General features: G+C 36.4%; 113 protein-coding genes and 1 other annotated feature (2 of these 114 cut by a window edge). Of the genes, 69 read left to right on the forward strand and 44 right to left on the reverse strand.

Annotated features, from left to right (window positions below):
- From EKM60_RS02985 to EKM60_RS02995, 3 genes are all read right to left on the reverse strand, one after another.
- Positions 1–2140 carry the 5' portion of an AAA family ATPase gene (locus EKM60_RS02985; protein ID WP_125712297.1) on the reverse strand. 1031 nt of this gene lie to the left of the window's left edge, so only the first 2140 of its 3171 coding nucleotides appear in the window; it begins with the start codon at positions 2138–2140; its stop codon lies off the left edge, out of view.
- 1 nt (position 2141) lies between these two features.
- Positions 2142–3317, reverse strand: a complete 1176-nt coding sequence (locus EKM60_RS02990) for an exonuclease SbcCD subunit D (protein ID WP_125712299.1) — start codon at positions 3315–3317, stop codon at positions 2142–2144.
- Between the two features lie 343 nt (positions 3318–3660).
- Positions 3661–5466, reverse strand: coding sequence for an FAD-binding protein (locus EKM60_RS02995; RefSeq protein ID WP_125712301.1), 1806 nt, complete (start codon positions 5464–5466; stop codon positions 3661–3663).
- 124 nt (positions 5467–5590) lie between these two features.
- On the opposite strand from EKM60_RS02995, the gene EKM60_RS03000 reads away from it, so the two are divergent.
- Positions 5591–6778: an NADH-dependent flavin oxidoreductase gene (locus EKM60_RS03000; protein WP_125712304.1), complete on the forward strand. Its 1188-nt coding sequence runs from the start codon at positions 5591–5593 to the stop codon at positions 6776–6778.
- A 364-nt stretch (positions 6779–7142) separates the two neighbouring features.
- Here EKM60_RS03000 and asnA read toward each other — a convergent pair whose 3' ends face one another.
- Both asnA and EKM60_RS03010 read right to left on the reverse strand, forming a co-directional pair.
- Complete coding sequence (gene asnA / locus EKM60_RS03005; protein ID WP_125712306.1) at positions 7143–8150, reverse strand: aspartate--ammonia ligase; 1008 nt, start codon at positions 8148–8150, stop codon at positions 7143–7145.
- Positions 8151–8223: 73 nt separating this feature from the next.
- Positions 8224–8475, reverse strand: a binding site (T-box leader).
- A 68-nt stretch (positions 8476–8543) separates the two neighbouring features.
- A complete protein-coding gene (locus EKM60_RS03010; RefSeq protein WP_125712308.1) occupies positions 8544–9152 on the reverse strand; it encodes a LysE/ArgO family amino acid transporter in 609 nt (202 codons plus the stop codon).
- A gap of 123 nt (positions 9153–9275) precedes the next feature.
- On the opposite strand from EKM60_RS03010, the gene pdxR reads away from it, so the two are divergent.
- Positions 9276–10730, forward strand: coding sequence for a MocR-like pyridoxine biosynthesis transcription factor PdxR (pdxR, locus tag EKM60_RS03015; RefSeq protein WP_125712310.1), 1455 nt, complete (start codon positions 9276–9278; stop codon positions 10728–10730).
- Positions 10731–10807: 77 nt separating this feature from the next.
- Here the strand turns inward: pdxR and EKM60_RS03020 are convergent, their stop codons facing one another.
- Complete coding sequence (locus EKM60_RS03020) at positions 10808–11536, reverse strand: M57 family metalloprotease (protein ID WP_125712312.1); 729 nt, start codon at positions 11534–11536, stop codon at positions 10808–10810.
- Positions 11537–11821: 285 nt separating this feature from the next.
- On the opposite strand from EKM60_RS03020, the gene EKM60_RS03025 reads away from it, so the two are divergent.
- Both EKM60_RS03025 and EKM60_RS03030 read left to right on the forward strand, forming a co-directional pair.
- Positions 11822–12769 (forward strand): hypothetical protein, encoded by a 948-nt coding sequence (locus EKM60_RS03025; protein ID WP_225426987.1) that lies wholly within the window; start codon positions 11822–11824, stop codon positions 12767–12769.
- Between the two features lie 12 nt (positions 12770–12781).
- Positions 12782–13462 carry a CPBP family intramembrane glutamic endopeptidase gene (locus tag EKM60_RS03030; RefSeq protein ID WP_125712316.1) on the forward strand — a complete coding sequence of 227 codons (681 nt, stop codon included), beginning with the start codon at positions 12782–12784 and terminating at the stop codon, positions 13460–13462.
- Here EKM60_RS03030 and EKM60_RS03035 read toward each other — a convergent pair.
- Positions 13455–14288 (reverse strand): mechanosensitive ion channel family protein, encoded by an 834-nt coding sequence (locus EKM60_RS03035; protein ID WP_125712318.1) that lies wholly within the window; start codon positions 14286–14288, stop codon positions 13455–13457. The two genes, EKM60_RS03030 and EKM60_RS03035, sit on opposite strands and share 8 nt — an antisense overlap.
- An 85-nt stretch (positions 14289–14373) precedes the next feature.
- Between EKM60_RS03035 and EKM60_RS03040 the strand changes: the two genes are divergently transcribed.
- Genes EKM60_RS03040 through EKM60_RS03050 form a run of 3 tightly spaced genes read left to right on the forward strand, consistent with a single transcriptional unit; the run spans position 14374 to position 16104 of the window.
- Positions 14374–14877 (forward strand): PAS domain-containing protein, encoded by a 504-nt coding sequence (locus tag EKM60_RS03040; protein WP_125712320.1) that lies wholly within the window; start codon positions 14374–14376, stop codon positions 14875–14877.
- Positions 14867–15802: an FAD:protein FMN transferase gene (locus EKM60_RS03045; protein WP_125712323.1), complete on the forward strand. Its 936-nt coding sequence runs from the start codon at positions 14867–14869 to the stop codon at positions 15800–15802. The genes EKM60_RS03040 and EKM60_RS03045 overlap by 11 nt, the downstream gene beginning before the upstream one ends.
- A complete protein-coding gene (locus tag EKM60_RS03050) occupies positions 15799–16104 on the forward strand; it encodes a bacteriocin immunity protein (RefSeq protein ID WP_125712325.1) in 306 nt (101 codons plus the stop codon). The genes EKM60_RS03045 and EKM60_RS03050 overlap by 4 nt, the downstream gene beginning before the upstream one ends.
- Here the strand turns inward: EKM60_RS03050 and EKM60_RS03055 are convergent.
- Positions 16101–16325 (reverse strand): hypothetical protein, encoded by a 225-nt coding sequence (locus tag EKM60_RS03055; protein WP_125712327.1) that lies wholly within the window; start codon positions 16323–16325, stop codon positions 16101–16103. The two genes, EKM60_RS03050 and EKM60_RS03055, sit on opposite strands and share 4 nt — an antisense overlap.
- 79 nt (positions 16326–16404) lie before the next feature.
- Here EKM60_RS03055 and EKM60_RS03060 point away from each other — a divergent pair, with 79 nt between their 5' ends.
- Positions 16405–16986, forward strand: coding sequence for a peptidylprolyl isomerase (locus tag EKM60_RS03060; protein ID WP_125712329.1), 582 nt, complete (start codon positions 16405–16407; stop codon positions 16984–16986).
- 35 nt (positions 16987–17021) lie between these two features.
- On the opposite strand, the gene EKM60_RS03065 is transcribed toward EKM60_RS03060, so the two are convergent.
- Positions 17022–17372 carry a DUF2200 domain-containing protein gene (locus EKM60_RS03065; RefSeq protein WP_125712331.1) on the reverse strand — a complete coding sequence of 117 codons (351 nt, stop codon included), beginning with the start codon at positions 17370–17372 and terminating at the stop codon, positions 17022–17024.
- A 388-nt stretch (positions 17373–17760) separates the two neighbouring features.
- Here EKM60_RS03065 and asnB (EKM60_RS03070) point away from each other — a divergent pair, with 388 nt between their 5' ends.
- Positions 17761–19719 carry an asparagine synthase (glutamine-hydrolyzing) gene (gene asnB / locus EKM60_RS03070; protein WP_125712333.1) on the forward strand — a complete coding sequence of 653 codons (1959 nt, stop codon included), beginning with the start codon at positions 17761–17763 and terminating at the stop codon, positions 19717–19719.
- 35 nt (positions 19720–19754) lie between these two features.
- Here the strand turns inward: asnB (EKM60_RS03070) and EKM60_RS03075 are convergent, their stop codons facing one another.
- The 3 genes from EKM60_RS03075 to EKM60_RS03085 are packed head-to-tail and all read right to left on the reverse strand — an operon-like array spanning position 19755 to position 22263.
- A complete protein-coding gene (locus EKM60_RS03075) occupies positions 19755–20396 on the reverse strand; it encodes a TetR/AcrR family transcriptional regulator (protein WP_125712335.1) in 642 nt (213 codons plus the stop codon).
- 11 nt (positions 20397–20407) lie between these two features.
- Positions 20408–21541, reverse strand: a complete 1134-nt coding sequence (locus tag EKM60_RS03080; protein WP_125712337.1) for an ABC transporter permease — start codon at positions 21539–21541, stop codon at positions 20408–20410.
- Complete coding sequence (locus EKM60_RS03085) at positions 21541–22263, reverse strand: ABC transporter ATP-binding protein (RefSeq protein ID WP_125712339.1); 723 nt, start codon at positions 22261–22263, stop codon at positions 21541–21543. The genes EKM60_RS03080 and EKM60_RS03085 overlap by 1 nt, the downstream gene beginning before the upstream one ends.
- Before the next feature lie 140 nt (positions 22264–22403).
- On the opposite strand from EKM60_RS03085, the gene EKM60_RS03090 reads away from it, so the two are divergent.
- From EKM60_RS03090 to EKM60_RS03100, 3 genes are all read left to right on the forward strand, one after another.
- A complete protein-coding gene (locus tag EKM60_RS03090) occupies positions 22404–22625 on the forward strand; it encodes a DUF2829 domain-containing protein (protein WP_125712341.1) in 222 nt (73 codons plus the stop codon).
- Positions 22625–23350: a 3-oxoacyl-ACP reductase gene (locus EKM60_RS03095; RefSeq protein WP_404811382.1), complete on the forward strand. Its 726-nt coding sequence runs from the start codon at positions 22625–22627 to the stop codon at positions 23348–23350. The genes EKM60_RS03090 and EKM60_RS03095 overlap by 1 nt, the downstream gene beginning before the upstream one ends.
- A gap of 95 nt (positions 23351–23445) precedes the next feature.
- The gene (locus tag EKM60_RS03100; RefSeq protein ID WP_125712345.1) at positions 23446–23949 is read left to right on the forward strand and encodes a QueT transporter family protein; all 504 of its coding nucleotides are present in this window, start codon (positions 23446–23448) and stop codon (positions 23947–23949) included.
- 264 nt (positions 23950–24213) lie between these two features.
- Here the strand turns inward: EKM60_RS03100 and EKM60_RS03105 are convergent, their stop codons facing one another.
- The 3 genes from EKM60_RS03105 to EKM60_RS03115 form a co-directional block, all read right to left on the reverse strand.
- The gene (locus EKM60_RS03105; protein ID WP_125712347.1) at positions 24214–24906 is read right to left on the reverse strand and encodes a TVP38/TMEM64 family protein; all 693 of its coding nucleotides are present in this window, start codon (positions 24904–24906) and stop codon (positions 24214–24216) included.
- A gap of 307 nt (positions 24907–25213) precedes the next feature.
- Entirely contained in the window at positions 25214–28156 is a 2943-nt protein-coding gene (locus tag EKM60_RS03110) for an LTA synthase family protein (RefSeq protein WP_125712349.1), read from the reverse strand.
- Positions 28157–28811: 655 nt separating this feature from the next.
- Positions 28812–29870, reverse strand: coding sequence for a permease (locus EKM60_RS03115; protein WP_125712351.1), 1059 nt, complete (start codon positions 29868–29870; stop codon positions 28812–28814).
- Positions 29871–30083: 213 nt separating this feature from the next.
- Between EKM60_RS03115 and EKM60_RS03120 the strand changes: the two genes are divergently transcribed.
- Positions 30084–31232 carry a MalY/PatB family protein gene (locus tag EKM60_RS03120; RefSeq protein WP_125712353.1) on the forward strand — a complete coding sequence of 383 codons (1149 nt, stop codon included), beginning with the start codon at positions 30084–30086 and terminating at the stop codon, positions 31230–31232.
- A gap of 255 nt (positions 31233–31487) precedes the next feature.
- Here the strand turns inward: EKM60_RS03120 and EKM60_RS03125 are convergent, their stop codons facing one another.
- The 6 genes from EKM60_RS03125 to ppdK all read right to left on the reverse strand — a co-directional run bounded on the left by EKM60_RS03125 (position 31488) and on the right by ppdK (position 38616).
- Positions 31488–32804 (reverse strand): Nramp family divalent metal transporter, encoded by a 1317-nt coding sequence (locus tag EKM60_RS03125; protein ID WP_125712354.1) that lies wholly within the window; start codon positions 32802–32804, stop codon positions 31488–31490.
- Positions 32805–33737: a ferrochelatase gene (gene hemH, locus EKM60_RS03130; protein ID WP_125712356.1), complete on the reverse strand. Its 933-nt coding sequence runs from the start codon at positions 33735–33737 to the stop codon at positions 32805–32807.
- 109 nt (positions 33738–33846) lie between these two features.
- A complete protein-coding gene (locus tag EKM60_RS11095) occupies positions 33847–33957 on the reverse strand; it encodes a putative metal homeostasis protein (RefSeq protein ID WP_164508302.1) in 111 nt (36 codons plus the stop codon).
- Between the two features lie 2 nt (positions 33958–33959).
- A complete protein-coding gene (locus EKM60_RS03135) occupies positions 33960–34862 on the reverse strand; it encodes a metal ABC transporter solute-binding protein (RefSeq protein ID WP_125712358.1) in 903 nt (300 codons plus the stop codon).
- Between the two features lie 429 nt (positions 34863–35291).
- Entirely contained in the window at positions 35292–35918 is a 627-nt protein-coding gene (locus EKM60_RS03140) for a CBS domain-containing protein (RefSeq protein ID WP_125712360.1), read from the reverse strand.
- A gap of 85 nt (positions 35919–36003) precedes the next feature.
- The gene (gene ppdK, locus EKM60_RS03145) at positions 36004–38616 is read right to left on the reverse strand and encodes a pyruvate, phosphate dikinase (protein WP_125712362.1); all 2613 of its coding nucleotides are present in this window, start codon (positions 38614–38616) and stop codon (positions 36004–36006) included.
- Between the two features lie 140 nt (positions 38617–38756).
- Here ppdK and EKM60_RS03150 point away from each other — a divergent pair, with 140 nt between their 5' ends.
- Complete coding sequence (locus EKM60_RS03150; protein WP_164505320.1) at positions 38757–39200, forward strand: Fur family transcriptional regulator; 444 nt, start codon at positions 38757–38759, stop codon at positions 39198–39200.
- 79 nt (positions 39201–39279) lie between these two features.
- Here EKM60_RS03150 and EKM60_RS03155 read toward each other — a convergent pair whose 3' ends face one another.
- A complete protein-coding gene (locus EKM60_RS03155) occupies positions 39280–39495 on the reverse strand; it encodes a hypothetical protein (RefSeq protein WP_125712364.1) in 216 nt (71 codons plus the stop codon).
- 155 nt (positions 39496–39650) lie between these two features.
- Here EKM60_RS03155 and EKM60_RS03160 point away from each other — a divergent pair, with 155 nt between their 5' ends.
- Entirely contained in the window at positions 39651–39917 is a 267-nt protein-coding gene (locus tag EKM60_RS03160) for a hypothetical protein (protein WP_125712367.1), read from the forward strand.
- Positions 39918–39975: 58 nt separating this feature from the next.
- Here the strand turns inward: EKM60_RS03160 and EKM60_RS03165 are convergent, their stop codons facing one another.
- On the reverse strand, positions 39976–40890 hold the full coding sequence (locus tag EKM60_RS03165) for a metal ABC transporter solute-binding protein (protein WP_125712369.1): 915 nt from the start codon (positions 40888–40890) through the stop codon (positions 39976–39978).
- Positions 40891–41079: 189 nt separating this feature from the next.
- Between EKM60_RS03165 and EKM60_RS03170 the strand changes: the two genes are divergently transcribed.
- Positions 41080–42105 carry a sugar kinase gene (locus tag EKM60_RS03170; protein ID WP_125712371.1) on the forward strand — a complete coding sequence of 342 codons (1026 nt, stop codon included), beginning with the start codon at positions 41080–41082 and terminating at the stop codon, positions 42103–42105.
- Positions 42106–42272: 167 nt separating this feature from the next.
- Positions 42273–43130, forward strand: a complete 858-nt coding sequence (locus tag EKM60_RS03175; RefSeq protein WP_125712373.1) for a GRP family sugar transporter — start codon at positions 42273–42275, stop codon at positions 43128–43130.
- A gap of 491 nt (positions 43131–43621) precedes the next feature.
- On the opposite strand, the gene EKM60_RS03180 is transcribed toward EKM60_RS03175, so the two are convergent.
- A complete protein-coding gene (locus EKM60_RS03180) occupies positions 43622–44359 on the reverse strand; it encodes a sugar phosphate isomerase/epimerase family protein (RefSeq protein ID WP_125712375.1) in 738 nt (245 codons plus the stop codon).
- Between the two features lie 225 nt (positions 44360–44584).
- Between EKM60_RS03180 and EKM60_RS03185 the strand changes: the two genes are divergently transcribed.
- Positions 44585–45103 (forward strand): helix-turn-helix domain-containing protein, encoded by a 519-nt coding sequence (locus EKM60_RS03185; protein WP_125712377.1) that lies wholly within the window; start codon positions 44585–44587, stop codon positions 45101–45103.
- A 22-nt stretch (positions 45104–45125) separates the two neighbouring features.
- On the opposite strand, the gene EKM60_RS03190 is transcribed toward EKM60_RS03185, so the two are convergent.
- Positions 45126–45350, reverse strand: a complete 225-nt coding sequence (locus EKM60_RS03190) for a DUF3923 family protein (RefSeq protein ID WP_125712380.1) — start codon at positions 45348–45350, stop codon at positions 45126–45128.
- A 171-nt stretch (positions 45351–45521) separates the two neighbouring features.
- Between EKM60_RS03190 and EKM60_RS03195 the strand changes: the two genes are divergently transcribed.
- The gene (locus EKM60_RS03195; protein WP_125712382.1) at positions 45522–45818 is read left to right on the forward strand and encodes a LasU family protein; all 297 of its coding nucleotides are present in this window, start codon (positions 45522–45524) and stop codon (positions 45816–45818) included.
- Between the two features lie 33 nt (positions 45819–45851).
- On the opposite strand, the gene EKM60_RS03200 is transcribed toward EKM60_RS03195, so the two are convergent.
- On the reverse strand, positions 45852–46316 hold the full coding sequence (locus EKM60_RS03200; RefSeq protein WP_125712383.1) for a Fur family transcriptional regulator: 465 nt from the start codon (positions 46314–46316) through the stop codon (positions 45852–45854).
- A gap of 207 nt (positions 46317–46523) precedes the next feature.
- Here EKM60_RS03200 and EKM60_RS03205 point away from each other — a divergent pair, with 207 nt between their 5' ends.
- The 3 genes from EKM60_RS03205 (at position 46524) to EKM60_RS03215 (ending at position 49101) form a co-directional block, all read left to right on the forward strand.
- A complete protein-coding gene (locus tag EKM60_RS03205; RefSeq protein ID WP_125712385.1) occupies positions 46524–47213 on the forward strand; it encodes a VIT1/CCC1 transporter family protein in 690 nt (229 codons plus the stop codon).
- A 13-nt stretch (positions 47214–47226) separates the two neighbouring features.
- On the forward strand, positions 47227–47931 hold the full coding sequence (locus tag EKM60_RS03210) for a VIT1/CCC1 transporter family protein (RefSeq protein WP_404811384.1): 705 nt from the start codon (positions 47227–47229) through the stop codon (positions 47929–47931).
- A 336-nt stretch (positions 47932–48267) separates the two neighbouring features.
- The gene (locus EKM60_RS03215) at positions 48268–49101 is read left to right on the forward strand and encodes a putative RNA methyltransferase (RefSeq protein WP_125712387.1); all 834 of its coding nucleotides are present in this window, start codon (positions 48268–48270) and stop codon (positions 49099–49101) included.
- Positions 49102–49160: 59 nt separating this feature from the next.
- Here the strand turns inward: EKM60_RS03215 and EKM60_RS03220 are convergent, their stop codons facing one another.
- On the reverse strand, positions 49161–49430 hold the full coding sequence (locus EKM60_RS03220) for a metal-sensing transcriptional repressor (protein ID WP_125712389.1): 270 nt from the start codon (positions 49428–49430) through the stop codon (positions 49161–49163).
- Positions 49431–49603: 173 nt separating this feature from the next.
- Between EKM60_RS03220 and EKM60_RS03225 the strand changes: the two genes are divergently transcribed.
- Positions 49604–49927: a thioredoxin family protein gene (locus EKM60_RS03225; RefSeq protein WP_125712391.1), complete on the forward strand. Its 324-nt coding sequence runs from the start codon at positions 49604–49606 to the stop codon at positions 49925–49927.
- A 32-nt stretch (positions 49928–49959) separates the two neighbouring features.
- Here EKM60_RS03225 and EKM60_RS03230 read toward each other — a convergent pair whose 3' ends face one another.
- Positions 49960–50982, reverse strand: a complete 1023-nt coding sequence (locus EKM60_RS03230) for an LCP family protein (RefSeq protein ID WP_125712393.1) — start codon at positions 50980–50982, stop codon at positions 49960–49962.
- Positions 50983–51120: 138 nt separating this feature from the next.
- Here EKM60_RS03230 and arsC point away from each other — a divergent pair, with 138 nt between their 5' ends.
- The 3 genes from arsC (at position 51121) to EKM60_RS03245 (ending at position 53426) form a co-directional block, all read left to right on the forward strand.
- Positions 51121–51519, forward strand: coding sequence for an arsenate reductase (thioredoxin) (gene arsC, locus EKM60_RS03235; RefSeq protein ID WP_125712395.1), 399 nt, complete (start codon positions 51121–51123; stop codon positions 51517–51519).
- Entirely contained in the window at positions 51520–52008 is a 489-nt protein-coding gene (locus tag EKM60_RS03240; protein ID WP_125712397.1) for a cysteine hydrolase family protein, read from the forward strand.
- Between the two features lie 74 nt (positions 52009–52082).
- Complete coding sequence (locus EKM60_RS03245; RefSeq protein WP_125712399.1) at positions 52083–53426, forward strand: M20/M25/M40 family metallo-hydrolase; 1344 nt, start codon at positions 52083–52085, stop codon at positions 53424–53426.
- Between the two features lie 476 nt (positions 53427–53902).
- Here EKM60_RS03245 and EKM60_RS03250 read toward each other — a convergent pair whose 3' ends face one another.
- Together EKM60_RS03250 and EKM60_RS03255 are read right to left on the reverse strand one after the other, a co-directional pair.
- The gene (locus EKM60_RS03250) at positions 53903–54469 is read right to left on the reverse strand and encodes an LOG family protein (RefSeq protein ID WP_125712401.1); all 567 of its coding nucleotides are present in this window, start codon (positions 54467–54469) and stop codon (positions 53903–53905) included.
- 87 nt (positions 54470–54556) lie between these two features.
- A complete protein-coding gene (locus tag EKM60_RS03255) occupies positions 54557–55585 on the reverse strand; it encodes a lipoate--protein ligase (RefSeq protein ID WP_125712403.1) in 1029 nt (342 codons plus the stop codon).
- Between the two features lie 131 nt (positions 55586–55716).
- Here EKM60_RS03255 and EKM60_RS03260 point away from each other — a divergent pair, with 131 nt between their 5' ends.
- From EKM60_RS03260 to EKM60_RS03275, 4 genes are all read left to right on the forward strand, one after another.
- Complete coding sequence (locus EKM60_RS03260) at positions 55717–57144, forward strand: C69 family dipeptidase (RefSeq protein WP_125712405.1); 1428 nt, start codon at positions 55717–55719, stop codon at positions 57142–57144.
- 444 nt (positions 57145–57588) lie between these two features.
- On the forward strand, positions 57589–58260 hold the full coding sequence (gene sdaAB, locus EKM60_RS03265) for an L-serine ammonia-lyase, iron-sulfur-dependent subunit beta (RefSeq protein WP_125712407.1): 672 nt from the start codon (positions 57589–57591) through the stop codon (positions 58258–58260).
- Between the two features lie 11 nt (positions 58261–58271).
- The gene (gene sdaAA, locus EKM60_RS03270) at positions 58272–59138 is read left to right on the forward strand and encodes an L-serine ammonia-lyase, iron-sulfur-dependent, subunit alpha (protein WP_125676953.1); all 867 of its coding nucleotides are present in this window, start codon (positions 58272–58274) and stop codon (positions 59136–59138) included.
- Between the two features lie 225 nt (positions 59139–59363).
- Positions 59364–59903: a ClbS/DfsB family four-helix bundle protein gene (locus EKM60_RS03275; protein ID WP_125712409.1), complete on the forward strand. Its 540-nt coding sequence runs from the start codon at positions 59364–59366 to the stop codon at positions 59901–59903.
- Between the two features lie 487 nt (positions 59904–60390).
- Here EKM60_RS03275 and EKM60_RS03280 read toward each other — a convergent pair whose 3' ends face one another.
- Positions 60391–61500 (reverse strand): SLC13 family permease, encoded by a 1110-nt coding sequence (locus tag EKM60_RS03280; RefSeq protein WP_125712411.1) that lies wholly within the window; start codon positions 61498–61500, stop codon positions 60391–60393.
- 190 nt (positions 61501–61690) lie between these two features.
- Here EKM60_RS03280 and EKM60_RS11100 point away from each other — a divergent pair, with 190 nt between their 5' ends.
- From EKM60_RS11100 to EKM60_RS03295, 4 genes are all read left to right on the forward strand, one after another.
- Entirely contained in the window at positions 61691–61843 is a 153-nt protein-coding gene (locus tag EKM60_RS11100; RefSeq protein WP_164508303.1) for a hypothetical protein, read from the forward strand.
- Between the two features lie 64 nt (positions 61844–61907).
- The gene (locus tag EKM60_RS03285; protein WP_125712413.1) at positions 61908–62108 is read left to right on the forward strand and encodes a hypothetical protein; all 201 of its coding nucleotides are present in this window, start codon (positions 61908–61910) and stop codon (positions 62106–62108) included.
- 93 nt (positions 62109–62201) lie between these two features.
- Positions 62202–62687 carry a PH domain-containing protein gene (locus EKM60_RS03290; RefSeq protein ID WP_125712415.1) on the forward strand — a complete coding sequence of 162 codons (486 nt, stop codon included), beginning with the start codon at positions 62202–62204 and terminating at the stop codon, positions 62685–62687.
- Positions 62677–64113 (forward strand): PH domain-containing protein, encoded by a 1437-nt coding sequence (locus EKM60_RS03295; RefSeq protein WP_125712417.1) that lies wholly within the window; start codon positions 62677–62679, stop codon positions 64111–64113. Before EKM60_RS03290 ends, EKM60_RS03295 begins: the two co-directional genes overlap by 11 nt.
- Before the next feature lie 310 nt (positions 64114–64423).
- Here EKM60_RS03295 and EKM60_RS03300 read toward each other — a convergent pair whose 3' ends face one another.
- From EKM60_RS03300 to EKM60_RS03310, 3 genes are all read right to left on the reverse strand, one after another.
- Entirely contained in the window at positions 64424–65707 is a 1284-nt protein-coding gene (locus EKM60_RS03300) for an O-acetylhomoserine aminocarboxypropyltransferase/cysteine synthase family protein (protein ID WP_125712419.1), read from the reverse strand.
- A 2-nt stretch (positions 65708–65709) separates the two neighbouring features.
- Positions 65710–66531, reverse strand: coding sequence for a homoserine O-acetyltransferase/O-succinyltransferase family protein (locus EKM60_RS03305; protein ID WP_125712421.1), 822 nt, complete (start codon positions 66529–66531; stop codon positions 65710–65712).
- A 367-nt stretch (positions 66532–66898) separates the two neighbouring features.
- Positions 66899–67843 (reverse strand): Dyp-type peroxidase, encoded by a 945-nt coding sequence (locus tag EKM60_RS03310; protein WP_125712423.1) that lies wholly within the window; start codon positions 67841–67843, stop codon positions 66899–66901.
- A gap of 162 nt (positions 67844–68005) precedes the next feature.
- Here EKM60_RS03310 and EKM60_RS03315 point away from each other — a divergent pair, with 162 nt between their 5' ends.
- From EKM60_RS03315 to EKM60_RS03335, 5 genes are all read left to right on the forward strand, one after another.
- The gene (locus tag EKM60_RS03315; protein WP_125712425.1) at positions 68006–68992 is read left to right on the forward strand and encodes a choloylglycine hydrolase family protein; all 987 of its coding nucleotides are present in this window, start codon (positions 68006–68008) and stop codon (positions 68990–68992) included.
- A gap of 598 nt (positions 68993–69590) precedes the next feature.
- Positions 69591–70319: a GntR family transcriptional regulator gene (locus tag EKM60_RS03320; RefSeq protein ID WP_125712427.1), complete on the forward strand. Its 729-nt coding sequence runs from the start codon at positions 69591–69593 to the stop codon at positions 70317–70319.
- 101 nt (positions 70320–70420) lie between these two features.
- Positions 70421–72778, forward strand: a complete 2358-nt coding sequence (locus EKM60_RS03325; protein WP_125712429.1) for a phosphoketolase family protein — start codon at positions 70421–70423, stop codon at positions 72776–72778.
- Between the two features lie 111 nt (positions 72779–72889).
- Complete coding sequence (locus EKM60_RS03330; RefSeq protein ID WP_164508304.1) at positions 72890–74572, forward strand: SLAP domain-containing protein; 1683 nt, start codon at positions 72890–72892, stop codon at positions 74570–74572.
- A gap of 269 nt (positions 74573–74841) precedes the next feature.
- Complete coding sequence (locus EKM60_RS03335) at positions 74842–75030, forward strand: hypothetical protein (protein ID WP_125712433.1); 189 nt, start codon at positions 74842–74844, stop codon at positions 75028–75030.
- A 304-nt stretch (positions 75031–75334) separates the two neighbouring features.
- On the opposite strand, the gene EKM60_RS03340 is transcribed toward EKM60_RS03335, so the two are convergent.
- Complete coding sequence (locus EKM60_RS03340; RefSeq protein ID WP_125712435.1) at positions 75335–76135, reverse strand: tyrosine-protein phosphatase; 801 nt, start codon at positions 76133–76135, stop codon at positions 75335–75337.
- Between the two features lie 57 nt (positions 76136–76192).
- On the opposite strand from EKM60_RS03340, the gene EKM60_RS03345 reads away from it, so the two are divergent.
- The 12 genes from EKM60_RS03345 (at position 76193) to EKM60_RS03400 (ending at position 88794) form a co-directional block, all read left to right on the forward strand.
- Entirely contained in the window at positions 76193–77314 is a 1122-nt protein-coding gene (locus EKM60_RS03345; protein WP_125712437.1) for a glycerate kinase, read from the forward strand.
- Between the two features lie 80 nt (positions 77315–77394).
- Positions 77395–77868, forward strand: coding sequence for a universal stress protein (locus tag EKM60_RS03350; RefSeq protein WP_125712439.1), 474 nt, complete (start codon positions 77395–77397; stop codon positions 77866–77868).
- Between the two features lie 69 nt (positions 77869–77937).
- Positions 77938–78483, forward strand: coding sequence for a DNA-3-methyladenine glycosylase I (locus tag EKM60_RS03355; protein ID WP_125712441.1), 546 nt, complete (start codon positions 77938–77940; stop codon positions 78481–78483).
- A gap of 46 nt (positions 78484–78529) precedes the next feature.
- Positions 78530–79018 (forward strand): hypothetical protein, encoded by a 489-nt coding sequence (locus tag EKM60_RS03360; RefSeq protein WP_125712443.1) that lies wholly within the window; start codon positions 78530–78532, stop codon positions 79016–79018.
- Positions 79019–79021: 3 nt separating this feature from the next.
- Positions 79022–79846 carry an ATP-binding cassette domain-containing protein gene (locus EKM60_RS03365; RefSeq protein WP_125712445.1) on the forward strand — a complete coding sequence of 275 codons (825 nt, stop codon included), beginning with the start codon at positions 79022–79024 and terminating at the stop codon, positions 79844–79846.
- Positions 79836–80486, forward strand: a complete 651-nt coding sequence (locus tag EKM60_RS03370; RefSeq protein WP_125712447.1) for a hypothetical protein — start codon at positions 79836–79838, stop codon at positions 80484–80486. The genes EKM60_RS03365 and EKM60_RS03370 overlap by 11 nt, the downstream gene beginning before the upstream one ends.
- A gap of 65 nt (positions 80487–80551) precedes the next feature.
- Entirely contained in the window at positions 80552–81076 is a 525-nt protein-coding gene (locus tag EKM60_RS03375; protein ID WP_125712449.1) for a GNAT family N-acetyltransferase, read from the forward strand.
- A gap of 100 nt (positions 81077–81176) precedes the next feature.
- Positions 81177–82346 (forward strand): metallophosphoesterase family protein, encoded by a 1170-nt coding sequence (locus tag EKM60_RS03380; protein WP_125712451.1) that lies wholly within the window; start codon positions 81177–81179, stop codon positions 82344–82346.
- A gap of 11 nt (positions 82347–82357) precedes the next feature.
- Positions 82358–84256 (forward strand): asparagine synthase (glutamine-hydrolyzing), encoded by a 1899-nt coding sequence (gene asnB / locus EKM60_RS03385; protein WP_125712453.1) that lies wholly within the window; start codon positions 82358–82360, stop codon positions 84254–84256.
- A 223-nt stretch (positions 84257–84479) separates the two neighbouring features.
- Positions 84480–85703 carry a carboxylate--amine ligase gene (locus tag EKM60_RS03390; protein WP_125712517.1) on the forward strand — a complete coding sequence of 408 codons (1224 nt, stop codon included), beginning with the start codon at positions 84480–84482 and terminating at the stop codon, positions 85701–85703.
- A 14-nt stretch (positions 85704–85717) separates the two neighbouring features.
- Positions 85718–86182: a universal stress protein gene (locus EKM60_RS03395; RefSeq protein WP_125712455.1), complete on the forward strand. Its 465-nt coding sequence runs from the start codon at positions 85718–85720 to the stop codon at positions 86180–86182.
- 668 nt (positions 86183–86850) lie between these two features.
- Positions 86851–88794 carry a M13 family metallopeptidase gene (locus tag EKM60_RS03400; RefSeq protein ID WP_125712457.1) on the forward strand — a complete coding sequence of 648 codons (1944 nt, stop codon included), beginning with the start codon at positions 86851–86853 and terminating at the stop codon, positions 88792–88794.
- A gap of 350 nt (positions 88795–89144) precedes the next feature.
- Here the strand turns inward: EKM60_RS03400 and EKM60_RS03405 are convergent, their stop codons facing one another.
- Positions 89145–89417 carry a hypothetical protein gene (locus EKM60_RS03405; protein WP_125712459.1) on the reverse strand — a complete coding sequence of 91 codons (273 nt, stop codon included), beginning with the start codon at positions 89415–89417 and terminating at the stop codon, positions 89145–89147.
- A 371-nt stretch (positions 89418–89788) separates the two neighbouring features.
- Between EKM60_RS03405 and EKM60_RS03410 the strand changes: the two genes are divergently transcribed.
- The 6 genes from EKM60_RS03410 to EKM60_RS03435 all read left to right on the forward strand — a co-directional run bounded on the left by EKM60_RS03410 (position 89789) and on the right by EKM60_RS03435 (position 96403).
- Positions 89789–91060 carry an MFS transporter gene (locus tag EKM60_RS03410; protein WP_125712461.1) on the forward strand — a complete coding sequence of 424 codons (1272 nt, stop codon included), beginning with the start codon at positions 89789–89791 and terminating at the stop codon, positions 91058–91060.
- 78 nt (positions 91061–91138) lie between these two features.
- Positions 91139–91840 carry an ABC transporter ATP-binding protein gene (locus EKM60_RS03415; protein WP_125712463.1) on the forward strand — a complete coding sequence of 234 codons (702 nt, stop codon included), beginning with the start codon at positions 91139–91141 and terminating at the stop codon, positions 91838–91840.
- 9 nt (positions 91841–91849) lie between these two features.
- Positions 91850–94372, forward strand: coding sequence for an ABC transporter permease (locus EKM60_RS03420; protein ID WP_125712465.1), 2523 nt, complete (start codon positions 91850–91852; stop codon positions 94370–94372).
- Between the two features lie 131 nt (positions 94373–94503).
- Positions 94504–94938 carry a MerR family transcriptional regulator gene (locus tag EKM60_RS03425; protein ID WP_125712467.1) on the forward strand — a complete coding sequence of 145 codons (435 nt, stop codon included), beginning with the start codon at positions 94504–94506 and terminating at the stop codon, positions 94936–94938.
- Between the two features lie 292 nt (positions 94939–95230).
- Entirely contained in the window at positions 95231–95647 is a 417-nt protein-coding gene (locus tag EKM60_RS03430) for a cupin domain-containing protein (protein WP_125712469.1), read from the forward strand.
- Positions 95648–95659: 12 nt separating this feature from the next.
- A complete protein-coding gene (locus tag EKM60_RS03435; protein ID WP_125712471.1) occupies positions 95660–96403 on the forward strand; it encodes an SDR family oxidoreductase in 744 nt (247 codons plus the stop codon).
- 171 nt (positions 96404–96574) lie between these two features.
- Here EKM60_RS03435 and EKM60_RS03440 read toward each other — a convergent pair whose 3' ends face one another.
- From EKM60_RS03440 to EKM60_RS03455, 4 genes are all read right to left on the reverse strand, one after another.
- A complete protein-coding gene (locus EKM60_RS03440; RefSeq protein ID WP_125712519.1) occupies positions 96575–96658 on the reverse strand; it encodes a type I toxin-antitoxin system Fst family toxin in 84 nt (27 codons plus the stop codon).
- Between the two features lie 260 nt (positions 96659–96918).
- Positions 96919–97002: a type I toxin-antitoxin system Fst family toxin gene (locus EKM60_RS11360; protein WP_125712521.1), complete on the reverse strand. Its 84-nt coding sequence runs from the start codon at positions 97000–97002 to the stop codon at positions 96919–96921.
- A 52-nt stretch (positions 97003–97054) separates the two neighbouring features.
- Positions 97055–97795 carry a CPBP family intramembrane glutamic endopeptidase gene (locus EKM60_RS03450; RefSeq protein WP_125712473.1) on the reverse strand — a complete coding sequence of 247 codons (741 nt, stop codon included), beginning with the start codon at positions 97793–97795 and terminating at the stop codon, positions 97055–97057.
- Positions 97796–97935: 140 nt separating this feature from the next.
- Positions 97936–98856 (reverse strand): DMT family transporter, encoded by a 921-nt coding sequence (locus tag EKM60_RS03455; RefSeq protein ID WP_125712475.1) that lies wholly within the window; start codon positions 98854–98856, stop codon positions 97936–97938.
- 100 nt (positions 98857–98956) lie between these two features.
- Between EKM60_RS03455 and EKM60_RS03460 the strand changes: the two genes are divergently transcribed.
- Positions 98957–99853: an ABC transporter ATP-binding protein gene (locus EKM60_RS03460; RefSeq protein ID WP_125712477.1), complete on the forward strand. Its 897-nt coding sequence runs from the start codon at positions 98957–98959 to the stop codon at positions 99851–99853.
- Complete coding sequence (locus EKM60_RS03465) at positions 99846–101069, forward strand: ABC transporter permease (RefSeq protein ID WP_125712479.1); 1224 nt, start codon at positions 99846–99848, stop codon at positions 101067–101069. The genes EKM60_RS03460 and EKM60_RS03465 overlap by 8 nt, the downstream gene beginning before the upstream one ends.
- A gap of 128 nt (positions 101070–101197) precedes the next feature.
- Here the strand turns inward: EKM60_RS03465 and EKM60_RS03470 are convergent, their stop codons facing one another.
- Positions 101198–101917, reverse strand: a complete 720-nt coding sequence (locus EKM60_RS03470; protein WP_125712481.1) for an MIP/aquaporin family protein — start codon at positions 101915–101917, stop codon at positions 101198–101200.
- Between the two features lie 324 nt (positions 101918–102241).
- Here EKM60_RS03470 and EKM60_RS03475 point away from each other — a divergent pair, with 324 nt between their 5' ends.
- Positions 102242–103186: a D-2-hydroxyacid dehydrogenase gene (locus EKM60_RS03475; protein WP_125712483.1), complete on the forward strand. Its 945-nt coding sequence runs from the start codon at positions 102242–102244 to the stop codon at positions 103184–103186.
- Positions 103187–103856: 670 nt separating this feature from the next.
- Positions 103857–104258, forward strand: a complete 402-nt coding sequence (locus tag EKM60_RS03480; protein ID WP_125712485.1) for a hypothetical protein — start codon at positions 103857–103859, stop codon at positions 104256–104258.
- Between the two features lie 45 nt (positions 104259–104303).
- On the opposite strand, the gene EKM60_RS03485 is transcribed toward EKM60_RS03480, so the two are convergent.
- On the reverse strand, positions 104304–104558 hold the full coding sequence (locus EKM60_RS03485) for a hypothetical protein (RefSeq protein WP_125712487.1): 255 nt from the start codon (positions 104556–104558) through the stop codon (positions 104304–104306).
- Positions 104559–104566: 8 nt separating this feature from the next.
- On the reverse strand, positions 104567–105187 hold the full coding sequence (locus EKM60_RS03490) for a histidine phosphatase family protein (protein ID WP_125712489.1): 621 nt from the start codon (positions 105185–105187) through the stop codon (positions 104567–104569).
- A 272-nt stretch (positions 105188–105459) separates the two neighbouring features.
- On the opposite strand from EKM60_RS03490, the gene serC reads away from it, so the two are divergent.
- From serC to EKM60_RS03530, 8 genes are all read left to right on the forward strand, one after another.
- Positions 105460–106530, forward strand: coding sequence for a 3-phosphoserine/phosphohydroxythreonine transaminase (gene serC, locus EKM60_RS03495; protein ID WP_125712491.1), 1071 nt, complete (start codon positions 105460–105462; stop codon positions 106528–106530).
- Entirely contained in the window at positions 106530–107690 is a 1161-nt protein-coding gene (locus EKM60_RS03500) for a 3-phosphoglycerate dehydrogenase family protein (protein WP_125712493.1), read from the forward strand. The genes serC and EKM60_RS03500 overlap by 1 nt, the downstream gene beginning before the upstream one ends.
- 54 nt (positions 107691–107744) lie before the next feature.
- Positions 107745–108026 (forward strand): LysR family transcriptional regulator, encoded by a 282-nt coding sequence (locus tag EKM60_RS03505; protein WP_125712495.1) that lies wholly within the window; start codon positions 107745–107747, stop codon positions 108024–108026.
- A 201-nt stretch (positions 108027–108227) separates the two neighbouring features.
- Positions 108228–109316, forward strand: coding sequence for a carbamoyl phosphate synthase small subunit (locus EKM60_RS03510; protein WP_125712497.1), 1089 nt, complete (start codon positions 108228–108230; stop codon positions 109314–109316).
- Positions 109309–112461, forward strand: a complete 3153-nt coding sequence (carB, locus tag EKM60_RS03515) for a carbamoyl-phosphate synthase large subunit (RefSeq protein ID WP_125712499.1) — start codon at positions 109309–109311, stop codon at positions 112459–112461. The genes EKM60_RS03510 and carB overlap by 8 nt, the downstream gene beginning before the upstream one ends.
- Before the next feature lie 598 nt (positions 112462–113059).
- Positions 113060–113329 (forward strand): hypothetical protein, encoded by a 270-nt coding sequence (locus tag EKM60_RS03520; RefSeq protein ID WP_125712501.1) that lies wholly within the window; start codon positions 113060–113062, stop codon positions 113327–113329.
- Positions 113330–113414: 85 nt separating this feature from the next.
- Positions 113415–114167 (forward strand): alpha/beta fold hydrolase, encoded by a 753-nt coding sequence (locus tag EKM60_RS03525; protein WP_125712503.1) that lies wholly within the window; start codon positions 113415–113417, stop codon positions 114165–114167.
- A gap of 312 nt (positions 114168–114479) precedes the next feature.
- A complete protein-coding gene (locus tag EKM60_RS03530; RefSeq protein ID WP_125712505.1) occupies positions 114480–114767 on the forward strand; it encodes a type II toxin-antitoxin system Phd/YefM family antitoxin in 288 nt (95 codons plus the stop codon).
- Between the two features lie 265 nt (positions 114768–115032).
- On the opposite strand, the gene EKM60_RS03535 is transcribed toward EKM60_RS03530, so the two are convergent.
- Positions 115033–115343 carry the final stretch of an o-succinylbenzoate--CoA ligase gene (locus EKM60_RS03535; RefSeq protein WP_125712507.1) on the reverse strand. The gene runs 1147 nt beyond the window's last position, so only the last 311 of its 1458 coding nucleotides appear in the window; its start codon lies off the right edge, out of view; it ends in the stop codon at positions 115033–115035.

A 115343-nucleotide genomic window follows, 5' to 3' on the forward strand; every position in this document is an offset into this window, starting at 1 on the left:
GTGCAGTGTAATCGGCAACGTTCTTTTTCAAATTTCTTTGTTCTTCTGACAATTCTGCACTTGTTTTGTCATTGTTGGAGATCTGTGTTTCTATATCTTTTAAATCTTTTTTGTAAGTTGTCTGTTGGGAGTTTACTTGGGTAAATTTGATCTTATTCTCAGAAATTAATTGATCATTTTCCTCTAGTGAGTTTTCCAATGTAGAAATTTCTTTGGATAATTTGGCAGTTTTTGCTAAATCTGAGTCGATTTTGTTTATTTCTGCATCAAAAGTTTCCTTTATTAAGTTCATATTGAACTCTTTGGGGAAGTTCAATGTGGAAGAATTTGTTAATTTAAGATAGGCAGTTTCAAGATCTGTCTTTGTAGAATGCAAATCAAGCTTTTTTTGCGATAGTTCATTATTAACGGTTTCTAAGTTACTCTGTGCTGATTTCACGTTTTGTTCAGCTGCCGCATAATTTTTTTGTGAGGTATCTACGGCGTTGATTGATTTCTTCAACTCGGTTTCGTCAGCTTGGACGGTTTTGGTTATATGGGGATGTTCAGTTGAACCACAGACAACGCAAGGTTCTCCGGGAACGAGTTCTTGTTGTAATTGAGCAATCATTAATGATTGTCTTGTACCGATTTTTTCTTGATAGTCCTTTTTGGCAATACTTAAGCTATCTTCTTTTGTTTTAAGCTCTTTGTTTTGATCAGAAATCTTGTCTTGAAGGCTTTTGACTTCTGAGTTTAAGTTATTTTGTTTATTCTCAATAGGGGAGAGAATATTTACAAAATTTTCTTTTTCAGATAATAAAGAGTTTCTCTTATCCTGTAAGGAACTAGGATCGATAAGTCGATCCTTTTTTGATTTGATCTCTTCATTTAATTGAGTTGAGATATCGTTTTGTTTATTGATTTTTGTAGTAATAGATTCAATCTGTGGTTTTATTTCTGACAAATTACGATTGATTTTTTCACTATTCATTACTAAAGGGATCAATTTTGAGAGTTCGTCAATTTTTGAATTCTTTTGATCGATGTTTAGCTGTTCTTTGACTAATCCGTCTAGTTTTTTAGATGCGGAATCGTATTTTTCTTGGGCAATTTTTAATTTGGAGTTTATTTCGGATTCAGCGGTAAGACTATTCTTGTTATCCTGCTTAATACGGCTTAAATCGCGGACATTGTCTTTATATTTATTAGCCCAATCTAATTCAGAGACGTCCTGAATTTTTTGATCAATGAATGACTTATTATCAGTAATATTTTTTTGATATTTCTTTTGAAGTTCTTCTAAATGATCAAATTTATTTTTTATCTCATTAGCTCTTTTGAGTTCAGCATCTGCCTTGTTTAAAACCTTATTAGTATCTTTTACGTCAATTTGGGCTTTTGTTAAGGAATCTTTTCTATTAGCAACGAATTTTTTGAGGATGATAATTCTTTGGTCTTTTGCTTCATGTTCGAGAGTTTCCAATTCTTCGTCAGTTAAGTTCATAGAATTTATCTGAGTTTGTAGTTCTGTTTCAAAATCATTATTTTGTTTTCTAGCCTGATCGTATTTATCCTTTAGCTTATTAGAAAAATCTGTAAATATTTGGGTACCAAAAATTCTCTTTAAAATGTCCTTTTTGTCGCTAGTTTTAGCCTTCAAAAAATCTGAAAAATCATTCTGTGGTAGTAGGATGATTTTTTTGAATTGTTCAGCACTAAGTTTTAAAATATCGGAAATTTCAATGCCAACATCTTGTGGTTTGCTGGCAATACTTTGAATTTCCGGTCCACCAACTTTTTCTACGATCCCTAATGTTGCGCTAGTTTTTCTGAGGGTCAGTCCTTTAGCCTTAGTCTTTTTTTCCAACCACTGTTCAGGTGTACGTTCTATCTTATATAAATTATTACCTTGTTCAAAGTAGAAAGTGACACTTGTTGGAGCATCATCAGGTGCAAACTGACTGCGCATCTCTTTAGCATCACGGTCACTAGTTGTATTGGCAAATAAGGCAAAAGTCATTGCATCAAAGATAGTTGATTTACCGGCACCGGTATCGCCACCAATTAGGAATATAGGAGCTTCTTCAAGACGTCTGAAGTCAATGATCGAATGTTCATGTGGTCCAAAATAATTCATCTCTAAATAAACTGGTTTCATTTTATTCACTTCTCAATTCTACAAAAATATCGTCGACGATCGATTTTTGTTCTTTTGATAATTCATTTCCGGTAATTGATTCAAAAAATTGATCGACTACACCTTCATTGCTAAGTTGATTTATATCTTGAGATTCTGATTCAATATTTTTCTTTTCAATATTTTTATAATCCAATTCAACTACTGTTCCATATATATCTTGTAGTTGAGCACGAATATTAGTTGAAACATGCTTTGTCCGATCAAAATCTCTAATAGTAATGGCAAACCAATCCTGATCAACTGGTTGTTTGGAGTAGAAGTCCGGATCAACTAATGTTTCCCAAGTTTCATTTAAAACGATGAGATCAGTTCCTGGTGTTATTTCTCGCAAATCATCTTTGTCAGGTTCTTTTTCAGTGTCAATGATATAAAATCCTTTGTTGGCGGTGGCTTTAGCTTCCTTAACGTTAAATTTTATAGGGCTGCCGCTATATCTGATATGTTCACTAGGGGAGGCAAATCTAGTGTGAATGTGACCTAGCATGACGTAATCGAATTTATCAAATTGAGCGGCATTTAAAGTTTCCAAGCCACCGACTTTTGAAGTTGTTTCACTAGTCAGGTCAATATCTTTAGCACTTGGCGAAATGGCAAAGTGTGTTACTAAAATATGTTTCTTTTTGGGGTCGAATAACTTATACATATCATCTAAGACTAGTGACATAGCATCCCCGATCGTTCTGATGTTTTTAACGGAGTCTTCATCTAAACCTTGTTTTTGATAGTAAACTCGAGCGTCCATTGGATCAAAAAAGGGCAGTAAGAATAACTGTGCATCAGATGTCTCGACTGGTTTAAAAGCTTCCTCCAATAGTGTATTAATGTAAAAATTATTGAACTCCATCCAGTCTCGTCCGTAATTCATACGTTTAGCGCCATCGTGATTTCCAGAGATCGCATAGATAGGAAAGTGGTTATCAATATTTAAGGTTTTAAACATTTCGTTTAAGGTAGTGATTGCTTCGGTGCTAGGAATGGCTCGATCGTAAATATCACCAGCAACGACTATTCCATCGACCTTTTCGTCTTTAGCAATTTGTAGAATTTGTTTGAAAGCATACTTTTGTTCATCTAGTAATGAGTAGCCATTCAGAGTGCGGCCAATATGCCAATCAGCTGTGTGTAGAAGTTTCATATGTGTTCCTCCCAATCTAGTTAATTGTAGCAAAGTGAGTGAGGCAAGACATGATCAATAATATAAATTTGGATTTTGTAGTCTCCGTCTCCAGGACTGAGAATATTTGCCTGCTATGCGGACCGACCCGAGCCACTGTCCTGGGTCTCAGTTTGAAGCCTTACCACAGACCGGTAAGTCTCCAAACTCGCCCGGTGGTGTAATTGCTAAAGCAATAACGCCACTCTCATAGCTGGCAAATATTCTCAATCCTTTCGACTTAATTCAGGTAGTCATAAAAAAGTTGCATCACGTCTGATTTTTTAAACGTGATACAACTTTTTCTTTTTTAGTTCATAATTTATTATTCAATAGCTACTTTTTTTAAGGCATCTTGGACTGCTTCTTTGATGGCGGCACTGGAAACTGAGGCACCAGAGACTGCATCGACATCTGTTGAATTGGCTTCAATGATTTCTTGAGGTAACATTCTCACTGCTTTGGCACCGTAATCTTCAGATTCACTTTGTTTGAGAATTTCTACGTTCTTAATATCTGATCCGTCCATCGTAACGCGAACTACGATTTCATTACCCATACCGGCGTTGGATCTGCCAATATATTGATCAGGACCAGCTTCAAAGGTTTCCTTATCGTTAAACTTTAAATTAACCTGTTTACTAGCTGACGTGGTGGCATCTGGAGTTAGAGATTTTTCTTTAGCGGCATTCTCACCGGCAATTTTACCAAAAATTAAGTCTTCGGCTAAATTGCTACCACCATTGTATTTGCGGCCCATCAAACTACCCAGTTCTCCAGCTGCATATAGATTAGGGATAACGTTGTTGTCGGTATCGATAACTTCGGTATTTTCATTATGAACAGGACCACCAACAGTATTTAATAGTCCTTGAACAAATGCTAAAGCGTAATAAGGACCGTCATCAAATTCTTCTAGTGTTTCGGGTTCACGATTGAAGGCAAAGTCGCGCTTCTCTTTAGAAAATTTATTAAAGTCAGCAACGGTTTGCTTTAAATTTTCAGCGTCAACTTCGATTTTAATGGCCAACATATCTAAAGTATCAGCTTTAATAACGGAGTTTAGAAATTCAGGATAGGGGGCATTTTCATCATTATTTAGTTCCTTAAACTTCTTAGCGTCAAAAATAACGTAAGGATGTAGTTGAGCATTGGGAACTCTCCACTGACCATGATTTTGAATATGGCCATGTCTATGGATCTCGTTTTCATCAAAATAGCGAGTTCCGTCATCTCCTACAACAAAGACACTTCCACTATGGAGTTGTGGCCAATCAAATGGCAAAAATTGTGCACGTTGGCCAGCGGCTGGCTTAGGAGTCAGGCCATGGAAGATACCATATGATTCGTAGTTTGCCATGTTATAGAGTTTTGCCCCGATGTCCTGGGCCATTGATACACCCGCACCTTTGTTATACAGAGAGCCGATAGGGTGTAGACTTGTTTCTCCCAAATAGTTCTCAACCATTTCAGGATTATTTTCAAATCCACCGGTGGCAAGAACAACACCATTATTAACTTTAATATCTAATAACTGGTCGTTTTGCTCAATTTGAATGCCAATGATAGTTTTGCTGTCAAAATCTTGGATAAGATGTTTGGCAGGTGTCTCATATAAAACATCAATTTTATCAGCACGGTCAGTTACTTGTTTACGTAAATTTTTCCATAGAGCTGCGTCGGCAACCCCTTCGTGAACAGCTACAAGTTCATGAGTTGCTTCACCTGATAATTCCGGATACTCATGTGCCATAAAATAGAGTGCCTTTGAAACAGGGGAATCTGGATGTTTTCCCATTATAAAGGGTTTAACGCCTAAATATTTTTCCAAGTATTCGGGAATTTTATATAGTCCCTCAACATATTTATTCATTAAATTTTTGTCATATGAAAGTGGATCGGCAAGTGCATCATAGTAGTTTTTTAAATCATCCAAGTCGTCACCAGAGGCAATAACTTGTCCGGCATAACGAGTATTTCCACCTTCGTGGCCTTCAGGGGCAGAATCGACTAGTAATACCTTAGCACCATTATCAGCTGCAAAACGGGCAGCAGTTGCCCCGGCACCGCCGAATCCCAAAACAGCTACATCATATATTGCATCCCAAGCGCTGTATCTATTTTTGAACATTTCCATCACTCCTTTATTTCTAGTATAGAGCTTATAAACGATTAAATATATTCCAAATTAAATATTTCACAATATCTATTATTAGAGTTATCATAATCGTATTAAGATAATTGGAGGGGTATGAATGACAAAATATAAATTTTTGGAACCATATACTTTTGCAAAAAAGGGTATTACTGTGAAAAACAGGATCGTAATACCACCAATGACTGAAATGATGAGCTTCTCAAATGGTGAGGTCACGAGAGACGAGCTTAGATATTACAATATTCACACTGGTGGAGCTGGTATGTTCATTACCGCTGTTGCCAATGTAAACGATGAGGGTAAAGGCTTTGAGGGTGAATTAAGTGCCGCCGATGATAAATTTATTCCTAGTTTGACTAGTTTAGCTGACACTATGCACAAGAATGGTACTAAAGCTATTTTACAAATTTTCAGTGCCGGACGAATGACTTTTAAGTCAGTACTTCGTGGCAAACAACCAGTTAGTGCCAGTGCTGTCACAGCTTTACGTAATAATTCTGAGGAACCAAGAGCTTTGAGTGAAGAAGAAGTTGAACAAACTATCAAAGACTTTGGACAAGCAACTAGACGTGCTATTCAAGCTGGATTTGATGGCGTTGAAATTCATGGTGCAAATACTTACTTGATCCAACAATTCTTCTCACCACACAGTAATCGCCGTGATGACAGATGGGGTGGCAGTCTTGAAAAGAGAATGGCCTTTCCATTTGCTGTGATCGATGAAGCACAAAAAGCTATTGATAAATATGCTAAAACACCATTTATTCTTGGTTATCGCCTCTCACCTGAGGAAGTCGAAAAGCCAGGTATTAGAATAGAAGATACTTTAGCATTTGTTGATGCAATTAAGAATAAACCAATCGATTACTTACATGTATCAATGGGTGATGTATGGCGCAAGTCACTCAATGATAAGTCGATCGATACACCATTAAACCTATTGATCAAGGAACACTTGGGCAAAGATATTCCATTGATCGGTGTTGGAGACATTCAATCACCAGCAGATGCTGAAAAAGTGCTCGATAATGGTATCGAATTTGCAGCTATCGGACGTGAAAGCTTACGTGAACCAAATTGGGTTCAGAAGGTTGAGTCTGGTGATGAAAATGCCATTCGTTATACATTATCGTTGTCAGATCACGATTCTCTTGGACTTTCAGGAACATTCTGGGAGTTCTTATTAGCATCATTTAGACCTGGATTACAAATCAGCAGTGATGCTCAAACGGACCGTTCATTGTTTAATAACGCTTTGGATGGCATATTTGCTGGGGCAAAATAGTAGTTTTTTTGCCGCCTACGAGCACGAGGATGTTGGCCTGCTGTGCGACCGACACGAACCAAGGTTTCGTGTCTCGATTTCAAGCTCTGCTGTCGCAAATCTCGAAATCGTCGGTTCCGTAAGCACAGCTACGCTGTACTAACGCAACTTTCACTGCTGGCCAACATCCTCGTGCTCTCCGGCTAGTTTTAAATAGTATATGAAAAAAGATCCCTAAATATACAAGATTTATGAAAATCTGTATATCTAGGGATCTTTATTTCCTATCATAAATTATATAGGACATAGAGCTGGAGATTTTGAGTAATGGAACCAGTTGCGCAGGTGGAATTACTCAAAATCGGAAGCGGCAATAAACGACAGATTACAAAATTTGAATCTTGTTTTCATAACATTTGTCGATCATGTCTTGTGGCCAAACACTAGCTTGAACTTCACCAACGTGAGCCTTGCCAAGTAATAGCATACATAGACGTGATTGTCCGATACCACCACCGATAGTGTATGGCAATTCACCGTTTTCTAGCATTTGGTGATATGGAAGTTTAAGACGATCTTCAGCATCAGCTTCTTTTAATTGAGCCTTCATTGATTCTTCGCTGACACGGATACCCATACTTGAGATTTCTAAAGCCATTTGTAGAGGTTCATACCAGAAGAGGATATCACCATTTAATTTCCAGTCATCATAGTCAGGGGCACGACCGTCATGACGTTTACCTGATTTCATTTTGCCACCGATTTGCATTAAGAAGACACAGCCTAATTCTTTAGTAATGGCATTTTCACGTTCTTTAGGTGTCATGTCTGGGAATCTGTCTTCAAGTTCTTGGGTTGTAACAAAGTGGATTTCATCAGGTAAGTGATAAACAGCTTCTGGGAATTTGTACCAAACTTCGTGTTCCATATGTTTGATAACTTTGAAAATTGTCTTAACAGTAGCTTTAAGAGTTTCAGTTGTACGTTCTTCTTTAGAAATAACTTTCTCCCAATCCCATTGGTCAACATAGATGGAATGGATGTTATCAAGATCTTCGTCTTTTCTGATAGCGTTCATATTTGTATAGAGACCTGTATGCATGCCGAAGCCGTAACGTTTCAAAGCAACACGTTTCCACTTAGCTAGTGAGTGAACGATTTCGATTGTTTGGTCAGGAATATCTTTCATAGTGAATGAAACTGGAGTTTCAACACCGTTCAAGTTATCGTTTAGACCTGTTGATTTTTCAACAAACATAGGAGCTGATAAACGTGATAGATTGAGTTCCTTACCGAATTCGTCTTGAAAAGTTTCACGAATGTAACGAATTGCTTTTTGTGTTTCGATGATTGATAGTTTTGGATCGTATGATTCAGGAATTGTTAAATGCATAGGTAGGTCTCCTTCATTTTTTTAAATTTAGTCGATAAAAGACAGGCAACAAAAAAAGTCTTTCATCCCTAATAAAAGGGACGAAAGACTTTCGCGGTACCACCCAAGTTGCTTATCAAAAATAAGCCACCTCAATAAGAGTACAAAGAAACTATACTCTGCCGATGGTAACGTATCGGTTACGTCTAAACTTACTTTGGAAAATCCATTTCGGCCAGAAACATAAGAAAGGGTTATTCAGAAAATTCAACGCTGCTTGGGTTCTCACCAATCCCAATTCACTGTCAGGTTGAGTAAACTTACTCTTCTTTCTTGTCGTCTTTATCTTGTGACATTTATACTAGCATTATTTCTGAAAATGTAAATAGTTTTTTTAAAATAATGTTCAGAAGATTAAATTATGGTTAGAAAACTATATAGTAGTTTTAATCCATAGATAATAATTATAATTCCACAGACCAAGTTGATAGATTTCAATACTTTGGCGTTGAACCAATTACTAAACATCGAGATAACTAAGGTCAAACTAGTAAACCAGATCAATGATGCTGAAGCTACTCCGGTGATGAATGGTGTTGCGCTGGTTGCTGGAAGTGTTGCGTTGAAGGCACCAAGCATCATTGTTCCGTCGATAATTGCTTGAGGATTGGCCCAAGTGACCACAAAGGCTGTGGTAGTAGTTTTTTTGAGTGAAGTGGGAGATTTCGAACTTTTAAGATTAGATTTATGAGGACGTAATAAACCGATCCCAATATAGATAACAATTAGGCTACCAAAAAAGAGAATTGCCAACTGTACCCATTTGTAGTGTTTCATCACGACGCCGATCCCAAAAAAGCAGCTAATGGATAACGCAATATCAAAGAAAATTACTATTAAAGCTGTCAATAGAGCTCGTTTTTTCGTGTGTGTTAAAGCTGAATCGATCACAAAAAGGTTTTGCATGCCAATTGGAGCAACATAAGCTAATCCCATTGTTAATCCTTGAATAAAAAAATTCATCTAGATTTACTCCTTACCAACCAAGTTACGCATAATTAAGATTGCTTAAATGATTATATGGCGATTATTGTGCTTTGTAACCAGCCAATAGCAAAATACATACCCAGCCAAAAGGAGATAAAAATGCAAAAAATCTCACCAATTCAAATAGAATGGCGTCCTGAAAAAAATGGTCATACTCCAGTCTATAAACAAATAGTCCAATTTGTTTGCGACAAGGTAGCTGCAGGTGAGTGGACCGTTGGAACTAAATTACCATCGCAACGTGCTTTAGCAGAATTATTTGAAGTTAATCGCAGTACGATAACCACGGCTATCGATGAATTGACTTCTTATGGGATAGTTTCTGGAAGACACGGTGCCGGAACTCAAATTTCGAGTAATACTTGGTCGTTATTTTTACCGAAATCAAACTGGAATGAATATTTGAAATCTGGATCATTCCAAGAGAACAACGTCATGATCCAAGCTATCAATCGATTAGAATTTGAACCTAGTGTTATTAGAATTGGAACTGGAGAAATTGATCCCAGACTATTTTCACAAAGTATGTGGAGTAAAACATTACAAAAAGTCGGCTCCAAATTGACATCCTTAGGTTACTTAGAAAATTTAGGATTATTGGAATTACGTCAAGCAATAGCTAAACATTTAGAAGATTCGGGGATAAGAGCTGATCCAGAAAATATTTTGATAACTTCGGGATCGTTACAGGCTCTCCAGTTGATTGCTGTATGTTTATTACAAAAAGGTAGTACAGTTTTTACAGAAGCTCCGAGTTATCTGAAATCTTTACAGATGTTTCAATCAGCTGGCATGAACTTAAAAGGAATACCGATGGATGAAAATGGAATAGAATATTGGAAATTATCTTCAGGTGAGACAGTTGATTCTAGTGTTCTCTATACGATACCGACTAATCAAAATCCTACTGGTACGACTATGTCAGAAAATCGTCGTCAAGAATTGATGAAGTACTGCATTGATAATCAATTGCCAATTATTGAAGATGGCGCCTATCAGGAACTGTCTTATAACGGCGTTATATCTAAAACACTAAAGTCAATGGATGAAAATGGAATGGTTATTTATCTTGGCACAGCCTCTAAGACGTTAGCACCGGGACTAAGAATCGGCTGGGTCGTTGCTTCCAAACCGATTGTTGAACGTTTAGGCGATGTGAAAATGCAGATGGACTATGGTGCGAGTTCTTTATCACAGTGGGCATTGACTGAATTTTTAAATAGCGGAGCGTATGATGAGTACTTGTCAGATCTAAAGATAGAGCTGAAGAATCGTCGAGATAATGCCTTGAAAAGTTTAGAAAAGTATTTTAAAGATTTGGCTAGTTGGAATAAACCTGATGGCGGCTTTTACATCTGGTTAACTTTTAAAAACAATATAAGAATTGAACAACTTTTTGATGCGGCTATCAAAGAAAAAATCCTGCTTAATCCTGGAGACATCTATGATTTTAAGGAGGATCACTCATTAAGATTATCTTTTGCCTATGTTAATAGTGACGAATTCAATCGAGCAATCAGGGAACTATCTGAAATAATAAAAGAATTGAACTAGAAATTTTATAACTACAAAAAACCTCTTACTTTTCAAAGTAAGAGGTTTTTTTTGCTTTCAGATGTCAACTAAATTCATTAGTAAATGTTTTTTAAACCAGCAATATCGCCATCGGATAATTGAGTGACGTTTTGATTGGTAGGATACATGACAGAATTCATATCATCACTGTGATCCAGACCTAGTGCGTGGCCAACTTCATGCATCGCTACGGATACTGTAACGGATTCTGAATAGTTCATGTTTATAGATGCAGTCGCGTGATTTATCGCATGTTTGTTAACATCGTTAGTGTTATAAATCAATTTAGGACCGCCATTTCCTAATTCAATTGAAGAAGCTTTGTAACCTTCATTTTTGTGGTATATGGAGAAGGTGATACGGTTTTGTTTTGCGGTACCAGTACCGGCAACTAAATTAACTAGTCCAGTATCGTTATAGGAATCTATGGCTGTTTCAAAGACTTGTTTAACCGATTCTGGTGTCTTGTTGGTGAAATGGTAGTAGTAGGTATTATCAACTGAAAAACCATTCATTATAGATAAGATCGGCGTTTGATTAGATGGAGTGGTTTGATTCTCTGAAGCAGTTTTAGTTTTTTCTCCAGTGGGATCTTTAACAGTAGTACTTTGAATGCTCTTCTCGTTTTGAACGAAACTGTTTACTTTAGATTGGAGATAGTTTGTCGTATTGGTTACATGACCGATAACTTGAGCCTTAATATTGTCGGCGGGTTTACTATCAGATTGATCTATAGCCACACCTCCAATAATAAGCAAGCCAAGTAAAATGATACTTCTCTTCATATAAAACTTCTTTCTGTAATTAGAGTTATCTTAGTTTACAATCAAAACGGCGTGATGTCTATTACAACTTAATGAATTTTCTTCATTTAAAATGATAATAACTTAATACTTGAGTATAATTAAAAGATATTAATATTTTGCATTAAACTGAGGGGAATTAAATTGAACGATTTATTACACCGTTATAGGTCTATAAGAAATTTTAATTTGATATTGCTAATAGGACTGTTTTTGTTTGCTAATTTGGCCGTTATGATAATTGTTTATTCCTATGTGAGCTTAATAATGATTTTTAAAACACTTATGTCTACTTTTAAGAAACGTATCAAAGTAAGTATGATCATCTTTTATGGATTCATCTTAGCGATACAGGTTGTATATGCTAGTGTAGCTGTATTTCCACTGCATAACGTGAATTTAATGTATTATCCGGCAAAAATGTTTGCTGTGATCCTCCTTAGTCTGCCTTTTTTCGTAGAAAGGTTTGTTACTAATTCTGATCATCAGGAATTTAGATTACCGACGGCAGGAGAGGCTGCCACGATCAGTTTTGAGGAGTTGAGAGACAATTCAAGTGAAATAAAATCAATGATGCAGGTTATGGCGAGGGTCAAAGAGAATGTTTCAGTAGATAATATCAAAACAGTTTTGGAAGACATTCCACGCCACAGCGCTATCAGATATATTAATCATGGTTCATTGACTGAGGATTACTTTAAAAAGGCTGAAGCATCATTAGTTGATGAGCACCTATACTTAGTTGTTTCTAATACTGGAAGTCCAGCAAGTGAGATTATCTCGACATTTACTCAAAAACAATATAATCATATTTCTCTGTCGTTTGATCGTGATCTTGATACGATAATCAGTTATAACGGTGGTAACAATGTTTATCCTCCAGGTATGAATGCTGAAGTCGTTGAATATTTTCATCAAAAGGAAGATGCATCTGTTTTGGTTTATAGTTTGCCAGTCACAGTTAAGCAGAAGCAATTTATTCTTGATGAGATAATTGAAATAAATCAAGAAGGCAGTGCCTATAATATGGTCGGTTTGGTTGCAAAACATTCTTATAAACCTAATATAATGTTTTGTTCTCAGTTTGTTTATAAAATGTTAGAGATGGCGGATCTGACCTTTTTTGATAAGAAGCCAGGAGAAGTTAGACCAACTGATTTTATAGAACTCGATTATTATAAGAAATTGAAGTTTGAATATGAAATTAGATTTTAAGGGAGTATTTTAATGCAACGTAGTCGTGTACAACAATTATTTGGTTCATTAGTGGTTTACTTTATATCGGCAGAATTTTTATATTCTTGGTTACGACCAATAATGTCACAAAATCTGGCCAGTGATGCGGTTGTCTTATTAGAATACTTGAGTTGTGCAATAGCTTTATTTGCCATTACAGATTCAATGATCATAGATCTTGATGCCATCAGTAAAAATCGTCGTAAATTGTGGTTGATACCATTATTTGTTGTTTTAGATTTGGTAGTGCAAATGGTTTTGCAGAATATCTTTACGGCACAATCAGGTAATCAAGGACATGTTGAAAGCATCCTACACAATAATAGTATTTTAGGGCTCATTCTGATGTTTATTATGATCGTGATCGTCGGTCCGATAATGGAAGAGATCATCTTTCAGTATTTCTTTCAAAAAACTATCTTCAAAGGATTATTACAACGGTTAAATTTGAATAAGTTAACCGTCAGTATCCTAGCAATCATTCTAGCAACTGTTATGTTTATGCTCTATCACGTTACAAGTATGTCTGATTTCACCAGTCTAGCTATTTTTACGTATAGTGACCTGATACTATTTGCCATTATTTATGAATTGACTGATGACAATTTGGTCTACCCGATCGCAGTACATAGTATAGGTAATCTGATTGGTTTTATTATGGTATTTATTTAGGTAGTTTGATCCCGGCGTCATTTAGCGCAACAAGATATTTTCTCAAAAGTAAGTTTTTAACAGCGTACTGTTCGCCGTGTTTTGTATATGCGTGGACTTGTAAGACTAGTGTGCCGTCATTTAAATTTGAAAATCCCAGTACAGTGGGAGCCTTGGTTATCTGAAGACTTTTAATACTTAATCCAGCATTAACTTCTCGGATAACTTTTTTTATTTCTTCAAAAGGTGAGTTGCTGTACACCGGTATATTGATCAAAGCCTGCATATCATTTCTGGATTTATTACTGACAACAGTAATATTTCTATTCGGTATGAAATTCAGTGTGCCGTCGACACTTTTTATTTGAGTGGTCCGAATGCCGACGTAAGTGACGACCCCTTCGATATTGTTGACTTGAATCGTATCACCGACACTTATTTGCTGTTCTAATAAAATGAAGAAACCATTGACCATATCGGAAACAAATCCTTGTGCGCCAAGACCAATTGCCAAACTGAATATTCCGGCACCTGCAATCAAGGTCCCAACGGGAATACCGATAGCTGAAAGTAAAGCGTAGATCCAAAAGAACAACAAGACGTAGCGGAAAATATTTAGAACGATCGTATAGATCGTATCCATTTTGTTTTGAGGGATAGGATTCTTACTGATTTTTAGATTACTCTTGAAAATATGTCTTATGATTTTTTTGCCGATCCAATTTATCAACAGTAATACGACAGTCAAAAGAATCAGTTGGCTTACAACGGATAGTACATGTTGCGCCAAACTTTCCCAGTCGACTTTAAATAGGATGTTTTTAATGAAGGTATTGAATGAATTCAAGATATTTTGTTCCTTTCTGGTAAGTCAGAACTTATTATAATAGAATGAGATTGTGAATGATATTACAAATTAGGGAGTGGATATTATGTCAGAGCCAGAATTTAAAGAAGGATACGTTAATTTTAAGACTGGAAGGTTGTCATTAAAGGAAATTCAACAAATTTTTAATACATTACCATTTGAAGTCGACTTTATTGATCAAAGTGATCACTTTAGATATTTTTCTGATCAAAAAGAACGTGTCCATAAGCGTTCAACCGATATTTTAGGTGAAACAGTTGAAGAATGCCATCCAGCCAAAGTGTTGCCATTCGTTAAAAAGGTTATCGATTCATTCAAGAACGGTCAAGAAGACCAGTATGAAATGTGTATGCCTTTGCACGGGAAGTTAGTTTATATTCAGTATTTTGCTATTCGTGATGAAGATAAAAATTATTTGGGTACGATGGAGTTTACGGGAGATATTAGTCATATCAAAGAATTGATGTCAGATACACCCGATGCAACTACTGGTGCTTCAGAGCACAAAGAAATCAAGAAACCAATTCCGGATGCTATGACGGGTGCCTCGAAACACGATGATAAATAATTTAGCGAAGAAAAAAGCTCAAAAGAGTTTCTATGCTTTAGGAACTCAGATCAACCTGACGACATTTGGCACGAAAAATACTCAAGCAATAACTGCAGCAATGGATTTAATACGTCATTTTGAAGATATTCTGACAGTTAATCGAAGTAAGTCGGAAGTTATGAGTATCAATCAGGCGGCGGGGAAAGATTTTGTGCAAGTAAGCCCAGCTACATATAATTTAGTCAAAAAGGCTGTGCAGTGTAGTCGCGAAAACTTCGGATTTAATGCTGCTATTGGACCGCTAGTGAAACTATGGAAAATCGGTTTTGCTGGGGCAAATCGTCCAGATGATAAGGCAATTCAAGAAAAGTTAAAATTGATTGATCCAAAACAAATACAACTAGATGACAATAATCTAGCTATATTTTTGCGGTGTTCTGGTATGGAATTAGATCTGGGCGGTATTGCTAAAGGATATATCGCTGATAGGATCAGAGATTTGTGGAATTCTTTTGGGATCAATAGTGGGATTATTGATCTAGGCGGTAATCTTTTATTTGTTGGAGATAGTGTACATAATGATTCACAGTGGATAATTGGAATTCAAGATCCTACAAATAACCGCGGGCATGCTATTGGCAGCGTTAAACTACCAGCATGTTCTGCGGTTACAACGGGTATTTATGAACGATATTTAGAAATTGATGGGAAAAAGTATCATCATGTCATTGATCCTAGAACTGGGTTTCCATTGCGGACAAATTTAGCCAGTGTTACGGTTTTTACTAAGGATTCAATTATTGGTGAAATTGAAGCAAAGAGATTATTCTTTGCTGGAGATAAAAAGTTAACGCACAGAAATGATTTATATGGAGCGGTTTTTGTATATCAAGACGGCTCCTACGAGACTAGTGGCGTGAAATTAATAGGGGAAAATACATGAAAAAAGATAATGAAGACGTGAAATTAATGCTTGATCAAATCAGTAAGGCTTATTCTGATGAATCAATAAGAGCATATCCTGATATTAAAGATATGTTGCTGAGATATGCGACTCAATTGGAAAAAGACGATTATACTGACTTGATAGCTACCAAATTATGTAAGGAAATTTCTTTATATTACTTTAAAAATGGTAGTAAATTGCCGGAAGCATTAATCGAGTTGTATAAGTATCTGAAACCTAAGGCTATTAAATATGATGCCACAGCGGTTGCTGCTTTTATGTTGCCAATTTGGTTCTAATTCAATTGTTTGATCATAACTTTTAGATCTTCATTTAACTTTTGGTAGAGCTCACACTGTTGACCACTTGTTTGATGATTATTTTTGCATAAGGTCAAAAGGATATAGGCAGCTTTAAGGTAAAGTGTCTCATCAGTATGTTGAAAGTATTTATTGGTGGTTAATTTAATTTTGATGGCTTCGCCAGTTAATAAATTATGGGTTATACAAGTCTTTTTCATTTGAGTTTTCCTACCTTTTAAATATTGATATAATTAAATTACGATTATTTTTCGGAAATAGACTGAAAAGAGGAAAAGTATGTATCCACAATTAGATTTAGATAATGCAACTGGTACAAAAATTACTATTAAAACTAACCACGGCGATATCAAGATTCAACTGTTTGATGAATTAGTTCCAAAGACAGTTAAAAACTTTGTTGAATTAGCTAAGAAGGAATATTACAACGGAATTATTTTTCATCGTGTGATCCCTGATTTCATGATTCAAGGCGGCGATCCAACTGGAACTGGTATGGGTGGCGAAAGTATCTATGGAGAAGCATTTGAAGACGAATTCTCAGATCAACTTTATAATTTAGATGGTGCACTATCAATGGCCAATTCAGGTCCAAATACTAATGGTAGTCAATTTTTCATTGTTTCAAACCAGAATTTACCTAAGAGAATGGTAAAACAAATGGCACCAGCTGGTTATCCAGAAGAGATTATTGCTGCCTATAAGAACGGTGGAACTCCTTGGCTAGATCACAGACATACTGTTTTCGGCCAAGTTATTGATGGCATGGATGTTGTTAGAGAAATCGCACGTGCTAAACGTGATCGTAATGACAAGCCCAATGAAGATATTGTTATGGAATCAGTTGAAGTGGAAGATTAAGTTACTAAAAAAGAATGTGCAATCGCACATTCTTTTTATTTACGTAAAATTTTTTCCATTTTCTTACCCTTGGCCACTTCATCGACAAGTTTATCTAGGTAACGGATCTTTTGCATCAGTGGATCTGTTATATCTTCAACTCTGATGCCGCAGATCACGCCGGTAATTAAATTGGCATTTTCATTAAAATGTGGAGCTTGGTCAAAGAATTCTTGAAGAGTAGTTTCTTGATCAATTTGATTTTTCATAGAGCTTTCGTCATATCCGGTCAGCCAAAAAATAACTTTGTTGAGATCTTCCACTGATTTATTTTTACGTTCGACTTTTTGAACATACATCGGATAAATACTGCTGAAAGTCATCTTTAAAATTCTGTCACTAGCCATAATCCATCCTCCAAAAATGTTGTAACTCAATTATAGTGGATAAAAGTAAACTTTTCAGTTCATTAGGCTAGACAAAAATAATACGAACGTGTCAAAATATGTTTATACATATTTCTCTTAGAAACTTGCTATTCTTTGTATTCATAAAACCGACTAATAAGTTTTAGATAATGAATAAAATACGAATATCACATTTTTTCCGAAATTAAAAGGTTTTCATAGTAAAAAGTTGCTTGGATAAGTATGACGAATCGTCTATCATTAATTAAGGAATTTTACAGGTCACAATTTTATAGATGTTATAATGAAGTTTCATGAATTAAGAACTGTATATAATAGAAATCAAATTTTTTATAGATTTAGGTACTAAAGATGGAGGAAACAAATAATGTGTGGAATTATTGCCTTTAGCGATATTGCAACTATGCAAAAAGAATCAACGATTGAATCAATGATGGAAATGATTCGTCACCGTGGTCCCAATGTAGATGGTGGTGGTCATTACGTTAAAGATCAGATTGCTATGGGATTTTGCCGATTGAGTATTATTGATTTAAACGGTGGGGCCCAGCCTTTATCAAACGAAGATGGATCGATAGTTATCACTTTTAATGGTGAGATCTATAACTTTAAAGAACTTCGTGAAGAGCTGATAGAAAAAGGTCACACATTTAAAACTAAAGCAGATACAGAAGTATTATTACATGGCTATGAAGAATGGGGCATGGAAGGTACCTTGAATCGAGTTCGTGGTATGTTTGCCTATCTCATTTGGGATGACAACAAGAAGGCACTTTATGGTGCTAGAGATTTCTTCGGAATCAAACCGTTATACTATTACAAACGTGGCGATACATTTATTGTTGGTTCAGAGATCAAATCTTTCTTGGAACACCCTCATTTTAAAAAAGAATTTAACAAACGAGCTTTGAAATCATATTTAATGAATCAATATAATGATTTGAACGAAACTTTCTTCAAGGGAGTTTATCGTTTCCCAGCGGGACACTGGTTTGAGTTGCGTGATAATGAATTTACAACTCATAAATATTGGGATGCTAAATACGATATCAACAAAACTAGAACTGAAGAAGAAACGATCGATGAGATTGATAAAACGGTTCAAGAATCAATTAAGATGCACAACGTTGCCGATGTTCCTGTCGGAAGCTTTCTATCTGAAGGTGTCGACTCAAGTTATGTGACATCTGTTTTGAAACCTCATGAAGTTTTTAGTGTTAATTTTGACAATGGACCTTATGATGAAGCCACTGCGGCTGAGGAATTAGCTGATCGAGAGGGCTTGAACTTCAATAAGACAACCGTTACAGGTGACGAGGCTTTTGAAGACTTTGCTGAAATTCAATATCATATGGATGAACCAGATGGTAATCCATCAGTTATCCCATTGTGGTATCTATGTCGTTTGGCACGTAAAAAAGTTACCGTTGTTTTATCAGGTGAAGGTGCTGACGAATTATTTGCCGGATATATAAATTATGGTATGCACACTCAAAGTAAGATCGTTAAGCATTTTTCAAGTGCTTTAAAGAAATTGCCTAAGGGTGCTCGCTATACTTTGGCCAAAGGTATCAGTAAGTTGCCAGCTTTCCCAGGTAAGGTGCATATGTTTACTTGGTTAGCTAATCCAGCTAGCTATTATACTGGTGAATCAGTTGTTTATGACTTAGACCAACCAGTTATCTTCACTTCACGTCAGGCTAATGACATTTTGAAACCTGCCTATCATAATAATAGAACGGTTAAAGATGCATATTACGACGATTTCCAACGTGTAAAAGATGTTGATAGTGTTAAGCAGATGCAGTATATCGATTTACATCACTTTATGCTAAACGATATTTTGCAAAAAGCCGATAAGATCTCAATGGCACATTCATTGGAACTACGTGTTCCATTCTTAGATAAAAAGGTTGCTGAACTAGCAAATACTATCCCAACAGATATGCTATTTAATAGTAAGGGTACTAAATGGGCCTTGCGTCAAGCAGCTCTAAAGCATTTACCTGAAGATTGGGCCAACCGTCCTAAATTAGGTTTCCCAGTACCAATCAAAACTTGGTTGCGCGAGGAAAAGTACTGCAACAAGGTTCGTGAATTGTTCAGTGAAGATTGGGTCAGCGAATTGTTTGATCAAAATAAACTTCTAAAAATGCTTCGTAACAATTTTGATGGTAAAATTGATGCTCGCCGCCAAATCTGGACTATTTTTACATTCCTAACTTGGTATAAGCTATATTTCATTGATTTTGAAGGTGCACGCGATAAATATGAACATGTCCAACCAGATGTTAAAAACTTTATGGATAATGGTAAATTAGTATAGTAAAAATGCGATAACCCACTTGGTTATCGCATTTTTTATTTACTTATAATGTCTAGAATGATTTTTTTGATCGATTTTAAACTTTTTTGTTCGTCTTCAATTGTAGAAGGAAGAAAGTGCATCTGAAGAAAGAAGGGTACGAGTTGACCAACAATTGTTCGGATAATTTCGACAGGTTCTAAATCATCTTTAATAGAATTTGTAGATTTGAGGGTTTTTAATACTGTATCAGCAAAGGCCGGCTGAGAATCTTTGATCAATTTAACGATTAATTTACGGATATCTTCATTGGTCAATAGCTGAGAGAGAAGGATCAAAATTGAATCGGCATTTTCCTTGAGGAATTTGTAACGATCATCAACAACGAAATTTATTAGTCCTGGAAGGTCATTTTCAAATCCATTAAATTTTGCAAAGAAGTCGTCGCGATAAACTGGTATCAGATTTTCAATTATTGGACTTAGGATGGCGATTAGTAAGTCATACTTAGTTTTAAAATATTTAAAAATAGTTGCCTGACTAATACCAGCGGTTTCAGCAATTTGAGCAGTTGAAGTTCCATCATAGCCGTTTTTGGCAAATAGTTCTAATCCTGCCATGAGAGCTGACCGTTTACCTTTAGGCATTTTCTGTCCGTCTAGCCAATCACGATAATTTTTGAAAATATTACTTTCCATAATAGACTCCTTTACACTTTACGATAACGTTTTAATCCTACCACGTTGAGAATAGTTAGAATGATTAGGAAGATGAATAAAACACCAAAATCTGATCCTAGTGAACTTAATCCGCCACCTTGCATGATAACTCTTGTAGCGGCGTCACCAGAATACTTAATTGGGATTATGTATGAAATATCCTTTACCCATCCGGCCATAGAGTCTAGTGGGATAATACCTGAGAAGAAGATTTGAGGGATGACCAAAATAGGGATGAACTGCATCATCTGGAATTCTGAATTGGCGAAGGTTGAGATCAAGATACCAAAGGCTAATGCTACTAAAGCTAATACTAGATTGATCAGGATCACATAGAAGATATTTCCGACCACTTGGATACCGAGTAACCAGACCGTTACCATAACAATAATGATAGTTTGGATAACGGCTAGGATACCATAACTAGCCATGTACCCAAAGACGATTTCGTATCTTTTAACAGGTGTGGCTAGTAGACGATCTAATGTTCCACTGGTACGTTCCTTTAATAGAGCCATACCGGAAATCAAGAAAACGAAGAAGAAGACGAAGAACCCCATCAGAATTGGGAGTATCTTATCAAAGAATCCGGTATTTGAGTCACCGTAAACGTAATGATTAGTGATCTTTGGCTTTACAGTGGTTTGCTTTTTTTGAGCCATACTTGAGGATGCGTTAGGCATCTGACTCTGAACCTTGGCTAAAGCAGTTGAAGCAACAGTTAATTTAGATTTAAGTGTCTCGATAGTAGTATTTGTCATGGCGTTCTTAAAAGCCATTTTAACGACTGTTGTTTTCGTTGAATCTGTATTGGCATACGTCAAATTATAATTACTACCTTTTTGTTGAATGATGGCATCAACTTTGTCGTCTTTCAAAGCCCTTTTAGCAGCTTCTTTAGTGTTGTATTTAGTCACACTAACATGCTTAGTGTTATCAAGATTAGCACTGATATTTGATGGCATTGAAACAGTCGCTATATCAACATCGGTGGTTGAATTGGAATTAAAAATAAAACTCAGTAGTAGTAATATTAAAACTGGAGCTAAAAACATCAATGCTAAGGTTCTCTTGTCTCTGAATAGTTCTTTTAGAACTCTATTCATAATTGATATTATTCGCATTATAAAACACCTTCTGCCTTCAAGAATACATTTTCAATTGAATCAACATCGTATTGCATTTTAAGAACGTCTGGTTTATCAAAAGCCATTACTTTTCCATCGAGTAATAATGCAACTTTATCGGTTAATTCGGCTTCGTCCATTACGTGAGTAGTGATCAGGATGCCTCTTACTTCATTGCGGATATGTTGTAATTCCTTCCATATCTGTCTACGCAAAGCGGGATCGATACCAACGGTAGGCTCATCCAAAATTAATAACTTGGGCTTACCTAGTAGTGCGATTGCTAATGATAAACGACGCATCATACCACCAGAATATCCACTGACCCGTTTGTCCAGATCATCAGTTAAATCAACAACTTTGGAAACATGTTCGATTTCGTTGATGGTTTCTTTGCGAGACAACCCCTTCATGACTGCAAAAAACTTCAGGTTTTCTCTCCCTGATAGGTCATCATATAAAGCGTCAGTTTGAGCCATGTAGCCGATGTTTGCTAGTAGTTCACGATTAGGCATGGTTGTGTTGAAGACTTTGGCAGAACCGCCATCGGCTACTTCCATTCCTAATGCCGTTTTGATAACAGTCGACTTACCGGCACCTGATGGTCCGATCAATCCAACAATTTCACTAGTGTGGACATCAAAGTTAATATCTTTTAGAACGGTTTGATTACCAAATTTTTTTACTAAGTGTTTTAGGGAGATGATTGAATCAGCCATAGAAGTTCCTCCTTCAGTAAGTGAGTAGTTACTCACCTTTTGGAAATTAGTATAGCATGATTTGACTTACTGTCAATCGTTTTTCTTAAGATATTTTGAGTATGATAAAATACCAATAGCACATAAGAAGGAGGACACTAATGACATTTGAAAAGATTTTACCTAGTATCAAGAATGGTGAAAAAGCTGTTCGTACTGGTTGGGAAGGTACAGAATTATTTGTTATCTTACAACAAGAAGGCAAGTTTGAAGGCGATGTTTTGAACCCATACTTTTTGATCAAGACTGAAGATGAAGCTTACAGTATGTGGTCACCAACAGATTGTGATATTTTGGCTGATGACTGGGAACTAGTTAAATAATGGCCGAAGATTTTACTGATAAAGTGGTCCTTGTGACTGGTGCAGCATCTGGAATAGGGCTGGCTCAAGCTAAATTATTTAAAGATAATGGTGCTATCGTAATTGCGGTTGATAAGAATGATATTTCTTTGGATGTTGAAACGTTTAAAGGGGATGTCAGTCAGGCTGATTTTATTGAGAATCTGTTTACTAAGATCAAAACTAAATTTGGTCGGATCGATATTGTCTGCAATACGGCTGGTATTCTAGATGGTTATAGTCCGGTGACTGAAACTAGTTTGGATCAGTGGCAAAACATCTTGAATGTTAATTTGACTAGCCAATTTATGGTTATCAAAAAGGCCTTACCGATGATGCTGGTACAAGGCAAAGGTGTGTTTGTTAATATGGCATCTATTGCTGGGTTGGTCGCTGATGGTGGTGGTGTTGCCTATACGGCTTCTAAACATGCGGTTATTGGAATGACTAAGCAACTCGATGTAGACTATGCAGCACGCGGTATTAGAGCCAATTGTATTGCTCCCGGAGCTATCAATACGCCAATGAATGCGGCCGATTTTGCTGGAGACGGTAAGATGGCCAACTGGGTGGCAGAACAAACTCCTGCTAAACGATGGGCGAAACCCGAAGAGGTAGCCGAATTGGCTCTTTTCTTAGCCAGTGACAGATCTGATTATATTCATGGCAGTGTGGTGCCGATCGATGGTGGCTGGACTGCTAAGTAAAACTAAATAAAATGTGAAAAACATTCACTACGACACTTAATCTACCTTTGGTCGTAGTTATTACTAACCAAATATGGTTACAAAGGGGAACAATAATGAAAAACTTTTCTAAGACATCAGGAATTTCGATCCAAGATATTGTAAGTACAGCGGTTGTCGCGGCGTTATATGTGGCAATGACGGTAGTTTTTACTCCACTGAGTTTTGGAGTGGTACAGATCCGGTTTTCGGAAATGTTCAACTACTTAGTGCTGTATAACAAACGATATATTTGGGGAGTTACCCTTGGTGTCTTTTTATCTAACTTCATGTCACCAACGTGGACATTGGATGTACCGGTCGGAACAATTGCTACGCTGTTAGTGCTATTCTTTGTTTTATGGCTTACTAAAATGACTAAGGATATGCGTCTTAAATTTATAATTACGGGAATTATTTTTGCATTTTCAATGTTTACCGTTGCTGGACAACTATATTTTGTTTTTAAAACTCCATTTTGGATCAGCTGGTTTACGATCGGGATTGGGGAACTGTTGTCTATGGCGATCGGTGGTTTGATTATTTATGCGTTGGGTAAGAGGTTCGATTTGAGTCGTTAAAGGGTTGCCGCCTACGGTCACGAGGGATGATGCCTGCTGTGCGAACTACGTGAGCCTCGGTCTCACGTATCGATCTTTAGCTTTGCTGCGCAAATCTCAGAATCGTCGATGCTGTAAGGACGGCCTTGCCGTACTAACAGCCTTTGCACTGCTGGCATCTTCCCTCGTGACCTCCGGCTCGATATCGTTATAGCTATATCTCTTTTTGGGGATATGGCTTTTTTTATGCAATAAAAAGGCCTCTCATCTTATTTGATGAAAGGCTTATTCAGCGTTTTCTTGAAGTTTAGATTTAATGATTCTTTGATCTCGGCGAATGATTTCATATAGGCTAAATAGTAATACGATCAGAATTAAGGTAGTGATAACTGTTTTTGTATTTCCTAATAGTAGAGCATTACCACCAAAGGCGTATAGAAATGAGACTGGGATTGATCCGATGAAAATGCACAGAGCTTTATTACGTAGTGACATGTGCATTTCTATGGCGGCGTAATTTACTAATAGGGTTGGCAACATGGGAACTGCATATCCAATACTTAGGCCCAGTCTTGGATGATTCATGTTTTTCAAATGGTCAGCTATTGGACGAAATTTGCTGGGTTTTACTTTGTGGGGAAACTTGCCGAGAATATAGACAGCTAATAAATTTCCCAAGAAAATACCAATAATGTTGATAAATACTCCGGTCCAATTACCGAAACAAACACCTGTCAGTACGGCTACTGCCGCGATTGGCATTCCGGGAATGGCTGAACCAATAGCTATTACGGCTATAAATAAAATCACATTATGTTTACCTTGGTGCCTCAATAAATTGATCAGGGTTTGACGGTCGAAGGCATAAGCGGCAAATCTCTCAATGACTTCACGATAGCTGTTCCAGATGGCAAAACATAGTCCAATCAATATTAAAATGCCTAATGTAGTCAAAGTTACTTTATGCCAAAGTTTCATTAACGATCCCCCAAGATTTTTGTGTCTAATTTCAACTTAGCATAGTCGCTTGTGAAAGTAACTAAAAATATTATCAATGCTAATTTCTATAGAACTAAAAAAACACCACATATGTGGTGTTTTGAGGATTAAAGGTTCATCGGGAAATGGACTTTAATCTATTAGTATTGGTATGGCCAGCAAGGTTAAAAACAAAGTTCCAAAATAGGAGTGAATCTGTACCAAAAGGACTAAGTATTTTTATCCATACCAACATGACAAATATAGCATTGTACTTTTTTTATGACAAATAATTAGTTTTAAAATTTTATTTTGGTGTCTGCATTAGACCATTCTTTAAGGAGTATTGCTTACCGGCCGTAATGTCGTATTGGATCAATTGATAATCGTGCATGATCTCTTTTTGATGTTTATTTAAGTTGGTAACCAATTTACCATTGTTATCGACATATTCTGAACTTGAGTTAACAGTATTATTTTTAGCAGAGTTGAATGAATCTAAAGTCATCGCTGGAAGGTCAGTATAAACCTTAGTCTGCAAGGCATAATATGGAGAAACCTTCATATTCATTTTATAAAGTGCCATTGCCGCAAAGTTGTTTGGACTGACAATTTTTGTCTTAGGTAAACTAGAATTTTGCTGACGACTGTATTTATTACTATAAACAAAGTAATCAGTTTCGTGCAATTGTAAACCGTACTTCTGCATTGAATCACCGTTATATAGACCTGGCAAGTGATCACCATACCAGATAAAGGTTACTGGTCGGTCCATCTTATCGATTTCTTCAATGAATTGTTTCAAAGCAACATCAGTATAGTGAATTCCTTGTGTATAGTTCTCGATCTGTTGTTTATGACTGTTATTTGTATAAGCAGTGCCACTGACAGAATAGTCATTATTCTTATAGTAATCGTCAAAAGGCATGTGGTTTTGCATAGTTACCAAGTTGATGAACTGTCCACCTTGGTGATCCTGCATGACTTTCAATGTTTGCTTATAAGCTGATTCATCTGAGATGTATGGACTCTTTTCGATTTTATCAGTATAAGTTAATTTATCGCCATCGACCAGATGATAAAATTTGTTGAAACCGAATTTCTTATAAACTTGTTTACGACTGTATAGGTTAGCAGAGAAGGGATGAATACCTGTCTTGTAATCGAATAAGTCAGTAAAAGCAGGGGCTACTTTTTGATAAGGAACTAATTGAGAATAAGGCGTCGGTAAAGTTGGCGAGAAGTTATTGATGGCAAGTCCAGTCAGAGTTTGATATTCAATATTGGCTGTACCACCACCGTAACCACTTGTCAGCATTTCACCAGCAGGAGTGCGCTGTTTCATCTGACGAATAAAGGGAATTGGATTACCATGTAGCGTCAAATTAGGCACACGTGCTGGATCAGAGAAACTCTCACTAAGATTAAAGATGACAGTTTGTTTACTCATATCACTGTTATTACGTGTTTTGTTGATATTATTAGCGACATTTTGGTATTTCTTAGAAAGTTGTGCCATCTTCTCTTTAGAATATCCATCAGGCTTTTGCATGATAGTAACATCTAAATTGTTAGCAAATTGCAACAGAGTACCATTTAACTTAGCACCACGTAATTGGGCGTAGAAATATGGTTTATCCTCGATATCTTCTAGTAGTAATGCAATAGGAGTTTTGGGATGATTGGCGGTAAAAAAGCTACCCAATGAAAGTAAAGCCAGTACTAGGATAAGACCGCGCATCCTGAATCCAAGATGAATCTTATTTTTATCTTTATGCTGAATAATGACTGCCAAAATTGCCAGTATAATTATTCCGATGATTGCACCGATAATTAATTTAGGAGAAACCATGTTTAATAATTCAGATATGGAAGTGACCATCGACATATCTGATGGCAAAATTGGTTCAGCTCTGAAGTCGATTTTGATAAATGTGGTGATCAACCAGATAGTATAGGCCGTCATTGTGATGATCAGTGAATACCAGTAACGATTTAAAATTGACCAGAAAATACCAAAAATTGCTATTAGAATGATGACATTGATGAAGATGATCGGTTCACGATGAATAATGATCCATTGGGTCATATTGATATCCCAATTCCACAATTTACTCATCGATATAACGGTCGTCAGCCATGATAAACCGAGTAATAACCAGAAGTGCCAGGCTGTAGCAATACGTTTTAAGTATTTATTGGCATGTGTTAAATCAAAACTGAAATTTTTAAATGGTTTAAAGCCATTATTAAAAATAATTAGTTTGGCATAGATAAATTGAACCAATAAGACTATTACAGCCGCTAAAATAATAATTGCAAGTAGTCCTAAGAAAGCAGGGACCTTACTAATAAAGTCTTGCATCCAAGAGAAACTAAAGATCATTAGCTTAGGATTGTTGGCTAAAATCAAAACTAAACCAAAAGTGAAAAGATTAGAAACCTTTAAGTAGACGGTTTGCTTTAATATCTTGTTTAAAATAATTAAACTTAAAACCGCTGTGATCAAGAACAAAGGCTGACTGCTGATAATACTTCCCAAGTAGTGTGAGGTTAGAGTCATACCGTGATGAGGATCATAATTTACCTTATTAGTAGTTAACCAAGACGAGATAAATGAACCGATCAAAGAAAGTAACCAAAATAATGATAATTTTAACTTAGAAAAATTTGACCAGTCTTCGTTTCTGATCCAATAACCTATAACGAATAAGTAAAGATACCAGATAAGATTTTGACCATGACTGAATCCCATAATATCTTGGCCAAGTATCATGTTGGCAGCTATGAAAATAATAAAAATAATTATTAAAATCCGTCTGATTTTTTGAATCGAATGCTTTTGAATGATACCTATTATAAAAGGACCAATCAAAAGAATACCGATATAAGATAAGAAAATACCAGTACTGCTGCGGAGTAAATACATTTCCGGACGTGAAAGTATCTGATTACTAAAAATCGGAGTAGTCAGCTGAATCAAAAGATCCAGGATCAAAAGAAACAGAATACTTCGATTTGGAACTTTGGAGCTCTTCTTGTAATCCATACCGATCAGTATTGGAATGAACAGAGTGGCTATTACCGTAACGGTCTTAAATAACCAAACGCCCCAAAAGCCAGTGTTCATATAGGTTTGATCACTTAGAAGATGGAACGATGTTACAAATACTCCACTTAGTATAACGATGGATAAAACTGAAAAAACTTTTGACCAGGTTAAACTGGTCTTTTGCCTCAAAGAACTCATATTAAAAAAAACATCCCCCAATAATAAAAATTCCAGCACTAATAACTTTGCATTCTAGTGTTGGAATTGGTTATTTATTAATTATCGATTTATATCATGTAAGTATATTACTATTGTAATAATTATCAAACCGCAAATCAAAAGTATTTTGTTTTATGAACAAATGGTCTACAAACGGGGGATTAGTGGGTAGTAATTCCGTCTGCGGTAGTGAGGCTGCCGGCCTGCTGTGCGATCGACATGAGCCTTGGTCTCATGTCTCGATTTTGAGCTTTGCTTGCGCAAATCTCGAAATCGTCGATTCCGTAACGCCGGTAGACCACCGTCATAACGGAATTCTCACTGCTGGCTGGCAACCTCACTGCCGCAGGCTAGTTTGGTATTTAGTACATTTAGTAGTGTAAATTCAAGAGAAAAAAATACTTCCTAGATATACGTTTTTAAACAGTATACTCTAAGAAGTATTTTCAATTTTATATATATTTAGCCGGAGAGAATGAGTAATGGAACCAGTTGTGCAAGTGGAGTTTTACTCCACCGACGATTCTGAGATTTGCGCAAGCAAAGCTCAAAATCGAGACACAAGACCCAGACTTGCGTTGGTCGCATAACAGGTGGAATTACTCATTTTCGTAGGCGGCCCAGGAATGTATGACTATAAAATAAATGCACCAACTAATCCGGCAACTAAACCGAAAGCAAAGACACTGGCAGCTGTGATTCCTAAACTCTTCCAACTAAGAACAGGTTTTAGTAGTGCCAATGAAACGATACTTACAGCTGGTAAGGTCATAAGGAGTGCTGCTGTAGGACCAGCAGTTAGACCTAATGCCATTAGAGCTTGAATAATTGGAATTTCTCCAGCGGTTGGGATAACGAAGATTGTTCCAACAAGTGCAAACAGGATAACGGCACCAACACCACCGCTAAGTCCGCCTTGAATTGCTGGGAACAAAACGCCTTCAAAAGTACCTAAGATAAAGACAATAACAACGTAAGCAGGAATACTGTCAATTACTAATATGTAAAAGGCCTTCCACCAACGTTTTAGTAAACCTTCGGTATTTTCTTCAACAGGGTCAAAATCGACACCTTCTGGAACCTCAACTTGTTTCTTTGTACTTAAACGTCCTACTAAAGTAGCGATGCAAAGTACCATTAGGATACCAAAGACAATTCTAAAGAATGTGAATTTCCATCCTAATACCAGTCCCATAAAGATCAAAGTGGCTGGATTTAGTAGTGGGTTCGCTAAGAAAAAGGCCATGATACTGTTTACTGAAGCCTTTGATTTAGCTAATCCAACTGTAACTGGTGCAGAACAGCAAGTACACATCATAGTTGGAACACCCATCAATGTACCAATTAGTGTATTTCTGAACTTTGTACCTCCCAGATAACGACGGATCCAACGTACAGGTAATAAAACTTGTACTAATGAACCAACAATAAGTGCAACAACTAATGCTTTCCAAACAGATAAGAAGTAAGCTATCGTGAATGAAAATCCAGTTTTAAGCGATACGCCCCCAGTGGCAGTACCGACTCCTGCGATGATAGAATCACCTACTGAATGTGTTGAAGCAGCGGCGATTGCCTTTTGATAGTAAGGCCACCACTTTACGTAGGAGATTCCGGCAACTAAGATAACAAAGAATAAAATGGCAAAAAATACTTGCTGTTTATTCCGATTATGCGAAATCTGTGTGTCCATATTTCTTTCCTTCTTCCCTCAAAGAATGTTTATGTAAATGTATGCCCTTGCATACAATGGTTATTATAAACTAAATTATTACGTGATTCCGAAAAAACGTGTACTTTTTCACAAATTTAGGGAATTAGCCAATATTTTAGAAATACTCTTTGACTTGGAGTGGGCTCGAAGGTGTTTAATAAATGTAACGATAAACTAGAAGGAGGCTGTTCAATGTACGATTTTAAAAATACAATTGATCGTCGTAAAACTGATTCAGTAAAATGGGACGTTAAACCTAATGAATTACCAATGTGGGTCGCAGATATGGACTTTAAAACTGCTCCAGAAATTGTTGAAGCAATGCATAAAAAGGCAGATCAGGCCATTTTTGGTTATGAAGAACCTCAAAGTGACTACTTTAATGCCGTAGCTGATTGGTATGAAAGTGAACACAATGCACGTCCACAAACTGATTGGATGATGTTTGTAACTGGAGTAGTTCCAGCAATTTCTTCAATTGTTAGACGAGTTACGTCTGTGGGCGATAATGTTTTAGTTCAGGCACCCGTTTATAATATTTTCTATAATTCAATCGTAAATAATGGTCGTCATGTTGTTTCTAATGATTTGGTTTTTGATAACTTAGCTTATCAAATTGATTTCAAAGATCTGGAAGAAAAATTATCAGATCCATTAACAACTTTGATGATCTTATGTAATCCTCATAATCCAGTTGGTAAAGTCTGGAGTAGGGATGAATTAGTAAAAATTGCTGAATTGTGTAATAAATATCATGTTAAATTGTTGAGTGATGAGATTCATGGTGATATTACTTTTAGTCCATATACACCAGCTTTTTCATTGGACAAAGACTTGATTAAAAACCTGATGGTCTGTGTTTCGCCAAGTAAGACTTTTAATGTAGCTGCAATTCATGCTGCAACGATCATTGTGCCTAATGAAAATCTTCGTAACCAAGTCAGTCGCGGGATCAACACGGAAGAGCTAGCTGAACCCAACTCTATGGCAATTCCAGTCACTATTGCTGCATATGAAAAAGGACATGCTTGGGTCGCTGAATTGAAGCAACAAATATTGAAGAACAAGGAATTAGTTCAAAGCTTTTTGGAAAAAGAATTACCAGAGGTGAAATTGGTGCCTTCAGATGCGACATATTTGTTATGGATGGACACTAAAGCTGTTTCTGATGATTCTAAAGATTTAGCAGATTTTATTAGATCGGAAACAGGATTGTACCTTTCTTCGGGTGATGTTTATCGTGGTGATGGGCATGACTTCTTGAGATTGAATATTGCTTGTCCGATAAGTACTGTGGAAGATGGGTTGAATCGTTTGAAGGCAGGTATTAGAGCGTACTAATTGCGTCTCCGAGCGTGAGGGAGTTGGTCTGCTGTGCGGCCGACATGAGCCTTGGTCTCATGTCTCAATTTTGAGCTTTGCTGTCGCAAATCTCGAAATCGCCTATTCCGTAACGACGGAAAACCGTGTCGTAACGGAATCTTCACTGCTGACTAACTCCCCCAAGCTCTCCGGCTCGATTTGTTTTATATATAAAATATAAATACCTTCCAAATTCGCAAAACTATGCGGTTGGAAGGTATTTTTTAATCGATATTAAACAATAGAGCTGATCAATCTAAGGTTTAATAAAGTAATAATAGTAGTTAAAACAATTCCCACTATTAAGGTGAGTTTACTATTAACATGTTTTCCCATTAACTTTTTGTTGCTAGTCAAGAATATCATTGGAAAAAGTGTAAACGGTAAGGCAATACTCAAAGCAATTTGAGCATAAACGATCATATTTTCAAAATCCTGTTCGTTGAAGCCAACGGCAAAACCTATAAATAATATTGGGATCAAAGTTACAAAACGGGTCAAAAGTCGTCTTTGCCATAAGGGTAAACGAATATTGAGATATCCTTCCATAACTATTTGACCAGATAAAGTACTGGTAATTGATGAGATCAACCCTGTTATGAGAAGTGCGAAAGCAAATAATCCACTCATGATAGGGCTTGCCAATGTTCCAACAATATGAGAATTATTCAAACCATTGAAGACATCTTCAAAATTAGTTAGCTGACTATTGGCATGGAAAAATAGCGTACCGCCGAGGATCAACAATAAAGCATTGATGAAAAAAGCAGCTATTAGGTGGACATTTGAATCCCATTTAGCAAAGCGCAGAGCTTCATCTACTTGTGCGGGATCATTATGATCGTAGCGCCTGCTTTGAGCCAGTGATGAATGTAAATAGATATTATGTGGCATGATCGTTGCTCCCATAATTCCTAAACTGATAACTAATTTTTTATGATTCTGCCAAAGATCATTTGTTGGAAGCAATCCATTCATTATGGAGGCTGTATTAGGATGAGCTCTGAAAACCTCAATTCCAAAGATGACGCCGACTGTCAAAATGGCAAGTAAAACAATAAATTCAATTCGTCTAATCCCGAATCTTAAGAATAGCAGGACGATTAGGACGTCTAAAATGGTCAATAATACTCCGTAAAGTAGTGGTAAACCAAATAATAATTTTAAGGCCACAGCGGTACCGATAACGCCGGTCATATCGGTCGCTACCATTGCTAGTTCGTTGATGATCCAAAGTGTATAACGACCTATCTTGGGTATTTTAGCAGAAATTGCTTGAGCTAAATCTTGTCTTGCAACAACGCCAAGTTTGATCGATAAAATTTGCATAAACATAGCCACGATTATTGACATTAAAAGAACTGATAGCAGTTCATAACGATACTCTGATCCACCGGAAAGAGAAGTCAGCCAGTTTCCTGGGTCCATATATCCGACTGCTACTAATGCTCCGGGACCACTGTATGCTAAAAACTTTTGAAAAAATGACGCTTCATAAACACTGGGAACTTTGACACTTTCATTTATTTCTTCAAGACTTTTCTTCTCCATTTACTTTGCCTCATAGGCTAGGTTGGCGATAAATTGACTGAATTTTGGATCATCGTTCATTGGCTCGACTAATTTGAAACGGTCACCGCCACTAGCTTTAAAACTTTGATAATTTTGAACATTGTCTTCTTCTAAAGTTTCTAGACAATCGGCTATAAATGATGGTGTAACGATGAGAACGTTACGTTTACCGACAGCGACTAATTGAGAAAGTTCATTTTTTAAATATGGTTTTAACCAAGGCATAGGTCCAAACTTAGACTGATAAACGGTTTTTATTTTTTCATCTGGAAAATTTATCAGCTTTGAAACTGCGGTGGTAGTTTCTTCACATTGTTTTTGATAGGGATCACCGTTTTTTACCATAGCGGTAGGAATACCATGATAGCTGAATAATAATTGATCATATTCAAATTCATTGATGGACTTTTGAATGTGTTGCGCTAGTATTTTTTGATATTCAATTTTTTCATAAAAATGTTCGATTATCTTTATGGGTACATTAGCCGATTTAGCTTTATCGATGATCGTCTTATGAGTGCTCTGTGTGTATTGGGGGAATAAGGGGATGACAACTGTCTGGTTACAACCGTTATCGTGCATTTTTTTTAAAGTATCGACGATTTTTGGTGTGCCATAAGTCATAGCCATTTCGACTTCCCAGTCGGGCAATAAATTTTGGACTTGATCACGAATGATCTGAGTATAGGCGACCAGAGGAGAACCACTTTTGGTCCAAATATGCTTGTAAAATGTGGCAGAACGCCACGATCTTGTTGGCAAGATCATGCCTTTTAGTATCGGCTGCCAAATGGCCTTTGGCATTTCGATAACATTCTGGTCACTCAAAAATTCCTTGAGATAAGTTTTTACATCATCTGTCTTTGGTGAAGAAGGTGAGCCTAAGTTAACTAATAGAAGACCATTTTTCATATTTATCAAACCCTCCATATCTATAAATCAATTATAAACTATTATTTTATAAAATTTGATGGTAATAAAATAAGAACCCGGACCTGCATTTGCAAGTCCGGGTTCTTATTTACTTCTTACGTTTAATATCGTTTAAAATTTTCTTAGCACGTCGTCTAGTTTTGATGTTTTTAGATTTTAAACGACGTAATGAACTAGCTCTATCGAATTTTTCTGCCATGATTATTGCTCCTCAATAAGAATTTTATTTAGTTGTTTATATTGCGACAACATCCATTCTTTATACGTTTTATTAGCGGGTAATGTTTCGGTTACTTTTAAAACGGGGATGTTATTTTTATTGGCCAATTTCACCATATTATCAACGGTTTTGCTGTCGGACTGTGAATTATACACTAGAAAGGAAATTTTTTGTTCTATTATACCTTGGCGCATATTTTTGACTACTCGGGGTGAAGGATCTGTTCCATTTTCAATTGCTTTTTCAAAATCTTTATTGCCTATTTTGAACCCCATATCTGCAATAGAGTAGTCAAAAACGGGTTCACTAACATATACATCCTTATCATTAGTGGCTTTTGCGGTTTGCTTCAAGTTATCCAATTCATTTTGGACTGGTTTAAGTGATTTGATATATTTTTCGGCATTATTTTTAAAGTAGGCTTTATTCTTAGGTTGTTTTTTACCAAGTTCTTTAGCTAAATAAGTAGCTAGTTTTGGCATAGTTTGTGGATCATACCAAAGATGTGGATTAGCTCCAGATTTCTTTTTCATGATATTTTCACCAACTAGAATATCCGTTGCTGAATCATTTTTAGTAAGCTTGTTCATCCATGAATCATATCCAAGACCATTAGCAATCGTTACGTCAGCTCCAGATACATCTTTGGCAATTCCAGTAGTTGGTTCATAATCGTGCGGATCAATACCGGGCTTATCAATGATCGATTGAACGGACCCCTTGTTGCCAACGACTGCTTTAGCAACCTCACCGTAAAAATCGGTGGTAGTGATGACTTTTATTTTTCCATTGCTGGATTGCTTGTTGCTGCAGGCGGTCAGGTTAAACATTAAAAGTATCGCCCCAATAATAGTGAACAAAAATTTGAATCTCTTTGAAAACATATATGCTTCTCCTCTAAACAGTAATTATTACTATTTAATAATATATAAAATCAGCAGATTTGTAAATAGTAATTATTATCCTTTACAATTTAAGAGTATTAAAAAACCGATACCTGGATGAATAGGTATCGGCTATTGTGGATGTTGTACATTGTAATGCTCGAGAGCTAAGCGCCTGTTACGCTCTCTAATCAAAACGAGCTACGCAAGGCAACTCTCTGCGCTTACTACGAATAATGATAATAGCATGGACCGCTATTTTCATTATCCTAGGTAATGCTCGAGAGCTAAGCGCCTTGCTACGCTCTCTAATCGAAATGAGCTACGCAAGGCAACTCTCTGCGCTTACTACGAATAATGATAATAGCATGGACCGCTATTTTCATTATCCTAGGTAATGCTCGAGAGTTAAGCGCCTTGCTACGCTCTCTAATTTTCGTATTTGAGTCCTAATTCAACAAAGTATTGGAAAATGCGATTTTTGGTTATTTTTCCAACGACTTGTTTTGGATCATCTTTTTCTGTAACTGGTAATGAGTCAACTTCATGTTGGAAGAGCAGTTTTCCAACTTCTATTATCGTCATATCGGAAGTTACGGTTATAAGGTTAGGCATTCTTGTCATGACCATGCTGGCTACCATTGAATCGGTATCAGCGTTATTTACGGTTACTGATAGCAGATCTTTTCTGGAAATCAGGCCTAGTAGATTTTTGTCATCATCTACGACGTAAAGTGAGCCAGAGTCCTTTAAAAATAGAATGTTGACGCATTCCTGCAGGGTAGTGTTTGCTTGAACGAAAGTGGGTTTCTTTAGGATATTTGCGATAGAACTGTCATAAAGTTCTTCAAAATTTAAACTGGACTTTGGCATCTGAGAAAATTCGTAGCCTACTTTAGGACGTGATTTTAATATTTCAACGGCGGTCAGTAAGCGCAGATCTCCACGGATCGTTGGGACATGAACATCGAGTCTTTCAGCAATTTGTTCGCTGGTCATGGGGCTTTGTTCTTTTGTTAGTTCAATTATTTGTTTCTGTCTTTTTGTTAAGTACATGATATTTCTCCAAAATTTTCTGGTAAGTAAATTTATACTCATTATATATATAATTATATTTACTAGCAATATCACGTTATATTTCTTATTGACCTTCTTTATTGATAGTTGCTTGGGCTGCAGCAATTCTAGCAATAGGAATACGATATGGTGAACAAGATACATACGTTACGCCGATCTTATCAAAGAATTGGATCGACTTAGGATCGCCACCAACTTCACCGCAGACGCCGATAGGTAGTTGATTGTTAGTTTGACGTCCACGATCTACGGCCATTTTCATTAATTCTCCAACGCCTTCGATATCGACTGATTGGAAAGGATCGTTAGGTAGGATACCTTGTTTGATATATTCAGGCATGAATGAACCGACGTCATCACGAGAATATCCGAAGGTCAATTGAGTTAAATCGTTAGTACCGAAGCTGAAGAAGTCTGATACTTCAGCAATTTGGTTGGCGGTTACGCAGGCTCTAGGCATTTCCATCATCGTACCAACTTGATAGTCAACTTCAGTGGATAATTCTTTTATCTGGTTTTCAACCAAGTTTCTGACCCATTGCATTTCAGCCTTAGAATCTGTTAAAGGAATCATGATATGTGGTTTGATCTCAATTCCTTCGTCTTTTAGACGTAAGACAGCATTGATGATTGCACGGACCTGCATTTGATAAATATCGGGGAAGGTGACTGCTAAACGATCACCACGATGTCCCAACATAGGGTTGAGTTCCTTGAGTGAGTCAATGCGATTCTCGAGATTTTCAGTTGTTTCGTTTAATTCATCGGCTACTAATTTGATCTCTTTAGCATCGTGAGGTAAAAATTCATGTAATGGTGGGTCCAAAAGTCTTACGGTAACTGATTTGCCGGCGGATAATTTATAAATTTCATAGAAGTCGTTTTGTTGCATAGCAAGTAATTTTTCAAGTGGATCTTTTCTACCGGTAGCATCTTTAGCCAAAATGAGACGTCTCATTTGTAGAAGTCTTTCGGCCTTAAAGAACATGTGCTCAGTTCTAGTCAAACCAATTCCGTCAGCGTCAAAGTCGAGAGCTTTTTGGAAATCCGCTGGGGTATCAGCGTTAGTATAAACGCCCATATCGCTGATTTCTTTGGCCCAATCTAGTAAAATCGAAAGATCACCTTTAATTACGGATTCACTAGTAGAAATTTGACCAGAGTAGATTTTACCTTTGGTACCGTCAACTGAGATCCAATCACCTGGTTTGAGGACTGTATCGTTGATCTTAGCAACTTTATTCTTATAATCAACTTGCAGTTCATGCGCACCGACAACGCCGGTAGAACCCATTCCTCTAGCTACAACGGCCGCGTGCGATGTCATACCGCCACGTGAAGTAACGATAGCTTCACTAACGACCATACCTTCGATATCTTCAGGAGAAGTATCTTGGCGAACTAAGATTACTTTTTGATGTTTGTCATCGTGAGCATTTTTGGCCTCTTCAGCTGTGAAATAAATCTGTCCACTGGCAGCGCCTGGTGAGGCTGGTAGCCCAGTCGTTAGGGAATTATGCTTCTTCAATTCTGCTTTGTCAAAGTCAGCATGAAGCATGGCTGAGATTGATTCTGGATCAATGCGTTTAATGGCAGTTTTCTTGTTGATCAAGCCTTCATTAACGAGGTCAACGGCAATCTTAACGGCTGCTTCCGGAGTACGTTTACCATCACGTGCTTGTAATAGGAAAAGTTCTCCATGTTCGATCGTAAATTCTAGATCTTGCATATCTTGATAGTGGTCTTCAAGCTTTTGAGCTATGTCGGCGAATTGATCGTATATTTCTGGCATTGATGATTTTAAAGTGTCGATTGGCTTAGGGGTCCTGACACCAGAAACAACATCTTCACCCTGAGCGTTTAATAGATATTCACCAAAGAGATCCTTGTCTCCAGTAGCAGGATTTCTAGTAAAGGCAACGCCAGTACCACAGTCCTCGCCAGCATTACCGAAGACCATTGTTTGGACATTTACAGCTGTTCCTAAAGTTTCAGGGATGTTATTTTGTTTTCGATAAACACGAGCACGATTGTTGTCCCAAGATTCGAAAACCGAGTTGACCGCCGCTAGCAGTTGTTCTTCTGGATTTTGAGGAAAGGCCTTGTGAGCATCTTGGGTGTAAATCTCTTTGAAACGCTCTACAATGGATTTTAGATCGTCTGTAGTTAATTCAATGTCGGATTTGTAATTATTGTCCTTTTTAGTATCAGTTAAAACTTGATCAAAGATATCTTCAGAAATACCGTAGACTACATTACCAAACATAGCTAACAGACGGCGATAACTGTCATAAGCGAAGCGTTCATTGTTAGTTATTTTTGCTAAAGCAACAACGGATTCGTCATTCAAGCCGATATTTAAAATAGTATCCATCATTCCAGGCATAGAAATTGCAGCACCAGAACGAACTGAGATCAAAAGGGGATTAACCTTATCATTAAAGTTTTTATTTGTGTATTTGCTTAATTTAATCAATGCATTATCAATTTCTTGGATGAGACTGTCGCTGAGTTCGTTATTATTTCTTTGGTATGCGTGACAAGCTTCAGTGGTGATCGTAAAACCCGCTGGAACGGGGAGTTTTAATCTAGTCATTTCGGCTAAATTTGCTCCTTTACCACCTAAAAGCTGGCGCATGTCTTTGTTACCCTCGGAAAAGAAATAAATTTGTTTCATCAGATATATCTCCTTAGTCATCAATATGATGTATTAAATAACAATTAGACTATATATGATGTTTTATATTAATGCAAGGGGTTACATAAATAAAGACTTTAGATATGTTAAACTTATAAAAATAATTAGAACGGGTGAATATTTTGAAAGAAGCACTTCAAATTTTAAAAAATAACAATTATAAAGTGACCAAACAACGAATCGATTTGATCGATTATTTGAGTAAGTTTATTTCAAGTTACGTTCAGATCAGCGTTGTTGATGCCTATATGCGCTCATTGTATCCAGGCATCAGTCACAATACGGTTTATCGAAATATTAAAGAGTTTTCAGATATTGGCTTAGTAGAGTATCAAGAGAAGAATAAGACGATGATCAAGTTTCAATGTGATTTTGAACAACCACATCATCATCATTTTATTTGTTCTAATTGCGGTAAAGTGATTGAATTAAAGGAGTGTCCTATGGATTTCTTCACTAAACAATTACCAGGCTGCCAAGTCGACACACATGCTATTGAGATCTATGGTTTGTGCCCCGATTGCGTAAAAGCACAAAATGAAAAAGCCAAACCTCTTGAATAGAAGTTTGGCTTTTTGTATCTTTATTTAGAATAAAAACTTATTTTTTGTACCCAAAAATATCCCCCGTATAAATGGGGTGTTAGATCGGAGCTTCTTCATCATCGCTATTGTGGAAGAAGACTTCAAAGGGAATATCATAGGTATCGTGAAGCTTGATAATTTCCTGTTGAGTAAAGCCAAGATCCCTGTTCTTGCGATGAACAGTCGATTTAGATTTCTCTAACAAGTCGGCAATGTCACTTTGTTTGATTTGGTGCATAATACAGAAAGTTTTTAGACACTGATTATCATACATTGCAATTTTTTCCTTCGTGGAATATATTTTCCTTCAACAAGGATTACATCTACATACTAAGTTAATTTGTGTAATATTTCAACATATTTTTTTAGCAAAGTGTCGTAATTTACGCTAAAATATCATATATGAAAGATAGAGGTTATATTTGACACATGATAACAATTGGAAGATATTTAAAAACTAAAAGATTCTTTTCAGAGCTTACATTATTGCAAGTAACCCATATTGCCAAAGATAAGTACGGTTATTCTACTTCTACATCAGTTTTGAGTGCCATTGAGACTGATAAGAATAAGATAATTGACGGTGAATTATTATTCGTTCTATCAGATATTTACGATTTCGATTTGAACGAATTTAAAGAAGTTGTCATTGGTAACATCAGTAATATCAGAGAACGTAGAAAAATTAATAAATAAATAAAATTTAGAGCCGAGGATAGGCTTGTTTAAACGTACACAAAAAAGGAGTGGAAAATTATTTTCCAACTCCTTTTTCTTTTAGAATTTTATTAAGCTGTTTATATTGTGAAAGCATCCATTCCTTGTAAGTCTTATCTGCTGGTAAAGTTTCAGTAACTTTTAAGACGGGAATATCATTTTTGTGGGCTAGTTGGACAAGATTATTTACAGTCTTACTTTCAGCTTGCTCATTATAAACTAAGAAGGAAATCCTCTTATCATGAAGACCGTCACGCATATCTTTGACAACTTTAGGTGAAGGATCAGTTCCGTTTTCGATAGCTTTTTCAAAGTTTTTATCACCGATCGTGAAACCCATGGCTCTAATAGAGTAATCGAAGACAGGTTCGCTAACGTAAACGTCTTTATTCTTAGTATTTTTAGCAGTTTTCTTCAGTTTAGTTAATTCACCTCGAACTGGTTTCAATGAGGCAATATACTTTTTGGCGTTGTTCTTAAAATATTTTTTGTTTTTGGGTTGTTTTTTAGCTAATTCAGCTGCCAAATAGTTGGCGTATTTAGGCATAGTTTTGGGGTTGTACCAAAGATGAGGATTGTCGCCACTTTTTTTATGCATAATGTTTTCACCAACTCTGATGAAAACAGCGTCGCTAGAATCACTGGATAATTTATTCATCCATGAATCGTAGCCGATCCCGTTGGCGACGGTGATATCAGCACGGCTAACTTTTTTAGCAATTTCAGTTGTCGGCTCGTAATCATGTGGATCAATAGCGGGATTGTTGATGATAGAAGTGACGTTTCCCTTATTTCCAACAACCGCCTTGGCGACTTCACCGTAAAAATCAGTTGTCGTTACGATATTTATTTTACCGTTATGATGTGTAGTTGTTTTAGCGGAACAGCTGGCTAAGAAGATGCTTAGCAAGGCCACACTCAAAGTCAAAATTATTCTTTTTGATTTATTCATTTTTTTTCCTCAATAGATAATACTATCTACAATAAATGATTATTTAAAATTTGTAAACGGTAATACTTACTGTTTACAGTTATACGTTATTTTATAGAAAAGAAAAGGCTTCCATTAAGTGACGAATAGGTTCTATAATTATTATTACTGATTAATATTTATAGTTTATGTATAGGAAAGGTAATTGATATGAAAAATGTATTAACACTTGGTGAAATGATGTTGCGTTTAAAACCATCAGCCAATAATAGGATCGTTCAATCAAACTCATTTGAGGCATCTTATGGAGGAGCAGAAGCCAATGTGGCTGTATCTTTGGCACTTCAAGGTGATTCGGCGACTTATTTAACGAAGTTTCCTGATAATTTGCTAGGCGATACAGCTTTAGGAACATTGAGAAAATATGGCGTCAATACTGATAAAATCTTACGTGGTGGACCAAGATTAGGGATCTATTTCTTTGAAAAGGGTGCTAGTGTACGTGGCACAACTGTTGTTTATGATCGTGCTGGAAGCTCTTTAGCCGTTTCTAAAGCATCTGAATATGATTGGAAGAGTATTTTTTCTGGGATCGATTACTTCTACTTTTCAGGAATAACTCCAGCCATTTCAACTGAGCTACAGACCGCAGTATTAGAGGCTTGCCAGTATTGTAAAGATAATAATATTCAAATCGTTTGTGATATGAACTACCGTGGAAAAATGTGGACTCCAGAAGAAGCACAGGCTTTCAGCAAAAAGGTCATGCCATTTGTAAATATCTGTTTAGTTCATGATGAAGATTTTGAAGCTAGTTTAGGGATCAAGAGTTTTGACGGAGATATGAGTCGTGGTATCGAACAAAAGGATAGTTTCAAAAAAGCTATGAAGCAAGTTTCTGAACTGTACCCTAATTGTCATACAGTCGCTAGTGTATTGAGAAATATTTATTCGGTCGAAGATAGTCAGTGGTCAGCCCTTATGCTCAGAGATAATGAATTTTATGAAAGCTCAGTTTACCAAGTTCATGTTTATGAAGGTGTCGCTGGTGGGGATGCTTTTGGTGCTGGCTTAATGCATGGATTTTTGAACAATTTTGATGGACAAGAGCAAGTCAACTATGCGATTGCTGCTAGTGTATTGAAATTGACGATCGGTGGCGATCTCAACCTAGTCAGCGAGTCGGAGATCCGTGACGTTATGAAAAAAGACAGCGCTACAGCGATGAAAAGATAACCCAAATATTATATAACACACAGGATTATGAAAGTGTTACCATATATATCATGTATTTTGTTATTGTAGTTAATTAAAACAAAGTATATAATTTTTTGGTCTAGACAACTAGAAACCATATCAGAATGGTTAAGTAATTTGAAATTTTTGAAGAAAAGAGTGATTTTTTGGGTGTCTTGTTAGCGCTTATTCCAGCTTTAGGTTGGGGAATACAACCCCTGATAGCTAGTAAAGTTGGAGGAAGCCCTTCGAATCAAATTTTTGGTACAGGATTTGGTTCATTAATTATTGGTTTGTTTATTTATGCTATGTATGGAAGTGTATCCGGAATTAATTTTTGGATTAGTTTCGGAGCTGGATTCTTGTGGTCATTAGGTCAGGTAGGACAATATATTTCCTTTACTCAGATTGGTGTCACGAGAACAATGCCGATCACAACAGGCCTACAAGTTGTTGGTACGTCATTGATCGGAGTTATTATTTTCGGTGAATGGAGCGGCGATATAGCTAAATTGATTGGTCTTTTGGCTATTATCTTGGTAGTTATTGGTGTTACATTTACTGCCATCACAGATAAAAAAGCTGGCAAGTCAGCATCCGGTTCTTTAGCTAAAGGATTAGCTGTTTTAGTGCCGACCACTGTTGGTTATTGGGCATATGGAGCACTTCCAAAAGCAGTTTCCGCTTCTGGATTACATCTATTTTTCCCAGAAATGCTAGGTATTTTTGTAGGGGCAATTATTTATAATTTAGTTATGACTAAAGGTAAGAGTTTCGTTCAAAAAGAGAGCTGGTTAAATGGATTGATCGGATTAGACTTCGGTATTTCGTCCTTAGCGTATATTTTTGCAGCCCAAGCAGCTGGTGTAGCATCCGCTTTTGTTATTACACAATTAAACGTAGTTGTAGCAACGTTGGGTGGTTTGTTGATCTTACACGAGACCAAGACACCAAGAGAACTTAAATTTACACTATCCGGGTTAGTATTGATCGTTGTAGGTAGTGTTATGACAGCATTCTTATAGAAAATAACTGACAAATCCTGGAATGGGGTTTGTCTTTTTTTTGCCGCCTACGTGCGAGATGGATGGTGGCCTGCTGTGGGATCGCCCTTCAGCCAAGGTCTGAAGGCTCGATTTTGAGCTTTGCTGCGCAAATCTCGAAATCGTCCATTCTGTAAGAGCAGCACGAATCGCTACTCTAACAGAATTTTCACTGCTGGCCACCGTCCATCTCGCTCTCCGGCTCGTTTGGGTTTTAGTACATAAAGGAAAAATCCCTGAGTATACAGATTTATAATCAATTCTGTATATTCAGGGATTCTTATTTTTTCATAATAATCATGTTATAGATCTGGAGATTTTGAGTAATGGAGTCAGTTGTGAAAGTGGAGTTTTACTCCACTGACGATTCTGAGATTTGCGTAGCAAAGCTCAAAATCGAGTTTCCAGACCTTGGCTGGAAACGGTTGCACAACAGGCGGAATTACCCAAAATTGGAAGCGGCAAAAGAAACACTATGCATGTTCTTCAATTGCATCTTGAACCAGTTTAAATTCACTCTTCAATTCGTCAAGTGTCATTGGATATTCGATAGCAACAGGAATATCAGGTGTAACGGCATTGATAAGATTCTTCCAATTTGTAGCACCTTTATCTAAAAGAACGGTTCCTTTGTTTTGAATGTTCTTTAAGTGAAGAATTGTAACGTAGCTGCTTAATTTAGCCATGGCTTCTTCAGGATCTTCATCGATCCAATACCAGTTACCAGCATCAAAAGTATATCCAATAGGCAAGTTTGCTTGTTGAATTTCTTTGTTGATAGCTAGTACGTGATCCATGTGACCGTGGTCATTTTGTTCGTTTTCAATTGTTAATTGAACTGAATAAGGTTTTAGAATGTTCTTTAATTCAGCGACTAACTCATCAGTTAAAGTATCAACTTCTCCCAAGCTGATCTTTAATGAACCAATTGAGTATTTTGTCGCTAAATCAAGATAGCTGATTAAATTTTCGTTGACTTTATTGTCTACGAATAACTGTTCAGGAATTGAGAAGTACAATACCCAGTTTTGTGCTTGTGCAAGTGCTTTTAAATCCGATAATTCTTGGTCTCGGTCATCGCCGAAAAATTCTCCACGAACTTCAATACCATCGATACCCAAGTCAGTGATTTTCTTGATCATGTCTAATTGTGATGCGCCATTCTTTACATCATTTTCAAATACGGCTGTATTAACCAAAAGTTTTGTCATTGTAATTCCCTCCAAGTTGCTTGATAAAAAAGTTAATAGACTAACTTTATACCAAGAAAACGTTGATGTAAACGCTTTCTGTTAAATCGGTTTAGTTTTCGTGAAAAGTTTCTCAATGATAAACTTTTTCGGGCAATTTCTACTTTACATTGTTTAATGCAACCAGCAGGTGCTACTATTTTAAGATAGCGCCATCTAAACTGTGAGTAGTTAAAGGAGATTATTATGCAGATAGGGGAACAGTTACAAAGACAACGTAAGGAACATGGAATGTCTCAAGAAAATCTAGCTAAGCACTTACATATTTCAAGGCAATCTATTTCTAAATGGGAGAATGGAACATCACTGCCAAGTTTTGCCAACGTCGTTGCCATTAGTGAACTATTTGAAGTCTCTTTAGACGAATTAATCAAAGGAGATTCACAACTTATGGATCAATTAGAACACAGTACAAAATTAAATAAGGCTTATATAATGGTCGTTACAAGTATCACTTTAGCCGTTATAGCGTATGCAGTATCGACTGGCATATATTCTGTCTCACAAGCAAAACTTGAAGATATTTTGTTTTTACCACTTATGGCTAGTTTCATCTGTTTGATGTTCAGTATCAAATGGAAAGAGTTAGAAAAAGCCATTACTAAATGGACAATGTTATTTGGAATTATTTGGCTAACATTATTATTGTGGCCGGAATTTTATGATTTTATTGCTGGCTTTGTAGCAGGATGGAATGCGCATTAAAAAAGTCAGGAATATGTCCTGACTAATGTGGTGTCTTATTATTCAATAGTAGATTGTAAACTGTATAAGCGACTGTTTGTACGACGGCTATTAGAATAAAGATTCCTACCCAGATAACTAGACTGCCTAATTTTAACGATGATGCACTATTTGCTCCGGCAGAGTTTATAGAATGAACAAAGATAACGACCACTCCGATAGCAAAAATAACGATCCAACTTAGACTTAAAATACGCCATTTTGACATGATTATCCCTCTATTAATTTTATTTACTAGTTAAATTGTAGGGTGTAACAGTAAAAAAACAAGTGCCTCATAATTTTTATAAAATTTTAAATTCAAATTGCAGTGGTTATCCTTTGCCAAAAAAAGTAGATGGTGTAACAATGTGACCATTAAACTATTGGGAGTTTAATCATGAAAAAAATATTAGCAATTTTTCCAACTTTTGTATTAATTGTTATGTTTGTGATCGGGATTCTTATGTATGGGACTAACCAGAAATTGGCTATTAATTACTTAGTGATCAGTGTTGCTGGAACATTTATTTACGCACCAGTGGCGCTTTTCATAAGTGGAATTGCTTCAGAGGGCGCAGGGAACTTTCTTAAATGGAAACAAATATCTACTAAATTTAAGATATATTATCTGTATCTGGCCGGAATATGGGTAGTAGATATAATTATTGCAATGTATTTTATGACTCATAACTAAAAAAATAAAGCTGAGGGAAAATTTCTCTCGGCTTTATTTTTTTTGCGTAATACCTAGTTTTACTTGGCATTCTGGACATAATCCATAAACTTCCATGTGATTTCCTGAGATCATATATCCAGAAATTTCAGCAGTTTTTTCTTCTAATGTCTTTTCATCTTTGTCAAAGCCAGGGTATGTTACATCAACAATTTTGCCACAATTAGTACATATAGCATGATAATGTGGTGTCCCAAAGTAATCATAGTGGGTACTACCATCACCATTTTGCAATTCAACAACTAAGCGATGATCTACAAAAGTATTCAAAGTGTTATAAATCGTAGAAGAACCCATATTCGGAAGCTCTTTGCTTAGAGCGTCGCGGATAGTTTCAACTGTAGGATGATTATGATGACTGGCAAGATAGGCCAGGATAATGTGACGCTGTGGAGTGACACGTAACTTGTGGTCCTTTAACACTTTCAAAATGTCCTCCATGACAGAACTATTTGTCATAAGCAGTCTTCCTTTCTAGTTTGGAATCATTACAAGTTAATTATAATACCTATCTAATAAAAATATCAATTATTGATTCTTATTGGAATAAAGTTAGGAATCGGGTTTTAAATGTTTACTTTCGCTTAAAAATGAATTATTATGAATTCGTTAGCAGATGAGAATCATTCCAACTTAGAAATGATTACAAAGTAAGAGGTGAATGGAATGCAAAAAGCTAAAAAGACTAGAAGTTTAGCTGAAAAGATCAATGTTATGCGTGCCAGTGTTATGGGTGCCAATGATGGGATCATTTCAGTAGCCGGTATCGTTATTGGTGTTGCGGGTGCCGGAAGCAATAATTATGCTATTTTTCTAGCTGGTATTGCAGGCATGCTGGCCGGAACTATTTCTATGGCGATGGGTGAATGGGTTTCTGTTAGTACACAGCGTGACAGTGAGAAACGTGCTATTGAGAAGGAATCAGCGGCCTTAGATGGTAATTATGATGGTGAGTTTGAATTTATTCAAAATAAATATCAAGATACGGGGATCTCTGAAGAGCTTGCTTTAAAGGCCACTAAAGAAATGATGAGCGGTGATCCATTAGATGTTGCGGTACGTGAACGTTTTGGATTTAACCCTAAGGAAGAAACCAGTGCAATCGCAGCTGCCATTGCTTCAATGATCTCATTTCCCACTGGATCAATTCTGCCGTTAGTTTCAATTACCTTATTTCCAGCCCAGATGCGTGTCATTGCCACAGTGATCGCAGTTGTTATCGCGCTGGTTATAACTGGATATACAGCAGCATATCTTGGTAATGCCAACAGGTTAAAAGCAGTCTTTAGAAATGTGGTTTCAGGATTATTAACAATGCTTGTGACATACCTGATCGGTACATTATTTGCACATTAAAGGAGTGATAAGAATGATGAAAGCAGTAAACTTTCCCAAGCAAAAAAAGAGCAAAAAGACAATGGCTGAACGCTCAAACACTTTACGTGCGGGAGTTTTAGGCTCAAATGATGGAATACTTACGGTTGTTGGTGTTCTATTCTCAGTTGCGGTCGCGACAACGAATCAATTCACAATTTTTATCGCTGGTCTATCTGACCTTATTGCATGTGCTTTTTCAATGGCTTCTGGCGAATATGCATCAGTTAGCTCCCAAAAGGATACCGAAAAAGCAGCTATTGAAAAAGAACGTGAACTAATTGAGACGGATTATCAATCAGAATTAAGTGTTGTAGCAGATTATTACGTAGATCGTGGTGTTTCTAAGAAAACATCTTTAGAAATTGCTAGTGAATTGATGAAAAAGGATGCCTTAGGAACAGTTGTAAAAGTTAAGTATGATTTGGACTTAGGACATTATATGAATCCTTGGGATGCGGCCTTTTCTTCACTAGTCGCAGCATCATCAGGTGGTATTTTCCCATTGGTAGCAATGACATTCTTACCAGTTTCATTGCAATGGCCGGGGACTATTTTGGCGGTTACTTTGTCGGTTGCTTTAACAGGATTCTTGAGTGCCAAATTGGGTGATGGACTTGTTAAAACGGCAATTATTAGAAATGTTATTGTAGGTATTATTACTATGATCATTCACTATTCTGTTGGTTTGATGTTGTAGTTTTTTCTTTTCTTTTCGCCTAAAATTTTGAGTAATTCCACCTATTGTGCGACCGTCTTCGGCCAAGGTCCGAAGACTCGATTTTGAGCTTTGCTACGCAAATCTCAGAATCGTCAGTGGAGTAAAACTCCACTTTCACAACTGTTTCCATTACTCAAAATTTTAGGCTGGTTGGGATTTTAACTATCAATAGTAATATAAAATATAGGAGTAACTTCTCACTTCATATTTGAAATGAGAAGTTGCTCTTTTTAGTATTTATGAGTTTATTAGTCGGAAGGGATGGAAAATATTTATGATAAAATTAAGCTATCATATAAGAATTCGGGTATTTAAATGAATAAAGAAAAATTGCGCAGATTTAATGACAGTGAAAACTTTTTTGCATGTCCCGTCTGTGATGAAAGTCTTAGCTTGGAAAATAACAGCTTAGTTTGTTCAAATGGTCATAATTTTGATATTGCTAAACAGGGGTATGTTAATTTCTTACTCAATATGAAGCAACAGAAAAATTATGATAAGGCCAACTTTGAAAATCGTGGTTTGATTTTGAAAGATGGTTTGTACGATCATATTTTAAATAAGATAGTAGAGATCGTTAAAGATTTGCCTATTGAGACGATTCTTGATGCTGGTTGCGGTGAAGGATATTATTCACGTGAGATCCAAGAACAACTCAATAAAACTCTTTTAGCCTTTGATATTTCAAAGGATTCTGTACAATTAGCTGCTAGAAACGATACTAATAATGCTGTTAAGTGGTTTGTTGGTGATTTAGCCAATTTACCGATGCAAGATAACAGTGTCGATAGCATTCTGGATATTTTCTCGCCAGCCAATTATCATGAGTTTCATCGTATCTTGAAGAGGGATGGTTATTTGATCAAAGTGATCCCAGGTGAAAAACATCTGACTGAATTGAGACAGCAGGCTAGTGAATATTTGAGAAGTGAAAGCTACTCTAATCAGAAAGTTCTCAGTTATTTTGAAGAACATTTCCAAACTGTAGATGAGATAAAAGCTACTAAAACGTATCCTGTTTCAGAAGAGGAAAGAAAAGCTTTTATCAATATGACACCTTTATTGTTTAATGTTGATAAGGATAAAGTCGATTGGACCAGTGTTAATGAAATAACTGTTGATTCTACAATTTTGATCGGTAAAGCATAGGTTACTGAATACTTTATGCGTAACTATAGAAATAAAAAATGACCTGACAATTTGTCAGATCATTTAGTCTTAAGTAGTAGATCAAGTGAGTTTTGTAAATTAGATAGTTGTTTTTCGTTAACACAATCAACATTGCTGCGGATATTTTGAGCAATAACTTGTTTCATAGCTTTGTCGACTCCGGATTTAACAGCTGACAGTTGCACCAAAACTTCATTGCAGGGACGACCGTCATCCATCATACGTAAAATACCGTCCAATTGACCACGGGATCTTTTGATTTGGCTAGTTATCTTTTTGCTTACGAGTTCTTCAGATTCTTGAGACATATCAGCCTCCTTAAATAATTAATATAGTTGATATTATACCCACACGGGTACCGTACATCAAATTATATGCTGATATTTCTTTTAAACAGTGATAAACAAATTAATTGCCATAACTTACCCTAGGGGGTATATTATTAATTGAAATAAGATATAGGTAAAGGGGAGACTTCTAAATGAGCAATATTAAAGAGATTTCTGACAAGACTTTTAATGACGAAACAAGCACCGGTTTAGTAATTACCGATTTTAATGCTGACTGGTGTCCTCCATGTAAGATGATGAATCCAATCTTGGAAAAGTTATCTGAAAATGATCAATTGGGCGAGAAAATCAAGTTCACATCAATGAACGTTGATAAAAATCCACAAACACCTAATAACTTTGGTATTCAGGGAATCCCAACTTTCATCGTTAAAAAAGATGGTGAAGTTGTTGGTAGAATGGTTGGATATCAACCAGAATCTAAGTTCCGCAAGGCCTTAGAACAATATATGTAAGCAAAAACGATACTCTTGTGAGTATCGTTTTTTTAATATGTATTATTTGTATAGTAAGTTTTATCTAAGCCGTGAGTGTCGTAATCGGTATTATCATCATCTTCAAAGAAAGCTTTATTTTGTTTGTTTAATTTAGTTTCGGTATTAGATACGGTGTCATCTGGGAGTCCTAAATTCTTGCGCAACTTGTCGGAAGCCTTTTGCAATGTATTAGTAGATAAAACTTGATATGAGCTACCGTTTATCCAAGCAGATTTACCCTGTAGTTGATGTGATTTGATTGTTTTACCACTGTTATGATATTTCATCGGAAATTCTTCCAATTGTTTATCAGTTAAATCAGTACTGATATCTGGTCCTAGTTCTTTGATCAATTTTGGTAAGTGGATCAAGTATTTAGGTTGAGCCATTTTTTTGGCAACGGCCTTTAGAATCTGTTGTTGTCGAATTTGTCGTCCATAATCTCCTCTTGGATCTTCATAACGCATACGAACATAGGTCAAAGCCTTGGTACCATTAAGATGGTGGGTACCTTTAGGAACAGTTACGCCATCAAAGCTAACTTTCATGTCAGATTTGATCGTCACACCTCCAACAAAGTTGACGGTTTTTTTGAGTGCGGCCATATTTACTGCCACACTGTAATCAACGGGAACATTTAGCAATTCACCGACAGTATTTTTAGCCATCTTTGACTTACCGATATTATAAGCGGCGTTGATTTTTTGAACATTTTTAGTTTTATCTCCAACCATTTCTGCTACGGAATCTCTAGGAATGGAGTAGATAACGGTTTTCTTAGTTTTAGGGTTCAAGGTAATTAACATCATGGTATCTGAATTTCCTCGATCAACACGGCCATCGGCACCAGTATCTGCACCTAAAAGTAAAATGGAGACAGGCTTATCTTGATCAACCTTTTGCGAGACACTATTTTTACTAGTATCGACTGACTTCAAAGCTTCTTTATTTTGATGAATGTATATACCTATCATTACTGCTAGAATAGCAATGATAGCGACAATAGAAATCATAATTCGTTTAAAAATTTTCATAAATTACCTCAGTATTTAATCTTAGTATTACATTATAATATAATTACTAAACAATACAAGGTAACTTAGTGATTATACTATCTGTTGTCGCCTGTTCTATGGTAAATTTAAAAATAACATAAAAAGGGGTTGAGAAATATGAAAAGGGTCTATTTTATTTGTACTGGTAATTCATGTCGTTCACAAATGGCAGAGGGATTCGGTGAAAAATATTTAACAGATTGGCAAGTAAAGAGTGCGGGTGTAGAAACACATGGTCTAAATCCAAAGGCTGTGCAAGTTATGGCTGAAAAGAATATCGATATTTCGGATCACACATCAGATTTGATCGACTTAGACTACTTTAATAGTTGTGACTTGATAGTCACTCTTTGTGGGGATGCCAGAGATCGTTGCCCAGTTATTCCTCAAAGTGTGAAACATCTTCACTGGGGATTACCTGACCCCGCTCAAGCCAAAGGTTCAGAAGAAGAAATATTGAACGTCTTTAGAGAGGTTCGTGATGAGATTGAAATTAAGGTTAAGGAGTTAATCTAAATGAGTAAGATGGCGCAAGTTTTGCTGGTTATTGATATGCAAAATGACCTGAATGGTTGTTACCATTTTGATGATTTGTTGAGTGATATTAATGATCGAATTGATGATTACCGTCAAAATGATTTACCAATAATTTTTATTCAGCATAATGATAGTGATTTGATAAAAGGTAGTGAAGAATGGGATTTTGCTAGAGGTCTTGATAAGAAAGATGATGACTTAGTAGTAGAAAAGCCACATGCTAATTCTTTTTATCATACGGAACTCAATGATCTGCTACGAGAAAATAGTTTAAAAACGATTGAAATTTGCGGAGCTCAGACTGAGTATTGTTGCGATACAACAATCAAGATGGCCCATGGATTGGGCTATAAAATTCTTATGCAGCCAGATATGACAACGACTAAGGATAATGATTATTTGAACGCTGAAGATACGATCGCATTTTTTGAAGATATTTGGAATAAACGATTCGTTTCATTTATTTGAGATAGGCGTTTATAGCAGTCGAAAAGGTCTACAATGATACTAAATCAGAGAACCATTAATGAGGAGGAGACATTTTGGTTTCAAGAGATAGTTTCATTGAAAATAATAAATCTGAGTTTGAAAGTTTGTTTAAAAAGCTCATCGGACTCAAAGGTGTTAGTGCCACAGGCGAAGGTATCAACGAAACAATTACATTGTTACAGGAAAAACTAAAGGATTTGGGAGCTCATGTAGAAGTAATTCAAACTGCGGGATCACCTACCATATTGGCCGAAATAGATGGTCAAAGTGATCGCACAGTATTGTTTTATGGGCATTATGACGTTATGACGCCAGGAATTAATGCTGATTGGGATACAGATCCTTTTACTTTGACCAAAAAAAATCATCGTTTTTACGGTCGAGGAGCTGGTGACAATAAAGGACAATTGTTAGCACAAATTTTAGGCTTATATGTTTATAAACAAGTTAACGGTAGCTTTCCGTTCAATATTAAGTTTTTGATCGAAGGCGAGGAAGAACAAGGTAGCAAGAATCTACCTTTCACCGTCAAAGAACTGGCTGATAATAAATTGAAAGATGTTGATTTAGCCATTGTAGTAGATGGCTCTTTCAATCAATCTGGAGAGCATGTTTTACGATTAGGTAATCGTGGTGCGTTAGGATTTCAAATTACGGCCAAAACAGGGACTCAAGATAATCATTCTGGAAACCTGGGGAACATCATGAAGAATCCCGTGCTGGTATTGATGGAATTACTCCAAAAAATCTATGATTTTGAAAATGATAAAGTTTTGATTCCTAATTTTTATGATGGTGTTGAAGATCCTAGTCAAACAGAGATCGATTGGATGAAACAATTACCATATGACAGAGAGTCGATATCTAAACAGACTGGTGTGAAGGATCTTCCTGAAACCGGTTTGGAATATTATCAAAAATTGATGTTTAGACCAACGTTTAATATTTCAGGAATTAAGGCAGGATACACAGCCAAAGGGATGAAATCGATCATTCCTCATACTGCCATTATGAAAGTTGAAACACGATTGGTCGGGAAACAAGATATTCAAGAGATTCAAATTGGTATCAATAACTTTTTGCAAGATGAAATAAATAACGGCGATATCAAGGTTCACTACTTGGTTCAAGTGCCCCCATGCAAGACGGCTTCTGATGACAAGAATATTAAGCCGTTGGTTGACGCCATTAAAGAAGCAACAGGCTCAGGTTTGATTGAGCCCACTATGCCGGGAACGGTTCCTAATTATGTGTGGTCAGATATTTTGAAAGTACCTGTGTTTACGATTCCATATGCTAACTTCGATCAACGTAACCATGCACCTAACGAAAATATTACTGAAAAAGCTTTTTATGATGGAATTAAAATTTCTTACGAATTGTTGAAAAAATTATAGGGGAGCGTTCACTGCCGCCTACGATCGAGAGAATGTGTGCCTGCGGTGCGACCGACATCAGCCAAGGTCTGATGTCTCGCTTTGAAGCTTTTCTTGCGCAAATCTTCAAAGTCGTCGGTTGTGTACGAACGATGAACCTTGTTCTACGCAACTTTCACTGCTGGCGCACATTCTCTCGCTCTTCGGCTCGATTCATTTCCGTAAATAAAAGTGAAACAAAAATAGCAGTTCGACATTATTAGTGATTTTTCACTAATTAGTCGAACTGCTATTTTAATTTCAAAAACTATAACTTAGCCGGAGGTTGTGATGATTTATCCAGCAGCTAAGGTGGCGTTAGGGCGGTGAACTTTCCGCTCTTACACCACGGACGTATTTTGAGATTTGCGTAGCAAAGCTCAAAATCGAGGTTCAAGACCTTGGCTTGAACCGTTCCAGCTGCAGGATGAATCATCACAACCGGAGGCGGCAACAGATTACTTATTATAAGTCCGTATCTTAGGTGGCACATAGCTTTCCATAAAACTAAGAATGTCATCTAAGGAATCTGAGAAAAGTAATTTTTCTCTATCTTCAGAACTTAGAAAGCCCTTATTTGTCATTTGATCAAACATATTTTTTAGTGGATCGTAATAATCATTTACGTTAAAGAATGCACTGGGATTTTCATTATCACCAAGGCGTGCCCAAGAGAAGGCCTCAATGATTTCTTCTAGTGTTCCTGGTCCACCGGGGAGAGCGATGCAACCGTCAGAAAGATCTAGCATTTTTTGTTTTCTAGCTGACATATTTGGAACAATTTGTAGTTCACAATCGTCAAAAGCAGTTCCGCGGTCAAATAATTCTTGAGTGATAACTCCTTGAACATTTCCACCTTCTGAACGAACTTCGGTGGCCAACATTCCCATCAAGCCAACTCGGCCACCTCCATAAACTAGTTCTAAGTTATTAGCAACTAGCCAGTCAGCTAACTCCAAAGTTGCATCTTGATAGATTTTTTCATTTCCACTTACTGCACCACAATAAACTGCAATTCGTTTCACGTTATGATCTCCTTTATGAAAACTGTTGTGAAGATATTTTAGCATATGATGTCAAAATAGTGAAAATGTATCTGTAATCACAATTAATTATTTAGAAAGTAATAAATCTACTAAAGGTTCAGCATCTATTTTGCCTAAGTTACCAGCAATATCGACACTATCTAGACTAGCAATCAAACTATCTTTATCGAATTTAGTATTTATCAAGGCATCTTCAAGAACTGAAGGTTTACCACCAGTAATGAAATCGCCATAGATTTTAATATTTGAAATTTCGTTATTGTCATTTAATGAGAAATTGAAGGCAACAGTACCGATATCAAAATGTTTTGAAACATAGTTTGTAAATCCAGGGTTCTTACCATAGTTCCATTCGTCAGTATCATATTTTGCGGCTAGACGAGAATCAATGATCTCCCAATCATGATCTGTCAAAGTGTAAGTTTCAATATCATCTAATGAGTCGGCCTTGAAGATACGTTTCAATAGTTCAAGTTTGAAATGATCAGCATCCATACTCTTGAATGGTTCGTCTAAGTATTCTTTGATGTTAGTAATACGGCTGTTAACTGATTTAACACCTTTTGATTCAAGCTTATCTTGTTCAGGTGTTAGCACTTCACTGGCTGTTTGCATATCAAGATCAAACATCAATGTACCACCAGCAGCATATGAATCCCCAACTTTAAACATAGTCATTCCGGAGAATTTCTTACCATCAATAACGATGTCATTTCTACCACGCATTTCAGCACCAGTGGCTCCCATGTCATGTAAAGCATCAATAATAGGTTGAGCGAAGAATTTGTAATCACCAAAGTGATCGTCGTTTCCAATAATAATATTTTCAAAAATCATATTTCCATAATCATGATAGACGGCACCACCACCAGAAGTACGTCTAACTAGTTGAATATTTTTCTCTTTTAAATAGGGAAAGTTTACTTCAGCATAGGCGTTTTGATTCACACCGACGATAACCGAAGGATTGTTGATATACATAATTAAACCGTGACCCTTTAACTTCAGATCATTTACTAAATAGTTGTCTAATGATTGATTAACAATTGCATTGTAAACAGGTTTCTTATTCTTTGATGTATCAATAAAGAACATCTAATCACACTCCCTTTAAAAATTATGACACGTTTCAATTGTAAGCCTTAACAAGTTAAAAGAAAACGTGTTTTAATTTGATATAGATTCTGTTACCCTTAACTTGAAAACTGAATTGGAGGAAAGAAGATATGACTGATCGTTTGGAAGCATCTGCATGCACGTCAATTTTAGTTGGCAAAAAGGCAAGTATGGATGGCTCTACCTTGATTGCAAGAAATGAAGATAGACATGCCGCAATTGAAGGTAAAAGGCTTATTGCTCAACCTGCTGTTTCAGGTCGTGAGGAAACCTATGTTTCACCATATAATAAGTTAACAGTTCCATTACCAGAAAGCGGTTACAGATATATTTCTATGCCTAACTTAGATCAAACCGCAGGACCTAATGAGGAAAACGGTTTTAACGAGAAAAATGTTGGTGAAAGTGCTACTGAAAGTATTTTCGCTAACGAACATGTATTGGCACTAGATCCGTTTATTAAAAACGGTTTAGCCGAAGATTCATTGTTAACATTGGTACTACCATTTATTGATTCAGCAAGAGATGGTGTTCGTTATTTGGGTGAATTGGTTAAGAAATACGGTTCAGCTGAAGGTAACGGAGTTCAATTTAATGATAAAGATGAAGTTTGGTACATGGAAATTGTAACTGGACATCAATGGGTAGCCGTACGTATCCCTGATGATTGTTACGCCGTTACAGGTAACCAAACATCAATCCAAAATATTGATTTCAATGACACCAAGAACTATATGTGGGCTGATGGCATTCAAGAATTTGTTAAAGACAACAATTTGAATCCTGATTTTGAAGGTTTCAATTTCCGTCGTATTTTTGGTACGGACACAGAATTTGACCGTCACTACAACACACCAAGAGTTTGGTATGCACAAAAATACTTCAATCCATCAATCGAACAAGATCCTGAATCATCAGACATGCCATTTATTCGTAAGGCAGAATTCAAGATCACACCAGAGGATATCCAATTTGTTTTAGGATCACATTACAATGAAACAAAATTTGATCCGCTAGGTACAGGCTGTGAAAAAGACAAGCATATCTATCGTTCAATTTCTCTAGCACGTACAGCTCAATCACACGTATTACAAATGCGTGATTCAGACAAGAATGGTGCCGCAGCAGTTGAATGGGTCTCATTAGGTGTTCCATCATTCTGTCCATACGTACCAGTATTTGGTAATGTTACCGATATTGATTCATCATACACAGACGTTCCAGAAAAACTAGATCTAAAGAGCGCCTATTGGATTTATGAAACATTAGCAATGTTAGTTGAATCACATTATAAAGAATTTATCCAAGATGATATCGACTACAGAAAAGAATTGTCAGAGTGGGCACATAGAAAGATCGATGAAGTCGATAAAAAAGCCGTTACAATGTCAGGTGACGAATTAACAAGTTACTTAACAGAACAAAATAAAGAAATTGTAAAACACTACAACGATAAGACTAAAGAATTAATGGCAAGCCTTGTTACTAAGGGAACAGAGTTGTCTAAGTTACAATTTGTTGCCGGACAATGGCTTTAGAGCGTGTCAATTGGCTGGTTAGACCTTGAGCATTACCCAGGTTAAAGATAATGGCGATTTATGCCATTGTCTTTAACCGTAGTAAGCGCAGAGGTTTGCCAATTGTAAACGCGTTTAGTAAGCGCAGAAAGTTGCCTTGTGCAGCTCGTTTAATAAGAGCAAATCCAAATCTTTAAATCTAAAATCACCATAAATAAAGGGGAACATATCTGTATAAGATATGCTCCCTTATTTTGTGCAAATAATAGAACAAAAACAGTCAAGAATCATTGATATAAATATCTGTGATTTTTTTCACACGTTCTGTTGTTTTCGGCTCAACCAAGCGGTAATATGACTAAGGAGTGGTAAATTCAAAGGCTATTTTGCGTGAACATATGTCTAATAAATTTATCTAAAATGGGGAAAATGATTTGCCAGAAATATGAAATAAGGGAGTAAATTATGAAAGATTTACGTTTTAATAGTGTTTTTGACATTATAGGTCCTGTTATGGTCGGACCAAGCAGTTCGCATACAGCGGGTGCCGCTAGAATTGGTAAAGTGGTACGCAGTATTTTTGGCGAAGAGCCTGAAAAAATAACGATCGATCTGTATGAGTCGTTTGCTAAAACTTACCGTGGTCATGGAACTGATGTGGCTATCGTCGGAGGTTTATTAGGCATGGAGCCTGACGATGAGCGATTGGCGGATTCCCTAAAAATTGCTTATGACAAAGGTATAAAAGTTGCCTTTGTTCCTAAGAGCGACAAGGTCGATCATCCTAATACAACTAAAATAACAATGGTCAAAGGTGACCGTAAATTAACCGTTACAGGTGTTTCGATCGGTGGCGGTAATATTCAGATTTCTGAGATCAATGGTTTCAAGATCTCACTAAGTATGGGTACACCGACTTACATAACGATTCATCAAGACGTGGCTGGTATGATCGCCAAAGTAACAGATGTCTTTTCTAACCGTGATATCAATATCGGTACGATGACTGTTACCCGTGAATCTAAAGGTGAGAAAGCTATTATGATCATTGAAGTTGACGACCGCAAAGATCATGAAGAAATTTTGGAAAAATTAAAATCACTAAAAAATATGGACAATGTTACGTTCTTTGAATAGGAGGATATATTATGTTTTATACAGTTAAGGATTTAATTGAACAAAGTCATGACTATCCTTCAATCGCAGATCTGATGATCACTGTTGAGGCTGAAAATACTGGTCGCAGTAAGGATAAGATCCGTTCTTTGATGGAGCGTAATCTTGAAGCCATGGAGCATTCTGTTAAACAAGGAATAGCTGGAGTTAAATCAGTTACCGGATTGACAGGCGGGGATGCCAAAAGAATGGACGCATATATTGATGACGGTGATTTCTTGAGTGGTAAACCGATTCTTGAAGCCGTGAGAAATGCTATTGCGGTCAATGAAGTTAATGCCAAAATGGGTTTGATCTGTGCAACGCCAACTGCTGGTAGTGCCGGAGTTTTGGCTGGAGTTTTGATGGCAGTTCGTGATCGTTTGAAGATGACCAGAGATGAACAAGTAGATTTCTTGTTTGTTGCCGGTGCATTTGGCCTTGCGATTGCCAATAATTCGTCGATTGCTGGAGCTGAAGGCGGTTGCCAAGCAGAAGTAGGATCAGCCAGTGCAATGGCTGCAGCAGCCTTAGTTTGCGCTAAAGGTGGTACTGCTGATCAAGCAGGATATGCTGTTGCAATAACTTTGCAAAATATGATGGGCTTGATTTGTGATCCAGTAGCTGGATTAGTTGAAGTTCCTTGTGTTAAAAGAAATGCCTTAGGATCATCTCAAGCAATGATTTCTGCCGATATGGCTTTGGCTGGAATTAAGAATGTTATTCCAGTCGATGAAGTTGTAGAAGCAATGCATCGAGTTGGACAACAGATGCCATCGATCTTCAAAGAAACTGCTGAAGGTGGTTTAGCAACTACGCCAACTGCCTTGAAATTGAAGAAAGAAATTTTTGGAGATTAATAATAGATAATTTAACTAGGAATATGCCGAAAAATATAAATCGGTATATTCCTTTTTTTATTCCATGATAATTTATCATTTAAGCTTGTCGTACCAGCATATATAGGAAGAAAAACACTTTACAAATATCTTTCGTGAAATTTTTCATAAGTTCTTTTATAACTCTTGTGACATTTTGAGGTCTATAATGAATATTGGAGAAGTCCCGAGTAGGGCTCAAAATCAATGAAAGGTAGCGAAGGTATGCGGGGATATAAAAATTCAGAAGAATTAATTGACCAAATAAAAGAGAGTTATCATAAATTCATTGATGAATATCAGGGTATTACAGATGGTGTTGCAGATGACAGAATAGAACAAGTTGAGAAGACACCACGAGAAATGCTCTCTTATCAAGTCGGGTGGATTAACATGATTCTTTCTTGGGAAAAGATGGAAGAAGGCGGTGGAGAGATCACAACTCCAACACCTGGATATAAGTGGGATCAAATGCGTGAGTTGTATCATGACTTCAACGTAAAGTATGGTTCTGATGGTTTGAATAATGAGGAAGAAGAACTCAAAAAGGTCGTTACAGAATTGATTGCTTGGGTAGATCACATGTCTGCAGACGAGTTGTTCAAACCAGGTGAAAGAAAGTGGGCTACAACTAAAGCAATGTGGCCAGTAGCAAAATGGATCAGGATCAATACTATTTCACCATTTACTAACTATAGTCGTCAGGTTAGAAAGTGGAAGAATTATAATTTAAGACAAAGAGCATAGTGTTTGTGTTTCCGGTATCGAAGGATTCGACCTGTGGTAGGACCGTCTTCAGCCAAGGTCTGAAGACTCGATTTTGAACTTTGCACAGTACGCAAATTTCAAAATACGTCCATTCTGTAAGAACGACTTCGTCGTCCTAACAGAATTATCACCACTGGTCGCATCCTTCGATACCTCTTTGTTTATACGTATACAAATTAATATCTCCACAGTAATCGGATTTTATCTGAATGCTGTGGAGATTTTTTTATTTTAAAATATAAAATGATATCTAGCCAAAGGATGAGAGTAATGGAACCAGTTGTGCAAGTGGAGTAGAACGGTGTAACCGTTCGTACTCCACCGACGATTCTGAGATTTGCGTAAGCAAAGCTCAAAATCGAGCCGAGAGACCGAGGCTCTCGGCGTTCGCATAACAGGTGGAATTACTCCCATCCTTTAGCGGCACATAAAAAGCCACCAAACAAAAAAGTTTGATGGCATATACTTATTGGAATAGGTCGATCATAAAGTAACCGATCGTTCCGATGATTATTAGCATTGTAAAGTTAATGATTGAGAATGCAAGTAAATACTTGCCAGGATTCTTTTTAAAGAAGAATTTGTATTGCTTAAAAGCCAATAAGTTAGCTAATGATGCAACAACAGTTCCCAGACCACCAATATTTGTACCTAAGAAGATAGCATGAACATAAGTAGAAAACTTGGAAACTAAGATAGTGGTTGGAACGTTACTGATAAATTGGCTGGTGATGATCGAAGTTAGGTAAGCACTTGTTCTTGTTTGAATGAAACCTGACAAGTGACTTACGATCTGCGGATCACGATTAATATTTCCCACCGCGATGAAGAAGCACATGAAAATCAACACGATGGAGTAATCAACCGACTTTAAAATATTCGGATTTATAAAAACTACTAGCAAAAGAGCCGCAACCAGTGATCCCCACATAGGGATAACTGAGAAAATTCCTAGGAAAATGATAACTGTAACGAAGGCTGAAAGAGCCAAACTAGGAATATTCAATTCAACTGCAGTCAATTGTGACAACTCGATTTTATCCTTTGGAAAGAAGCGAGTTATTGCAAAAATTGCTAGAAAGTTGACGATAGTTATTGGCGCTGACATAACGAAGAACTGCATGATCCCTAAATTATAGTGAGTCAATAAGAACAAGTTATGTGTATTACCAAAGGGAGTAAATATACTTCCTAGGTTAGCTGCCATAGCTATAATTATGACTGGATAAATCGGATTTATCTTTATGTGCTTAGATAGTTCATAGAATAATGGTACTAATGTCAAAATAGTAACATCGTTTGTTAAGAACATAGCTCCGAAGAATGCCAGTGATGCTAAAGTTAGCATCATTTGTTGTGTGGTCTTAGCTTTGTTAGTTAAGTAAGCCGCATAATATTTCAAGAAATCCAGATAATCATAAATTTGAATGATTATCATCATTGAAAGTAAAGACGCAATCGTCTTCCAATTTATATCCATTAGTCGCGGCGGACTGATGAAAATTGAGGTAAGGATCGCCGCAGTACCGGCGATCCACAGCACCTTATCTGAAAATACTCGTTTCAAAACTGACATTAACGTTTCCCCTAATAAAAGAAATACCTCTAACTAGTATAAAGAATATTTGTTGTTTGAAAAAGGTAAATATGTAACTTTTTAATATTTTACCGTTTAAATCTTAAATTTTAAGAAAATATTGCCTATTAAAAACCTTATTCATTGTAACTTAGTTATACTAGATAGCAATAACAAGGAGGTAGATAAAATGTATCTATTATTAATATTCTTAACGTTTATTGTCGGAATTGCCATTGCCACAGTATCATTTAAAGCTAAGAAAGAATCATTATATTACCTTCTCCTATCAACAGGGACTATGATGTTCTTTTTAGGAATTTATATGGTGATCCCGCAATAAAAGTAGTGCGCTTTTAGACTCATCTTGGTATAATTCTCTTAATTTAAATGTGGGGGAAACGCCTATGATGAAAATACGCATAGCGCTTTTAATTTTAGTATCAATGCTCATAACAATTACTGAAATGACAATTAATCCGATGTTCTACTTGGGAAGGATCTTCTTGGTATTTTCAGTAGCAGTCGCAGTTCTTGCAGGATTTAATTTTATAAAAGCAAATTGGCAAATGACTAATGAAGATGATGATTTACCTGATCCAGAATAGAATGAATAAACCACGTGTTTGCGTATGCAGATGCGTGGTTTTTAGTAGTATTTAGGTAGTATGATGATTTCAAAATTATTTAAGGGGAGCAATATGGATAAAATTGAGAAATTACCCAAAGATATAAAAACAATTTGGCGCATAAATGTATTTATAGATTTTCTTCTTTTTTTAATTGTTTTATCGGCATTAGTTATCATTGCAGTTTTTCTTCCTGAAGAGGGGCAGCACCTTGTTGAAATAGGTCAGATGATTGTAGGTATTGTGGCAATCGTCGTGTTGGCTGGAGAACTTATATTGATACCTTATCGCTGGAATTTTTGGACGTATTATATTGATGAACGACAAGTTGAACTACATAAAGGATTCTTTTTTAGAAAACAAATAATTATTCCGATTGCTAGGGTCCAGAATGTGACCTTGAAGCAAGGACCGATTTTACGGATCAAGGATCTACAAAAGGTGATCGTAGTGACTGCCGCCGGTAAAAGCGAGATCGAAGGTATTAAAGCATCTCAAGCTGAAACATTAAAGGAACTACTGATGAAGCTGGCTCAGGAGGCAAAAAATGATGTCTAAAGCACATAGATTGCATCCAGCGGCAATTATGTTTTACCTATATAAAGAGCTTAGATCAATCATTTTACCGGCATTTTTTATGTTGATTGCTTTATTGAATAGTTCAGTAATGATAATGATATTAGTGATAACACTGTTAATATTAGTAGTCATCACCAAGTGTTTATTAAGGTATTTTACTTTCAGTTATCAGTTGTTGGACCACGAGATTTTGGTCAAAAGTGGTATTTTTGTTAAAAAAGTTAATCATGTTCCGTACGATCGGATTCAAAATATTACTTCTAATCAATGGTTCTTTCTAAAACCGTTTGGTTTAGAGGAACTGGAAATAGAAACTGCGGGGCATTCTGAAGGTCCAGAGGTCAGTTTGGCAGCCGTTTCTGTGAAACTAAAGGACGAACTAAATAAGTATCGATCGGAAGTTGATACGGCAGATAAATCTAAAAATGTTTCACGGGAAACTTTTTCGGGGGAATCGTATTCGATCACTTGGAGAGAGTTATTAAAATTTTCGCTAACTTCACCAGCATTCTTGTCAGGTCTTTTGGCAATTTTGGCGATTTATGGAAAAGTTCAAAACGGTATCAGTAAGAAGTTTTATGCATTAGCCGCGAATGAGATGCAGCATTTGGGAGTTATTCTGATCGTAGTTGGATTATTTCTTGTAATGTTGATTTTCTATATTGTTTCAGTGCTGATATTGATTGCTAAGTACTATCACTTCAATCTGGTTAAAGTTAATAATAAATTGCAGATGCAATATGGGTTATTTAAAACAAAGAAAACATCCATTGCTACTAGTCGTGTTCAAGCAGTAGTTGTAAAACAAGCATTACTTCGTAGGTTTTTAAAAATTGCGACAGTCAAGTTAGTGATCATTTCCAATTCTAAAAAAGAAGATACCGAAAAAGATATTATTATCATGCCCGTGATCGAAACGGCACAATTGGAAGAATTTCTAAATAGATTTTTCCCTGACATTGCCGTGGACAAATTAAAAATTAAAGATCCGTTACCCAAAACTTATTACTATGATTTGCGTAATGCACTTATCTTCGCAGTTATAGGGGATGTTATTTTCGGAATCCTATTTTATGCAATCGTTTGGTTAGTACTAAGTTTTGTTTTATTATCACTAATATTCTGTATGGTTCCTGCTTATTTAAGAGCTAGACGCTCGAATCTTTCTATTATAGATAAGAATTATTTATATTTAACCAATAATCATTTGTTTACTAAAAACAGCTATTTTATTCCTAAAAGTAGTATTCAATTAGTTGAAAGGCGGCAAAGTATTTGGTTAGAGAAAAATTTATTTGCACATTTACGGATTAATTGTCGTTCTGGAGTTGGAGAACGGGTGATTATGGTTAAGTATTTATCTGCGGATTGGGTTGATGAGGTTGTTAGATGGTATAAGAGTTAAATATGCCGCCGAAGGTTTTGAGTAATTCCACCTGTTGCGGGGACCGCCTTTAGTCAAGGTCTAAAGGCTCGATTTTGAGCTTTGCTGGCGCAAATCTCAGAATCGTCCATGGTGTAAGGATGGAAAATCACCATCCAACATCATTTTCGCAACTGGTTCCATTACTCAAAATCTTCAGCTAGTTATCCCTAGCACTTTTTGTAGATGATAAAAAATACCCCTTAAGTATACAAATTTGTATATTTGAGGGGTATTTGGTTGTTTAAATGTATATCAAAATTAGCCGTAGGGAGAGAGGAAAGCACTAAATCTAGTCGCTAACCTTATCCAATCCTTGTTTGAGATCAGCTATCAAATCATCAGCATTTTCGATACCAATTGAGATTCTGATCAAATCAGGTGTGATACCAGTTGCTAAGAGTTCTTTTTCATTTAATTGAGCATGTGTTGTTGAAGCAGGATGAATGATCAATGATTTAGCGTCACCAACATTTGCTAACAAAGAGAAGATATTTAAATTAGAGATAAGTTCTTTACCGGCTTTTTCACCACCAGTTAAACCGATCGTAAAGATTGAACCGACACCTTTCTTGAAATCTCTCTTAGCCAAATCATAGTAAGGGCTGTCTTCTTGTTCAGGATACTTGATCCATGCAACTTTAGGAGAATCTTGGAGAAATTTGATAACTTTACGAGTGTTTGAAACGTGACGTTCGATTCTGAGTGACAGTGTTTCCAATCCTTGAATCAATAGGAATGAGTTGAAAGGACTGATGGCACCACCGACATCACGTAAAACTTCAGAACGAACTTTAGTTGTAAAGGCGCCACCTTTTAGATCGGCGAAAACTAAACCGTTGTATTGTGGATTTGGTGTGATGAATTCAGGATAGCGGTCAGATTTACGATAATCAAACTTACCATTTTCAGCAATGACGCCACCCATGCTTGTACCATGACCACCGATAAACTTAGTAGCTGATTCAACAACGATATCAGCGCCTAATTCTAATGGCTTGTATAGATATGGTGAAGCAAAAGTATTATCGACGATCAATAGTAGTCCATGTTTATGAGCAATTGCGGCAATGGCTGGAAGGTCAGATAAATTTATATCTGGATTACCGATACTTTCTAGATAAAGGGCCTTTGTGTGTTCGTTGATTTCTTTTTCAAAATTTTCAGGATCGTCTGAATTAACAAAGTGTGTCTTGATGCCTAGCTTTGGGAAAGTAACATTGAATAAATTGTAAGTACCACCATAGAGAGTACTTGCTGAAACGATCTCGTCACCTGCACCAGCAATGTTTTGAATTGCAGCGGCAATTGCAGCAGCACCGGTTGCCAAAGCTACACCAGCGGTACCGCCTTCTAGTTTAGCAACACGTTTTTCCAAGACATCAGTTGTGGGGTTAGTCAAACGAGTATAAATATTACCTGGATCTTTTAATGCAAAACGATCGGCTGCTTGTTGTGGATCTTTAAAAACGTATGAAGTTGTTTGATAAATTGGAACAGCACGTGATCCAGTTTCATCGACAGTTTGTCCTGCATGTACTTGTAATGTCTCAAAGCTATATTTTTGTTCACTCATAATTATAATTCCTCCAAAATTTTGTTTAACCAATTGTGATATAGATACTGTCCATTGCTATGCCAAACTTGATAGTCCTTATTAGGGTTCGTCAGTGATAAGTTATTGGGTTCTCTTATTTCTTTTCCTTTTGATAAATCTCTGCGATACTCATTGATCAATGTTTGAGCACTGTATTCTGGATGTCCCAGATTATAGAAGGCTCGATTTGATTTTAATAAAAAGGGACCGGTTTGTTGGTTGTCGCATAGTATTTGTAGTGCCTGATTATGTTGGATGATTCTTCTCTCAACGCCGCTCATTCGCGACTGCGGCATTCGAAAACCACTCGTAAATTCTGAATTTGAAAGTTGATTCTGATATACTCCGAAGATTTTTTTATTCAAATTGATCTTTGGAATATTAAAATCTAGATAAAGTCCAGCTAGTGCTGCCCAGCAGGTAAACAATTGATATTTAGTATGTGTTTTGCTCCAATCACGGATCGCTATGAATTCTGGCCAAAAATCTACATCGGAATAATTCAATTGTTCTAAGGGAGCTCCGGTTATGATCAAACCATCGAAATATTGAGACTTTATTTGATCTAGCGTCACGTAATTATTCTTTAGAGCCTGTACATTTCCATGTTTCCATTTATGAGATGCTGGATACATGAAGGTCAATTTAACGTATTCAGGTAATTTTTCAAAAAGATCGTTCAACTGATTCTCAGCCTCAATTTTATTTGGCATGATATTCAAAACTAGAATTGATAGATAATCAATATTTTCTAAAGCATTATTTTTTAAATTACTTAAACCATTTGTTCGATAAACAACCATCAAAATCACCTCCGTTAAATTAAAAAAGTATAAAAAAAGTCCCCATGCTGACTAATGTCAACATGGGGACGATGTGGTCGTGGTACCACCCCAATTCGTAGAAAAAACTCTACCTCAACAACTCAATATAAATAAATATAATAAGTTCGGGATGATATCGCATCCTTGCGTACCATTGGCTTTCACCTAGGTAAGACTCCAAGCTCATCTTCAATCAAGTTTTCGTTCCGCCTTTTCACTATCTAGCGGTCACTATCCAAACTACTCATTGATCTACTCTTCTTATCAACGTCTAAATTAAATTTTCTTTAATGAAATTAGTGATTATTATAGGCGTTGAATTATAAAAGTCAAGCTCGATTTAAAATTAATATTCACTCTCAGCAATTTTTTCTAAAGTTTCTTTTGAAGGGATGAAGAATAGATTACCAGTGATCGGTGTACTGAAGTCCAATAGGCGATCACTCTTAGTAAACATATTTGTCAGCATTCTATTAGTAATAGCGAAGTCTTTTGAATAACCGATAAAGTAAGTTCCAGTAATATCTTTAGCGGGATCTGAAAATGGCACATTCATTCTGACGATTTTGTGTTCAACACCGTCTTTTTCGTCTTTAGAGGCGATGTTATGAGCGTTTGGTAGTTTCTCATCATCATCTAATTCACGATCAGAAAACTTATGACGACCGATAGATTTTTCCTGGTCTTCGGTCTTTAGAGCGTTCCAAGCTGCCATATTGTGATTGTACTTTTGAGCAAAGGCATAAGATCCGTTAACAAATTCTGGATCTTGTTCTTCGTCAATCAAAGTGTAATCCATTGATTCGATACCAGCGGGATTTTCAGTCCCATCAATAAATCCGACGATAGCACGACCTTCAAAGTATCTGAAACCGTGTGTTTCATCTTCAACGGTTGTGATTGGTCTTAGGATACCCATAAATTGGTCGATGATTTCGTAACAAACTGACATTTTAGAAGCACGAACATGAATAAATAGATCTCCAGGTGTAGAAACAGCAGTATATTTAGGACCTTTGATCTCTTTGAAAGGTGCTAGTTCCTTAGGCTTTGGTGCGTCCGGGAAAAGATAATCCCAAGCATTTGAACCAAATCCCCAAGCTACATGTACTTGGGCTTCGGGATCTCGAACACGCATACTGTTAATGATAGAGTTTGACATATCTGAGAATTCTGCAATAGTGTCTTTTTCAACAGTTTGATCTTCACGTTTCAACATCAAAGTCGTAAAAATGACACTTTCGCCGGCGTCCTTATAAACGTCTTGAGCTTTTTTAATATCAATAGTCATCTGTTTACCTCCAAGGCTTGTTTATCCAAATGGTAACATATGGATCTATATCTTTTTGATTTAAAATTCGTAAATTTAAATTGTTGATTTTGTTGTTAATTTAGGATAATAATTAATCATTGAATAAAAAAATTAATAATTGATCCGAAAGGGAGCATTACAATGTGCACAAGTATAAGTTACGAAGCCTTAGATGGGGCCAAATTTTTATCAAGGACGATGGATTTTGCTTTTGAATTAAATGGTAAGCCAACATTTTTACCTAGAAAATATGAGTGGATATCATCATTCGATAAGAAAACTTATCAAGCCGATTATGCGATCCTGGGAACGGGTGCTAAATACGGAAATAATTATATGGTAGCCGATGGATTCAATGAATACGGATTATCAGCCGCCGAATTATATTTTGCACACATGTCAGAATATGATCACGAACCAACTGAAGGGGCAATTAATTTAGTTTCTGAAGAATTACTACTATGGGTTTTAGGCAATAATAAATCTATTGCCGAATTAAAAGAGAATATCAAAAACGTTCATATCGTTGAATCTGATAATGGTGTTATGGGCAAGAATCAACCATTACACTGGATCTTTAGCGATTTAACAGGTGCTACTTATGTGTTAGAGCCAGAAGGAAACGGACTAGTTTTACAAGAAGATAAAACAGGTGTTATGACCAATACACCTGACTATACATGGCATGAAACTAACTTGGCTAATTATCTAGGTGCACAACCTAATAATTTTGGTGGTAAGAAATTTGGCGACCTAGAAGTTGAACCATTAGGACAAAACGGAACATTCCGTCTTCCCGGTGGATACACAGCTCCTGATCGCTTTGTCAGAACTGCTTTTAACCGTGAAGTGATCGAAAAACCTGCTGACGCAGACGAAGCAGTTAACACGATTATGCATATTTTGGATAGTGTTGATGTTCCAAAGGGTGCTAATACTAAACCAGATGGTCCAAGTTACACTCAATATCAAGCAGTTTTTGATATGACTAATAGAATTATGTATTACATTCCATATGCTAATAGAACTGTTTTCAAAGTTTCTATGACTGATGAAATGATCAATGCACAAAAAACTCCTAAAGAATTCCCTGTTACTATGACTCAAGAGTTTAAGGAATTGAATTAGGTAGGCGTGGTGGTGGAAACTGCCGCATCAGATTTAGAGTAATTCCACCTGTTGCATGACCCCCTTCAGCCAAGGTCTGAAGGCTCGGTTTTGAGCTTTGCTGCGCAAATCTCAAAATCGTCCATGGTGTAAGGACGGAAAACCACCGTCCAACACCATTTTCGCAACTGGTTCCATTACTCTAAATCTGATGCTTATATCCTTTTTAATGAATAATAATAGGCTCCAGTTATACGGCTTGATTCGTATATCTGGAGTTTTTTTGTTGAATAGAACATGAATGCATTATCTTGGAAATTGACGATAATTGCTGAACGGTATTTAGCCGGAAGGTTCTAGTAATGTAACCAGTTGTGCAAGTGGAGTCGAACGGTGGAACCGTTCATACTCCACCGACGATTCTGAGATTTGCGCAGCAAAGCTCAAAATCGAGGTTCCCAGACCAAGGCTGGGGACCGGTCGCATAACAGGTGGAATTACTAGAAACTGGAGGCGGCAAACAACAGTGGTATGTAAACCACAACTAAAATGAGATATAATAAATAAAAATGATGGCTACCTTATTTAAAATTGGTGCGTTCCAAAAAAAGGAGGAACTATGGCAGATTTAGTTTATCAACGAGTTATTAGTTCACTAAAAGAAAAGATAGATGCAAATGCATACCCAGATATGCGCTTGCCTGACGAACGTTCATTGGCAGAACAATATGATGTCAGTAGAAGTTCGATCAAACGTGCTTTGAGCAATATGTCAGAACAGGGAATCATCTTCAAGAAACGTGGTTCAGGAACATTTGTTAATCCATTGTATTTAAAGCAGGATTCATATTTTAACTACAGCGGCAGTAATTTGGGAATTACAGATAGTTTTAAATCTAATGGACAGAAACCTGGCATCAAGGTTTTGGACTTTGATGTTATTAGACCGGATAAAGATATGCAGGATAATCTATTTTTGCAAGCAAGTGAATTTGTCTATTCCTTCAAGCGATTACGTTTACTAGATGACAAACCATTTATGATCGAAACGGGCTATATTCCGATTAAATTGGCCCCTGAATTAACTGAGGAGATTGCATCTGATTCAATTTTTAATTATGTAGAATCTGAATTGGGTAAGGAAGTTAATAAAACCTATTTAGCAATATCAGCTGCGCCATCTGATGAAGAGGGACAAGAGTTATTGAACTTAAAAGAAAATGAACCATTAGGTGTCATGGAGGGGATCTTCTTCTTAAATGATGGAACGCCATTTGAGTTCTCAACTATGAAATTGCACTATAAATATTTCAAATATGATTCCTTCGTTGATTTGGATAATCATTAGAAATTTATTTTTAAAATTGGGACGACCCAATTAGTTAACTGGTTGACTTTAATTACAATACTGGTTATTATATACATGTAAAACCTAAGGAGTGTGCCGTTATGACAGATTATTCATCAAAAGAATATTTAAACTTAGTCGACAAATATTGGCGTGCAGCAAACTATGTTTCTGTTGGTCAATTATATTTAAAAGATAACCCATTATTAAAACGTGCTCTTAAACCTGAAGATGTTAAAGTTCACCCAATCGGACATTGGGGTACTATTGCAGGTCAAAACTTTATCTATGCTCATCTAAACCGTATTATTAATGAATACGGTGTAAATATGTTCTATATCGAAGGACCAGGTCATGGTGGTCAAGTTATGGTTTCAAACTCATATCTTGATGGAAGCTATACTGAAATTTATCCTAAGATCACTCAAGACGAAAAGGGTATGCAAAAACTCTTTAAACAATTCTCCTTCCCAGGTGGAATTGCTTCTCATGCTGCTCCTGAAACACCAGGTTCAATGCATGAAGGTGGCGAACTAGGATACTCACTATCACACGGTGTTGGTGCTATTTTAGATAACCCTGATCAAATTGCCGCTGTTGTTATTGGTGATGGTGAATCAGAAACTGGTCCATTGGCTGGTTCATGGTTCTCAAATGTATTCATTAACCCTGTAAATGATGGTGCTGTTTTGCCTATCGTTAACTTAAATGGATTCAAGATTTCTAACCCTACAATTCTTTCACGTAAAAACGATGAAGACTTGAGAGAGTATTATAGCGGTCTTGGCTGGGAACCTCTCTTTGTTGAAGGGGACGATCCTGCTGAAATGCATCCAGCAATGGCTAAAACTTTAGATGTTGCTATTGCTAGAATCAAAGATATTCAAACAGAAGCTAGAAAACATCCAGCTTCAGAAGCTACAATGCCAAGATGGCCAATGATCATCTTGCGTGCACCTAAGGGCTGGACTGGTCCTAAGGAATGGGATGGCGAACCTATTGAAGGTTCATTCAGAGCTCACCAAATTCCAATTCCTGTAGATCAAAATGATATGCAACATGCTGATGCCTTAGTAGATTGGCTCAAATCATACAAACCTGAGGAATTATTCAATGAAGACGGTAGCTTGAAGTCTGAAATTGCTGCAATTATTCCTGAAGGTAACAAGAGAATGGCTATGAATCCTATCGTTAATGGTGGTATTGATCCTAAGCCTCTTAAATTACCAGACTACAAGAACTATGCTTTGAAGTTCGACAAGCCAGGTGAGAAGACCGCTCAAGACATGATCGAATTAGGTAAATATCTCAAGGATGTTATTTTGAATAATCAAGATAACTTCAGACTATTTGGACCTGATGAAACAATGTCAAACCGTTTGAATCACATGTTTGAAGCTTCACCACGTCAATGGATGGAAGAAGTTAAAGAACCAAATGATCAATATGAAGCACCAGTTGGTCGTATTATTGATTCACAACTTTCAGAACATCAAGCCGAAGGATTCCTTGAAGGATATGCTTTGACAGGACGTCATGGTATCTTTGCCAGTTATGAAGCCTTCTTAAGAGTTGTCGATTCAATGTTGACACAACACTTCAAGTGGTTGAGAAAAGCTAACGAATTGTCATGGAGAAAGAAGTACCCATCACTTAACGTTATTGCTACATCAACAGCTTTCCAACAAGATCACAATGGTTATACTCACCAAGATCCAGGTATCATTACTCACTTAGCTGAAAAGAAACCTGAATATATCCGTGAATATTTCCCAGCTGACACAAACTCATTGCTTGCTGTTATGCCTAAGATCCTTGATGATGAAGAGAAGATCAACTTGTTGGTTACTTCAAAGCATCCACGTCCACAATTCTACTCAATTGAAGAAGGACAAGAATTAGCTGATAAGGGTCTTAAAGTTATCGACTGGGCTTCAAATGATGATGGCGAACCTGATATCGTCTTTGCTGCTGCCGGTACAGAACCAAACCTTGAAGCACTTGCTGCTATCAGCATTTTGCGTAAAGAAATTCCAGATCTTAAGATCAGATTCGTTAACGTTGTTGACCTATTGAAGTTAAGATCACCAGAAGTTGATCCTCGTGGATTGTCTGACGAAGAATTCAACAATATCTTTACAGCTGACAAGCCAGTATTGTTTGCCTTCCATGGTTTTGAAGACATTATCAAAGATATTTTCTTTGATCGTGATAATCATAATCTATTCGTTCATGGCTACCGTGAAAATGGTGATATCACTACACCATTCGATATGCGTGTTGTAAACGAAATGGATCGTTTCCACTTAGCAGAAGAAGCAGCTACTGCCGTATATGGTGATAAAGCTGATAAATTTGCTGACGAAATGGAAGCAGAAGTTGATAAACATAATAAGTACATCCGTGAATACGGTACAGATCTTCCAGAAGTTGAAGACTGGAAATGGGATGTAAAATAATTATTTAAATAAAAGAGCTATTTGGCATACTGCCAAATAGCTCTTTTTGATGTCAAAAATCTTAAAAATTAATATATTATTATGAGTAAATATGTGTGTGGGGAGAGAACATTGAATCTAAAAAAATTTACTCATAGAGTTAATAGTGATTGGATCGTTGTTTCAATTTTAACAATAGCTGGGGGATTAATATTACCAGGAAATATGTTGATAAATGTTCAGGCCGCCACTTCAGAAGATAGTGGAGTAGTCACAAATCAAGTAAGCTACACGATAAACTATTTAGACGCCGATACTGGGAAAATTATTGGTACTAAGTCGGGAAATTCAGCAAGCGGATCAAAAATAACTATTCCACAAATTAGAGTGGCAGGATATTCAGAAAAGTTTTCTGAAAGTGATACCTATAAATTGAGCGATGAACCTAGTCAAACTATTTCAGTGACTATGCATACAGTTCCAAATAATGAATTTATTATTAAAGAGCGTGGTGCTGACGAGAATCAAAATTGGATCAAAGAAATAGAGTTTGATGTAAAAGTAAACGATACGAATTATAAGAAAATTATTTCTGATAATTTTAAAAAGTTCCAAAGAGGACGAAAAATTATTTTTGAAGAATCTTATTTTGGATATGATAGATTAAGTAGTTTTTCGTATCTTAAGGGGATGGAGAATAGTTCACCTGAAGAAATACTTTTAAAGATTCTCGAAATGCAAGGTAATAGTGAGGTCCTATCTGATCATTATCGTGATACAGATATAGTGTTTCAGTATGCTCCATTGGAGGGCCCCTACGAAGAGAGATTTGTTGCCAAAGGTGGATATTTGGATGGACAAGTATTGTATTCGAGTATTGATGATGATCCAGATCCGACCGTTCTAGGTAGAGCTATTTGGCCTAAAGATGCTGTTGCAGGATATTATACTGGTTCCGATGATGATAACAATGTTTCATACGATGCTGAAAATAAAATTTTGACCTTTAAATTATTGCCTATTCCAGATGCTAAGTTTGTTGTGAATGAATTTAATAAGAACGGTAAATTTATTAAAACTGTGCAGATAAGCCCTAAAACGTATACTACTATTAATTTTGAAAATGAATTCTTCAAAAAATTAGATTTAGATAGGAATGTGATATTAGACAAGTCTATATTAAAAGAATTTAAACCAGAAGAAATAGAACTAGGGGAAAAGGCACTATCAAACTTTGAAAGTTCCCTTGATGCCGATCATAGTTTAGGACATATTATTCATGAAATAGTTTCACATGCGCCATATCAAAAAATACCGGAAGAATTTTCAGGTAGCACATTGGAGGCAAACTTTTACTTAGAGGATGATCCTAATCATCATAATGAATCTGTACCATCTATTAATACAACCTCTAAACCTGTTTCAAAAGTTCCAAACCAAAATATTGCGACATCTACTCAAGTTAGATTATATGATCAACATGGAAAATTAGTTACTAATCGTGAGTTAGAAAAAAATACTAAGTGGAATGACGTTCCGGAAGTCACGATCAATAATGAAAAATATTATAGGATCTCAAATGATGAATATGTTAAGGCAATAGATGTTTATGTATATAAGAAGACCGATGCATCTAAAATCAGAGTTAAATCCGGTCAAGGTAAGTTGATCGATCATTTAGGGAACATCTCTAAACGAGAATTAGATCCATTGAGTGAATGGAAAACTGATTTGATTGCTTTGATAAAAGATAAGAAATATTATCGTGTTTCAACGGATGAATTTATTGATATAGCGAAGGTATTTATCCTCTGATTCAAAATGAACCAAAAATTAATTATTTAAACCAAATTTAAGAATAGAAACAAAAAATAACTCAAAATTGTGTAAGAATGCCTGAAAATGGTAGCTTGTGAAAATTAGAGGTTTTAATAATGTCTAGCACGAATGAACCCTTGTTGTTAGTTGTTGTAACCGATTGCTGTAACTTGAAAAATGCCGATTGTAAGGGCTTGAAAAAGCCTTTTTCACATGGTACTCTCGTCTTGTAGAGAGATTGAAAAATTACAAGGTGGGTGGATATTATGACAAATCAAGTTGTAAATAAATTAGGACTAACTGCATTAGCAGCCGTGGGAGTAGTAATATTAATGTTACTGTTTATGTTACAAGCGCGATATGCCGTATTATCTGCCGCTGTTGTAGCAGTAGTTTTGGCAGTTTATGCACAAAATGTATTTGGTAAGAATCACACATTTATCCTACATGACTAGGATCATAAATATTTAAAAGGATGTGGAAATTTTCCACATCCTTTTTTTTGCAAAATAAAAACACCGCAAGGACTTTGCGGTGTTCATGACTGAGAATGTATTCTCAGTCTTTTTTTGTGACCCAATTATCAGGGGGGAAGGTTGGGTTTTTGTTGTATATTGAGGATTAATACTTTTATATGAAGAATATATCAGGGAGAATCATAAGTTAAGGAGCTCTTCGCTTTCCTTTAGCTTATAGTTATATAATAGCCAGTAAATGTGAAGAAAGTGTGATGCAAATTCGAAAGAATTTCATTTTTATTTACTGTAAATAGATTTTTTGTAGGTCAGAAACTTGATTATCACTTACATGTAATTCATTTCTGATATAATTAGCTAGACTGCCTGAGGTTTCCTTAATGGCTTTTTCAGCTACGGATAAGTAGTTTTCGTTAACGGTCATCAGAGCACGGATCGACTCAACTAGTGATGCATCACGTTTCTCAACTTCTTTAAGAATATCTGCTACATAGAATTTGCTTGCTTGATTAGTTAGTAGGTAATCTTGCTTAATAGTTGGCAAAGGAATACCCAAACTATATAGGAAGAAAACAGCTCCCATACCAGTACGGTCCTTACCAGCACTGCAGTGGAACAGCAAAACATCACGATCCTTAGAATTTCCTAATAACTCGTCAAAGAAGTTTCGATAAGCCTTTTTTGATTGATTTTCAGTTATCATTTCCTTATAGACGTCTAACATATGTTCATAACCATTTGTTGGGTCAAAGTCTATTTCAGGAATAACTGATTCTTGAATCTTTGAAGCTTCTGTTAAATCTTCACGGAATACTGGTAGAGAAACATATTTTGTACCATTAGGTAGTCTATCAGGACTCTTGTCGATCTCACTTTGAGAGCGGAAGTCAACGTCTGTTTTGAGACCGTAATCACTTAAAAAGTTTAAATCATTGTCAGTTAGTTTATCTAGACCTGCTGAACGAAGAATTTTGTGATACTTAACTTGCTTACCATTAGCAGTTTCATAACCGCCTAATTCACGAAAGTTGATACCCTCTTCAAGATCTAAGATACGATGTGTTTGTTGTGTAGCGTTATCCATATGTGTACCCCTTTATCGTTTAGTCTAATTTCAATTATAACAAAAGGAAGATTTGTCATGAAATTTATCATTGCCCCCGGAAAATATCGCCATGTTAGCTCTCGAAAAATAGGTCAAGCTATTTATAGCGGTATTTCACGTGCATTGCCAGATGCAGAAATTGTCACTATGCCGGTCACAGATAGCGAATATGGTATGCCGGCATTAATTAAGCATACGATCGGTGGCGAATGGGCCGAATTACCATTTTTCGATGCCTTTTGGCAAAGCAAAACAGGACGCTATTTGGTGACAAGCATTGATAGTCAGGATACCGCAATTATAGATTCAGAACAAATAGTAGGTCTTGATCTAGCAGCTAACAAAAAAAGAAAAGACCTGTTTCATGCGACCAGCCATGGTTTAGGAGAGTTTATCCTAGACGCAGTGTCAAGTGGTCACAAAAATATCGTTATCTGTTTAGGCAAGACAGCCGTTGCTGATGGTGGGCTTGGGGCGTTGCAAGCTTTAGGGGCTAAAATATATGATGAAAATGATGAACTTATACCTGAAGGTGAAAATCCGCTGATCAATGCTTATCGTATGAACTTGGAAGGTATAGCTCGCATCTTGCCTAGACGTACAAAAATTACTGTTCTACTAAGTTATTCTGCAAATTTTGAACCTGAGGGAAATTATGAGCGTTTGAATAAAACTCAGGTAAGTTTTTTGGAAGATAATCTCGTTTATGTTACTGAAAAAGTAAATCAGAAGTATAATTTAGATATACACCCGATGCCGCATTCAGACTCGATCAAAACTTTAGCGGGAGCTTTTGCAATGATCAACGCTCATATTTTTCGTTCATCATTTGAGTGGGTGGCAAATGTAACTGGTATGGATCAGACGATTCGTTCAACTGATGTTTTGGTAACTGCTACCGATATTATTTCGGCAGATGCGATGCATGATGAGATCCTTTATCATTTGAGTAAAATTGCTGGAACAGTCAGAATTCCTACTTTTGCTTTATGTAATAATTTTGTTGATGACTTTGAAGACTATGAACAATTGTTTACAGGTATTTTTTCAACCCAGATGGTCAATCGACAGATGGATAATGAAGATGAAAAGATGATTTTCGGGAACTACGAATCGGCGGCAAACCAGTTAGCGCGTACATTAACAGCATTTTCTTAGCATTATTTATTGAATAAAACTCATTAATGCATTAATCTTACATTAAAGAGTTTTCATTAAGAGCATTGGAGGATCAGATTATGGAACAAGATTATGAAAAGATTTTAGTACCAGTCGACGGATCAAAGGAAGCTGAAATGGCCTTTAGAAAGTCTGTCAAGGTTGCACAAATGAACAAAGGGCATCTTGATGTTTTAACGGTTCTTGATACTAAACAATTCATCGGTTTACATGGTGGTATGTTAAATGGAGACGTTATTTATCAATTATCTGAAGATGCTCAAAAATATTTAAACGAATTGAAAGACGAAGCAGTTGCCAATGGTGCTAATGCCGATAATATCGATATTCACGTACGTTTTGGTGAACCAAAGACTGTCATTTCTCAAGAATTCGTTGAAGAATATAAGAATGACTTAATTATGATCGGTTCTACCGGTATGAACGCTGTTACTCGTTTGTTAGTTGGTTCAGTATCTGAATATGTTACACGTAATGCTAGAACTGACGTTATCATCGTTAGAACAACAACTGACAACAGCGCAATTAAATAGTAATCCATAATATAGGAGAAAAAAGACTGAGATGAGTCATATCCCAGCCTTTTTTTATTGGTGAAGAAAATGAGATGTTCGTGGGCTGATAGTTCAGAAGAGATGCAGTTATATCACGATACCGAATGGGGTAAAATTGATAGGGACGAACGTTATCTATTTGAAATGCTGAGTTTGGAGTTATCACAGGCTGGTCTTTCTTGGTCGACTATTTTAAAGAGACGTTCAGGTTATAAAGAAGTTTTTGATAATTTTGACGTGGATAAGGTAGCAGGATATTCTGATGAAAAAATTTCAGAATTGCTCCAAGATCCTAAAATTATTCGGAATAAGTTAAAAGTTAATGCTATCGTTAATAATGCTAAACAGATCAAGATGATGCATGATAACAATAAAAGATTCGGTGATTATATTTGGAATTTTGTCGACAATAAGCAGATAATCAATCATTATCAGACTATGGAAGAACTTCCAGCTCAAGATGAATTGTCACAAAAGATAAGTAAGGATCTGAAAAAACGTGGTTTCAAATTTATTGGACCAACGATAATTTATTCATTCTTGCAAGCAATTGGAGTTATCAATGACCATTTAGATAGCTGTGATTTTAAATAATCGAGTTTTTTAAGTATAATAGGAACGTAATAACGGAGGAAAATTTATGAATTCTGAGACTATTAGTGAATTTGCTGACTGGATCTACAAAAATAATAAAGATGTTGAAAAAAAATCTGCCAAATTGGACGTTGAGAAGGTTTATAAGTTGATCGACGATTTAGCAATTTTAAGAAAACCTATCAAAGAATATTTTGATATGACTGAAGAAGATTACTATCAAAATGAGTCTGATCATCGACTAACTTTACAAAATCCAACTGGTAAATTAAGTGAATTACATGATCGCGTGCAAGTAAACCACGTTGACGGTTCTCTTTCAGGCCACGATATCAACTTTACATATAATCATGAAGACCCTTATGCAGATGGCGAATACAAAGTTAAGACTGATATACACTTGATCGAATATGCCTTCACGGTGATTGGTGCTGTGTATGATAATACAATTGTTTCTGATGTCAGAAACGCTCTTTCAAATGATGCAGTTTTGTCGATCGGACTTTCTGCCAAAGCAATTGAGGAATGGCAATAGCATATGGAATTATTGACAGCTAAAGATCTGTCACTCCAAAATGAAGGTTACTTTGCATTTAAGCATGTAACCTTTTCTTTGTATCAAAACGAGATCGCCTATATTTTAGGTGACAATGGCAGTGGCAAAACACAATTTTTGGATACTTTGGCCAGTTTAAAATCTCCTGACAGTGGCAAACTAGAAATTGCTCCTAAGGCTAGATTTGGATATTTACCACAAATTGATTCAGAGATAATCACTAAATCAGTCAAAAAGTATTTACGTGATGTGCAAAGATTAAGTGGTGATTTGGCCGTTAGGGATTCACAACTAAAAGAATTGATCACTTACATGGGGATGACACCATATTTGGATCGCTCGGTACGTCAGCTTTCTTTGGGCTTGAAACAGCGTGTAGGGTTCTTAGCAGCGGTTGTCGGTCACCCAAACATACTGTTGTTAGACGAGCCGTTTTCATTTCAAAATAGTGAAATAATCACTAATATGCTGGATATTATCAAAGATCTGCGTGATAACAATTCGGGAATCGTGATTGCTAGTACAGTTCAAGATGACAGTGTTGTTAACTATTTTGATAGTAACTATCTTCTAAAAGATAATAAATTGACTAAGGTCACCGATCGAAATATGTCAGTTCACTACATGCTTATCTTTACGGTTACGTCAAAAACGATGGCATTACCGAGTGATATCAGCCGTTATTTATCCGTGAATATTGATAACTTAATTGAATTAAAGGTACCAATGAAAATCAAAGATTCTATCATCAAAGAGATGTTGGAATTGAACTATAATTTTGAGGGGGCACGAGTCCTTGAAAATTAAATTTTTAGCTGATAATTTTTTTAAAATGATTTTTCGAGATTATCTGTATATGTCATTACTATTTATGTTGGGTATTGTGGAATTTACAATGTATTCCAAATTAGCACTAAGCAATATTCAACAAGTGATAATTTTGATTATTGTGACGTTTTTGATTGGATTAATCTCAGGATTGAACTTTTTTAAGAATGATCAGTTGTATAATCGGTATGTAAAGCAAAAGGTCAGTAATTATTGGCTATATATTTCCACTCAAGCAATTGTTTTATTGTTGATGGATCTATTAACAGCATTATTGGCATTTGCCGGTACTAAAAATTGGATATTAATCATATTATTTACAACATCGGGTTTTGTTGGCACAGCGATAGCAATGATTTTGAAACCGCGTTTTGAAAAACATTCTATTGTAGGGCAAATAGGAATTTTGATCCTGTTATATTTATCTTTGGCCGACAGTTCCAGTGGACTGCTTTATTATGTAAACTGGATTTTGCCACCGATATCTAAAATGATAGTAACCTTGCAAGATGGCCATTCGATACAAGCATTGCTACCGATTGCTGGACAACAATTTGTCTACGGGATGATTCTATTTGCTATTAGTGGTGTCTTTTATCAAAAAAAATTTGAAAAATGAGATAAAAGTATTGCTATTTACCGTCTATTTCTGCTTTAATTGCCTGATGAACAAGGAGGCCTATAATGAGCAATATTTATTTACGTCGTGCAAAACAAGACGATTTGCCAAAAGTTATAGAAATTATTAAAGGCGCTAAAAAGACCTTACGTGATCGTGGTGTCGACCAATGGCAACGCGGTTATCCTAATGAAGAAATCTTAAAGCAAGATCTTGAAGAGGGTATTAACTATGTTTTATTGTTGGACGGTGAAGTTGTGGGAACAGCTGCTCTTCAACAAGGCTACGACAAAAACTATCAAGAAATAACTAATGGTAAATGGGACGGAGACTCAGATGTAACCTATTCGATCATTCATCGAATTGCCGTTGAACCTGGTCATCAAGGTCAACACCTGTCTGCCGCTTTGATCCAACAACTTATGACAATGTCGTATTATCTTGGTTATCAAGATGTCAGAATTGATACACATCCAGAAAACTTAGTTATGCAGCATGTTATCAAAGCTAACGGATTTATTGAAAAGGGTATTATTACTATGGATGAAGATAAAGGTGACCGAAAAGCCTATCAGATCCTACTAAAATAACAGTTAAATCAGACCTAAGATAAGCCATCGTGATAGATGGTTTTTTTGATTCTTTTCACTAAAAAAATGTTAGTATGAGAAGTATTAGGAGAACAAAACATTGAATATTAAAAATTTTGCGAAAAAGGTTTTGCGCCCAAGACCATCTGAATTTATCTCTACACAAACTGATAATTTTCTCAGAAAATTGAAACCTAGACCTTTTTCAGTTGATTATATAAATAATGTTTTTAAAAATAATGTTAAACCACATATAACTGATAATACGATGACAATCTCGGTTCTAACTGATACTCATGCTAAAGCAATCGCCAGTGCATCTTACTATGGTATCAACGGTGTGCGCCATATTATTGAGAGTAATGCGGTCAGTGATGAAACCGGTATTGATCTGAATGTTCATCTAGGCGATATGATCGATGGCAGTGATAAGCCGGAAATTAGTCGTGGCTTGTTACGATTTGCTGTGGAGAATTATCAAAATAGTAAATCGCCGTTTTTTATTGTCGAAGGTAATCACGATGAAAATGACAAGTATGATGAGCACCGTTTCGTCAGCTCTGCTTCGTTCAGACGTGATGATTACGATAGTTTGGTAACTAGTTTTGATTTTGATCAATCTCAAATTTTTAGACTCAATCCGGTTTCTAAAGTAGGCTGGTTCGATAAAGGCGATATTCGAGTTATTTTTTTGAATACTAGTGATATTCCTTATATTTTGAATAATGGTTCTAAAAAATATGACTTTAAAAAAGTACGTGGTGTAAGAGAACAGCAGTTAGAAGATTTGATAACTGTTTTGGAAAATACGGTCGATAAACACGTTGTGGTGATGGGACATGCCAATATTATTAGTCCTAGCGGCAGAAGTGCTTTGAATTTCAATGGCGACCTGATTCAGCAGCTTTTTGTTGCGTTCAATAATAAGGAACGTGGGCAAGTGAAAAACGAACTCACGGGTGATTTTGGTGTTAATTTGAGATATAACTTCTCATCAACAGGGATCTCCAAGGTTACAACCTATATTTGCGGACATATGCATTATGAAAAATACTATAAAGTTGCTGGAATTAATCATATAATATTAAATTGTTCTGCTTTAATGGGGAAGAAGCATGGATTAACAACGGATTATAATAAGAAATGGGATCGACGTTACAATGAAATATCTGAATTAGCTGGATATTTTGTTAATATCGACCCAGATAAATTGCGACTACAAATATTTGGTTACGGAGCAGCAACTAGATATGTAAGTTTTGAAATATAGGAGAAATAAATATGTGTGGAATTGTCGGATTCGTAGATAAGAATATTGCTGAGAAAAAGCCAGTGATCGAATCTATGATGGATGCAATTAAGCATCGCGGTCCTAACAGTTCAGGTGAACTGGTTCACGGCAACGTTGCACTAGGCTTTCGTCGCTTGAGTATTATTGATATCAAGAGCGGTATGCAGCCAATCTATAATGAAGATAAGAATAAAGCTATTATTTTTAATGGTGAGATCTATAACTATCAGATTCTTAGAGAACAGCTAAAAAAAGCCGGTCATAAGTTTAAGACGAATACAGATACAGAAGTGCTATTGCACGGCTTTGAAGAGTGGGGCATCGTTGAGCTACTCAAAAAGATCCGCGGGATGTTTGCTTTTGTTATCTATGATTTAGAAACAGGCGATATAACAGGTGCTAGAGATTTCTTTGGTATCAAACCGCTGTACTATTATAATCGCCAAGGAACTTTCATTTTTGGTTCCGAGATCAAATCGTTTTTGAAACAGCCCAACTTTAAAAAGGAGCTGAATAAATCGGCTCTGAAACCTTATTTAACTTTCCAATACTCGGCTTTAAATGAAACATTTTTTAAAAATGTTTTCCGGATTCCTGAAGGTCATTATTTTACCTATAAGGGTGGAAAATTGAGTATCAAGAAATACTGGGATATGCATTTTAAAGAAAATCAATTGAGCTTTGAAGATACTGTTAAAAAAATTGACGATTCATTACATGACTCTGTAAAAGCACACTCGATCAGTGATGTTCCAGTCGGTTCATTGCTATCGAGCGGAGTCGACTCTAGTTATATAACGGCGATCCTAAAACCTGAACATACTTATTCGATCGATTTCGATACGAATACTTATGAAGAAGGCAGTACAGCTAAAGATTTGGCCGACCGTTTAGGATTGAAGAATACACGTGGGATCGTGACAAAAGATGAAGCCATTAAAGCTATGCCTTTGATCCAGTATTATATGGATGAACCAGACGCTAATCCTTCATGCGTACCACTATACTTTTTGACGAAACTGGCTAGTAAAGATGTCACTGTTATTCTTTCTGGTGAAGGTGCTGACGAGTTATTTGCCGGCTATTCCAATTATGGTGATCATTCTAAATCTAAAGTTATTCGTGCATTTGCTGAAGATCTGAAGAAGTTGCCTAAAGGCGTACGCTACAAATTAGCACATGGCTTAGAGAAATTGCCTAATTTCCCCGGACGTCTGCACTTATATGAATCTACAGCCAAGGCTGAAGAATTCTTTATCGGTGAAGCTAAAGTCTTTGATGAAGATGAAGCTGCTGATATCGTCCAACCAGATTTTGAAAAAGCTCGTTCAGTAAAAGATATTGTGATGAGAAGCTATCGTAAAGTCGCTAATTTTGACGATGAAGTAAAGAAAATGCAGTATCTAGATCTGCATCAGTTTATGTCCAACGATATTCTATTAAAGGCCGATCGTATGAGTATGGCTAATTCAATGGAATTACGTGTACCATTTTTGGATAAGGAAGTCGCTGAAGTTGCTGCCGGAATTCCGACAAAATATCTTTTGAATAAGAAAGATAGCAAGTATGCATTAAGGGTTGCTTCCCAACGTGCTTTGCCAAAAGAATGGGCCAAACGTAAGAAACTAGGATTTCCAGTGCCTATCCGTGATTGGATACATTCAGAAGAAGTCTATCAACAATTCAAAGAATTATTCAGCGAAGACTTTGCTGGTGAGTTCTTTGATCAAGATAAAATCATAGAAATGCTAGATGGATTTTATAATAAGAAGAATGATGACCGTCGTAAAATTTGGACGATTTATACTTTCTTAATTTGGTACAAGGTGTTCTTTATCAATGACGGTAAAAAACCCAATGTTGATCCAAAAGTTAAAATCGTCAGCTAAAAATGAAAGCGTCCTTATTAATGAGGACGCTTTTAATGTTTGCTATAAGAATATTTAGAAAATGATAATTAAATGGCGTAATATCGAAGTATTGTTTGAATATGTTATAATTTTGTTTGAAATGTGTGTAAAATTTTAAATATGAACTCATAAAAGTAAGAGGTTGATCCTTATCGAAACTAAATCAGGAAAGAAATTCACTCCGATTATTTTGGGTAGTGATATGAATGTTTATGGTATGGCACGTGCTTTCCATGAAGTTTATGGTGGAGCAGTGCAAGCCTATGCGGCTGCGCAATTAGCGCCTACTCGATTTACTAAAATTGTTAATTTAACTATTAATCCAGGTTTCTCTGAAGATCCAGTATTTATCGAAAAAATGCGTGAAATTGCCAAAGTGTATGCAGATCATGAAGAACCAGTTATCTTGATTGCTTGTGGTGACGGCTACGCAGAACTTATCAGTAAGCATAAAGAAGAGTTGTCAAAAACTTTTGTCTGTCCATATGTTGATTATGATAAGTTGAAGACATTGAACAATAAGGAAAGTTTCTATCAGATTGCTGATAAACATAACCTTCCACATCCAAAAACAAAAATCATCACTAAAAAAATGTATCAGGAAAAATTCGACATGGATGTACCATTCGACTATCCGGTAGCTTTGAAACCAGCTAATAGTGTGGAATGGCTGGATATTCACTTTGAGGGACGTAAGAAGGCCTTCACAGTTCATTCAGATGATGAGTTTAATGATACTGTTGCTAAGATTTATGACAATGGCTACACATCTGACTTGATCCTACAAGACTTCATCCCTGGGGATGATTCCAACATGCGTGTGTTAAATGCTTATGTTGACCACAATCACCATGTTAAAATGATGTGTCTGGGACATCCGCTTTTGGAAGATCCAACGCCACAGTCTATTGGTAATTATGTAGCCATCGTTCCTGAATTTAATCAAGACGTTTATGACCAAGTTCAAAAATTCCTTGAGGACATTGAATTTACTGGGTTTGCTAACTTTGATATGAAGTATGATTCACGTGACCAGACCTTCAAGTTCTTTGAGATTAATTTAAGACAAGGAAGAAGTAGTTTCTTTGTTACCTTGAACGGTTATAATTTAGCTAAATACTTAGTCGACGATTATGTTGAAGGAAGCTTAGAAAATGAGCCTACAGTTTATGCCAATAAGAACAAGGCTCAACATAAACTTTGGTTAGGTGTTCCGATCAAGGTATTCAGAAAGTATGCTACTGACAATGATGCCAGTCGTTATGCTGAAGAGCTTATAAAACAAGAACGTACCGGTACGACGGTCTTTTATGACAAAGATAAGTCATTTAAGCGTTGGTTGTTACTAACATATATGTTCCATAATTATGTCAAACGCTTTGATACATACTTTGAAGTAAATAAAGGCCGAGATTTCGAAAAATAGGAGGCTCAATTTAAATGGATGAAGTACGTGATTATAAAGTTAAAAAAATTGAATATGAAAAGATTCTGATTTGTGTAGATTCCGATGATTTCGCATCATCCAAGAATGCTTTTAATTATGCTTGTTCATTAGCCAAACATTACAATGCCGAATTAGGGATCGTTTCCGTTCTGGAAATTGGTGATTTGAATATTTTCCAATCACTAGACCCCGGTATTTTATCCGAACGTCGTAATCAGATTAAAGAATTACTTGAAACATATGGCAAGAAGGCTGAAACTTTTGGCGTGAAGAATGTCCACTTGATGGTTACCGAAGGTAGTCCTGGTCAATCGATCGTTGAAAAAGTTATTCCTAAGTTTACTCCGGATCTTGTTATTGTTGGGGTCGAGGAAAAGAACCGTTATCGTAATACCATCGGTTCACAAGCCGCTAAGATCGTTAATAATGCTCGTGTTTCAGTTAGTGTTATTAGATAGAGCGTAAAAATCAACGGTTAGAACTCGAGCATTACTTAGCTTAATGATTGTGCCAGCGTAGATGGTGCGATTATTAGGCGTAGTAAGCACAGAGTTCTGTTGATTTTTTCGCGTTTTGGAATATGGCCGCAGAAGACTTCGAGTAATTCCACCTGTTGCGGGACCGTTTCTTCAGCAAAGGTCTGAAGACTCGATTTTGAGCTTTTCTTTCGCAAATCTCAGAATCGTCCATGGTGTAAGAACGGTAAATTCTCCGTTCTAACGCCATTTTCGCAACTGGTTCCATTACTCGAAGTCTTCTGCTATGTTTCTGAGACTATTTAGATAGTGGAATAGAATTGAAAATAATGAATTTGTTGGGATATCTTAATGGGTATCCTTTTTTTTGATTCTAATCCAATTTCAGAAAATATAGCTTATATAAAGCGGAGGGTGAAAGAAATTTGCCAGCACTCAAAGTGGAGTTAGAATGATGAACTTTCATTCTTACTCCACAGATGATTTTGAGATTTGTGTAAGCAAAGCTCAAAATCAAGGCTCAAGACCTTGGCTTGAGCCGGTCTGAGTGCAGGTAAATTTCCTTTCACCCGTAGCCCCTCGGCTCATAATTTTTCTAATGAAAATAAAATAGTGATATAGTAGTTATAAAATCGCATGGTGGTGTATATATGTTTACTAGTAAGATTATTGGTGGGTCTGGCGACATGATCGACGCTAAACCGACTGATTATAAAGAAAATTTGTACTTGGCTGTTAATGGTGCTTGGCAAGAGAAAGCCGAAATACCATCAGACAAACCAAGAACTGGTGGATTCATGGATCTCGACGAGGGTGTTGAGAAGTCATTAATGAAAGACTTTCATGAATTTGCTAATGATGAGGATAAAACAGATAATGACTTGTTATTACAGGCCGTTAAATTATATCGTTTAACGAATAATGTTGAACATTTGAATAAGTTCCATCATCAACCGATCCTAAAGGATATCCAAAGGATCACTGATTTAAACAATGTTAAAGAACTCAGTGAACACTTGGCTGACTTTTCAAGAGATGGATTTTCATTACCGATCGATATTGATGTTGATGCAGATATGAAAGATACTTCTAAAAATGTTGTTTACGTTGGTGGAGCAGGCTTGATCCTTCCTGATAAGACTTATTATGATGAAAAGAATGAATCAGGTAAGAAGCTTTTAGCTAAATTTGCTGAAGTAGCAACGCGCCTACTTTCAATGATTGGTTATGATCTTGATGAAGCCAAGAAAATTGTTGAAAAGGCTCTATCCTTTGATAAGTCATTAGTTCCTATCGTTAAGAGTTCTGAAGAATGGGCTGACTATACTAAAATTTACAATCCAATGGACTTTTCAGAATATGTTGAAAAGTCAGATAATCTTGATTTGAAACAACAAGTTGAGGATTTGATCAACGATACTCCTGCTAAAGTTATTATTACTGAACCACGTTATTTAGATAATCTGAATAAATTAGTTAATGATGATACTTTTGATGATCTTAAGGCTTGGATGTTAGTTGATTATTTGACTGGAAATGCTTCTAACTTGGATGAAGAATTCCGTCAAACAATTGGTGAGTATAACCTTGCTTTGAGTGGTGCTAAAGAATTACAAAACAGAACTAAATATGCTTACCATAAAGCTGCTGGTATTTTTAGCCAAGTAGTCGGTGTTTATTATGGTAATAAGTATTTTGGTGAAGCTGCTAAAAATGATGTTGCTAATATGATCAAGAAAATGATTGCCATTTATGAACAACGTATCAGTGACAATACTTGGTTAAGTAAAGCTACAAAGCAAAAGGCTATCGTTAAGTTGGATAAGATCGAAGTTAAAGTCGGATATCCAGACAAAATCGACGATGTTTATAAGAAAATCAGTATTAATGAAAATGAGTCATTGTATGAAAATATTATTGCAATTAGAAAGATTTTTAGACAAAATTCATTGGATCAATTCAACAAGCCGGTTGATCGTAAGAAATGGCTGATGCCAGGACATATGGTCAATGCTTGTTATGATCCTTCAAGAAATGACATCACTTTCCCAGCTGCTATTTTGCAAGCTCCATTCTATAGTTTGGAACAATTGAGCAGTGAGAACTACGGTGGTATCGGAGCTGTTATTGCGCATGAAATTTCTCATGCCTTTGATAATAATGGCGCTCAATTTGATGAATATGGAAATATGAATAACTGGTGGACTGAAGAAGATTACAAGAAGTTCCAAGAACTTACTCAAAAGGTGATCGATCAGTTTGACGGGATTCCATATGCTGGTAGTAAAGTTAATGGTAAGTTGGTTGTCAGCGAAAATGTTGCTGATGATGGTGGCCTTCGTTGTGCTTTGGAAGCTGCTAAATCAGAGGAAGATTATGACGCCAAGAAGTTCTTCATTAACTGGGCTAGAGTTTGGAGATTAAAGGCTACAAAGCAATTTAATGAGTTGTTGCTTTCTACTGATGTTCACGCACCGGGTCCATTACGTGCTAATGTTCAAGCACAAAATATGGATGAGTTCTATGATGCATTTGGTATCACATCTGATGATGGTATGTGGTTGGAACCTTCTAAGAGGGTAACAATCTGGTAAATCTACCTGATTAAGAGTTTAAAATGTGTAACTGTAATTTTATAAGTCCTAAGTATATGAGACATTGTATGCTTAAGGACTTTTTTGTTTGAATTCGCCGAAAATTTCGAGTAATTCCACCTGTTGCAGGATCGCCTTCAGCCAAGGTCTGAAGGCTCGATTTTGAGCTCTGCTTGCGCAAATCTCAGAATCGTCCATGGTGTAAGAACGGAAGTTCACCGTTCTAACGCCATTTTCGCAACTGGTTCCATTACTCGAAATTTTCAGCTAGTTTTATAGTAAGCAAAAAAAATAGGTAAATGATCATCATTCATAACTGAACGGTAATCATTTGCCTAAGGTAAGAATCATTAATTATCTTTTGACCATAATCTTCTTGCGGTTAAGTAAAGCTCGTAGTCGTCACAGAATGAGTTAACGTCCTCTGTTCGACTAGGTCTTATCGCGATGTCATCTTCATCCCAATCATCATCTTCATCTGAAGTCTGATAATAGTGAAACGTACTTGACGCATCATCCGTATCATGTGTTTCTTCTTCAAAACATTTTGGACATATTAATAATGCAATTGTTCCATCGTCGGTGAAACATGTTACTGAAGAGTATGAGCCAATGTATGCCATTGTCTTTCCGCAATTCGCACAATTCATAATATCGCCGGGTCGGTGATTTAATGGTTTTATAATCCAAAAAGGATGTTCATTTTTGATTTCAGTATATGTCTTCATTATTTATCCTCATAATGGGTATTTTTCTAAAGGCTACTATTCATGATTTCCTCAATTTATATTAAATTCGTGAATAGATAATTAAAGATACCATCGTGGATAAGATATGACAATGATGTAGACGAATTGCCAAAATAGGTTGGTTTAATTTTCTGAAAAAAATTAATAAAAGGTCATAATTTTCAAAATAAAATTATCTTGACTAAACTTATCTGTCATGAGAAAATCTAACTCCTGTGTTTTGAAAGGGATTAGGAGGGGATTTTATGATAGAAGAAACATTTTCGATACCTAATTGGCGTCGGAATATAAATATCTTTTTGGTGGGACAATTTTTTTCGGGTATCACTAGTATGGTGGTTCAATATTCGATCATCTGGTATTTAACCAAACAGACTGGATCAGCTACTATTCTTAGTTTTGCTACTTTGCTGGGAATGTTACCGATGGTTTTATTGAGTCCATTGATAGGGCCGTTTGTTGATCGAACTAATAAGAAGGTTTTGTTAATTGTTCCAGATATAGTTGCAGCTGTGATCGCAATTATTTTGGCGGTAGTGGGAATTGTTAACAAGGATTTTCCGTTGTGGTTGATTTTTGTATCGTTGTTGATGCGTTCTATCGCGCAAACTTTTCAGATGCCGACGATTCAGTCGATCATACCAACAATGGTGCCAAGCAAAGAACTTACGAAAATGAATGGTCAATTGGGGATGATCCAATCGGCTAATATGATTATTGCACCAGCTTTAGGAGCGTTTTTATTCTCAATTATTCCAATAACCATGCTGATTTTATTGGATGTTGTTGGCGCAGTGATTGGTGTCACGGTGATTCTATTTGTCAAAATCCCTGAACACCCGGTTTTTGATGAGAAGATTAAGCTTTTATCTGATATGAAATTTGGATTAAATCAGTTGAGAGATAATAAGGGACTTTGGTACATTACCTTGATGGGGATGGTATTTACGCTCTTATTCATGCCAGCCGCCAGTTTGTATCCATTAATGACAATGTCTTATTTTAAAGGTACAGTTGCACAAGCGGGAATTATTGAAATGATTTATTCGATAGGGATGCTTGCTGGAGGTGCTGTGATTGGATTCATGGGAAATTGGTCGGATCGAATGAAACCAATTTTGATGTCTATGTTGGTCATGGGGATCGGATTTGGTGTGAGTGGATTTTTGCCAGGTAATCAAAAAGGATTTATGTGGTTTGCCATTTTGAATGCGGTAGCCGGAATTGCGACACCATTTTTCAATACTTTACTGATGGCCATGATCCAACAGAGTTATCCACCTGAAAACCTTGGTCGTGTTTTAGGTATTTTGAATTCATTAATGAGTATTGCAGGACCAGTTGGTCTGATATTTGCCGGTCCATTAGCTGATAAAATCGGTGTAAATAGTTTATTCGTAATTGGCGGAGTGGGAACTTTAGCCTGTGGGTTATTTGCATTCTTAGTGCCTGCCGTGAGAAATATTGATGTTTTACTTCAAGAGAAAATTAAATCTGAATTAAAAGCAAAAGATTAAAAAATGCTATAATAAATATAATATTTTAAAAGGTTGCGACGATGGTCCAGCCTTTTTTTGTTAAGTCAGGTGGAAAATATGGCATATATTGAAGTGAAGCATGAGTATAAACGATATCAAATGGGCGAAACTGAGATTATCGCCAATAATGATTTATCTTTTGAAGTTGAAAAGGGTAAATTGACAGTAATACTGGGGCCTAGTGGTGCTGGTAAATCGACTGTTTTAAATATTCTGGGTGGCATGGATTCACCTAGTGATGGGGAAATTATTATTGATGGAACAGATATTGGCAAATTCTCGGAGCGCCAATTAACTGAATATCGTCGAAATGATGTCGGATTCGTCTTTCAATTTTATAATTTGATCCCTAATCTAACAACGAAAGAAAACGTTGAACTGGCTTCAGCGATTGTTTCTGATGCGCTTGACCCGATCGAAGTTTTAGATCAAGTCGGTTTAAATGATCGAATCGATAATTTTCCTTCACAACTTTCAGGTGGAGAACAGCAACGTGTCGCTATTGCCAGAGCTTTAGCTAAGAATCCCAAATTGTTATTGTGTGATGAACCAACTGGGGCACTCGACTACGAAACAGGTAAACAAGTGCTGACTTTGTTACAAGATGCCAGCCATAAGGCTAATAAAACGGTTATCATTATTACTCACAATTCTGCTTTGGCCAGTATGGCTGATCGAATTATCAGGATCAATGATGCTAAAGTTCGATCGGTTGAAGATAATCAAAATCCCATACCTGTTCAAGATATAGAATGGTAGGTGAGTAATTTGAAACCTTTAACTAAAAACATGTGGCGTGATATTGGCAAATCTAAAGGACGTTTCATCGCCATTATTTTGATAATTATGCTGGGAGTTTTAATCTTTGTTGGAGTAAAAGCTGCTGGTCCTAGTTTGAATGATTCGTTGAATAAAACAGTTACCGAAAATAAATTGTCCGATATTCAGGTGACCTCAACGACTGGGTTTACCAAAAAAGATCTTAAACTAGCGTCTATCAAAGGTGCTAAAGCAGAGACTGTTAAGTATAAACAGGTTGTTGGTGGTAAAGGTTTAGCGGTCGCTTTGTATGGTTACGATAAGGATTCTAAACAGAATTCACTGATTATTAGAAGTGGACGGTTACCTAAAAAGAATAATGAAATTATTTTGGATCAAGTTGCCAAAACTAAATACGGTTATAAAATAGGTCAAAGATTTAATTTTGATGCAGATGCAAATTTGAAAAAGCGTTCTTATAAAATTGTTGGTTTTGCTAGTTCGCCACAATATATCGACAATGAATCTCGAGGTTCCAGCAATGTAGGTGATGGAACTGTGAGAATGTTTGCCTATATTCCTGAACAACAGATGAATTTGAAAGTTGCTACACAGCTTAATATTCGTTTTAAAAGTTTACAATCTAAAAATACTTTCAGTGACGGTTATAAAAATGCCGTCGATTCAAAAGTAACAATGTTAAAAAGCAGATTTAAATCTCGAGCTGATACTCGAAGTATTGAACTTTATAACAGTGCTAAAACAAAGATCGACGCAAACAAGGCTCGATTAGCAATGGCACAAGCTGCAGGTATGAATGTCAGTGCTCAAACTAAGAAATTAGATTCGAGTTTAAAGAACTTGAAACAGCAAACTAGGACAACTTATATGTGGCAGACTAGAGAAGACTTACCAGGATTCTCGGCCTATGGAGAGAGTTCTGACCGAATCGCCGCGATTGCTAACGTCTTCCCAGTTTTCTTTTTCTTGATCGCAGCTTTGATAACTTTCACAACGGTTACAAGAATGATCGAAGAAGCACGTGGACAAATCGGAACGTTTAAGGCTTTGGGATACACTAAGTGGGAAATTGCCAAAAACTATTTCTATTATGCTTTGACTGCAGGACTTATCGGAACAGTTTTAGGTGCGGTTATTGGAAATGAAAGTTTGCCAAGAATTGTCCTAGCATTGTACAAACAATATATTCCTTTAACGTGGGATGTTAAATTTCAATGGACAATTTCATTACTGACCCTAATATTTTCTTTAATAGCAACCGTTGGTGCAGCCATGATCGTGGTCCGTCGAGAGCTATCAGAAGGGCCAGCCGAATTAATGCGTCCTAAATCACCAAAATCCGCTAAAAAAATTCTTTTGGAGCGGATCAAACCATTTTGGAATAAGTTAAGTTTCAATCGTAAAGTCAGCTATCGAAACCTATTCAGATTTAAATCCAGAATGTTTATGACTATTATCGGTATCGCCGGTGGAACAGCTTTAATCTTGACTGGATTTGGAATTCAAAATTCAATTGGTGCTAGTGGTAATCGTCAATATGGAGAAATTTTTGATTATCAGGCCGTAGTTAGAACTGATAATATTTCTAAAACAAGAAAAGTTTTAAATAAAAATTCTCAGTATCAAAATAGTGCTGCCATTCATGCTACGACTGGAAAGGTTTATCATTCTGGGACACAAGTTAATGATGTGAATTTCTATACTCCGGAGAATAAAAATTTCTCTAAATATATTCATTTGAATGACTCAAAGACTAATAAGAAGATTGAATTAAAGAATGATCAAGTTGTTTTGACTAAAAAAATGGCTTCTATTCTAAACGTCAAAGCCGGTGATAGAGTCAAAATTAAGACTACTGGAAAAACGCATGAGATCAAAGTTTCCGCAATAACTCAGAATTTTGTCGGTCACTTTATGTATTTGAACCGGGCAACCTATCGATCAATTTTTGAGAAGAATCCACAATCAAATACGCTACTGTTACATTTGAAAAAACAAACATCGAATCAAAGGAATAGTTTAGCCAATGCATTGTTGAAGGATGGTGGAGCACTAGGAACCAGTTATACTTATGATCAGCAATCAACTATTTCCAAAATGACTTCATCACTTGATCCTATCGTATTGATATTCATTCTTTTATCGGGAATATTGTCGTTTGTTGTGTTATACAATTTAACTAATATCAACGTTTCAGAAAGAATTCGGGAATTATCTACTATTAAGGTTCTGGGGTTCTACGATAAAGAAGTTACCATGTATATCGTGCGTGAAAATATCGTTTTGACGGTAATGGGAATTATCGTTGGTTATGGTGTCGGAAATATTCTGACAGCATACATCTTAAATCAGGCCTCAACGGCACTGGTAATTTTCCCATTAACCATTCATTTGACAGGTTATTTGGTAGCAACGATTTTAATGATTGTCTTTACAGTAATTGTTATGTTGATAACACATCGTAAGTTGCAACATATCGATATGATCGGAGCATTGAAGGCTTCGGAATAATTTCCGCCTAGTTCGGTTGTAAATATGCAATATACGTTTTATCAATAGGAAAGTCTTTGATATTGATGAGTGGCGTTTATTTATAATCAGTATTAAACTTAAAGCTAACTTTAATATAAGAGGCAACAATTATGGATACTAAAACAGAAAAGAAATATCGGATCGGTGACTTTGCTGAAGTTACTGGATTGAGTAGTCCTACTTTGAGATATTACGAAAAAGAAGGATTGATCAAACCTCATCGCACGGAAAATGGTTTGCGCTACTACACGGATCAGGATACTGATTGGATTAAATTTTTACTTCATTTGAAGAGTACTGGCATGACGATCGAGCAATTGAAGCAATATGTTGATTGGCGTGCTGAAGGGGATTCTACAATAGATAAGCGAGTAGCTCTCTTAGAAGATGTTCGTAGTAATTTCGAGAAGGAATTCGACAACCTGCAAAAAAGCTGGACTATTTTAAATGATAAGTTGGACTGGTATAAAGGCAAGGTCAACGGACATATTGAGGATAGCGAAAGCTTTGCAGCATATTTAAAACGTTTGAATCACGAAGAATAGAGTGTGACAAAACATGGTCAGCTTTCGAGCATTAAGGCAAACAAGACTAGTAATCCGATTTTGGATTGCTAGTCTTGTTTGTTTTAAGCGGAAAAAGTTATGTTCTGTTGCACGTTTATGATGCATATTTAAGAGAAGAATATTTAAGTCACAGCGACTTTTTATTCTCAGTCCTGGAGACAATTCAATTTATTATTAAAATAATTTAAAATAAACCCTTGCCTTAAAGTTAACTTTAAGGTGTTTAATAAATCTCGTAATCAATTAGACAAAAAAAGGAAGTTTATAAATAATGGCTAAATTTGAAGAATTAAAAGATAATGGTGTTTTTCCAGTTGGGGATAAGAATGATGCTTATGCTAAATATTTCATTGGACAAAGTTATCTAAAGGAGCTTGTTCCTTCAGACGATAATATCGATGTAAGTGTCGGTAACGTCACATTTGAGCCGGGATGCCGTAATGACTGGCACATTCACCATAATGGCTTCCAAATTCTTTTGGTAACTGGTGGCGAAGGCTGGTATCAAGAAGAAGGTAAACCTGCTCAATTATTGAAACAAGGTGACGTGGTAGCTATTCATGAAGGAGTTAAGCATTGGCACGGAGCTACTAAAGACAGTTGGTTCAGTCATGTTGCTATCACAAAAGGTACATCTGAATGGTTAGAAAAAGTTACCGATGAAGATTATGCCAAATTAGGTAAATAAGGAGAATTTTAAATGTCAGTTAAAAATAAGGTAGTAGTAATTACAGGAGCGTCATCTGGTATTGGTGAAGCTACAGCTAAACTTTTAGCAAGTAATGGTGCTAAAGTCGTTCTTGGTGCTCGTCGTGAAGAAAAATTGAATAATATTGTTAAGGAAATCGAAGCTAATGGTGGCGAGGCCGCTTACCAAGTTACCGATGTTCGTGATGCAAAAGAAGTTCAATCATTAGTACAATTGGCTAAAGATAAATTTGGTACTTTGGATGTTATTTTTAATAATGCTGGTATCATGCCAAGTTCCCCAATCAGTGCCTTACATACCGATGAATGGAACGATATGATCGATATTAATATTAAAGGTGTTTTGAACGGTGTTGCTGCAGTAATGCCTGATTTCATTTCACAAAAACACGGTCATATTATTACAACATCATCAGTAGCTGGAATTAAGAGTTTTCCAGGTTCAGGTGTTTATGGAGCAACTAAGTTTGCCGTAAGAAATTTGATGGAAGTTATCAGAATGGAAAGTGCTCAAGAAGACACAAATATTAGAACTTCGACCCTTTATCCAGCAGCTATTAATACAGAATTGTTAAATACAATTACGGATGAAGATGCCAAAAAAGGTATGGATGCTTTGTATGATCAAGTTGGTATTGCTCCGATTTCAATTGCTAGAGTTGTTAATTTTGCAATAGATCAACCAGAAGAAGTTAATGTAAATGAATTTACGATCTATCCTACTAAACAAGCTTAATTAGTAATTTGTTATTTTTATATATTATTAAACAATATTTGTCTTTGAATTAAGATGCTATACTGAAGTTGCAATTAAAAAGGTTGTCATAGATACACCAAAGGTCTTAGCGGGCACAACCGCTAAGACCTTTTTTACTTACTAATAAGTGGTGAGTTAGAAAAAATATGTCTATTTCTTTTTTCGGTTATCTAACCAATAACTGAATAGAGCAATCAGACACCCTGCTATTAGCTGGGTTAAAAAGGTCGCCATAAATTTGATTTTCCTAACTGCCACGTACTAAATGTGTGACAATATAAAATACGAGAATTAAGTAAGATAGACTTCATTTAGTTATTAAATAATTAATTGTAAGCTAGTAGATAAAAGAATATTTAGATTTGCTTTAAGATGCTATAATGAATCTGCAATTAAAAAAGCTATCATTCATAGAAACACCAAAGGCCTTAGCGGTTGCGTCCGCTAAGACCTTTTTTACTTGCTAAGAAGTGGTGAGTTAGAAGAAAGTATGTTTATTTCTTTTTTCGGTTATCTAACCAGTAACTGAATAAAGCAATCAGACACCCAGCAATAATCTGAGTAAAAAAAGCTATCATTCATCAGTCCTCCTAACTATCACATAGAAAAAGAGTGACTATATAAAATACGTTAAATGACCGCTATTAATTTATATCCTTTTTTCAAAAACCAATAATTGCACCAAATAATTACGGTAATGAAGAAAATCATTAGGATAACTGATATAGGATCAAGATTCACATTTGTCTTTAATGATAAGCCATTTAATCCGGCCATGAAGTCTGCCAAGGCATGGGATATCATCGAGAAAATAATATTTCTGGTTATCAGATAAGAAATGGCAAAAATAGATCCAAGACCAAGGGCATATCCGATTTGAATCATAGTCTGAATACCGCTTTGTTGTAGGCTAAACATGTTTAATATGTGTGCTATTCCAAAAAGTATAGTACTTAAGTAAACTTGTAAGTAGATGCTTTTACTAAAGCGACCTATTAGCCAGATAGCTAGTACTCGAAAAATTGTTTCTTCAAAAATACCAGTTCCTAACGGTCTAAAAAGTAGAGTACTAAGGGATTTAAAACCAGGGAGTTGTGGTTGGGAATTCAAGGATATCGTTAAAATAAAAGTTATCAAAATTGTGTACAGACCGTATTTGAAATTACTTTGATCGAGAAATTCGACTTTCTCTTTGAATGATAGAAAAGCCAATATTCCCAAAGAGACAATAATTTCCTTAGGAATATAGAAGTCATTTATCTTTAAAATAACCTGTAAAATAAATCCAGAAGCAAGTGACAGTATGATATAGATCAGCAATAGGTAAATCAGATCGACGGCAAGATGATCTTTCTTAGCAGGTTTTAACATGATAAAAGCTCCTTGAAATTAGTACTTATATTATATGCTGAATAATTTTGATTTAGTTTTTTTTTGGCAGAATGTCAAAAGAATCAGACACAAAAAGAGTTGTAACATACTTGATAATTTCAAGTACGTTACAACTCTTTTTATTGTGGATGAACTTGGTTATGTCGTCTGACAAATAATTGTTTGGGCAGCGCCTGTAAAAAGGTGATCGCTAGGATCAATAGTGCGCCGGTTATTTCAGCTGGACCGATATGTGTACTCAAGAGAGTAACTGAAAGAATCGTAGCTGTTAATGGCTCAAAGGCACTCAGCATACCGGTAGTCGTTGCGGTTAAATAATTTAAACTTTGCAGATAGAACAAGTAAGAAAACATTGTTCCGCCGGTGATGATGAAAATAATAGCGATCCAAGATGTCATATTTAAACTCGGAACTTGGTTAAGATGTGCGACTGGCGCAAAGACGATGCCACCAAGCAGCATTGACCATCCAGTCACTATGCGAGCGTCAAATTTTTTTAACAGTTCTCTGGGCAAAAGTGTATAGGAAGCTTGACTCAAACCAGACCCAACTCCCCACAAAACTGCTAATGGCGATAATGCCAATTGGTTCATGTGACCATGTGTCACTAATAGATAAGTTCCGAATAATGCTAGTATGATCGATATTATGTCGATTCTTCGTGGCAGGTGCATTTGACGAAGTGACAAATATAAGATGATGAACAGTGGTCCTAAGAACTGCAGGACGGTTGCAGTTGGCGCATTGCCATATTTTATCGCCATGAAGTATGTATATTGTGCAGGTAACATTCCCAAAAGACCAAAACATAGTAGTTGAAAAATATAACGTGGTCGTCTTAGTATTTCAAAAATTTCCGATTTCATAGTAATTCCACACCAGATAATTAGTAATGCTCCGGCAACGATCAGCCTTAATCCGACAAGCCATTGAGTTGGTATGCGTTGTGAGTTAAATAAGAATTGTGCCACACTACCAGATATTCCCCACAAGAATGGACCGGCGATGGCATAGAAGAATCCCCTTTGTTTATTAGACATTTTATATCCCCCAGATAATAAAATAAATGTTACCACAAAATTAGGTGAAAAAAAGGATATACGATACACTTAAAAAAAGATTATCAGGGGGAGGATCACGATGCTCGATGTAAAACATGTCAGCAAAGAGTTCAAAACGGTTAAAGCATTGAATGATATCAATTTTTCAGTAGAAAATGGTCAAATACTTGGTCTTATCGGTCAAAATGGTGCCGGTAAATCGACAACTTTTCACAGTATCTTAAATTTCCTACATTATGATGGAAAAATTACTTGGGAAAATAAACCGATAACCGATACGGTTTTTAATCAGATAGGCTATTTACCAGAAGAACGAAGTTTGATGTCAAAATTAACTGTAGAACAACAAATTATCTATTTAGCAAGATTGAAAAATCGCTCTGCTAAAGAAATCAGACCTCAAATCGATACGTGGCTCAACAAATTTGCAGTTAAAGGAACGAAAAAGGATCGAATTAAATCTTTATCAAAAGGTAATCAGCAGAAGGTTCAGCTGATTTGTACAATGATCCACGATCCTAAATTGATTATTTTGGATGAGCCATTTAGCGGGCTAGATCCTGTTAATGCCGATTTGTTGAAACAAGCAATTTTAGAAGCCAAGCAGAATGGTGCAGCAATCATCTTTTCCAGTCATGATATGGAAAATGTCGAAGAACTTTGCGATAAATTGGTTATGCTCAAAAATGGCAAGATCGTTTTAGATGGAGCCGTCAGTGACGTGAGAAATTCGTTTGGAAAGACACATTTATTTGTCACAACTGATTGGACTAAAGAACAATTAGAACAGTTGCCTAAAGTTATCTCAGTAGTAGAGCGTGAACCAAATCGTTACTTATTGCAGTTGGCTGATGAAGAAGCAGGTAAAGAAATATTTGCAAGATTAACCGATGGTAAATATATTGAGGAATTTAGCCAGCAACCACCATCATTGAACGAAATATTTAGAATGAAGGCGGGTGCGATCAATGAATAAACTTTGGATAGTAACGTTTGAAACCTTTTTGAGACAAATTAAGTCGTGGAGTTTTGTGGCTTTAGTCTTGGGTCCATTCATTATTTTTGGAATCAGTATGGGAGCAGGCTATGCCAGTGCTAATGGTGCTGATAACAGTTCCAATATTGCTGTTATTAGTAAAGAGACAGAAATGCGCGAGCAATTTATTAAAGCTAATAAAAGTTCAGTTGATAAGAAAGTCACCACAGTTGAAAATGCCAAAAAGGCCGTTAATAAAAATAAATTGGCTGGATATTTGATCCTGAATGCTGATAAGAATCAGGTTAAGGCAACTTATTACGGTGCCAAGTCAATTGACAGTTCTTTAAAAACGAAGGTAATTGCGTTCACTAGTCAAGTTCAGCAACAATTGAATTATGCTAAAGCTGGAATGACTATAGAACAAGTTCAGCAGTTACAGCACCAACCAACCTTTAAAGAAAAAATCTCTAAAAAAACAGGTACAGCTAAAGTTGCTAAGATTGTTTCTTTTTGGGTAACAGTGGGGATGGTTTATACGATTCTAGTTACATATACCGGAATAACTGCGCAAGAAATCGCCTCCGAAAAAGGTACCAAAATTATGGAGATTATTTTCTCCAGTACCACTGCCAGTAAGTATTTTATCGGAAAAGTCCTAGGAGTATTACTAGTCGTTTTGACACAGGTACTTATTTATCTAATCGGTGGTTGGGGCGGATATCTAATTGCCCAAAAAGCCTCAATGACTAAGGATTTCATGTCGCAATATCATACATTGATAGGCTCTGTTTTACATAATTTATTAAGTATTAATCTGGTTTTCTTGTTGTTAGGAGTGGTTATTTACACTATTTTGGCAGCGTTCAGCGGTGCACTAGTTACAAAGGCCGAAGATGCATCTAAGGCGGCCCAACCTGTGATAATGCTTAGTATATTGGCATTCATGGTGACATTCCCATTCCAAAACCATCTCGATGCCTTACCAGTTAAAATATTATCGTATGTACCATTTTTCTCATCGTATTTTATGCCAATGAGAGTTATTAATTCTGAGGCAAATATTTGGGAAATAGCTATATCATTAGGAATACTCATCTTGAGTATTGTTTTGATGACATTTTATATCAGCAAGATCTACCAGGGATTGATGTTACAAACCGATGATTCTAGTTTTTGGAAAAGATTCAAACGAGGATTGTCTTATAATAGATAAATTGTATTTGGAGAATATAAAAATCCGTATTTGCACTTATTATGCAAATACGGATTTTTTTGTAGTCTTTGTTGAAACGCTTTTACGATAGGCAATGCTCAAGGTCTGAGCGCCTATCTTAACGCTCTCTAAAAGAACCAGCTACATATTTTAACAGCTAAAACTGCTCCAAGGATAGGGGCAACGACTGGAACCCAACTATATCTCCATTGTGATGAGCCTTTGTGTTTCAATGGCAACATAGCATGCAAGATACGTGGTCCAAGATCACGGGCAGGGTTTAGTGCTGGTCCAGTTGGTCCACCGAATGAAATAACCAAACACATAACTAAGAATCCTAATCCAATAAAGTCAGCACGGGGGTCAAGTTTATCAGAAGTTAACATAACAGCACCGAATACTAAAAGGAATGTTCCGATGAATTCGTTGATGAATCCATTGATACGGCTGTTAGCAGCATCAATTGTTGAGAATGTTCCCAAAACAGATTCTAGATTATCAGTTCTGTCATAATATGGCTTGTAGGCAGCTACGATCATGGCTTGACCGAAGATAGCACCTAGGAATTGAGCAATTAGATAAGGACCAACTTCGGCCCATGGAAATTCGTTGTTGATAGCTAATGCCAATGTCATAGCTGGATTAATTTGTCCGCCAGAGATTGGTCCAAACATCATGGCTGGAATCATAACACCAATACCATAACCAAAACCGATAAGGACCCAGCCACCATGGAAACCTTTAGTTCCCTTTAATTCAACGTTGGCAACTGAACCATTACCCAAAGCAACCATGATTGCAGTACCGATAAATTCTGCAATTAGGCGTGTTAATAATGAATAGTGCATATTTAATACCCCAGTAAAATTATTTCTCAAAACAACTTCAATTATTCATCAGTTAAAAAAATATATCAGAAATGGGATTAGATAGAATAAATTCATTAAAACATCTTGTCTTTAGTGATATAACATTACTTATACAATAAAAAATTGCTCCGCAAGGGGCAATCAGTTTTATTAACATAATGAATGAAATAAAGCAAATATTTGAGTTACGCATTTTATTGTATCATACACTACCAAATGTTATAGACTAGTTATAGAAATAACCGATAATCACTATTTTGTGTTATTGTATAAAAAAATATTCCTAAGAAGTGGGGAAGCATAATGAAAGTTTTAAGTTTAGTAGATTTAACAGATAAACAAAAACAAGAATTAGAAGAGATCAAAGGTGTAGATCTCAGCGTAGTTTCTGCAAAAAGTGCTACCGCAGAAGATTTAAAAGGAGTAGAAGTCCTATTTGATTGGTCTAAGAGACTTCAAGATGACATTATAAGTAGTGAAACTTTGAATTGGATTCAAACCATTCGTGCCGGAGTGGATGCATTACCTTTAAGAGCACTAGACGAAAAAGGAATTATGTTGACGACCGGATCAGGTGCTAATTCAATCAATATTGCCGAGCAAGCTTTGACATATATGTTGATGTTTGAACGCAGTATGAATCTATCAACATGGGACCAAACCAAAAAAGTTTGGCACCGTGAGAAGAAGTATGATGAAGTTTACAACAAGACAGTTATGTTAGTTGGAGTAGGTCATATCGGAAGTCAACTAGCTCAATATGCTAAAGCATTAGGAATGCACACGATCGGTGTTAGACATTCTGACAAAGATTTGCCAAATATCGACAAAATGGTAGCTATGAAAGATATCGACAAGCATCTTAAAGAAGCTGATTTTGTAGTAAATTCATTACCAGATACAGCAGATACAGAAAAAATGTTCAATAAAGAATTCTTCCAAAAGATGGCTAAAACTGCATACTTCATTAGCATTGGCCGTGGAAAATCAACAAGTACAGATGATTTAGTTGAAGCACTTCAGACAAAAGAAATCGCCGGAGCCGGATTAGACGTAGTTGATCCCGAACCATTGAATGAAGACAGCCCACTTTGGGATATGAAGAACGTGATCTTAACACCACATAATGCAGGCAGAAGCGTTCATTATGAAGAAAGAGCCTTCAAGATCTTTAAGAAGAATTTGAAATCTTATATCGAAAATGGCGAAGTCGTTGAGAATTTAGTTAGTTATAGTAAAGGTTATTAGAGAGAGCGCAAGGAGGACGGTCATAACTTGAGCATTACCTAGATTAACGGAGATGGCGGGTTATGCCATATTCGTTAATCGTAGTAAGCGCAGAGTTTTGTCCTCCTGGAGCTCGTTTATGAAATACCACCTCCAAAACCTAGAAAGTCGCCAACTATGGGACCGATGTGAACCAAAGACTCCCATCTTAATTTCAAGCTTTGTTATCTCAAATCTCGAAGTAGTCCATTCTGTAAGCATGGCTTTGCCGCACTAACAGAATTTTCACAGCTGGCGAACTCCCCAGTTCCTTCCAACTAAATAATTAAGATAAATAAAAATTATAAAGGCATGACGTCAGTATTATCTGGATAGTCATGCCTTTATGCTTTAAAAATATAAAAAACATAAAGTATACAATTTCTTAATATTAAGACGGTATACTAAAAGGGTAGTATTTATACATTCAATGATAGAAATTAGCCGTAGGAATCAAGTAATGGAACCAGTTGCGCAAGTGGCGTTAGAAGGTGGTTTTCCTTCTTACACCACCGACGATTCTGAGATTTGCGTAAGCAAAGCTCAAAATCGAGTTACAAGACCAAGGCTTGGAACGCTCGCGTAACAGGTGGAATTATTTGATACCGAAGGCGGCCATTTTTAGAAACTATAAAACATTTAAGAGGGAATAATGAATCAAATACTAGTTATCATGACACTTATTTGGCTGCTGATAACAGCCGTATTTCTAGGACTTAGCTTGATTCAAAGCGTATTAGAGCTTAAATATAATTTAACATCGGATAAAGATGGTCGTGCTGATCTATTGGACTTGAAGGAGAATTTTGTCAATGTTCATCAAACAGCCGGTATAGTTGTTTCGATCCTAATAATGATTATTTTTTCAGTACAAATAGGACAAACATGGGATATCTCCGTATCTCAAGCCTTAAAGATGCTGTTAACGGCTGATTTTACCAGCAAAATAACTTGGCTGATCGTTTTTGTTTTGTATAATTTATACGCTATTGTAAGTTCGTTTTATTTATTCATTCAAAATAATCATCTGAATAAGATTCTAAAAAAACAATAACTAAATAGCACGCTGATTAGTGATTTCACTAATCGGCGTGCTATTTTACTTCACTTCAACAAAAATTGCTCGTTCATCGTAGTTATTTATATCGTCATCCAAAATAATATTAGGGGCGATGTTGATGGCTTTTTGATCACCAAGGACTGTGATCCTGTTTAGTCGAAAAACATGATAAAGGATCGGCAAATATTCTGACGCAATATCAATGCTGAGAATGATCTTCTCGAGTTCTGGTCTCAAAATAAGTTTTTTTGCATCTTCTAGAGTTGTCGATTTACCAATTTCTAATTCTGACATAATATTTCCTACGCTCTCTGACGATTATAGTATTTCAAATAATATCTACGATTTTCGCCCAAGACAATCAGTTTAGTTACGCTGGCATTGTCAGGCTCGGGGATCATCATCGGGTTATCTGGATGGAATAAGCCCAGCATAGCAGCTTTGATAGCAAATCCATGTGTTACCAGTAGTATTTTTTGATCTGGAAATTTCTTAGCGGTCTCAACTAAAAATTCTTTAACACGATCGGCAACCTCGTCAAATGTTTCGCCATGGGTCGCTTCTTTGACATAGCTTGGTAAAACATCTTGTACGTACGGATCAAATAGTTCAGGGTAGTCAGCTTTTAAGTCATCATTTTTTAATCCATCCCACTGTCCATAAGAAATTTCGATCAATCTTTTGTCAGTTGAAACAGGTAAATCATAACCATCATTTAAAATATTAGTTGTTTCCAAAGTTCTAAAAAGAGGACTGCTAATAATTTGATCAAAATTAGAAATATCGAAAGTTTCGTGTAATTTTCCTACTTGTGCTTTTCCGACTTCAGTTAAATGTGTCATTTCGCTATTAATGCTGCCTTGCTTGATGCCAGTAGCATTAGCGGTAGTTTGACCATGTCTTACTAGATAAAATTCTGTCATTTAAATTCCTCATTTTCTGTATCCTGATATTGACACTTTAATCATTCATTGTTAGAATGTTTCTAAATTAATTGGAGGATTACTAATTATGTTAGAACAATTTCATTTTATCTTAATAAGCTCCTCCTTGTCTACATGGTTATCCGTGTAGGCTTATTTACGATTAGCCGCATGGATTTCAAGTAATTGAAAACTGTGGGGCAATAAATGTACTGACGTAGTCCCCACAGTTGTCTGTGGGGACTTTTTTATACTTTGAAAGGGATGAAGATATGTCAGTATATAATTTTGCAGCTGGTCCAGCCATGTTGCCAACAAGTGTTATCAACCAAATTAAGGGTGATTTACCATCGTTTAACGATTCAGGAATGAGTGTAATGGAGATCTCCCATCGCTCTGATCTCTTTGAAAATATAATCGACGAAGCTAAAACAAATTTACGAGCTTTATTAAATCTATCTGATGATTACGAAATATTATTTTTGCAAGGCGGTGCCACGACACAGTTTACGACAATACCGTTAAACATTGCTAAGACTAAACATATTGGATTGGTCGATACAGGTCACTGGGCTGTCAGAGCACAGGAAGAAGCGCAAAAGGTTGGTATTACAGTCGATACAATTGCTTCATCAAAGGATAACCAATATCACAATATTCCTAAAATCGAACAACCGCAACAGTCATTAGATTATATTCACTTGACGACTAATAATACGATCGAAGGTACAGCTTACAAGCAATTGCCTGATCTCAAACATTTGGTATTAGACGTATCTTCTAACTTCTTAGCTCAAGAGTATCAATTCAATAATACTGATGTGATTTATGGTGGAGCACAAAAAAATCTTGGTATTGCCGGCTTGACTATCGTAATAATTCGCAAAGATTTAATCACTGAAACTAATTTACCAAGTATGTGGAATTATCAAATCCTCGCCAAAAAGAATTCAATGTTGAACACGCCGCCGGTATTTGCTATCTATGTTGCTGATCTAGTCTTGAAGTGGCTCAAAGATCTTGGAGGCGTGCCGGAAATTGAGAAGCGTAATCGTCAAAAATCAGGTTTGGTTTATGACTTTTTAGACAATTCAAAACTATTCAACAATCCAGTTGAAAAAACTTCGCGTTCACTGACAAACCTAGTCTTTAGTACAGGAGATCCAGAACTAGATGCCAAATTCATTGCACAAGCTAAAGAGAATAATTTAGTTAATTTAAAGGGTCATCGTTTAGTCGGTGGTATGCGTGCCAGTTTATACAATGCAATGCCATATGACGGCGCTAAAACTTTAGTAGATTTCTTAGAAAAATTTGAAAAAGAAAACAGGAGGATACGCTAATGTATCAAATTAAAACTTTCAATGCTATCGCTGATAAAGGGCTAAATACTTTTACGCCAGAATATACAATCAATCAACCAGATAATCCTGATGCTTATCTGATCCGCTCGGTAAATTTGCTCAAAGCACAGTTTCCGGCAACTTTAAAAGTCATTGCTCGAGCTGGTGCCGGAGTGAACAACATTCCTATCAAAAATGCGACTGACCATGGAATTGCCGTTTTCAATACTCCCGGAAGCAATGCTAATGCAGTCAAGGAACTAGTGATCTCGATGATGATCGCCACAGCTAGAAAGGTATTTGCGGCCTATGACTATTCGCATCAAAACATTAATGCCGATATATCTAAGCAAGTTGAATACGACAAAGCTAAATTTAATGGAACCGAATTATTTGGAAAGAACCTCTTGGTCGTAGGACTCGGCAATGTGGGCTCATTAGTCGCCAATGAGGCCGTTAATTTGGGAATGAATGTTAGTGGATACGATCCGTATTTATCAGCTGACTCGGCTTGGAAAATCAATAATCGAGTACATCGCCTAACTAACCTTCAACAAGCATTAAAAAATGCCGATTATGTGACGATACATGTACCTAAGAATAAAGAAACAATTGGGCTTATTTCCAACGCAGAGATCAAAGCCATGAAGGATCAAGTTGTTTTATTCAATTATGCACGTGGGGGGATCGTTGATAATAAGGCTGTTGTGGACAATCTTGGTATAAAGATCCAATTCTACTGTACTGACTTTGGCGATGATGTTATTGCTGATAATCCTCGAGTTATCACGACACCCCATATTGGTGGATCAACACTTGAAGCTGAAGACAACGGAGCAATCAAAGCTGCCAATACGATCATGAATTTTTTGGAAAATGGTGACACGGTCAATGCGGTCAATCTTCCCGGTATGAAGTTACCGTTCAATGCACCATATCGTTTTACTATCATGCATCGAAATATTCCTAATATGGTGGGACAGATCACGACACACCTAGCCAAAGCACACGTCAATATAAACAATATGGCCAATGCCGCAAAGGATGAATCAGCTTATACAGTTATAGATGTTGATAATTTAAATTATAAGGATCAGATCATAAATCAGATTCAAAAGATACCGGAAGTACGCAGAGTCAGACTGATCGAACACAGGTAAAAAATTATTGTTTCGCTTCGAAATATGTTAAAACAATGTCAAAGGGGCGAGCTTATGTATAAAGTTTTAGTCGTACTACACGAAGGTGACGATTATATTCGTATGAACAAGGTTTACGTAGAGAATATGCCGGTTGCCGGTCAGTATATTATCCATTCGGATGGGTTGGCATATTATGTTGAAGAAGTGACCTCTTTTGTGGGTTATGTCAGCAGTAAAGGTGCTACAACAATTTTAGTTGTTCATCCAGCACCTAAAGATTCTGCGGTAAATCATTTGTACGGTATGAATATTGAGAAAGACTTAGATGATCCTGAGTATAATAATCATGATTAAATTTTTGTTGTTTAATTAAAAAGACTTTATTGACTGATAATAAAGCCTTTTTTTATTAGTATAAAATTATAAAATTTAATTTTATTATAAAAAAACTGTTTGAATTCTAAGCAAGTAGTTGTACAATCTTAACAATCACGGTTTAAATTAAAAGTGTGATAAATCATTTTAAGGTCAATTTATTCAAGAAAGGGTGAAACAATGAAACGTTACTTGGTATTAGAAGATGGAAATATTTATTCCGGCCAAGCATTTGGTGCCGATGCTAACGCATTTGGCGAACTAGTATTCAGTACAGGGATGTCTGGATACCAGGAATCGATCACAGATCAATCATATAATGGGGAGATTTTGATGTTTACTTTCCCATTAATCGGAAATTACGGTATCAACCGTGATGACTATGAATCAATAACCCCAACTTGCAAAGGTGTAGTAGTACATGAATTGGCCCGACGATCCAGTAATTGGAGAATGGATCTGTCATTAGATGATTATTTGAAACAAAACAATATTCCCGGTATCAGCGGTATCGATACACGGGCAGTCACACGACACATCCGTTCTAAAGGAGCTTTGAAAGCTGTTTTAGTAGACGAAATAACTGATACAACTGTTAGTGATCTTCAAAAGGCTAGTTTGCCTCGAGATGAGGTTGCTACAAGTACGACCAGCAAAGCATATTCAGTTCCAGCTATTGGCAAAAAAATTGTTCTAGTAGATTTTGGATTAAAACTTTCTATCTTAAGAGAACTTTCTGCTAGAAATTTTAATATCGTTGTCCTACCATCAAATTCCAGTGCCGAAGATGTTTTAAGCCATGACCCCGATGGAGTTATGTTGTCAAATGGACCTGGCGATCCCAAAGATGTTCCAACTGCTTTGGAAATGATCCGTGGTGTTGAAAAGAAAGTGCCACTATTTGGAATTTGTTTAGGTCATCAACTGTTTGCCTTAGCAAATGGAGCCAATACATTCAAAATGAAGTTTGGACATCGTGGATTCAACCACCCTGTACGTGAACTTGCAACTGGTCGAATAGATTTTACTTCCCAAAACCATGGATATGCGGTTGATCGTGAATCACTAAAAGATACTGATCTTGAAGTTACTCACGAAGAAATCAATGATCAAACTGTTGAAGGGATCAAACATGAAATCTACCCGGCCTTTTCTGTACAATATCATCCGGATGCAGCTCCTGGTCCACATGATGCCGACTATTTATTTGATAGATTTATGGAAATGATCGACGAAAATAAGGAAAAGGGGAAAGTTTCACATGACTAAAAGAACTGATATACACAAAATCATGGTAATTGGCTCCGGCCCAATCATTATTGGTCAAGCAGCCGAGTTTGACTATTCAGGAACTCAAGCCTGCATGGCCCTAAAAGAACTTGGTTATGAAGTTGTTTTGGTCAATTCCAATCCAGCTACGATCATGACTGATAAAGAAATCGCCGATCAAGTTTATATCGAACCAATTACTTATCAATTCGTTTCGCAAATTTTAAGAAAAGAACTTCCAGATGCAATTTTGCCAACATTAGGTGGACAACAAGGTCTAAACATGGCAATGGAACTTGCTAAATCAGGTATTTTGGAAGAATTAAAGATCGAATTACTCGGAACAAAACTTGACGCGATCGACCAAGCCGAAGATCGTGAGAAGTTCCGTAGTTTAATGAATACTTTGAAAGAACCCGTTCCTGAATCAGCTATCGTTAATAAGATGCAAGAAGCTGTTGAAGCAGGAAACAAAATTGGCTATCCATTGATTGTCCGTCCAGCATTTACTATGGGTGGTACAGGTGGTGGTATTGCCGATAACGAACAAGAACTACGCCAAATCGTAGATCGTGGTCTAGCACTTTCACCAGTAACACAAGTCATGCTTGAACAGAGTATTGCCGGATTCAAAGAAATCGAATTTGAAGTTATGCGTGATGCTAACGATAACGCTATGGTCGTCTGTGGGATGGAAAATTTTGATCCCGTTGGTATTCATACTGGTGATTCAATTGTTTATGCACCGATTCAAACTTTGAGTGACCGTGAATTTCAAATGCTTAGAGATGTCGCACTCAAAATAATCCGTGCTCTCAAAATCGAAGGTGGCTGTAACGTTCAGCTAGCTCTTGATCCTAAGAGTTTCCAATACTTTGTGATCGAAGTTAATCCTAGAGTTAGTCGTTCGAGTGCTTTGGCTTCTAAAGCCACTGGTTATCCGATCGCTAAAGTGGCTGCTAAAATTGCTGTCGGTCTAACTTTGGATGAAATAATCAATCCTGTTACTGGAACGACTTATGCTGAATTTGAGCCAGCTTTGGATTATGTTGTCTGCAAGATTCCTAGATGGCCATTTGATAAATTTACCAAGGCTGACCGTTTATTAGGAACACAAATGAAGGCCACTGGTGAAGTTATGGCCATTGGTCGTAACATTGAAGAGGCTACTTTAAAAGCAGTTCGTTCCCTTGAAATAGGTTTGAACTATATTGATGAACCTAAATTACATCAAATTTCCGATGAAGATTTAGAAGAAGGATTAGTCGAAGCTAAAGATGACCGACTATTCTATCTTGCTGAAGCGATTCGCCGTGGTATGACGATTGACGAATTAGCGGACAAAACAAAGATCAATCTATTCTTCCTCGATAAACTACTTCATATCATCGAAATTGAAGATGATTTAAAGAAAAATATTAATGATTCAGAAATTTTATTAAATGCTAAGAAAAATGGTTTCTCTGATAAAACCGTTGCTGGTTTATGGAATCAAACCGAAGATCAAGTTAGAAAATTTAGAACTGATAACAAATTATTGCCAGTTTATAAAATGGTCGACACTTGTGCCGGCGAGTTTGATTCAGAAACACCATATTTCTATGGAACATATGAAACAGAAAATGAGAGTGTCGTCAGCGATAAACCTTCGATCCTAGTTATCGGTTCTGGTCCGATCAGAATTGGTCAAGGTGTCGAGTTTGACTATGCGACAGTTCATTCTGTCAAAGCTATTCAAAAGGCCGGCTACGAAGCTATCATTATGAATAGTAATCCCGAAACTGTTTCAACTGACTTCTCCGTTTCTGATAAGTTGTATTTCGAGCCGCTAACTTTGGAAGATGTTTTGAATGTTATTGAGTTAGAAAAACCAGAAGGGGTTATCCTACAATTCGGTGGTCAAACAGCTATCAACTTGGCCGAACCATTACTAGCTCACGGCGTAAAAGTTCTCGGTACTAGCGTTGAAGATATCAACCGTGCTGAAGATCGTGATGAGTTTGAAAAGGTCATCAATAATGCCAATATTGCGCACCCTCAAGGTGATACAGCCGACAATGCTGAAGATGCTTTAGTAATTGCTGAAAAGGTCGGTTATCCAGTCTTAGTACGTCCTAGTTACGTTCTAGGCGGACGTGCCATGGAAATCATCCATCATAAGGGTGATCTTGATTACTATATGCATAACGCCGTTAAAGCTTCTCATGATCATCCAGTTCTGGTCGATCACTATCTGATCGGTAAAGAGTGTGAAGTTGATGCTATTTGTGACGGTAAAGATGTCTTGATCCCAGGTATCATGGAACATATCGAACGTGCCGGGGTCCATTCAGGAGATTCAATGTCTGTCTATCCAACACAACACTTCTCACAGGATATTTGTGACCAGATCGTTCATTACACAAAGCTATTGGCTAAGGATCTTAACTGTATCGGAATGATGAATATTCAATTCGTCGTTCATGAAGAAAAAGTCTATGTTATTGAAGTTAATCCACGTGCCAGTCGGACGGTGCCATTCTTGAGTAAGGTAACTGACATTCCAATGGCTCAAGTGGCAACTAATGTTATTCTCGGGAAAACTTTACGTGAGCAAGGATATCAAGATGGACTCAAGCCTGCTGGTGAATTAGTTCACGTGAAAGCGCCGGTATTTTCATTCTCGAAATTGAATGGTGTGGACCCGTTATTAGGACCAGAAATGAAGTCAACTGGAGAAGTTATGGGTACTGATAAGACATTTGAAAAGGCACTTTATAAAGCCTTTGAAGGTGCCAAATTACACGTCCCAGATCATGGAAAAGTCTTGATCACAATTAGAGACTCAGACTTCGATGAAGGTTATCAAGTTGCAAAACGTTTCCGTGACTTAGGATTCTTGTTATTGGCTACTGGCAATACTGCTGATTACTTATCTTCTAAAGGTTTAAAAGTTAAAAAACTAGAACCTAAAGAATTGCACCAAATGATGCTAGACAAGGAAATCGACGTTGTTATTAATACAGTGATCGATGACAAGGATCATGGCGAATATGTCAGAACTTTGGCGATCGCTCATGGAGTAACACTGTTCACTGCAATTGACACAGTGTTCGGGATGCTTGATGTGCTCGAATCACAGTCATTTTATACAAAAGCTCTTTAAAAAAGATATTACTTCAAAATAAAAAGTCCAAAATCATTTCAGATTTTGGACTTTTTTTGTTTTATTTTCTTAAATGTTTTTCTGGCTAATTATATAGACCAATTTGGAAAACTAATTTAAGTGGTAAGTTCGAATTTTGGTTCAAATTATTTTAGAATAAAAAAAATAAAGGCCTACCACTAGCCTTTATTGCGAGAGATCCAGAGCCTACCACAAACTCTGTTTACAAGCAGTTGAGAAGGAGTACTACATGTAACAATAACAAGAAGTTAAGTTCATATTTCCCGCCTATATAAACCATCTTCATTATAAAGCTTTACTTATGTTATTTCCACACTTTGTGAAAAAACATTTTAATTCTAATCAGTAACAGAATATTATAAGCATTAGGATTTGAAGCGCTATCAATATATAATATTATGGCTTTGATGATAAGTTTTTTCTGAATGGAAACTGCTCTAAATGGCTGTATTACTGGTCTATGTCAATTTTAAACAATCCAATTTTATAATTATGGTTATAAATATCAGGAATAATGTTAGATAATCATATCAGATAGAAGTTGGGTTTTAATTATGAATTGAAGGCGGTATTAGTCTTGGAAGAAATTAAAGGAGCTATAAAGAGCGACGAAGTAGTTCGCGAATTAGAAGAATCTGTTGGGACTTTTAACATCAATTCTGAAGAAGTCTTGATTGAGCTTGTGATGAGTTACATTTTTAAAATGAACAAACAAGTTGATTGGCAAATGCCACTCGCAAATTTGCGCAGTGACCTAGTTTATTATTCTCTACAAACAGATGACCTAAATAAACGTGACGTCGAAGAATTGTTGTTTAAGATCAATTATCTTTTGAATAGTAAATAGATTCCGAAATTATTCTAGAGACACCAAAGTTATATTTGGTGCCTCTTTTTTTGCGCAATGATATAGTAAAAATGAGGTGAATTTGATGGTTAAGATTTATCAGAGAAATTTTCAAGATGTGCCGGTACTCGAAGTAGTTGAGGAAGAGAACCGTTATAAAGCTGTGCCGCTAGTGGTGTTCTATCATGGCTGGCGTTCCGAAAAAGAGTTAGTTTTGACTCAAGCACGTAAATTAGCTGCTAAACATATTCGTGTGGTCATGCCTGATGCAATGCACCACGGTAAAAGATTGGAAGATGTTTCTTCAATCCCTTCATTTACCTTTTGGAATAGCATTCAGGGTAATTTGTCCGAGTTTGAATTGATCGTTAACTTCTATAAGAAGAGAGATCTGATCAAAGATGACAAAATCGGGGTTGGCGGTTATTCAATGGGTGGCATGACGACTGGAGCTTTATTAACACAACATCCAGAAATTACTGCGGGAACTATTATTATGGGAACTCCAAACTTAAATGCTTATGCAAAATTAGTTAGGTATCATGCAAAAAATCATGGTATCTATGTGCCTAAGGATTTGAAGTTGCTGACGAGTTGGATCGATAATTACGATCTTAATTTACAACCTGAAAAGATCAATAAGCGTCCACTGCTGTTTTGGCATGGGACTGAAGATGAACGTATTCCTTATTCAGAATCGAAGGATTTCTTTGATATGATCCAAGGAAAAGATTATGCGGAACAAGTGGCCTTTATTACTGGTTATAAGGCTGGTCATTTGGTTGAACCGCCATTGATGGATAAAATTGCTAACTTTTTTGAGTATTATTTGTATTAGTGGGTTTTAGTATGCCGTCTCCAGATATGGGAAATATTTTCTGGCTGTGCGGACCGCTCCGAGTCAAAGTGCGGTCTCGAAGCTCGGTTTGAAGCCTTGCAAGCAAGTCTCCAAACACGCCCGGTGGTGTAAGAACGAGAAAAACGCTCGTCCTAACGCCACTGTCACTGCCAGTAAATATTTCCCATATCTTCCGACTAGTAATGGTTTATAAAGGAAATCTTAGAGATTCAAACAAAGTTTCCAGTTTTTATTGTGTTTTTGGTATGAGAATGATATTCCATCGATATATATTGAAAGGATGTTAAAAATATGAGCGAGATCAAAGCTATTTCTGCTAAAGATTTAGTAAATGATTTTGAGAAGTATGCTGACAAAGTTGTAGATTGCAATGAAGCTCTTTTGGTATCCGGTCCTGAAAATAAAAACGTTGTTCTGATGTCTGAAAAAGAATTTGATTCATGGCAGGAAACTAAGCATTTTCTAGATGACCCTGAATTAAGAGAAAGACTAATGAATGCAGTTAATAGTTTGAATAAAGAAAAAGATACAAGAACGATTACTCCTGAACAATGGGAGCTTATGAATAGAAATCGTTAAAAGCTAATAAAATAGGAGTTATATTTCGCTTTCAAAGACGAAATATAACTCCTTTTGTATGTTCAATGTATTATCCAATTTAGTCGGAAGGACTGATAATATTCACCAGCTATGAGAGTGTTGTTATGGCTTTAGCCATTAGAACACCGGGCGTGTTTAGAGACTTACCGGTTTGTGGTAAGGCTCTGAACCGAGAGTCGAGACCGTACTTTGGGCTCGAGTCGGTCCGCATAGCAGGTGGATATTCTCAGCCCTGGAGACGGAACTACAACAGTTTATAAACCATTCCATGCATTTTACGACGTAAAATCTTGCCGCTGGATGTTTGTGGGAAATGATCTATCTGTCGGAATTCCTTTGGTACTTTGTAATGAGCCATGTGATCGCGGCCGTATTCGATGAGGTCTTCACCAGTCAAATAGGCGTCATCATCCAAAATCACATAGGCAATCGGGATCTGACCCCAAGTTTCATCGCGTTTTCCTAGAATAGTAATGCCGATGATACCTTTGATCTTGCTATAAATATTCTCGACTTCTTCGGGATAAATATTTTCACCGCCAGAAATGATCATGT

The sequence above is a fragment of the Companilactobacillus kedongensis genome, assembly GCF_003946625.1.
GTDB classification, from domain to species: domain Bacteria; phylum Bacillota; class Bacilli; order Lactobacillales; family Lactobacillaceae; genus Companilactobacillus; species Companilactobacillus kedongensis.

Coding starts and splice junctions, on each gene's coding strand:
- EKM60_RS02990 (WP_125712299.1), bottom strand. CDS start 3,317: ATGAAACTTCTACACACAGCTGATTGGCATATTGGCCGCACTCTGAAT.
- EKM60_RS02995 (WP_125712301.1), bottom strand. CDS start 5,466: ATGTTCAAAAATAGATACAGCGCTTGGGATGCAATATATGATGTAGCT.
- EKM60_RS03000 (WP_125712304.1), top strand. CDS start 5,591: ATGACAAAATATAAATTTTTGGAACCATATACTTTTGCAAAAAAGGGT.
- asnA (WP_125712306.1), bottom strand. CDS start 8,150: ATGCATTTAACAATTCCTGAATCATACGATCCAAAACTATCAATCATC.
- EKM60_RS03010 (WP_125712308.1), bottom strand. CDS start 9,152: ATGAATTTTTTTATTCAAGGATTAACAATGGGATTAGCTTATGTTGCT.
- pdxR (WP_125712310.1), top strand. CDS start 9,276: ATGCAAAAAATCTCACCAATTCAAATAGAATGGCGTCCTGAAAAAAAT.
- EKM60_RS03020 (WP_125712312.1), bottom strand. CDS start 11,536: ATGAAGAGAAGTATCATTTTACTTGGCTTGCTTATTATTGGAGGTGTG.
- EKM60_RS03025 (WP_225426987.1), top strand. CDS start 11,822: ATGATTTTTAAAACACTTATGTCTACTTTTAAGAAACGTATCAAAGTA.
- EKM60_RS03030 (WP_125712316.1), top strand. CDS start 12,782: ATGCAACGTAGTCGTGTACAACAATTATTTGGTTCATTAGTGGTTTAC.
- EKM60_RS03040 (WP_125712320.1), top strand. CDS start 14,374: ATGTCAGAGCCAGAATTTAAAGAAGGATACGTTAATTTTAAGACTGGA.
- EKM60_RS03045 (WP_125712323.1), top strand. CDS start 14,867: ATGATAAATAATTTAGCGAAGAAAAAAGCTCAAAAGAGTTTCTATGCT.
- EKM60_RS03050 (WP_125712325.1), top strand. CDS start 15,799: ATGAAAAAAGATAATGAAGACGTGAAATTAATGCTTGATCAAATCAGT.
- EKM60_RS03055 (WP_125712327.1), bottom strand. CDS start 16,325: ATGAAAAAGACTTGTATAACCCATAATTTATTAACTGGCGAAGCCATC.
- EKM60_RS03060 (WP_125712329.1), top strand. CDS start 16,405: ATGTATCCACAATTAGATTTAGATAATGCAACTGGTACAAAAATTACT.
- EKM60_RS03065 (WP_125712331.1), bottom strand. CDS start 17,372: ATGGCTAGTGACAGAATTTTAAAGATGACTTTCAGCAGTATTTATCCG.
- asnB (WP_125712333.1), top strand. CDS start 17,761: ATGTGTGGAATTATTGCCTTTAGCGATATTGCAACTATGCAAAAAGAA.
- EKM60_RS03075 (WP_125712335.1), bottom strand. CDS start 20,396: ATGGAAAGTAATATTTTCAAAAATTATCGTGATTGGCTAGACGGACAG.
- EKM60_RS03080 (WP_125712337.1), bottom strand. CDS start 21,541: ATGCGAATAATATCAATTATGAATAGAGTTCTAAAAGAACTATTCAGA.
- EKM60_RS03085 (WP_125712339.1), bottom strand. CDS start 22,263: ATGGCTGATTCAATCATCTCCCTAAAACACTTAGTAAAAAAATTTGGT.
- EKM60_RS03090 (WP_125712341.1), top strand. CDS start 22,404: ATGACATTTGAAAAGATTTTACCTAGTATCAAGAATGGTGAAAAAGCT.
- EKM60_RS03095 (WP_404811382.1), top strand. CDS start 22,625: ATGGCCGAAGATTTTACTGATAAAGTGGTCCTTGTGACTGGTGCAGCA.
- EKM60_RS03100 (WP_125712345.1), top strand. CDS start 23,446: ATGAAAAACTTTTCTAAGACATCAGGAATTTCGATCCAAGATATTGTA.
- EKM60_RS03105 (WP_125712347.1), bottom strand. CDS start 24,906: ATGAAACTTTGGCATAAAGTAACTTTGACTACATTAGGCATTTTAATA.
- EKM60_RS03110 (WP_125712349.1), bottom strand. CDS start 28,156: ATGAGTTCTTTGAGGCAAAAGACCAGTTTAACCTGGTCAAAAGTTTTT.
- EKM60_RS03115 (WP_125712351.1), bottom strand. CDS start 29,870: ATGGACACACAGATTTCGCATAATCGGAATAAACAGCAAGTATTTTTT.
- EKM60_RS03120 (WP_125712353.1), top strand. CDS start 30,084: ATGTACGATTTTAAAAATACAATTGATCGTCGTAAAACTGATTCAGTA.
- EKM60_RS03125 (WP_125712354.1), bottom strand. CDS start 32,804: ATGGAGAAGAAAAGTCTTGAAGAAATAAATGAAAGTGTCAAAGTTCCC.
- hemH (WP_125712356.1), bottom strand. CDS start 33,737: ATGAAAAATGGTCTTCTATTAGTTAACTTAGGCTCACCTTCTTCACCA.
- EKM60_RS11095 (WP_164508302.1), bottom strand. CDS start 33,957: ATGGCAGAAAAATTCGATAGAGCTAGTTCATTACGTCGTTTAAAATCT.
- EKM60_RS03135 (WP_125712358.1), bottom strand. CDS start 34,862: ATGTTTTCAAAGAGATTCAAATTTTTGTTCACTATTATTGGGGCGATA.
- EKM60_RS03140 (WP_125712360.1), bottom strand. CDS start 35,918: ATGTACTTAACAAAAAGACAGAAACAAATAATTGAACTAACAAAAGAA.
- ppdK (WP_125712362.1), bottom strand. CDS start 38,616: ATGAAACAAATTTATTTCTTTTCCGAGGGTAACAAAGACATGCGCCAG.
- EKM60_RS03155 (WP_125712364.1), bottom strand. CDS start 39,495: ATGTATGATAATCAGTGTCTAAAAACTTTCTGTATTATGCACCAAATC.
- EKM60_RS03160 (WP_125712367.1), top strand. CDS start 39,651: ATGATAACAATTGGAAGATATTTAAAAACTAAAAGATTCTTTTCAGAG.
- EKM60_RS03165 (WP_125712369.1), bottom strand. CDS start 40,890: ATGAATAAATCAAAAAGAATAATTTTGACTTTGAGTGTGGCCTTGCTA.
- EKM60_RS03170 (WP_125712371.1), top strand. CDS start 41,080: ATGAAAAATGTATTAACACTTGGTGAAATGATGTTGCGTTTAAAACCA.
- EKM60_RS03180 (WP_125712375.1), bottom strand. CDS start 44,359: ATGACAAAACTTTTGGTTAATACAGCCGTATTTGAAAATGATGTAAAG.
- EKM60_RS03185 (WP_125712377.1), top strand. CDS start 44,585: ATGCAGATAGGGGAACAGTTACAAAGACAACGTAAGGAACATGGAATG.
- EKM60_RS03190 (WP_125712380.1), bottom strand. CDS start 45,350: ATGTCAAAATGGCGTATTTTAAGTCTAAGTTGGATCGTTATTTTTGCT.
- EKM60_RS03195 (WP_125712382.1), top strand. CDS start 45,522: ATGAAAAAAATATTAGCAATTTTTCCAACTTTTGTATTAATTGTTATG.
- EKM60_RS03200 (WP_125712383.1), bottom strand. CDS start 46,316: ATGACAAATAGTTCTGTCATGGAGGACATTTTGAAAGTGTTAAAGGAC.
- EKM60_RS03205 (WP_125712385.1), top strand. CDS start 46,524: ATGCAAAAAGCTAAAAAGACTAGAAGTTTAGCTGAAAAGATCAATGTT.
- EKM60_RS03210 (WP_404811384.1), top strand. CDS start 47,227: ATGATGAAAGCAGTAAACTTTCCCAAGCAAAAAAAGAGCAAAAAGACA.
- EKM60_RS03215 (WP_125712387.1), top strand. CDS start 48,268: ATGAATAAAGAAAAATTGCGCAGATTTAATGACAGTGAAAACTTTTTT.
- EKM60_RS03220 (WP_125712389.1), bottom strand. CDS start 49,430: ATGTCTCAAGAATCTGAAGAACTCGTAAGCAAAAAGATAACTAGCCAA.
- EKM60_RS03225 (WP_125712391.1), top strand. CDS start 49,604: ATGAGCAATATTAAAGAGATTTCTGACAAGACTTTTAATGACGAAACA.
- EKM60_RS03230 (WP_125712393.1), bottom strand. CDS start 50,982: ATGAAAATTTTTAAACGAATTATGATTTCTATTGTCGCTATCATTGCT.
- arsC (WP_125712395.1), top strand. CDS start 51,121: ATGAAAAGGGTCTATTTTATTTGTACTGGTAATTCATGTCGTTCACAA.
- EKM60_RS03240 (WP_125712397.1), top strand. CDS start 51,520: ATGAGTAAGATGGCGCAAGTTTTGCTGGTTATTGATATGCAAAATGAC.
- EKM60_RS03255 (WP_125712403.1), bottom strand. CDS start 55,585: ATGTTCTTTATTGATACATCAAAGAATAAGAAACCTGTTTACAATGCA.
- EKM60_RS03260 (WP_125712405.1), top strand. CDS start 55,717: ATGACTGATCGTTTGGAAGCATCTGCATGCACGTCAATTTTAGTTGGC.
- sdaAB (WP_125712407.1), top strand. CDS start 57,589: ATGAAAGATTTACGTTTTAATAGTGTTTTTGACATTATAGGTCCTGTT.
- sdaAA (WP_125676953.1), top strand. CDS start 58,272: ATGTTTTATACAGTTAAGGATTTAATTGAACAAAGTCATGACTATCCT.
- EKM60_RS03275 (WP_125712409.1), top strand. CDS start 59,364: ATGAAAGGTAGCGAAGGTATGCGGGGATATAAAAATTCAGAAGAATTA.
- EKM60_RS03280 (WP_125712411.1), bottom strand. CDS start 61,500: ATGTCAGTTTTGAAACGAGTATTTTCAGATAAGGTGCTGTGGATCGCC.
- EKM60_RS11100 (WP_164508303.1), top strand. CDS start 61,691: ATGTATCTATTATTAATATTCTTAACGTTTATTGTCGGAATTGCCATT.
- EKM60_RS03285 (WP_125712413.1), top strand. CDS start 61,908: ATGATGAAAATACGCATAGCGCTTTTAATTTTAGTATCAATGCTCATA.
- EKM60_RS03290 (WP_125712415.1), top strand. CDS start 62,202: ATGGATAAAATTGAGAAATTACCCAAAGATATAAAAACAATTTGGCGC.
- EKM60_RS03295 (WP_125712417.1), top strand. CDS start 62,677: ATGATGTCTAAAGCACATAGATTGCATCCAGCGGCAATTATGTTTTAC.
- EKM60_RS03300 (WP_125712419.1), bottom strand. CDS start 65,707: ATGAGTGAACAAAAATATAGCTTTGAGACATTACAAGTACATGCAGGA.
- EKM60_RS03305 (WP_125712421.1), bottom strand. CDS start 66,531: ATGGTTGTTTATCGAACAAATGGTTTAAGTAATTTAAAAAATAATGCT.
- EKM60_RS03310 (WP_125712423.1), bottom strand. CDS start 67,843: ATGACTATTGATATTAAAAAAGCTCAAGACGTTTATAAGGACGCCGGC.
- EKM60_RS03315 (WP_125712425.1), top strand. CDS start 68,006: ATGTGCACAAGTATAAGTTACGAAGCCTTAGATGGGGCCAAATTTTTA.
- EKM60_RS03320 (WP_125712427.1), top strand. CDS start 69,591: ATGGCAGATTTAGTTTATCAACGAGTTATTAGTTCACTAAAAGAAAAG.
- EKM60_RS03325 (WP_125712429.1), top strand. CDS start 70,421: ATGACAGATTATTCATCAAAAGAATATTTAAACTTAGTCGACAAATAT.
- EKM60_RS03335 (WP_125712433.1), top strand. CDS start 74,842: ATGACAAATCAAGTTGTAAATAAATTAGGACTAACTGCATTAGCAGCC.
- EKM60_RS03340 (WP_125712435.1), bottom strand. CDS start 76,135: ATGGATAACGCTACACAACAAACACATCGTATCTTAGATCTTGAAGAG.
- EKM60_RS03345 (WP_125712437.1), top strand. CDS start 76,193: ATGAAATTTATCATTGCCCCCGGAAAATATCGCCATGTTAGCTCTCGA.
- EKM60_RS03350 (WP_125712439.1), top strand. CDS start 77,395: ATGGAACAAGATTATGAAAAGATTTTAGTACCAGTCGACGGATCAAAG.
- EKM60_RS03355 (WP_125712441.1), top strand. CDS start 77,938: ATGAGATGTTCGTGGGCTGATAGTTCAGAAGAGATGCAGTTATATCAC.
- EKM60_RS03360 (WP_125712443.1), top strand. CDS start 78,530: ATGAATTCTGAGACTATTAGTGAATTTGCTGACTGGATCTACAAAAAT.
- EKM60_RS03365 (WP_125712445.1), top strand. CDS start 79,022: ATGGAATTATTGACAGCTAAAGATCTGTCACTCCAAAATGAAGGTTAC.
- EKM60_RS03375 (WP_125712449.1), top strand. CDS start 80,552: ATGAGCAATATTTATTTACGTCGTGCAAAACAAGACGATTTGCCAAAA.
- asnB (WP_125712453.1), top strand. CDS start 82,358: ATGTGTGGAATTGTCGGATTCGTAGATAAGAATATTGCTGAGAAAAAG.
- EKM60_RS03390 (WP_125712517.1), top strand. CDS start 84,480: ATGAATGTTTATGGTATGGCACGTGCTTTCCATGAAGTTTATGGTGGA.
- EKM60_RS03395 (WP_125712455.1), top strand. CDS start 85,718: ATGGATGAAGTACGTGATTATAAAGTTAAAAAAATTGAATATGAAAAG.
- EKM60_RS03400 (WP_125712457.1), top strand. CDS start 86,851: ATGTTTACTAGTAAGATTATTGGTGGGTCTGGCGACATGATCGACGCT.
- EKM60_RS03405 (WP_125712459.1), bottom strand. CDS start 89,417: ATGGCATACATTGGCTCATACTCTTCAGTAACATGTTTCACCGACGAT.
- EKM60_RS03410 (WP_125712461.1), top strand. CDS start 89,789: ATGATAGAAGAAACATTTTCGATACCTAATTGGCGTCGGAATATAAAT.
- EKM60_RS03415 (WP_125712463.1), top strand. CDS start 91,139: ATGGCATATATTGAAGTGAAGCATGAGTATAAACGATATCAAATGGGC.
- EKM60_RS03425 (WP_125712467.1), top strand. CDS start 94,504: ATGGATACTAAAACAGAAAAGAAATATCGGATCGGTGACTTTGCTGAA.
- EKM60_RS03430 (WP_125712469.1), top strand. CDS start 95,231: ATGGCTAAATTTGAAGAATTAAAAGATAATGGTGTTTTTCCAGTTGGG.
- EKM60_RS03435 (WP_125712471.1), top strand. CDS start 95,660: ATGTCAGTTAAAAATAAGGTAGTAGTAATTACAGGAGCGTCATCTGGT.
- EKM60_RS03440 (WP_125712519.1), bottom strand. CDS start 96,658: ATGGCGACCTTTTTAACCCAGCTAATAGCAGGGTGTCTGATTGCTCTA.
- EKM60_RS11360 (WP_125712521.1), bottom strand. CDS start 97,002: ATGATAGCTTTTTTTACTCAGATTATTGCTGGGTGTCTGATTGCTTTA.
- EKM60_RS03450 (WP_125712473.1), bottom strand. CDS start 97,795: ATGTTAAAACCTGCTAAGAAAGATCATCTTGCCGTCGATCTGATTTAC.
- EKM60_RS03455 (WP_125712475.1), bottom strand. CDS start 98,856: ATGTCTAATAAACAAAGGGGATTCTTCTATGCCATCGCCGGTCCATTC.
- EKM60_RS03460 (WP_125712477.1), top strand. CDS start 98,957: ATGCTCGATGTAAAACATGTCAGCAAAGAGTTCAAAACGGTTAAAGCA.
- EKM60_RS03465 (WP_125712479.1), top strand. CDS start 99,846: ATGAATAAACTTTGGATAGTAACGTTTGAAACCTTTTTGAGACAAATT.
- EKM60_RS03470 (WP_125712481.1), bottom strand. CDS start 101,917: ATGCACTATTCATTATTAACACGCCTAATTGCAGAATTTATCGGTACT.
- EKM60_RS03475 (WP_125712483.1), top strand. CDS start 102,242: ATGAAAGTTTTAAGTTTAGTAGATTTAACAGATAAACAAAAACAAGAA.
- EKM60_RS03480 (WP_125712485.1), top strand. CDS start 103,857: ATGAATCAAATACTAGTTATCATGACACTTATTTGGCTGCTGATAACA.
- EKM60_RS03485 (WP_125712487.1), bottom strand. CDS start 104,558: ATGTCAGAATTAGAAATTGGTAAATCGACAACTCTAGAAGATGCAAAA.
- EKM60_RS03490 (WP_125712489.1), bottom strand. CDS start 105,187: ATGACAGAATTTTATCTAGTAAGACATGGTCAAACTACCGCTAATGCT.
- serC (WP_125712491.1), top strand. CDS start 105,460: ATGTCAGTATATAATTTTGCAGCTGGTCCAGCCATGTTGCCAACAAGT.
- EKM60_RS03500 (WP_125712493.1), top strand. CDS start 106,530: ATGTATCAAATTAAAACTTTCAATGCTATCGCTGATAAAGGGCTAAAT.
- EKM60_RS03505 (WP_125712495.1), top strand. CDS start 107,745: ATGTATAAAGTTTTAGTCGTACTACACGAAGGTGACGATTATATTCGT.
- EKM60_RS03510 (WP_125712497.1), top strand. CDS start 108,228: ATGAAACGTTACTTGGTATTAGAAGATGGAAATATTTATTCCGGCCAA.
- carB (WP_125712499.1), top strand. CDS start 109,309: ATGACTAAAAGAACTGATATACACAAAATCATGGTAATTGGCTCCGGC.
- EKM60_RS03525 (WP_125712503.1), top strand. CDS start 113,415: ATGGTTAAGATTTATCAGAGAAATTTTCAAGATGTGCCGGTACTCGAA.
- EKM60_RS03530 (WP_125712505.1), top strand. CDS start 114,480: ATGAGCGAGATCAAAGCTATTTCTGCTAAAGATTTAGTAAATGATTTT.